Here is a 115,343-nt window from a genome sequence, read left to right on the forward strand (position 1 = left end):
ACCTGATTGGTGAAGATATTTATACACCAAAAATTGCAGGTGATGCACTTCGTTCGATGAGTGATCCAACTAAATATGGAGATCCAGATAATTATGCAAATCGTTACACTGGAACATCTGACAACGGAGGAGTTCATACAAATAGCGGTATTATTAATAAAGCTGCTTACTTAATTGCTAAAGGTGGAACAGCTTACGGCGTGTCTGTTACGGGGATCGGAAATGATAAACTAGCTCAAATTTTCTATCGTGCAAATACTGTTTACTTAACAGCTTCCTCTACTTTCAGTCAAGCTCGTGCGGCATGTGTGAAAGCAGCTTCTGACCTTTACGGTACCAGCTCCGCTGAAGTAACTACTGTAAATAAAGCATTTGATGCGGTTGGAGTTAAGTAAAATACATTTTGAGTAAATAAGGGATGTCTCGTAAGCTAAAAATGCTTATGAGACCCTTTTTTATTTTGGAATAATACAGCGTATTAATTAGGCAAGGATGGGAGCTACTAAAAAAGAGGCTTAGACTGTAAAAAATATCCTACATATGCTAAAATAGGACAACACTTGTAAGATTCTAATAAAAAATTAATAAATTGTAATTCTTTAAAATAAGGTGGTAATCACATGAGAAAAAAAACACAAAAAGTAGTTGTTATGATTATGTTAATTTCAATGCTTGCTACTACTTTACTTGCAGGTATCGCTGCTATGTTATAAAAGGCCAAATAATATGGAAAAAAGAGGATTCATCATCAAGATCTTGAGATTTTGATAGTGAATCCTCTTTATTATCTGATCGCACCTTGTTCACGAGCTAGTTGTTCAAATGAACTTGATGATGTTGTGATTAACACTTTCGTTCCATATGGGATTTTATCAAAAAGTTCATTCACATCATTTGTATACATTCTTACACATCCATTTGATATATATTTACCAATTGTTGAAGGGTCATTATTTCCATGAATGCCATAAATCGAACCATCAGTACCTAATGCGTCAAAACCAATCCATCTAGTTCCTAGAGGATTTTTAGGATCCCCTCCTGGAATATTCTTTTTGCGCCAATATGGATTTTTGGCTTTATATGTAATATTAAAAATACCTTCAGGAGTTAAATCTGCTGTTTTTCCGGTAGCAATTCGATAAATCCTTAGGACTTTACCATCTTCTATATATGCCAAATTATTTACTTCTTTATTAATAATAATAAATGGTTCACCTACCCTTGGATTTTGTCCAAGTGGCCATACTGGACCAATTACTAAAAGTAGTGATAGAACTAGTTTAAGCAAATAAAGCAACTCCTTTTTAATTTCACTTAGCGTATTTTCCCTTAAACTTCGATTTCAAAATCAAAAAACTTTCCATTTCATTGATGATTGTTAATACCGATGCTCTAGTTTCAAAATCATCAGATGTTTGTGGTAACGGCATCGCCCGAAACATACCATAGATTTCTTCCAACTGATATAAACATATAGCTCCACTTATGATCGGGTTAATTGAAAAGCTTAGATCATTAAAAAATTTGGATAAAATATGAGATTGTTCGTTACTCACTTTAATGTCACAAACCGTGTCAATAATACGATGAATAATTTCAAGTTGCCGCTCCCTTAATAAAAAGTATTCATAATCTTCATCATTCGAGGATTTAAAATAGTGATTATCGATTTCTAATTTAGAAATTCTCTTTGCTTCTTGAAGCAATTTTACTGTTTCATCATATTCTTCTAAAAAACATTTATTAGCTGGTTCTTTTAAATAAATAGAAATCTTCTCAAAAATAAAACAAAATTTAGAATCAATTTTTACTTTAAAGCTTTTTATTTGATCATCTAAACTAGGCATATATAAATTACAAAGTAAAGCTACACCAATTCCTATTACAATTACAGTTAACTCATCTACTATTATTGAAGCTGTAATGTTTTTTACACCATATAGATGTAGCATGATAACTGCACTAGAAATGACTCCTTCTTGAATTTTAAGCTTTACTAAGCTTGGAATAAAAAATAAAAGTAATAGTCCAATCGCTAAAGGTGTATACCCAAAAATATGAAAGAAAAAAATACAAAAAAGGATGATCAGCACGCATGCAGAAAACCTTCTTAATGCTGTATCTAATGAACGTTTTTTAGTAGTTTGTATACATAATATTGTTAATGTTCCAGCAGACGAGTAAAAATGAACTCCCACCGATTGTGCAATAAAAATTGCAACTGCACTCCCTAACGCCGTTTTAACAATCCTTGAACCAATTCTATACATAATATCACCTATTATTTATGTTTTACTTTATGTCGTATTTGATTCATTCAATAGGTTAATATTTCTAATGAAAATTTCATCTCATAATTACGCTTAATAAAAAATAGATTGGTAAAAATATCATTATTCTAAAAAAAGGTGTGAATTTATGAGTTCAAAATATTGCCATGAATCACGTTCAGCACTAACTGTTCGAGTTTTCCCTACTGACTTAAACAATCACCAAACTTTATTTGGTGGAAAAATTCTTGCTGACATGGATATGACTGCTTCAATTACTGCTTCTAAACATTCAAGATTGAAATGTGTAACTGCTTCGATCGACCATGTAGACTTCTTACATCCTGTTACAGAAGAGGATTGTATCTCTTATGAATCCTTTGTCGTCGTTACAGGAACTTCATCTATGGTAATTTTCGTAAAAGCGATTGCAGAGAACTTGATTACAGGCAATCGCCGCGTTGCAGCTGCTTCATTTTTAACATTTGTTGGGATGAAAGATAATAAAACGGTACCAGTTCCAACGATCATTCTTGAAACCGAAGAAGAACGAGAACTTGCTGAAATAGCAAAAGCAAGAATCGCAAATCGTAAAAATAATAAATTAATCAGTAAAAACATTGAAACGATTATCTCTACAAAACCTTTAAAATTAAAACAAAGTGATGATTAAATTAATTTGATTCCTAAATAAAAAAGAAACTGAGGAATTTTTCTTCAGTTTCTTTTTTTCTGATTCTGATTAATGCGTAGAAATACCAGATACCCCATGGCCAGTATTAGACTTCACAAGAATTTCATCAAATTTAGCTTCATTTTCTTTCCTACTTGATAGAATTGTACCTAAATAAGCAGCTATGAATCCTAAAGGAATCGATATAATCCCCGGATTCGTTAAATTAATTAATGGATTTCCAACAAAAATGGCTTTTCCTTCTATAGGACTCCAAATATTTGGACTTATCGCTACTAGTATGATTGCAGATAGTAATCCAGTTAACATACCAGTAATTGCGCCAGTCGTATTAAAACGTTTCCAATAGATTGTAAAGAGTATGACTGGTAAGTTCGCACTTGCAGCAACAGCAAATGCTAAGGATACTAAAAAGGCAACATTTAATGTTTGTGCAAATATTGCAAGTAAGATTGAGATTAAAGCAACTCCAATCGATGCATATCTAGCCATTGAAACTTGCTCTTTTTCAGTTGCTTTACCTTGTTTTAAGATTTCATTGTAAAAATCATGTGCAAAGGCAGATGCAGCAGTTAATACTAGCCCTGCTACTACTGCAAGTATCGTTGCAAATGCTACAGCTGAAACAAAGGCAAATAAAAAGTTACCCCCTAATACTTCAGCTAAAAGTGGCGCCGCCATATTTCCTGCTGGATTTGCTTTTATAATCTCAGAATTTCCAACAAATGCAGCTGCCCCAAATCCAAGGAAAATGGTCATGATGTAAAATGCTCCGATTAACCAAGTTGCATAAACGACTGATTTTCGTGCCGTTTTCGCATCACGCACTGTAAAGAAGCGGACCAGTATATGAGGTAATCCGGCAGTTCCAAGAACAAGTGCTAAATTTAATGAAATTGTATCTAATCCATTTGTGTATTTTACACCTGGATTTAAAAACGAGTCCTTTAAAGGAGTTGCCGTTCTCATTTGACTAAACATTTCATTAATGTTGAAATTAAATTTAGCAAAAACGATGATTGAAATGACTAATGTTCCAAGCATTAGAAGGATTGCCTTTACGATTTGAACCCAACTAGTAGCCCTCATACCTCCAAATATTACATATACAGTCATTAAAATACCTACTATTAAAACAGCTGTCGTATAATCAATTCCAAGTAATAATTTAATCAGTGCACCAGCACCAACTAGTTGTGCAATCATATAAAAGATTGAAATCGTCATTGTGTTTAACGCGGCTACCCCTCTTACTTTTCTTTGATCAAATCGCGCAGCAATCATATCTGCTAACGTGTATTTTCCAAGATTTCGTAAAGGCTCTGCTACTAAATATAAAACGACTAAATATGCAACTAAAAATCCGATGCTATAGAAAAATCCATCGAATCCAGTTAAAGCGATCGCACCTGCAATTCCTAAAAAGGATGCTGCTGACATATAGTCACCTGCAATTGCAAATCCATTTTGCCATCCTGTCAATCCACCGCCTGCTGTATAAAAATCTTTCGCATCTTTTGTTTTTTTAGAAGCGAAATATGTAATAACTAGCGTTCCTAGTACGATAATTAAAAATAATGTAAATGCCGTCGTATTCAAACTTCCTCCCCTCCTTTATTTAACTTTTCCAATACACCATCAGCCATTTTGTCAAAGGATTCAGCTTTCTTACTGTAAATCATACATAATACCCATGTCATAACAAATTGAGCAAATGCAAACATCCAAGCCCATGTTACCTCCCCAAATGCTTTTGTATTTAGTGCTTTAGAATAAGAAGTCATTAATGGTAATGCAATGTAAAAACAAAAAAAGAATAAAGACATTGGTAGAATAAACTTTCTTTTTGCTTTCAGTAACTGTTTAAACTCATGAGATTTTGCAACTTCCGAGTATGTGCTCGGACTTATACTCGAACTAGAATTTTTGTCCAATTCCATCATCATACTCTCCTTTCAATTTTTTATTTCTTGAAAAATTTGAAGATATTATTGTAATTAAAATGAAGGAATATTCAGAAACTAAGATAATTTTATTTCATTTTGATCCACTTTAATAAATGTTTTCGATAGACAAGAATTAACAAGTTCTAATGATTAAATTTTTTTTTTGTAAAATTTGAGTACAAACTGAAGTTGAAATACAAGAAACACACGCTAACTTACAAACCTAAAACATAATTAGACATTTTTTAAGTAATTCAATGAATTTTTTGTCAATAAAAAAATCCCTCTTTTCAGATGAAAAGTAGGGATTCTTCACATTTAAGTGATGACTTATAAAACTTTCTCAAGGAATAACTTAGCACGATTTGTTTTTGGTCTTGTGAATAATTCGATTGGAGTTGCATCCTCAACTAGATTTCCTTCGTCTAGGAATAGAATTCGATCTGCAACTTCCTTTGCAAAACCCATTTCATGTGTAACGATGACCATTGTCATACCAGTATGAGCTAATGATTTCATTACTTCAAGTACTTCTTTTACCATCTCTGGATCTAAAGCTGATGTTGGTTCATCAAATAGCATTACTTTAGGTTCCATTGCAAGTGCTCTTGCTATAGCTACACGTTGTTTCTGACCACCTGAAAGTTTAGGTGGATATACGTTTGCTTTTTCAAGAAGTCCAACTTTTTCAAGAAGTGCCTTTGCATTTTCTTCTGCTTTAGCCTTACTCATACCTTTTACATTAATCGGAGCATACGTAATATTTTCTAGTACTGTCATATGTGGGAACAAATGAAAATGCTGGAATACCATCCCTACTTCTTCACGAATTTTCATTATATTACTTTTAGGATTTGTAATTTCAATATCATCCATCCAAATTTCACCATCTGAAGGAGTTTCTAATAAATTCATACAACGCAAAAATGTAGATTTACCAGAACCAGATGGGCCAATTACAGCAACTACAGACCCTTGTTCAATTATAGTTGTGATTCCTTTTAATACATGAACATTTCCAAAGCTTTTATTTAAATTAGTAATTCTAATCATTTGTACGCATTCTCCTTTCAACTGATTTACCCAGAAGGGATAGGATCATAATGATAATGTAATAGATTGCTGCTACAAAAATAAGTGGCTCCATAAATGAGTACGTCTCTCCACCTACTAAGAATGCTCTTCTCATTAAATCAGATGCACCAATTACTGTTACCATTGCTGATTCCTTCGTTAATGTAATAAACTCATTCATCAAAGCTGGTAAAATATTTTTAAATGCTTGAGGTAAAATAATTTTTGACATCATTTTACGGTAAGGGATACCTAAAGCTGAAGCAGCTTCTTGTTGACCTTTATCTACTGCTAGTATACCTGCACGGATGATCTCTGATACATAAGCTCCTGAATTCAAACCAAAAGCCAATACCGCTGCGGGGAACTTTTCGATATCGAAACCAATTAATTGTGGTAAACCATAATAAATAATCATTAATTGCAAAACCATCGGTGTTCCACGAAAAATTGAAGTATAAAAATCAGCTATTACGACTAACCATTTTGCACGGCTAATTTTCATTAATGCAAGTAAAATTGCTAAAACAAGACCTAATAAAATTGAACAAACAACTACTAATAGTGTTAATTTTAATCCGGCCAATATATATGGAATTGAAGGGACAATTTGAGAAAAATCTAAGTTCATATTGTAGTACTCCTTTACTATTTGTCTTTTAAATTGCAAAGTTTATTCGACAATGCCTGTTTAGATAAAGAGCACTGGTTTAGAAACCAATGCCCTTTGTTTCATATAATTCATATCCAATGGATTGCTCATATTCTGTTAATGCTTCATCTAAGATTGCTAACCCATCATCGATTTGATTCTTCGTAACTGTTAATGGTGGAATCATTCGAATTACTTCACTGTTATTACCACAGAAGTAGAATAAAACACCTTTTTCCAAAGCAAGATCAAGAATTTTAAATAAACCATCACCGTTTGGTTCTTTTGTAGCTGGATTAATGATTTCAATCCCGATCATTAAACCAATTGAGCGAATGCTTCCAATTACTGAATGCTTTTCTTTTAATGCATTCAGTTTTTCTACTGCGTAAGCTCCAACTTCTCTTGTATTTTCTAAAAGCTTTTCTTCTTTTATAATTTCTAAAACAGCCAACGCAGCTGAACAAGCTATTGGATTTCCTCCAAATGTTGTTCCGTGACTACCTAGTGGCCACTGTTTCATTAGTTCATTTGATGCTACAGTCGCACTTAAAGGAATACCATTTGCAATACCTTTTGCAATTGCCATAATATCTGGCGTTACATCAAAAGTATGTGCAGCAAACCAATCTCCTGTCCGTCCAAATCCAGTTTGAACTTCATCAAAAATTAGTAAAATATTATTTTTATCACAGATTTCTCGTATTTTCTTTAACCATGCCTTAGGTGGTACTACATATCCACCTTCACCTAGAACTGGCTCTACAATAACTGCAGCTACTTCTTCTGGAGTTACTTGATGATTAAATAAACGTTTAAAATCTTTTTCTAATTGCTCTACTACATATGATTCTTCATCATAACCTTCAGGGCATTCGGAAACATTTGCATAAGGTATTTGATAAGAGCCTGTTGGTTGTAAAAATTTTCGATACTTACTTTTTGAAGTCGTAACGCTTAGAGCTCCCATAGAACGGCCATGGAAACAACCAATAAATGAAACAATATATGGACGTTTAGTAGCATGTTTAGCTAGCTTAATCGCACCTTCAATCGCTTCAGTTCCACTATTACCAAAAAAGAAAGTATCTAAGTTACCAGGAAGAATTTCAGCCAACTCATCTGCTAGCTTTAAAATCGATTCGTAAATAATAACACCCGATGGACCATGTGCTAAAGAATCTGCGCCATCTTTAATTGCCTGTACTACTTTTGGATGACGATGTCCAACATTTGTAGTAGCAATGCCAGATGTAAAGTCTAAGTACTCTTTACCATCTACACCATAATAGTAACAGCCTTCTTCCTTTACAACTGGTAAATTAGGATGATCCTTTGCCATGCTTGGTGCAAGACGTAAAGGCATTTTTTCTAATAAGTGACTCCAATCTTTCTCCATCAATAATTCCTCCCCTGATTACAACAAAAACTTCTCATTTCTATATCATTCGCCATACCCTATAGGTTTATCTTTAAAACTATTAAAATCTTACGTTTTACTTCAATTCACCAAACCATTTTTTAACTAATTTATCAACAGTTCCATCAGCTTTTAATTCTTTTAGTGCTTTATCAAATTTAGGCGTTAATTTACTACCTTTTGGAAGAGCTACTGCTGAACCAGATTGTTCAAAGAAATCTTGCATTAATTCACCTTGCATTTGAGGTAATTTATTTAAATAGCCACTTGCTACAGATTGTTCTATAACAACAGCATCAAATCTTCCAGCTTTTAATTCTTCTACCATCTCAGGAATACGGTTACGGTTTTCAACTTTAAATCCAACTTTTTTAGAAACTTCAATTGCTTTTGTTTCTTGAATTGAACCAGCTTGTACTCCGACTGTTTTTCCCTTTAAATCTTCAACACTTTTAATATTTGAATCTTTATTTACAACTATTTCATTTTGATCAGTGAAATATGGTTCAGTGAAATCTGCATTTTTCGCACGCTCAGGTGTCTTTTTCATACCGGCCATTATAAAATCTACTTTATCTGCATTCATCGCAGTAATTAATGAAGTAAAATCAATATCTTTTACTTTAATTGTGTATCCAGTTTTTTTACCAAGCGCTTTAGCTAAGTCAACATCAAACCCAACTATTTTGTCATTTTTTGTGTCAATAAACTCATAAGGCTTATAATCCGCACTTGTTCCTAAGATTAAGGTTTTATCATCTGACTTGTTACAAGCAGATAACATTCCAATTGATAATGCTGATGCAGCTAAAACTCCGACTATTTTTTTCATAAATGCTTCCCCCTAATTTTTGTAAAATTCAAACTTATTATTTCTATTATCTTTTTTAGTATTCTATTAAACAACCATTTTTTTCGAATGAATAATTATTCTACAAAATGAATTTTAACACATACTAATAAATATGCAACTATATTTTTCAGTATTTCGACAAAAAATTAGATATAGCTTAATTTTACAGGGATATTATAATAAATTTTTTTTATTAATATTCATTATTTTTATATATTTATTCAATCAATTGAATGTTAGTGTTGTTATTTGACTTTTCTAATCTTTCAAAAAGTTTTCGACAAATCTCGCAAATCACTACATTTTTTATGAGTGAATACTTGAACCCCCCAAAATTTAAGCGTTTTCAACATTATTCATAAAAAAAATACCATTTTGGAAATGGTATTTTCATAAAAATGATTACATTATTCATTTATAAATTATTTTATTATATTAAAACTTCTTCTTCTATTACTACATCAACAACCGTATTCTCCTTATAGTAAAAGGAATAATGATGATTCCGCTCGTTATTTAATAGTATTGGAAGAAAATAAGGAATACACTCTCCTACTCCTTGATTTTTTTCATCTATTACCCAATCAATTTTTTTCCAATCTAAAATTCCTTCATCTATTTTTAAAGGCGTATCATATTTTAAGCTATTAGAAACCTCGGCCAGAAATACATACATACCTCCGAAATCCACATTTTCTTCATGCCAGGTCACTTTACCCTTATAAGTTATATCTTTCAGCTCAATCTGTATTCCTGTTTCTTCTGCAATTTCTCTTTGCACTGATCTTTCGATTGTTTCCCCTTTTTCTATTTTTCCACCAACACCATTCCAAATTCCCATTGTAGGAGCATTTATACGATTTAACATTAATAGTTCATCATTACGTTTGATAAAACATAAAGTATATTTCACAAATTCCCACTTACCTTTCAAGCATATTAGTAAATTTTATTCCTATTAATTATGGCATAATTTGCTAGTATTTTGTTCGTAAAACAACTTTACTAATTATTTAGAATATTTTAAAATTTAATTAATATATTAGAACTACAAAGGAGAGGTGTGTTGTGGATCAATCAAATATTATCGATTTAAACCAGTATAGAAAATTAAAAAAACATAGATCAGAATCCTTCGCTTTTCGCGTAAAATTTGATGAAACGGCATATAAAGATGCATTAATGTTATTAATTTTTACATGCTCTTTAGCTGTATTATCTTTCTTTTTTATCTTTTATTTTATTTACAAAATAATTAACTAAAACGCTTCATTTGAATAACAGTTTACATAATAATAATATTATGCACAAAAAAAAGTACAAAAATTTATGGAATTCCTCCCATAAATTTTTGTACTTATTTAATTAAATTTCTTCACAAAATTGATCGAAGTAATTTTGAAGTTTTTGAATGACTTGCATTGGATCATGACCTTCAATTTCATGACGCTCCACCATTGCTACAAGCTCACCGTCTTTTAAAAGTGCAAATGACGGAGATGATGGTGCTTTACCAGTAAAAAATTCACGGGCTCTTGCAGTAGCTTCTTTATCTTGCCCAGCAAACACAGTTACTAATTGGTCAGGTCTTGCATCATAGTGCACTGAATGTGCTGCTGCAGGACGAGCAATACCACCAGCACAACCACATACTGAGTTTACCATTACAAGTGTAGTGCCTTTCTTTTCTAGAGCTTTTTCTACTTCCTCAGGTGTTTTTAACTCTGCATAACCAGCCGCTACGATTTCTTGACGTGCAGTATGGACAACATCATTCATAAAAAAATTAAAATTCATATTCATTTCATCTACTCCTTACATGCTTTTTTTCATCTTACCAATTTAGCGGCTATTAATTCAAGCTTTTGAACCTGCTAGTTTTATTATTTCAAATGAATCTTTAAACGCCGTAATTATTCATCCACTAACTCTACAATTAAATTCGGTAAATGAGCTAATGTAGATATGGCGTATTGGTAATCTTCATTTAATTCTTCAACAACACGTATAACAGTGACGAAAGGATTTTTTACGACAAACTGATCAATCTTTTCCACATCTCCCGCAATAAATAAAACTTTTGCATCAATTTTATTTTTTAATCCGATTGAATGTAATGTGGATAATACATTTTTCATTAGCTCTTCTTCTTGCTCACTAGCACCTTCTAATATCACACAGTCCCAACTTAATAACTTAAGCTGATCAAAAAGAAGTTCGTCCATATCTCTCCCTCCATATCGCTTGTTTATACAAATATATGAGGAAATGAACGAAAGCATACTTTTTTAGTATGAAATGAAAAAACTCTAATATTTAAGCTTCACCAATGCCAAATGCCAATATTAAAAAGAAGAAGAAAATAAAGGAGATAATATTTAAGAAGGCACCAAGAATGATATTTGATATTTTTTTTGAAAGGAATGCAAAAATTACGCCTGTTATTGATAAGATTAAGAAACACAAAAGGAATATGCCCAGTTGTTTAGTGTGATCACTGATAAAAAGAGCTATAACAATACTGATACCAACCATCATTAAAGAAAGCCTACCATATTTATTCAACTAACTCCCCATCCTCGCTATTTTTATTCTTACATTAAATGTATCACAATTAGCTACTGGAAATGGATGGAAAAATAAAAATAACAACTTAACGCTCTGAAAGAAAAAAGAACGCTTTAAAAGCGTTCTTTTAAGAATTAACAGTTAATTTTGCATCCGATTCAACCTTGACTGCATTTCTTTTTTGAAAAAGTCGATTTACAAAATACATCATTGGAAAACTTATAAAAGCGATTGCACTAATTATAACAAATCCACGTCCGCCATTTTCATATCCGAAGTAAGCTAGTAGACTTCCACCAAGCGCTGGACCGAAAACGAAACCGAGTTTTGAGAATCCCATTGCCCCAAAATAAGTTCCCTTTAATTCTTCAGGAGCAAGCTGATCGACAAATACATCTGTAAATGTAAATGCAAATATTTCTCCTACAGTTAACACTATCATAACGATTGCTAATAAGAAAAAGTTAGTAAATAATCCAAATCCAGCAACAGCTAAACTAACAATCACATTACCAATCATCATAGATACAGTAGGTGAAAAATTCTTCATTCTACTTACAATTGGGAATTGAAGTATGACTACAGTTACTGCATTGATTGTTGTTAAATAAGCATACAGTTTAACCCCATTATGAAACTGTGGTGCATTCGCAAAATATTGAGACATTGTTGAAAAGCTTTGTGAATAACCAAGTCCATAAAAACAGATTGTTAGAATCGTTAAAGCAAAGATGATATCCTTACGTAAAATTGAAAACGACGCCTTCATCGAAACTTTGTTAGTTGCTGAAGCAGATTTACCTTCTCCAATTTTATACTTTGATAACATAAATAATAATGTTAAACCATAAAAAAAGTACACAATCCCAGATAATACAAATGGCAATGTGCTTTTTGAGCTTCCTAGATATAAACCAACTAAAGGTCCTACTGCAACTCCAACATTAATAGCTGCATATCGCAAATTAAAGACTAACAGTTTTGATTTCTCGTCAGTTAAATCAGAAAGTAATGCTCTTGAAGAAGGTTCAAAAAATGATGAACAAATATTTAAGATCGAGTTCAGCACAAAAAACCAGGCGAATGAATTTCCTAGTCCAAAACCAACTAATGTAATAGACCATAAGAAAATACTCGATAATAAAATAGTTTTCCTTCCAATACGATCAGAAAGAGTTCCTCCTATAAAACTGAAAAATACCCCTAAAAAAGATGAAACTGTTAACATAAGCCCAACCATTGCAGGTGAGATATGTTTAACTGAAGTTAAATAAATAGCTAAAAACGGCATACTTACTGTGCTAGCAAATCTAACGAATAACGTTCCAATAACGATATTCCAAGCAACAGGATGTACGGCAGATAAATTTTTAAACATCTTATCCCCCCTATTTCTCTAAGATGTCACATATTTGTAAATTATCTTACAAATGTTACAGTTTGTAAAGATTTTAGTCCACAGATCTAAAAGTGAGCCGGATGTTGAGTAAAGGAAAATGGTATTCAAGAAGGCTGGAAAAAGAGGATAATAAGGAAGAGGAATGGCATCCTATTCCCTATTGTTTTTCATATTTCGATACAGATTGTCTTTTAATATTGCCATGAATCGGTTTTTACTATTATCAATCACTTCGAAGCCGTATTTGCGATATAAGTTGTGAGCATCTCTTGTTTTAAGCATGAATATCCTTACTGTTGATAGTTTTTCATAACCCATGATTTCTTCCATAAGCCATTTTGATAAGCCTTGTTTACGGTATTCTGGGAGAATAAATACGTCTGCTAAATAAGCAAATGTGACGCCATCTGATACTACTCTTGCGAAGCCTACTTGGGTAGGATCACTTTCTCCTGGTTTCCCCTTGTAAACACCAAAACAGAATGATCCTTTGATAAATCGATCAATATATTCGTAAGGAATTTCATTTGCCCAATATGATTCTTTGTCTAAAAAGTTATAAATAACGTCTCTGTTTAATAATTCTTTATTCGTTGATATGTAATAACCATTTTGTTCAACTAGCATAAATTTCTCCTCCACCCATTTTTAAAAAAATACAGAATTTTATAATTATTAATTTTATCATAAGTCACTAAAAAAGAGCTATTTTATAATTCAGGATAGAGGCTCAATTTTATTGAAAAAATAACTTGTTTAATTACATGGGGTATCTCGATGGCGTTTGTCATTATTGCTGTTTTCTAATTTTAATTGCGGTTTTGCTATTTTTATTTGTACCTACACTTTTAATTGCTGTTTTACTAATTTTATTTGCAGTTTCCCTATTTTTATTTTCAGCTCCTCTATCTTTATTGCACCTCCCACGACGATCAAAATCACATAAAAAAAGAGGTTGCCCTAATGACAACCTCTTTCGTTTATAAATTAATATACATTCGTATTTTCTTTTGTTGTATTTTCTAGGATTTCTTTTACTCTTCCTAAGAATTTACCACAAATGAATCCATCAAGTACACGGTGATCAAGTGATAAGCATAGGTTAACCATATCACGAACACCAATCATTCCGTTTACAACAGCTGGACGTTTTACGATGCTTTCAATTTGTAAAATTGCAGCTTGTGGGTAGTTAATGATACCCGCGCTTTGAACACTACCAAATGATCCAGTGTTATTTACTGTGAATGTGCCACCTTGCATTTCGTCTGATTTTAATTTACCAGTACGAACTTTTGTAGCTAATTCAGTAATTTCACGTGCGATACCTTTGATTGTTTTCTCATCAGCATTTTTAATTACTGGAACAAATAATGCATCGTCTGTTGCAACAGCGATCGATAAGTTAATATCTTTCTTTTGGATGATTTTGTCTCCAGCCCACATTGAATTAATCATTGGGTATTCTTTAAGTGCTTGCGCTACAGCTTTAACAAAGAATGCGAAGAATGTTAAAGAGAAGCCTTCTTTTTTCTTGAAAGAATCTTTCAGGCTGTTTCTGTAATTTACTAAGTTTGTAACATCTACTTCGATCATCATCCAAGCATGTGGTGCTTCATGTTTACTACGTAACATATTTGATGCAATTGCTTTACGTACGCCTGTAACTGGAATTTCAATATCACCAACTGCTGTTGGAATAACAGGTGCTGGTGCTGCAGTAGGTGCTGTAGCTACTTGGGCAGCAGGAGCAGTTTGTGCTACAACTGGTTGATTTGTAGCTTCAACTGCAACAGGTGCTGGTGCCGCTTGTGGTACACCATTTGCGATTGCATTTAAAACGTCTTTTCGAGTAACTCGACCTTCATTTCCTGTACCTGGAATTAATGAAAGATCAAGATTATTTTCTTGTGCTAAACGAAGTACAGCTGGAGAAAAACGTACTTTACCAGACTCATCAGTTTTAGCAATAGTTTGAACCGGTGCAGCAGCTACAGGAGTTTGTGCTGGTGCTACAGGTGCCGCTTTTTCAGCTGGTTTAGTTTCTTCGATTGTTGTAGCAGCTACTTCACTAGAAGCTCCTTCAACTTCAATCGTACAAATGATTTCACCAACAGCTAAAGTTTCACCTTCATTTGCGATTAATTCTTTAATCACACCAGTAAATGAAGATGGTACTTCAGCATTAACTTTATCTGTCATAACTTCAGCAAGTGGATCGTATTTATTTACACGATCTCCTACTTTTACTAACCAAGTACTGATTGTACCCTCTGTTACACTTTCACCTAATTGAGGCATTTTAATATTTTCGATCATCATTATGTCCCCCTTTTTCAAACAGTGCCATTAAAATGCTGCAAGTTCTCTAGCCGCTTTTTCTACTTTATCTGGATTAACCATGAAGAATTTTTCCATTGTTGGAGAATAAGGCATTGCCGGAACATCAGGGCCAGCAAGGCGTGCGATTGGCGCATCTAATTCAAATAAGCAATTTTCAGCAATAATTGCTGCAACTTCGCTCATTATACTTCCTTCTTTATTATCTTCAGTTACTAATAAAACTTTTCCTGTTTTAGAAGCAGCTTCGATAATAGATTCTTTATCTAATGGATAAATTGTACGTAAGTCTAAAACATGTACAGAAATACCATCTTGAGCTAATTTTTCAGCAGCTTGAAGAGCAAAATGTACACATAATCCGTAAGTGATGATTGTGATATCTTCACCTTCACGTTTTACATCAGCTTTTCCAATTGGAAGTACATAATCAGTTTCAGGTACTTCACCTTTAATTAAACGATAAGCACGTTTATGCTCAAAGAAAATTACTGGGTCGTTATCACGAATTGCTGCTTTTAATAAACCTTTTACATCATAAGGAGTAGAAGGCATTACAATTTTTAATCCTGGTTGACCTGCAAATACCTTCTCAACAGATTGAGAGTGATAAAGTGCACCGTGTACACCGCCTCCATAAGGAGCACGAATAGTAATAGGACAAGTCCAGTCATTGTTTGAACGATAACGAATTCTTGATGCCTCAGAAATAATTTGGTTTACTGCAGGCATAATGAAATCAGCAAATTGCATTTCAGCTACTGGTCTAAGTCCGTACATTGCAGCACCAATACCAACACCAGCAATTGCAGATTCTGCAAGTGGTGTATCTAATACACGATCCTCACCAAATTGATCATAAAGACCATGAGTCGCTTTAAATACTCCACCTTTTAATCCAACGTCTTCCCCTAATACAAATACCTTTGGATCGCGTTCCATTTCCTCTTTTAACGCTAAAGTTACTGCATCTATATAAGACATTACTGCCATATTGTCCTACCCCCTCTTATTCTTCGTAAACAAACTTCAATGCATGCTCAGGTGCTGCATATGGAGCGTTTTCTGCGTAGTCAGTTGCTTCATCAACGATCGCACGAATTTTTGTATCTAATTCTTTTTCTATATCTTCTGTTAATACCCCAACTTCATGAAGGTATTTCGCAAATGTAAACAAGCAATCTTTGCTTTTTGCTTCTTCTACTTCTTCACGAGAACGGTAAATACGATCATCATCATCACTTGAGTGTGCAGTTAGTCGATAAGATACAGCTTCGATTAATGTTGGACCTTCTCCACGACGAGCACGGTCAACTGCTTCTTTTGTTACACGATAAACTTCTAAAGGATCATTTCCATCAACAGTGAAACCAGGCATACCGTATCCAATTGCACGATCAGATACTTTTTCACATGCTAATTGCTTCTCAATCGGTACTGAGATAGCATATTTGTTATTTTCACACATGAAAATTACTGGTAACTTATGTACACCAGCAAAGTTTGCACCTTCATGGAAATCACCTTGGTTAGAAGAACCTTCACCAAATGAAACCCATGAGACAATGTCTTTACCTTCCATTTTTGCAGCTAGAGATACACCTACAGCGTGAGGTACTTGAGTTGTAACTGGAGATGAACCTGTAACGATACGATTTTTCTTTTGTCCAAAATGACCTGGCATTTGACGTCCACCAGAGTTTGGATCTTCTGCTTTTGCAAAACCAGAAAGCATTAATTCTTTTGCTGTCATTCCGAATTGTAAAACAACGCCCATATCACGGTAATATGGTAATACGTAATCTTTTGTATTATCTAATGCATAAGCTGATCCAACTTGAGCTGCTTCTTGACCTTGACAAGAAATAACGAACGGAATTTTACCAGCACGATTTAATAACCACATACGCTCATCAATTCGACGTGCCATTAGCATTGTTTCATACATACTAAGAACGTCATCATTTGATAGACCAAGCTGTTCATGACGGTTTGAAGTTGTAACCTTTTCCATAAATATCCCCCTTTTACCACATACATGTGTGGAAGCGTTTTAAATCATTATAGTGATGAAATGTAGAGATTGCTCTCTACATTTCAATTTTTTAAATTAAGAGTGAATTGCTAATCCTTCTACAGCAAGTGCTGCTTCTCCAATAGCTTCAGATAATGAAGGATGTGGATGAATTGTATGAGAAATTTCCCATGCAGTTGCATCTAATACTCGTGCTAAACCTGCTTCAGAGATCATATCAGTTACATGAGGTCCAATCATATGGACGCCAAGAAGATCATTTGTCTCTTCATCAACAATTATTTTAACAAATCCATCATGCTCACCGTAAACTAAAGCTTTACCAATTGCACGGAATGAGAATTTTCCTTTTTTAACTGTATAACCTTTTTCTTTTGCTTCACGCTCAGTTAAACCAACAGAAGCAACTTCTGGATTACTATAAACACACTTACTTACCATTGTTGGATCTAATGGAAGTGGTGAATTACCTGCAATATGCTCAACTGCAATTGTACCTTCTCTTGAAGCAACATGTGCTAATTGTAAGCCACCAATTACATCACCGATCGCATAAATATGTGACTCTTTAGTTTGGTAATTAGCATTTGTTTGGATAAAACCATTTTCAACTACAATATCCGTATTTTCTAATCCGATTCCTTCAACATTCGCTTGACGGCCTACAGATACTAACATTTTTTCAGCAGTGAAAGATTTCTCAGTATCTTTGTGAAGTGCATTAATTCTTACACCGTTATCGATTACTAAAGTTTCAGCTAAAACTTTCGCATCAGTAACTAATTTAATACCTTTTTTCTTTAATAATCTAGTCATTTCTTTAGAAATTTCTTCGTCTTCTAAAGGTAAAATAGTTTTACTATACTCGATTACTGTTACCTCAACACCAAAATCTGCTAACATTGAAGCCCACTCAATACCAATTACACCGCCACCAACGATAATAATTGACGCAGGAAGTGACTCCATTTTTAACGCCTCATCAGATGACATTACATGCTCACCATCAATAGTTAATCCAGGTAAAGACTTTGGTCTTGAACCAGTTGCGACTAAAACGTTCTTAGGAATTAGCATTTCGTTCTCGCTACCATCGTTCATTTCTACTGAAATTGTTCCTGGCATTGGAGAGAAGATTGAAGGACCTAAAATACGTCCTAAACCGTCGTATACATCAATTTTCCCTTGTTTCATTAAGTGTTCAACACCTTTATGAAGCCCGGCAACGATATTTTCTTTTCTTTGTTGTACTTTGCTAAAGTTTAATGTTACGCCTGATGTTTCAACACCAAACTCTTCACTTTTCTTAGCAGTTGAAAAAACTTCTGCACTACGTAATAATGCTTTACTTGGGATACAGCCTGCATGTAAGCAAGTTCCACCTAGTTTATTTTTTTCTACTACCGCTACTTTTAATCCTAATTGAGAAGCACGAATAGCAGCTACATAGCCGCCTGTACCGCCACCGAGTACGACTAAATCATATTCTGTTGCCATGATGAAATTCTCCTCACATTTATACTAAAGATTTAACTGCAAATTCTCCAGGATAGATTTTTGCTTCTTCTTCTTCTCGAAGTACGCGAAGTGCACCTTCACAAAGAGCTTGAAGTTCATTTTCACCTGGTAAAACAATTACACGTGCCATCCATTTAACTCTTTTTGTTATTTCATTAACGATAAAATCACTATAAGCAATTCCACCTGTTAATATAATTGCATCAATATTGCCTTCAAGTACAGCTGCCGCACTTCCAATTTCTTTTGCGACTTGGTAAGCCATTGCTTCATATACTAATGCAGCTTTTTCGTCACCATCTTCAATCATGTTTTCGACTTTAATTGCATCTGCTGTTCCAAGATAGCTAACTAATCCACCTTGACCAACCATCATTTTTTGAACTTCGTTAATATAGTAGTCACCAGAGTAACAAAGTTTGATTAAATCACCAATTGGTACAGTTCCAGCACGCTCTGGACTGAAAGGTCCTTCACCATCTAAACCGTTATTAACGTCAATTACGCGTCCTTTCTTATGAGCACCAACACTCACACCTCCACCCATATGGGCGATGATAAGGTTTAAATCGTTATATGACTGTTCTAACTGTTTTGATACTTTTCGTGCTACAGCTTTTTGGTTTAAAGCATGGAAAACACTTCTTCTTTCCATAAGTGATTGTCCACTGATTCTTGCAACTGGATCTAATTCATCAACAACTACTGGATCAACGATAAATGCTGGGATGTTTAATCCTTGTGCAATCTCATTAGCAATGATTCCACCAAGATTTGAAGCATGCTGGCCACTATAACCAATTTTCAAATCTTCTAACATGATTTCATTTACTGCATAAGTTCCACCTTCGATTGGTCTAAGTAGTCCACCTCGACCACAAACAGCACTTAATTTAGAAATGTTAATGCCTTCTTTGTGTAATACCTCTAAAATAACATTTTTTCTAAATTCATATTGATCAATTATTGTTTTGTATTTATTTAATTCTTCATCGTCATGGCGTATTGTTTGTTCAAAAATTGGTTTTTCATCATCAAATACACCAACCTTTGTGGATGTGCTGCCAGGATTAATTACTAAAATACGATGCATTGTCAACACTCTCCCTTCTAAGTTTACCTTACCTTTATAACTAGAAAGAAAGAGGTACTATTACTTCACTCTTTCTTTCCATCTAAAAAATAAAGGAATGTTAATTAAATTTTATTTAGTCAATTATCTTCTGCTTAAGATGTTGTGACCATTTGATAAGAATTGACTACGAGATTTTGCCATTGTAGCAATACGCTCTTCAGCTAAACGGTCTGCAGCTAAATAAGTTGGAATACCGTCACGTTTTGAAATTTCAATAACTTTTGCAATGTTATCATATAAGCCTTCAACTTTTTTCATTGCACGGTCGTAGTTATATCCGTATAACTCATCAGCAACGTTGATTACTCCACCAGAGTTGATTACATAGTCAGGAGCATAAACGATACCTAATTCATGGATTAAATCACCATGACGAGTTTCTTTTAATTGGTTATTTGCAGAACCTGCAATAACTTTCGCTTTTAATTGTGGGATTGTTTTATCATTAATTGTTGCACCTAAAGCACATGGTGCATAAATATCACATTCTACTCCATAAATATCATCTGGATCTACAGCTGTAGCACCAAATGCTTCTACTGCACGTTGTACAGCTTCTTTATTAATATCCGTTACGATTAATTGAGCGCCTTCTTCATGTAAGTACTCGCAAAGGCTGTAAGCAACATTACCAACACCTTGGATTGCAACTTTTTTACCTTCTAAGCTGTCAGTACCAAATGCTTCTTTTGCAGCAGCTTTCATACCGCGGTAAACACCAAATGCAGTAACTGGAGATGGGTTACCTGAAGAACCGAATGATGGTGAAATACCAGTTACATAATCAGTTTCTTCGTGGATTAAATCCATATCAGCAACAGTAGTACCTACGTCCTCAGCAGTAATATATCGACCATTTAAGCCTTGGATATAACGACCAAATGCACGGAACATTGCTTCGTTTTTATCTTTACGTGGATCACCGATGATTACAGTTTTTCCTCCACCTAAGTTTAAGCCAGCAGCAGCATTTTTATAAGTCATACCTTTTGCTAAACGTAGAGCATCTTCAATTGCAGCTTCTTCTGATTCGTAAGTCCACATTCTTGTTCCACCTAAAGCTGGACCTAATGTAGTATCGTGGATCGCAATAATTGCTTTTAATCCAGATTCTTTATCTTGGCAGAAAACAACTTGCTCATAGTCATAAGTTTCTAAGTATTTGAAGATTTCCATGTAATAACAGCTCCCTTAAAATGTGTAAGTTTAGTTTTTAGAATTACATATAGCTAATGCTAATGAATATAATTTTGTCATTGCAGAGTCAGAACGCGATGTTAAAACAATCGGTGCCTTTGCTCCAGCAATAAGTGCAGCCACTTCTGAGTTAGCCATAAAGACTAAAGATTTATATAAAATATTTCCAGTTTCTATTGTAGGTACTAATAAAATATCAGCTTGCCCAGCAACTTCTCCAGTTAAGCCTTTATGTTTAGCTGCTTCAACAGAAATGGCATTATCAAGCGCTAATGGTCCATCAACAATACAATTTTTAATTTGTCCTCTTGTATTCATGACAGTTAATGATGCTGCATCTAGTGTTGCTTGCATTGCAGGATTTACTACTTCAACAGCTGCTAGTACAGCAACTTTAGGGGTTTCTATTCCTACTTTCCTTGCAATTTCAACACTGTTTTCAATAATTTTCACCTTTTGATCTAACGTAGGTGCTATGTTCATCGCAGCATCTGTTACGATTACTGCATTTTCTCTACCTGGTACATCGAATATTGCAACATGTGATAAAACACTTTTATCTCTTAAACCATATTCTTTGTTCAGTACTTCCTTTAGAAGAACTGAAGATGAAAGATTACCTTTCATTACAATTGAAGCTTCACCAGAGCGAACAGCTACAACTGCATTTTTAGCAGCCTCTTTGTTTGAATGAGAATGAACAATTTTTAGTCTTTCTGCAAATTGTTCGTTTTTTAATAATTCTTCATACATTTCATAGATCGCTTGCTCGTTTCCGAAAAGTAAAAAGTTTGCTAAATCATTATCTAACGCAATTGAAACTGCTTCTTTTACTTCGAAGTCCTCAGCAACAGCTACAGCAACAGTTTGCCTAGAATGATTTTTCGCACGTAACATTATATCTGTTAAATTCATTGAAAGCCCTTCCTTTCATCCCCCTGCACTATATAAAGCAATTTGCGTGCCAACTTTCCAAAAAGGATAAAACTATTTTTAAAATAGTTGAAAAGCCTTACATTACCAACATTCTAGTACCAGGTACTAGTAACACCAATAAATCTATTCTACAACAATATTTTGAAAAATGACAGTAATTGTATGCAAAAATATTCATAGCACGCAAATTATTGCGTGCTATTTTTTGCAGTGTGGTATTTTTCCAATTTATAATACAAATTCCTTACTGATATTCCAAGCTCTTTTGCTGTCCTTGTTTTATTGCCATTATTTTTCATTAATATCTTTTCAATAATTTCACCTTCATAATTTATAACCATTTCATCAAGGGAGCTTATTTCTTCAGTTTGAACTTCGTTATGATGAACAGATTGTTCTTGCTTAACTTGTACAATCGCTGATAAATGTTCCGATAGGATTTGCTTTTCATTAAATTTCATAAATATAACTGCTCTACCTAGCACATTTTCCAATTCCCTAACATTACCAGGCCAATTGTAACTTTTTAATTTATTTAATGCTGATAAAGAGATCCCCTCAACATTTCGACCGTAGTCTTGATTAATTTTTGCTAATAATCTTTCGCCAATTGGTAAAATATCTTCAATTCGATCCTTTAGCGCAGGAATAATAATAGGAAGTTTATTTAACCGATAATAAAGATCTTCTCGAAACTTCCCTTCAATGATTGCTTCCTCGAGATGAACATGCGTCGCAGCAATCACTCGCACATTTATAGGAATAGACTTTGTCCCACCAACACGTCTTATTTCTTTCTCTTGTAGGACCCTTAATAGTTTGGCTTGCATCGCAGGTGATAATTCTCCAATTTCATCTAAGAAAATACTACCATTATTAGCTTCTTCAAAAAGTCCTCTTTTCCCACCACGTTTCGCGCCAGAAAAAGCACCTTCTTCATAACCAAATAATTCACTTTCTAATAAAGTTTCAGAAATCGCAGCACAATTCACACGAACGAATTTATTATATTTGCGATCGCTTTCATTATGAATCGCGTGAGCAAACAATTCTTTTCCTGTTCCAGATTCCCCACGTAGTAAAACCGTAGCAGGAGTGCTCGCAGCTAATTTAGCCTGCATGATCGCTAAACTGATTCCTTCAGATTCACCAGCTATATCCTCGAATGAATATTTTGCCTCTAATGTTCTAATAATTTGACGTGCTCTATGTAATTCATTCGTTAACTGTGAAATTTCAGAAACATCATGAATTACTCCAACACTGCCTTTTAATTTTCCGTCTACAATTACTGGAGCTACATTAACTAGTACATCACGATTTTGCTTTCCGACTTTCATGCGTACTCCACGAACTGCTTGTTTTGTTTTCAACACTTTTAAATGAACACTTTCACCTTCAGCAATATCAATCGTTGCATGTTTACCTAGTACTTGTTCACTTGATAGTCCAGTCAGTCTTGTGTATGCTGGATTAATAATAATTCCATTTCCTTTTTCATCTACAACTGAAATTGCTTCATCCGAACTTTGAATGACTGCTTCTAGCATGCTATAAACTTCTTTTAAATTTGTAACCTCTTCTGCTAAATCGATTACCTCAGTATCATCTTTAAAAACAGAAATTGCACCTTCAAGTTCACCATCTTCTCGAAAGATTGGAATTCGAGTCGTAAAAATCTTACTTCCATTAATTAAAATATGCTCTTGATTAATTTCCTTCTTTTTCGTTTGAAGAACCCGAGGTAATTTACTAGTTGGGACAACATCCAATATATACCTACCAATCGCAGCATCTTTATCAGTATGTAACATTCTTTCTGCAGAGCGATTAAATAAAAGAATTTTCCCCCATTTATCAACAACAATCATCCCATCATGAGTGTTGTCCAAAATTAGTTCTTGTTGTCTTTTTTTATTATTGATTAAATTAAAAAGTGATTCTTTTTCTTGAACAAGATCAGATATCATTTTTGCAACAGAACCTGGAATCACTAAAGTATGCTTAGCTTTAAACTCGATTATTTCCTGGTATATGGTTTCATCTCCAGTAGTATTAATGACAACATCAATCTCTTCGTTTAAATTAGACTTCCAATCCTTTAGTATTGGAATTTGTAAGCTTTTAGCAAATTCTAAACCTTTAGCCTCTTTTATCATATCTACTACTGCAACAACATGAAATAAATCAGAATGTGATAGAAGTTTTAAAACAGCTGTACCTCCAGTTCCCATTCCAACGATCATTACGTTTTGTTTCATCTTAGTTCACCTACTAATTTCAACAAATTATTAAACACATTAGACTATTATATATATAAAGTCATTCTTTCGTCTATTTCAAATGTTTTATAAGTCTTGACAACACTATCCTTGTATAAGATTATGAAGAAAGAGAATTTCGTAAATTTATTGTTACTTTTATCGGAGGAATTAACAAACATGAAAGAATCATTTACACGTATGTTAGCATTCGTTGTGATTGTTGTACCAATAGCTTTAGCAGTTATCGGAATTAAATTACTTCGTGATACGGTATTTCTAATCCATTCTTTTGGCATTCCAAATCTTCCATTGCAATTATTAATCGGACTTGTTTCATTAGGAGTCGGTTTTTATTTAGTCGGAAGCTTTGTCTTATTTAGAGATCGTAAACGAAACAAAGTTCAAGGCAGATTTTTAAAAAGATAAGTTTTGTGATAGTTTACCTTAGGTTCTCATTAAAACCAAAAGATAAATAACAAAACAAAAAAAGTGCTACTGAGAGCACTTTTTTTATTTACTAAGAAGTTGACTTCTGACTTGGAAAGCTAGCTCTGGATAGTCAGTAATAATCGCCGTACACTTGACTTCAAATAATCGTTTCATAACAGCAGGTTCATTGATTGTATACGGTCTTACGGCTATGTGATGTTCCATCGTTTCTTCTATTTGTTCATCAGTAATTATACGATAATTAGGATGAATTGCATTTGCTTTATAATCTTCAGCAATCTTCCAAGGTTCTTTACTTCTTCTATTAAACAGAACTGCTGTTTCTATATCCGGTGCCATTAAGTGGAATTTAAGCATACTTTTATGGTTAAAGGAAGATAAAACGATTCTTTTTTCATACTCATATGAACGGATTAAATTTATTACTCGTTCCTCAAGTCCATGGTATTCGATTTTATCATTTTTCAATTCAACATTTATACTAAATCTATTTCCTTTTGCCCAATCAAATACTTCTTTTAAGGTAGGGATCGTGCATCCTTTAAATTGACGTTTAAATCGATAGCTAGCGTCAAATTGCTTTAATTCAGCTAAAGTATAATCTTTAACGAAACCTTTACCGTTAGTTGTACGATTTATTGTTTCATCATGAATTACAACGATTTCACCATCTTTTGATAAGTGTACATCTAACTCTATTCCGTCTGCCCCTAAATCTTCACATGCCATAAAAGAAACCATTGTATTTTCTGGGTAGGTTCCTGCAGCACCTCTATGACCAATAATATCAACCACTCAAATGCCCCCCTTGTTGAGAAAATATGTACTTTCATCTTTTTCTTATTGTATACTAATTTTACGAAACTAAGGAGGATTATTATGCGACCATTGCAAATTTCGCCTGAAACGGCAATTTTACTTTCTAAGAAGTTAAACGTTCCTTTAGAACAAATTATGCATATGCCACAGCATATATTAATGAAAAAATTGATGGAACTAGATTTGTCTAAAAGCGAAGAAGCTTCTGAGGATAATGAATCTAAATAGTAAATGTAAGCAAGAAGTAGCTTTTCTACTTCTTTTTTTGCACCTTTTTTATTAATTCTAATCCTAAATTACATTTTTATGTAAAATTGCACAAATAATTAACAATTATGAGCTAATTTTAATTTAAACTTCCTTTCATATTAATTAGTTTTCAAGTAAAATGTAATGTATTGTGTATATTTTATAACGAAAAGTATTTATGGAGGTATTTTTAAATGTTACCTGATTGGTTAATTGGTTTGATCATGGGGATGGTAGAAGGATTAACAGAATTTTTACCGGTTTCTTCTACTGGTCATATGATTTTAGTTGCTGATTTATTAAATTTCACTGGAGAGAAAGCTTCATTTTTTGAAGTAATTGTTCAACTCGGTTCAATTCTAGCAGTAGTTGTTGTTTTTTGGAAACGACTCTGGTCAGTACTAGGTGTTAAATCAGATGGTTATAGAAAAACGAACCTCAACTTAATTCATATTATTATCGGTGCTATTCCAGCCGGGATTGTAGGGCTTATATTCCATGATTTCATTAAAGATGTTTTATTCTCACCTAAAACTGTTGTAATCGGATTAGTAGCAGGCGGTATTTTATTAATTGTTGCTGAAAAAGTTTCTAAACATCCTAAATCATCTGATTTAGATCACATCTCATATAAACAAGCTTTTATAATTGGTTGCTTCCAAATGCTAGCTTTATGGCCAGGATTTTCACGATCAGGCTCTACAATAGCTGGGGGATTATTATTTGGATTAGATCGAAAAACTTCTGCAGAATTTACTTTTATTTTAGCAGTACCAATGATGATTGCTGCAAGTGGATTAGATTTTGTTAAAAATATCGATATTTTAAGTGCTTCAGATCTACCATTATTCGCAACTGGATTCATCACTGCATTCGTAGTTGCATTACTTGCGATCGTTTCCTTCCTAAAATTATTAGAGAAAGTAAAACTAACAGGTTTTGCAGTTTATCGTTTTATTGTAGCGATTGTGTTCACGATTGTGTTCATATTTTAATTAAAAACTACAAAGAGATAGGACAACCAAATTGGTATGTCCTATCTTTTTTATTTGTATCTTCAATTCATCGGATTATTTTACAAATGGAAAAAGGCTATTCGTACAACGTATACGAATAGCCTTTGTAATATATATGTTAGTTATTTAAATTTAAAAATTGTTGTCTATTGGCGAAAGCCCTACCTCTCTTTCGCAATTCGGCTCCAGGGCCGTTCCATTAGGCAGCTTGTTTCACAACAATCTTCACTAACAGACACTACTACTAGATTTGAAATAAGGTTGAAATAGCTAACGCGTCATGGAATACGTCCAATTTTCTCCCAAATTTCGTAGTAATAATATCGTGTATCTAAATCTTTCAGTGGCGCAGTAAATATTATAACACACTACAAATTATTAGGCAAACTAATTTTTATAAAGTGTAAATTCAACGGTTTCTAGCTTTTACTGTCCTTAAGTAAAATTTATAAAATTAGTTGATTGGAATTGAGGGATGCTCGACACCTATGGGATAAGCGGGAAGCCTAAGACCCCGCAGCTTCCCGCGGAAGCTAAAGAATCTCGCCCTTTGGAAAGCGTGCATCCTAATTGAAATCAACATCACTCTACTCCTTTTACGAAAAATTGGTAATTTAATTGACATGGTTGTTTTTCAAAAACAAATGAAAACGTTGTCTACAATAGACAACGTTTCCTTTTTACAAATAATATAATTGCTAATGCGAAAAAGTACCGAAGATCTCATAAGAAGTTATTCGCTAAGAGAAATGTCTGTGGAATCACTATTAGAAGTTAATCGGGATTTAATTTTCTGAATAATTAGTTATAAAAATAAATTAAGATGCTTTATGTTCTAAACGTAATTTATCAGCAACCATTGCAATAAATTCTGAATTTGTTGGTTTTGCCTTTGACATTGAAATAGTATAACCAAATAATGTAGAAATACTATCGATATTTCCACGGCTCCAAGCTACTTCAATCGCATGGCGAATTGCACGTTCAACTCGGCTAGCTGTTGTATTAAACTTTTTAGCGATATCTGGATATAAAACTTTTGTAATTGAACCTAGAAGCTCAATATCGTTATATACCATTGAAATCGCTTCACGTAAGTACATATATCCTTTAATATGAGCAGGTACACCAATTTCATGGATGATACTTGTGATACTAGCATCTAAGTTACGTGGCTTGCTTTCGTAATTAGAAACTAAAGAGGGTGAATTACGTTTAGTTACCGCACTACCCTTACCAACTACTTGACGGATATTGCTGATTAAATGCTCCATATCAAATGGTTTTAAGATAAAATATGATGCACCAAGGTCAACAGCTTTTTTAGTAACATCTTCTTGACCAAATGCTGTTAGCATAATAACGTTTGGAATTTTTTCAACTAAGCCAGCGCGTAAACGATCTAAAACCGCTAATCCATCTAAATGTGGCATAATAATATCTAGGACTAGTACATCTGGCTTTTTATCCTTCACTAGAGGTAAGCAGTCTTGTCCATTAAACGCAACCCCAACCACTTCCATATCTGTTTGTGCGTTAATGTAGTTTTCTAACATAATAACAAGTTCTTTATTATCATCAACTAATAATACTTTAATTTTCTCCACGCCCGTTCCTCCCTACATCCTCTATAGTGAATTTTCATTACTTATTACCGATAATTTCGACAATAAAAATTTATTTCCTGTTTTTATTATAAATTCTGAATATTTTTATTAATATAGATAGTTTTCTTCAATTTCTTCTAGCATTCGACGATTGCGTTAAAAACTACTATGTATTAAGTCGAATTATACATATAATTCATTATATAAAAAATGAAATAGTATGTAAATTTATAATTTTTAATATAAATTTACAATTCTGTAACATTAAGCGTCATATCAACCATCCTCCACATTAACATTTTTTTAATTTTTCGATGTTGCTAATAGTATACTACCATTTTTTTCCTTTTTTGACTTATTTTTAACAAAATACACTACAAAATATTTAATAATTGTATGATCAGTGTTGAAATCAATTCATAAAGGGAAAGGGTATTTTTGAGTATTTTCTGTGCTATCCATCTAATGAGATTTACTTCCAAAGGATACTTAACACTTATGAGAGATGCAATGAGCCCTAGCTCTATTAAAGAAGTGACGAGTAGGACGATAACTCATTACAAAAATCGAGCATTCTGAAGTATAAATAAACATAAAAAATACACCTACATAATTTGATAGGTGTATTTTTTAAATCAAGAAGCCTTTTTATTTTGATAATCATATATCGGGACTTTAGCCTCATCAAGCATCCACTCAATATGAACCCCATATCCACTAGTTGAATCATTTACAAAAACATGTGTAACTGCTCCGATTAATTTTCCATTTTGAATGATTGGTGAGCCGCTCATTCCTTGTACAATACCGCCAGTTTCTTTAAGTAAACGTTTATCAGTAACCTTTAAAATAATTCCTTTAGTGGAAGGGAATTTTTGTTGAATACTACTTACTATTTCTATGTCAAATGCTTCTACTTTATTATCATGTATTACGGTTAGAATTTTAGCAGGACCTTTTTTCACTTCATTTGATAATGCAATTGGTAATGGTTGTGACATGATCCCATTGTCTATTTTATTGTTAACTTTACCGAATATGCCAAATGGACTATTTGAAGTGATATTACCTATCGTTCCACGATCTAAAGCAAAATGCGCTATTTTTTCTCCTGGCGAGCCATCTGCACCTTTTTCAATTGCAGTCACTGTTGAATAGACGATATGTCCTTCTTCTACTTCAATGGCTTTTCTCGTATCGCTATCAGAGATAACATGTCCTAGTGCACCATATTTTAATGAATTAGGTTCAATGAATGTCATCGTGCCAATACCAGAAGCAGAATCTCTTATATATAATCCAATTCGATAACTATTATGACCTTGGTCCCGAATAGGTTGTAACATTTTTGTGTAATACTTACCCTCGCGTTTTACAGTGATTTTTATAGGTTTACCATATTTTCCTGCTTTTTGAATAAACGGTAATACATCTGACATTTTTTCGATTTGCTTACCATTCATTTTTATTATCATGTCTCCAACTTTAATTCCGGCAATTTCGCCTGGAGACTTTTGTCCCGAACTAGTATTTACTAAATGATGTCCAACGACTAAGACACCTACTGAGTTAAGTTTTACTCCTATTGACTGTCCCCCTGGTATTATTCTTAAACTGTTTAATACTTTAACATCTACCTTTTTACTTGGTAATTCATTCATACCAAGTGCTACATTAACAATTTCTTGTTGATCCTTATTTTTTATGGTAGATGAAAACACATTATTTTGATTTATATTAAACACGCCAATACCAACTATAAATAAAAGGAGAAGAATTTTTATTATTCGATGAACATTTATATTTTTCACAAGCGAATCACTCTCCTTAGCGCCAAATTTCATTTTTTTAATTCGTGGCTATGTAGTTAATGTTAGCTTTGCAAAAGCAAAATATGATTGTAAAAATATGATAGATTCTTTAACGTATAATGTTGTATTAGTATGTTTCATTTAGCATTTTCCAATTACTAATTTATCAATAATTCCCATAAAAAAAAGAGAATATTTAATGTATAGAAAAAAATTTCCATCATTAAACATTCTCTTTATGTTTATTGAGATTGGTATTTTGCAGAAGCTGCCTGATCGATCAATTCTTTAGCGTGTTGAATCGTTACATCTGTAATTTCAACTCCAGCGATCATCCTTGCAATTTCATTAATTTTTTGATCATTTCGTAATGGTGTAACAGAAGTTTTCGTTCGATTTCCATCAATTAATTTGGCGATAAATAAATGCGTATCTGCCATAGAAGCAACTTGTGGTAAATGAGTTATACACAGAACTTGAGAATCAATGGATACCTTGTGTATTTTTTCCGCTATTGCTTGCGCTACTCTTCCACTAACTCCTGTATCAACTTCATCAAAGATAATTGACGTAATCCCCTGATGCTTCGTGAAAATGCTCTTTAAGGCTAGGAACATCCTTGACAGTTCTCCACCCGATGCAACCTTTGCTAATGGCTTTAAAGGCTCACCAGGGTTTGTTGAAATATAAAACTCTACAATATCAAAGCCATCTTTTTTAAACTTAATATGTTGTTCATCTATAATTGGATCTGATTCTTGTCCTTCTTCAACATCAAACATAATTTCAAAGGTTGTTTTTTCCATATAAAGCTCTTTTAATTCTTTATGTATATCAGCAGTTAATTTGATTGCTAATTCTTTTCTTTTATTTGAAAGAGTCTTACCAGCTTTAATTAGCTTGATTTTCACATTATCTAAGTCTTTTTGTATCTTCTCGATATGCATATCTTTATGCTGAATAGTATCCAACTCTTGTTCGATATCTTCTGCGTATTTTAAGATATCAGCAACACTGTGCCCATATTTCTTTTTTAACATAGAGATCTCACTTAAACGAGTTTCAATTTCGTTTAATCTATTTGGATCATATTCCATTTGTTCGATAGAATCACGTAATCGATACGATATATCCTCTAATAAGTAATAGCTACTACTGATTCCTTCATGCATTTCTTTAATGTCATTATCGATATTCGTTACTGACTCTAAAGAATACATACTCGACCTGACCGAATCTAATCCTGATCCATCCTGCGATAAACCTTGATATGCTTCAACTAAAGACTTATAAATACGTTCAAAATTAGAAATTTTGAGTCTTTCTTCCATCAGCTGATCGTCTTCATTTTCTTGCAAATTCGCATTTTGTATTTCAGTTAGCTGGAATTGAATTAAATCCAACCTATGAGCCATTTGTTGTTCATTTTCAGTTAATTGCTTTAACTGTTTTTTTAAGTCTGTATAGTTATTAAAAATATTTTGATATTCAGTATACAAAGGAGCAATTGCTTTTTCATCATATTGTTGTAACATCGGTAAATGATGTTCTTGGTCCATTAAATCTTGGCTCTCATGTTGCCCATGAATATCAACAAGTAAACCACCAATTTCCTTAAGTATAGAAGTTGTCACTAATTTCCCATTGATACGGCATACACTTTTACCAGATGAAGTAATATCTCTTTTTAAAATAATCATTTCATCTTCAATGTCAAAGCCTAATTCTCTGCATCTTGAATAAATTAGATGATTCTCATTTTCGATATGAAATAAGCCTTCAATTTCTGCTTTTTCAGTATCATATCTTACGAATTCTGCAGATCCACGACCACCAAGTAACAGACCGATAGCGTCAATAATAATCGACTTCCCCGCTCCTGTTTCACCACTTAGTACAGTTAAACCCTTTTCAAATGAAATGGAAACTTCCTCAATGATTGCAAAATTTTTAATGATAATTTCAGATAACAATGAGTTTCTCTCCTCTTTTTAAAACCATTCTCCTATTGAAGCATGTCAATAAATTTTTCTTTTAAATCCTCAGCATCTACAGGTGTACGACAAATGATTAAGATCGTATCATCACCACAGATTGTACCCATAATTTCTGACCAATCTAAATGATCAATTAATGCACCAACTGCATTTGCATTACCAGGCAAAGTTTTCATTACAATTAAATGACTTGAACTATCAATTTTAATAAATGAATCAATTAAAAGTCTTTTTAATTTTTGTAACGGATTAAATCGTTGATCTGCAGGTAAGCTATATTTATATCTCCCATCAGATAACGGTACTTTTACTAAATGTAGTTCTTTTATATCACGTGAAATCGTTGCTTGGGTTACTTTAAAACCTAAGTCTCTAAGTGATTGTACTAATTCATCTTGTGTTTCGACTTCATTTTTTGCGATAATTTCTCGTATTTTTATATGACGCTGACCTTTATTCATAATACACCTCTTTGCAAATTCCGACAAATATCTTACTTAAAGAATATCTTATCTAATCTACTCGTTATTGTATATATTTTTTTAAACGTTTTCATAAAATGCATTTTTTAGCATAATTTTTTTACCTTAATTTAAAAAAAGGAGAAAAAGGAAACCTATTTGGTTTCCTTTTTATTATTTTACCTTCTTTAATTCAGTATGTGCTTCATTTACAATTTCCATTGGTAATTGATTTAACTCGCTATTTCCAATTTCCTTTGAACCTTCCCAATGAAGATGAATTAAAAATTCAATATTCCCGTCTCCACCAGTTATAGGAGAAAAAGTTAAAGCTTTTATATCATATCCTTGGCGAAGCGCAAAATCAATCATCATTTCGATCACTTGTTCATGCACTTTTGGATCGCGAACAATCCCCTTTTTACCAACTTGCTCTCTACCGGCTTCAAATTGTGGTTTTATTAACGCGACAACATCACTTGAAGGTACTAATAATGTTTTTAAGACTGGTAAAATCAAACGTAACGAAATAAAGGATACGTCAATTGAAGCAAATTGAGGTAAACCTTCAATTAAATCTTCTGGTTTAACATAACGAAAATTTGTTCGTTCCATTACAACAACACGTTCATCTTGCCTTAATTTCCAGGCAAGTTGATTGTATCCAACATCAAGAGCATATGATTTTTTTGCCCCATTTTGAAGTGCACAATCCGTAAATCCACCTGTCGAAGAACCAATATCAATCATAATTTTATCTTTAACTGATAGATCGAATGTGTTTATAGCTTTTTCTAATTTGTATCCTCCACGGCTTACATAAGGCATAACTTCACCTTTAATTTGTAAAGGGAGTTCAATATCTATTTTTTCTCCAGGCTTATCTAATCTTTGTTCGTTTGTATAGACAAGTCCTGCCATAATTGCTCGTTTAGCTTTTTCACGTGTTTCGATTAAACCACGATCTACTAAAAGTACGTCTACTCGTTCCTTTTTTGCCATTTAAATGTCATCCTCTTATTTATTACAAACCATTTCACGGATTTTCTTAACCGATTCATCTTTTGTTAAATGAATTTCATCAAGTAACTTATCAACATCACCGTGTTCAACAAATAAATCCGGTATACCTATACGTTCTACGCGGACGTTTTGAAAATTATTTGAACTTGCAAATTCTAAAACAGCACTTCCAAAACCACCTTGTAATACTGCTTCTTCAATCGTTAAAATCGGTTTTCCGTCCTTAAAGATATCATTTAACATTGCAGTATCCATTGGTTTAATAAATCTTGCGTTTACTACTTTAACAGAAATATTTTCTTTCTCTAAATCATCCGCTGCATCCATTGCCATTTTAATTGTTGTTCCAAACGTTAAGATAACTGCATCAGAACCTTCTCTTAATACTTCCCATGATCCAATCGGAATTTCTTTTAATTGCTCATCCATTGGTACGCCGATACCATTCCCTCTAGGGAAACGCAGCGCAATTGGACCATCGTCGTATTGAATTGCAGTTTTTACCATATGTTGTCCTTCATTCTCATCTTTAGGCATCATTAAAACTAAATTTGGTATATGACGTAGGAAGGCAATATCAAACACACCTTGATGAGTTTCACCGTCAGCACCTACTAAACCTGCACGATCGATTCCAATGAATACATTTAAATTTTGTCTACAAATATCATGTAACACTTGGTCGTATGCTCTTTGAAGGAATGTTGAATAAATTGCTAAAAACGGCTTCATTCCTTGCGTTGCTAAACCAGCTGCTACTGTTGCCGCATGCTGCTCTGCAATACCGACATCAAAAATTCGGTCAGGTAATTGAGCTTGGAAATTTTCCAATTTTGAACCGACTGGCATTGCAGGAGTAATCGCTACGATTCGCTCATCTTTTAGAGCTAATTTTAATACCGTATCACTAACAAGTTTACTCCATGCTGGTGGTGCTTTATCCGGCTTAATTAACTTCCCAGATTCTACTTTATAAGGACCTGTGCCATGCCAAGTTCCAATATCATCACTTTCTGCTGGCTTATATCCTTTTCCTTTTTTCGTTAGTACGTGTACTATTACCGGGCCTTTAGTTTTCTTAGCATATTCAAGGGATTCAAATAAGTCTTCAAAATTATGACCATCAACTGGTCCAAAATAAGTGAAACCCATCTCCTCAAAAAACATTCCTTGTGTAACTAAGTATTTAAGGCTATCTTTTAATTTTTTTGATGTACTTGATAGTTTGTCCCCGATTCCAGGAATTTTTTTGATCACGCCTTCAAGTTCACCTTTAGCCCAACGGTATTTCCCAGTTGTTCTCAATCTTCCTAAAATGCTATGTAAAGCACCTACGTTCGGAGCTATAGACATTTCATTATCATTTAAAATAACGATGACATCTTTTTGTTCATGTCCAATGTGATTCATTGCTTCAAGAGCCATCCCACCAGTTAATGCACCATCTCCGATAATTGGAATAATGTATTCACCAGTTTTTTTAATATCTCTAGCAATAGCCATCCCCATTGCCGCAGATAGTGAAGTCGAGCTGTGTCCAGTTTCCCATACATCATGCTCACTTTCATTTCGCTTAGGAAAGCCACATAATCCTTTAAATTGTCTAAGTGTTGTAAATTCTTTTGCGCGACCAGTTAATATTTTATGAACATACGATTGATGTCCTACATCCCATAAAAATTTGTCTTTAGGCGAATTAAAGACTTTATGTAATGCAATCGTTAATTCAACAACTCCTAAATTTGGCGCAATATGACCACCTGTCTCAGAAAGCTGTTGAATAAGAAATTTACGAATTTCTTCACTTAATACTTCTAATTCACCGTTCGTTTTATTTTTTAAAAAGCTCGGATTTTCAATTGTCGTAAGATCCATCTTGGATCACTCACCTTCCTAGATGTTAAATCTATATAAATAATTCATTATTATGTAATTTTATCTATAAAATGATTTTACCATACTTGTAGTTAAACGCTAGTTTCTTAAATGACTAACTCTTAACACCATGTATCATAATACCATTTTTATTAAAATCTGTTTAATGTTTTTTATTTTTATAGAACAAAATTATGAATAATTTTTTTGCAAAATGAAAAGAAAGCCGCTAGCACATATGTGTTAACGGCCTACATTTCTGTATATTTTATTAACATCATTAACGATTATTAAGTAGTTACATTATACATAAATGAATAAATCTATTCAATGGACATGGAATTAATTACATAATCAAAGTTTAAAAACTGCGATTTTCAACAAAATCACAAATTGAGATTAAGTAGTCATCTTTAATCCCACATGCTCGTACATGTTGTTTAGCTTCAGTAATAAATGTATGAAGCCTTTCTTTAGCACCCTCGACTGAATACAGCTTAACATAAGTAGTTTTATCATTTTCTATATCACTACCAACTGGCTTACCAAGTACTTCTTCATCACCTATTACGTCTAAAATATCATCTTGTATTTGAAATGCGATACCGAGTTTATAAGCAAATTGCGTTAGGTGAGATAATTGTTCGGCTGTTGCTTTTGAAATAATTGCACCCGCAATAACTGGATACATTAGCATTTTCCCCGTTTTTCTTTCATGGATATATTGCAATTCTTCTCCACTAAGCTCTTTACTTTCACCTTCCATATCTGCTACCTGACCGGCAACCATACCTTCAGGACCTGCAGCTATCGCTAATTCACTAATTAATTGTAGCTTCACTTGATCAGACACATGAAAATCATTCATTTCCGTAATTAATTTAAATGCGTATGTCAATAAACCATCACCTGCTAATACAGCAAGATCTTCGCCAAATACTTTATGATTAGTCGGTTTTCCTCTTCGAAAATCATCATCATCCATACATGGTAAATCATCATGAATTAATGAATAAGTATGAATCATTTCTAAAGCACATGCAGGTTTTATCCCTATTAATGGGTCATTACCAAATGCATCTAGCGTTGCGAAAAGTAAAAGAGGTCTAATTCTTTTCCCTCCACCTTGCAATGAATAGGACATAGATTCTTTTAATTTTTCTGGTGCTTTTAATCTTTCAACCGATTTAATCATTTCATCATTTACTAGTCTAGTGGAATACTTCATAAAATCTTTGAAAGTGTTCATATTATTCCTCCTCAACAGTAAAAGGAGTTTGTTCACCCTGTTCATTTAATATAGAAGTCATTTGTTTTTCAACTTTAGTAAGCTTCTCTTGACAAATTTGAGATAGTTTTATACCTTCTTGAAAGTATTCGATCGCTTTTTCAAGTGGTACGTCACCTTGCTCTAATTTTTGTACGATCATTTCAATTTCTTTTATTGCTTCTTCAAAAGAACGCTCATTTTGTGACAATTGATTCACTCTCCTTTTACTTCAAGTACTTCACAATTTAATTTCCCATCGGTCATTTGTAATTGGAATCGGTCTCCGCTTTTTGCTTGTTTAACCGATTTCATTAATTCGTTATCATTTTTATATGCTAATGAATAACCTCTGGCCATAACTTTTAATGGGCTAAGTGCATCTAGTGTATGAACTACTCTTTCCATTTCAAATTTCTTTTGGGTAATTAGGCGATTAAATTCTTTTTGTAAAGCATTATGTAATTGCTGGTGCTTTTGCTTTTCAAGCTGAACTCTATTACTTGGATGATGAATAAGTAGAGACGAATTTAGTTCTTTATGCTTGTTAATTTTAGACTTAACAATTTCATTTATTGATGTATGTAAACGTTCATTAATGCGGTCAAATTGCTCTTGTTTTGGATGGAAAAGTGAATTTGGATATCTAAAAACATAAGCATCTTGAACAGCCTTTAATTGCGTTTGTTTTCGTTCAATAATCGTATCCATCGCTTTATTGAGTCTTGATTTTCGAACTGTAAATTGCTCAAGTATTTCTCTTTGGCTTAACGAAACTAATTCTGCTGCAGCAGTTGGTGTAGGTGCCCTTAGATCAGCGACATAATCAGCAATTGTCGTATCCGTCTCGTGACCCACAGCGGAAATGATTGGGATTTTTGATTCAAAGATCGCTCTCGCTACTATTTCTTCGTTAAATGCCCAGAGTTCCTCAATTGATCCTCCGCCTCGTCCGACTATTAACACATCTATTTCTTTCATTTTACCTGCTGTTTCAATTGATTTCACAATCGACGCTTTCGCCCCTTCACCTTGTACAAGGGTCGGAATTACAACTATTTTCCCAATCGGGTATCTTCGTTGAATCGTTGTAATGATATCGCGAACAGCAGCACCGGTTGGTGAAGTAACAACCCCGATTACACTAGGAAAAGAAGGAATCTTTTTCTTAAATTTCTGATCAAAGAGTCCTTCTTCTAATAGTTTTTTCTTCAATTGTTCATAAGCTACAAAGAGACCGCCAACCCCATCAGGTTGCATGTCTCTTATGTAGATTTGATAGCTACCAGATCCTGGGTATACATTTATTTCACCTTGTACAATAACCTGCATACCATCGGTTGGTTGAAATGCGATATTTGCATTATAGGATTGAAACATGACCGCTGCAATTCTAGCACCATCATCTTTTAACGTAAAATAATAATGACCGCTAGATGAATGACGTTTAAAATTTGAGATTTCTCCACGGAGAAGTATATTTTGCAAATTACGATCCGCTTGAAATTTTGCTTTTAAATATTTAGTTAATGCGGTAACAGTAACTGGTAGCTTTTCCGTCATGCATAGCCCTTCTTTCATTCTTACAAAGCAATAAGATTAAAGTTTAGTACTCAAATTTAATTTACTATCAATTTGAGAAGCTGCTTTTAACGTATTATGAAGTAGCATTGTAATTGTCATTGGACCTACTCCACCTGGTACAGGCGTAATATAACCAGCAACATTTTTTACATCTTCAAAGTTTACGTCTCCGCACAATTTGCCATTTTCGTCTCTATTCATTCCGACGTCAATCACAATTGCTCCCTCTTTAACATAATCAGCTGTAATTAATTTCGCTACACCAATCGCAACAATTAAAATATCAGCCTGCTTTGTAATATTTTTTAGATTAGTTGTACGTGAATGTGTATAAGTAACCGTTGCATTTTCATTTAAGAATAGTTGTCCAACTGGTTTCCCTACAATATTACTACGTCCAATAACAACGACATGTTTTCCACTAATCGGAATATTTGTATTTTCTATTAATTTTAATATACCAAAAGGAGTACAAGGTAGTAATGAATCTTGATTCGTCATCATTCTTCCAATATTAATTGGATGAAATCCATCAACATCTTTTAATGGAGAAATTGTTTCAATTACTTTCTTTTCTGAGATATGAGCAGGTAATGGCAACTGAACTAAAATACCATGAATTGACTCATCATCGTTTAATTTGTTTACAACGGATAATAACTCATCTTCAGTAACTGTTTCAGGTAATTCAATTACTTCAGAGTACATTCCTAATTCATTACATGCTTTATGCTTCGAATTCACATATGTTCTTGAAGCAGAATTATTCCCAACTAAAACAACTGCTAAACCTGGTGTAACACCTTGATTTTTTAATTCTGAAACACCATTCTTTAATTCCTCACGAATTGATACTGAAACTTCTTTACCATTAATTAATGTTGCTACCATTTTAGTTTCCCCCTATGCATATAAACAATCTATCTATTTAGAATTTTGATAATACCGCATTGATAAATTTACTAGAATCATCATCACCGTAAACTTTAGCAATTTCAATCGCTTCATTGATTGCTACACTTTTTGGAACATCCTCTAAGTAAGTAATTTCTACTAGAGCGATTCTAAGGATATTGCGATCAACGTTACCTAAACGATCAATCGTCCAGCTTTCAATATTTGAAGCTAATTGTTCGTCAATCACTTCTTTATGACTAACAAAATTTGTTACAATTGCCTCTAAAAAAGCATCTTGTTTTTCTTCAGCTTCTTCTAATACATGCTCTAATGCATCTGAAGCATTCGCTTCACTTAAATCCATTTGGAATAATGTTTGTAATGCAAGTTCCCTTGCTTTTCTACGTTTCATCAAAATAATAAACTCCTTTAAGCTAAATTCATCATTCGTTGCATAGGTAATAACGAATTCTAATTTTGTATAGTAACACGTTATTTTACCACTTTTTTTAATAAGTTCCAACGACTGTCTGTATTAACTCTAATTTTTATTATTATTAACGTTTCTAAGCAAACTCAATACTTTAAACTGTTTTCTACATTTTAACTTAAAATCCAATAAAATAACAGAACAATGTTTGTGTTTTTTTTAAAAATATTCCTTTTTCTTACTCCAAAATAATATTTATACACGAAAACACGAACATTAAAATAGATAGATTAAGAAAATGCGGGATTAAAGGGGGTACAAAAGATTTTCAGGAAATACAAAAACTTTCCAACTAATACCAAATTTTATGATCTTTCCTGTCCTTCCTGATTCCTAGGCCATTCATGTTCCAGTATGCTGTATAAATAAGTATCTCTCCAGCCGTCTCTTAATAATAGATCTTCTCGCATTTTACCTTCTAAATTTAATCCGCATTTTTCAAGTACTTTTGCTGATGCAATATTTCTAACATCACATGTCGCAAATATTCGATGAAGCTGAAAATTTTCAAATCCAAATGAAATGACTTCTTTAGTAACTTCACTAGCAAAACCCATGCCCCAATAGTTCGGATGAATTATATACCCTATTTCACCTATTTGATTAATTTCATCCCTAATATTAAACTCGATTGATCCGATTAATTCATCGGATTTCTTTTCGTTTATTGCAAATGCAAATCTAGTCCTATTTATTTGCTTCATATCTTCTAGTATTTTATGAATGAATTCCTTAGTCTCACTCTCCGTATTTGGACCCCATGGCTGAAATTGACATACAACTAATTGTGATGCATATTTATGTACTTGCTGCCAATCACTTTCAACAAATTCACGTAAGTTTGTTCGATATGTGCTCAAATTTAAGATCATATTCTCACCTTTTTCTATTTCATTTATAAATAAATTTTAACACATTTCAAAATATTTAATTAGTTCATAAGAACCGGACATAGGATACACCAAAATGAAAGAACTAAAGACTGTCCTTACTTCTTATCTAGCAAAACAAAAAAAGAGCCTCTATTAGATAGAGACTCTTTTTATAAGATTAAAGTTCAATTGGAGCTTCTTGCTCAGGTTTCGTATCGAATTGAACTCCTACTACGTGAACATTTACTTCAGATAATTCAAGACCTGTCATCGTTAATAATGCTTGACGAATATTGTCTTGTACATTACCTGCTACAGTTGGGATTGACTTACCAAATTTAACTAGAATGTATACATCGATTGTAATTCGATCTTCTGATAAATCAACTCGGACACCTTTACCGTGATATTTCTTACCGATAATTTCAGAAATACCAGATGCTAGGTTTCCACGCATGCTTGAAACACCTTCAACTTCAGCAGCTGCAATACCAGCAATTACTTCGATTACTTCAGGTGCGATTTCTACTCGACCTAATGTCGCAGTACCCATTTCTAAAATTTGATTTTCGTTCATACAGATCCCTCCACTTTATCCTTTAACAAGCGCATGCTCCTCAAGGAATTTAGTATTATACTTCCCTTTTACGAAGATTTCATTTTGCAATAAATTTAAATGGAATGGAATTGTTGTGTAAATTCCTTCTACCACAAATTCTTCAAGTGCTCTTATCATTATAGCAATTGCTTCTTCTCTTGTCTTGCCATGTACGATAACTTTCGCAATCATTGAATCATAATATGGCGGAATTGTGTACCCGCTATATACAGCAGAATCAACACGAACATTCGGACCACCTGGTGGTAAATACGAATTGATTTTACCAGGAGACGGCATGAAGTTTTTATCTGGATTTTCTGCATTAATACGACATTCAATAGACCAACCTTTTAAAGACACGTCTGATTGAGTCATTTTTAATGGATGACCTTTAGCAATTAATAATTGTTGCTTTATAAGATCAATACCAGAAATATATTCAGTTACAGGATGCTCAACTTGAATACGTGTGTTCATCTCCATAAAGAAGAAGTTTTTAGTATGTGGTTCATAAATAAACTCAACAGTACCTGCACCCCAGTAATTTACTGCTTCAGCTGCACGAACAGCTGCTTGACCCATTTTTTGACGAGTTTCTTCGTCTAAAACAGGAGATGGCGCTTCTTCTACTAATTTTTGAAGACGACGTTGAATTGTGCAATCACGTTCTCCAAGATGAATCGTATTACCATGTTCATCTGCTAAAACTTGAATTTCAACATGTCTAAAATCTGTAATGTATCTTTCAAGATATACACCCGGATTACCGAAAGCTGTTTGAGCTTCTTGTTGAGTAATTTGTATACCTTTTTCAAGTTCGGTTTCATCTTTTGCTACACGGATCCCTTTACCTCCGCCACCAGCTGTAGCTTTGATAATAACTGGATAACCGATTTCCGCAGCAATTTTTTTACCATCTTCAACACTTTGAATAATACCTTGTGAACCAGGTACTACTGGTACTCCTGCTTCTTTCATTGTTTCACGAGCAACGTCTTTTGTACCCATTTTAGAAATAGAATCAGCCGTTGGTCCAATGAATTTCACATTGCACTCTGTACATAATTCTGCAAAACTAGCATTTTCTGATAAGAAACCATAACCAGGATGGATTCCGTCACAACCAGTTAATTTTGCAATACTAATGATATTAGTCATATTTAAATAACTATCTTTTGATAATTTAGGACCGACACAATAAGCTTCATCAGCCATTTGAACATGTAATGCTTCTTTATCTCCTTCAGAGTAAATAGCAACTGTTTCAATGTTTAATTCTTTACATGCTCGAATAATACGAATGGCGATTTCTCCTCGATTCGCTATTAAAACCTTTTTCATTTCTTCACCTTCTCTAGTAAAGTACTGTTAATTTTGTAGATATTAGGCCTTTACCAAGAATAATGGTTGACCGTATTCTACTAATTGACCATTTTTAGCTAGTACTTCAACGATTTCGCCTTCAATTTCAGCTTCAATTTCATTAAATAACTTCATTGCTTCAACAATACAAACGATTGAATCGTTTTTAATACGATCACCTATAGATACGTATTCTTTTGCATCAGGAGATGGAGATGCGTAGAAAGTACCTACCATCGGTGATGTAATTTTATGTAAGTTACTTGTATCTTCTTTTTCCACTACAGGTGCAGCAACTTCTGCAGCAACTGGTCTTTCTAAAGTTGCAACTGGAGCAGATGTAACAACAGGAGCTACCTCTTGGTGTACAACTGGAGCAGATGTAACAACAGTTGTTTGTCCACCTTTTTTAATTTTAACGATAGCACCATTATCCTCAAATTCGAATTCATTTATTGTTGATTGATCGATTAACTTAATTAATTCTCTAATTTCATGAATTTTCATTCTGTTCACCCCTTAAGACATATAGTCTAATCTTATAACCTAATACTAAACTTTTCAACAAATTATTTTAACCAAAGTAATGCCTAATTATTTTCAGCTATTTTACAAGGAATATTTATATATTATTCCTTACCAAAAATAATTCAATATAAACTATTATAACAGGGAAAACCAAAGACAGAAAGTGCATAGGAATTAGGAATAATCCTAAAATTCACATTAATTATTTATATGCTTATTAAAAAAAATGAAGAGCCAGTAGTTAATCAGACTGGCAACAGGCGATTTAAACAATGGAAAGCCTTTTATTTTGGCTATTACGTACATTATGTTCTTCTAAAATTGGTACATAGTTGATTTCCGTTACAGGTTATAAATCAATCTCACGGGTGCTTCATTTATTGTGGAAAATTGGTCAAACCTTTTATACAAAATGATAGCCAGTAGAATGAATTCTACTGGCTTTGTTCAACAAATTATTTAACTTGGAATTTTACAACTACTAATTTTTCACCTAAGACACTTCTTGTCATTTGAATAATGTCATTCGCTGCTTTTCTGCTTGGTTTTGCAGATGTTACATCTACTTTTACTTCATCTTTGTCAGAACGAACTAGTGCATCTTTATAGCCAGCTTCTTTAATCATAGATTCAACATCTGATTCTAATGCAGTTAATTTTTGAAGTTCGTTCATATTCGTGAATGCCTCACTCTTCTCTTGTGCTGATGCAGTTGCTGAGTCAACAGTAGCTTTATATTCATCAATTAATTGACTTCTTTGATCTTCTTGTTCCATACGTTGTTTTAAGAATACTTCACTAGTAGAATTTTCTTTGGAAGCTGTTTCTTTATCGTTTTGTTTAGATGTATCTGAGTTTTGTTTAGATGTATCTGTTTTAGAATCCGTTTTCTTAGTATCTTTAGGAGTTGAGTCTAATGAATCTGTATTTGTGCTATTATTCATGTTCATAAAACTAGTTGTTTTTAAATTATCAGGTGTCGTAACATAATAAACTGATAATACAACTACTAAACTTAACATTGTTAATAACCAAATTGTTTGTTTTTTCATTTAACTTTTACCTTCTTCCTCTTATTTTTTTGGTTGTACAGAGACACGATAGCTTGGTACATCAAGTAATCGTGTTACAGATTCTCGAATCATTTGCTTTACTTCAAGGTTTTCTGCGCCTTTAGCAATAACGAGTACACCTCTAATTCTTGGCATTTCAGTTTCGGCTATAACAGGTTCTTGTTTATCACCGTTATCAATAATGACTACTTGCTCTTCTTGTGATTGATCATCAATATTTCGTTTCCCACCTTGTTTATCTGTTTCCTCAGTTTCTTGAGAACGATTCGTTTTATTTGTTTGATATACGTTCTTTCCACTACCTTCAAGATTTACTACTACTTTTACATTACTTACACCAGCCATATTATTTAATGTCTCTGTTAGCTGCTGCTCGTATTTTGTTTCATATTCTTCCATTTTGTTTGATGATGATTTTCCACCATCACTTCCAAGAGTCTCAACAGCTTGTTCATTATTTTTTGGTGTTCCACTCGTTTCTGTGGAAATAGGTGAAAGCATTGAATTCGTTTTTTGATTTGTATTAGCAAATAGACTGCTTGCAATCATCCAACAAACCCCGAGTCCCAGCAGAGCTAGTACATATTTTCTCGTCAGTTTAAATGGACTTTTTTCTTTGTCAGAAGAGGTTTTTTCATCGCCATTTCCTTTTAGAAAGTCTGCTAATTTTATTGGTGGAATCTTTTTCTTCATTTGTCATTACTCCCCTCCTTCCATCTTGACTTCGATTTGCTTGTCCTCAAGCTCCCATTTATTTGCTAAAAAAGTTTGTAACTCTTGTTGTTTAATTTTTTCATCGTCTGTCTGAACTGGCTGATCGGTATTAATTGATACTTCTTGAACAGGTTCTACATTGCTTGTCTCATCTTTTTTAGGGCCAACGTAAACGATTACTTTAGAAAGATCCTGAGCTGTTTTGACTGTATTAACTCCATCTTTTACTTGTAAATCCACATTTGTAATAACCTGTTCAAATTCTTTTGTAAAGCTTTTTTCAACGTCCTTTTTCATTTGGACAGCCATTTGTTTTAATATATATGCACGTTCTGCTTCTTGTATTTCATTTTTCTTATTATTTATTTCATTTTTTATTTCGCCATTTGCTTCATACGTTTTAGACTGGTACCCAGCTAGCACTTCTTTTATATTTACTCTGAATAATTGAAAAATTGGTTGGAGCATCATGACAATTAATAATAGACTTGCTACAAATCGTACATATTTTGCTAAGCCGGTATTTGGAATTAACATCATAATGACAGTTGCAACTAATATATAGACGATAATATTTGAAACCCAGTGTATAAAGAATTCCATTTTTTCACCTACCTAAACATGACGACAATGTTTCCTGCCGCTATTATTAAAGTCATACTTAAGAAAAACATTAATGAAACAATTGATAAACAAACAAATAAATAAGTTACACTTTTTCCGATCGTATCAATCGTGCTAATGATATTTTTACTTCCAACTGGTTGTAAAATCGCCGCTGAGAATTTATAAATTAAAGCTAAAACTAATATTTTAATAGCTGGGAATACAACGATTGCTAATAAAGTAACTAATCCTACAATCCCAACTGTATTTTTTAATAATAAAGACGCACTAATAACTGTATCTGTAACGTCTGCAAAAACTTTACCAACAACCGGAACAAAATTACTTGTTACAAATTTAGCTGTTTTTACTGCTACTCCATCCGAAACGGCAGTCGTCAAACCTTGTACACTTAATACCCCTAAAAAAATAGTTAAAAAGATTCCTAGTACACCTACAGCAACATTTCTTATTAATGAAGCAAGTTTTGTCACCTTTAACTCATCATTTATAATGCTTACAATACTTAAAATTGTAGATACAAGAATTAAAGGTAGTACAAAATACGTCACTAGTAATCCACTGGTGTGCATTAAAAAAATTAAGATTGGATGGAAAACACCAACGGATATGACACCACCTGATGTCGCAATCAAAGCTAGTAAAATAGGTATTAGTGCTCGTAAAAAATCAATCATGACTGTAATTGCATCTTGGGTGGCCTGCGTGGCAACATAGAAACTATTTAACGCAAAAACTACTAAAACTAGAAAAACCACATTATCGGCAATCTTACTAACCGTACTCTTCTCAAATGCATTTTGTAATGATTGGAGTAAAGAGCTAAAAATAACTAACATAATTAAGATCCCTAATATTTTTCCATTACTTAATAACTCAAAAAATATATATTTAGCAAATGCAATAAACCATTCTTGCAATGAAAATTTCTTTTCTCCCTTTATAAATTGGATAAAGTCCCCTTTTTGACTTTCTGGTAAAAAGCCACCATATTGATGAACAACTTCATCCCAATATTGTTGAACTTCATCGATCCCTAACTTTTGTATTTGTTCATTTACTATCTCAGCAGGTGGAGGAGCAGCTTGTACAATTCTTGGTACTAAAAAAAAGAGAGTAAAGAAAAGAAGAAAAACTTTCATCCTTTTTGACATAATGTCCTCCTTCCCTTACATCTAAGAAATTTTTGGTAAAAAACTTAATATTGTTTCAATTAAAGCTGTTAAAATCGGTACTGCAAGAACCAAAATGAGTACTTTGCCCCCTAGTTCAATCTTGGAAGCAATTGCCCCTTGGCCTGCATCTTTCGTAATTTGAACGCCAAATTCAGCTATGTATGCGATCCCAATTATTTTTAATAAAGTTTCGACATACACATTTTTAATACTCGCTTGATTTGCTAGCTTTTGAATTTGATCTAATAAGAATTGCACCTTATCTAATAAAAATAAAAACAAAACACAGCTTATAAAAACAGTTATTGCTAACGTAAAATTATTCATTTTAAATTGATTTAATAGAAGAATGACAAATGTCGCAGCTAAACCAATGCCAACAATTTGGATGATTTCCAAAGACTCTCACCCCTAATCTAATGAAATAGAAATACATCCCTAACTTTATTAAATAGATCACCAGCTTTAGTGATGACTTGAAGAAATACGATAATGAATGCAGTTATAATCGTCCAAGTAGCAAACTCTTCCTGTCCGGCTTTCTTTAAGACCGCATGGATAATGGCAGCAATTACTCCAATCCCAGCTATCTGAAACATCAGTGCATAATTTGTAATCAATTTAAATTCCTCCTACAAGAGTAATATAACGATTAATATTCCACTTAAAACGCCTAACAATTTAGACATTCGTTCATAACTGCCCTGTGAATCGATTGCTTCTTGCTCCTCTCTTTCCAAATGTTTTAGTGCTAAAATGATTTGTTTTTGTTGAGAATATTTATCATGCATACCAATCGTCTCACCAAATTGTAATAACACTTGTATGTCTGACTCTTTAATCGAGACAGTTTTTGCATATTTCATTAATGAATTTTCCCAAGCTTCTTTCGCTGATAATGCACTCGTTTCAAGTTGAATTGCAAAATCCTTTAAACAACTATTAATCGGTCCTTTCAATTGACTCGAAATTCTTCTAAACGCTTCTTGCAGTGGCAATTGACTATACATTACCTCTGCTTCAAGTGATTGGAGAGCCAACTTCCAGCCCCTTAATTCTTTTGTTCTTTCTGATAATCTACCGGCAAAATAAAATCCAAGCCAGCTTGTTGAAAAAATGATAATAAGTGCTCCAATCCACCTCATCTAAAGCACCGCCCTCGGATGAAATAAACTAGTGAAATCCTTATTTTTAATATCCGTAACAGTACCAGGTGACGGAAAATTTGAAATTTCAATAAATCGTTCAAATGTCCCATTTTGAAACAAAGGCAAAAGAGAAGGGCGTTTTCTAATTTCCTCAAGAGAATAGCCATGGACGGTTACTATTAATTGAACTCCGGCAAAGATCGCTTCTAAAATTGCATCAACATCTTCCTTTTTTCCAATTTCGTCTACAAGAATGACATGAGGACTCATCGACCTTACAAGCATCATCATTCCTTCAGCCTTTGGACATGCATCTAATACATCGATTCTTTCACCAAATGTATATTGAGGAACCCCTTTAACTGAACCTGCTATCTCAGAACGCTCGTCAACTATCCCTACTTTCCCAGGCCTTATTCCCCTTATGGCATCGCCTTGACTCACCACTCTAGCAAAATCCCTAAGTAATGTTGTTTTCCCTGCTTGTGGCGGGCCAATCAGCATAGTGTTTTTCCATCTTCCTTCATAAACATACTTTACAAATGGACTAGCTATTCCTACTTTTTCTTTTGCAATCCGAAAATTATAAGAACTAATATCTCGAATCATTTTAACCATTCCATTTTCGGTTACAACGCGACCAGCTAACCCGACTCGATGCCCACCTTTAATTGTGATATAGCCTTTTTTCAATTCTTCCTCAATCGTATAAATTGAAAATTGACTTAACTTTCCAAGAATCTGCCCGCCTTCTTCTTCTGTTAGGATATAAGGAATAAAATTTGACTGATTATTAGAAATCACTTCAACTGGACGCCCAATTCTTAACCTTAATTCCTCGACTTGATGTAAGTCTCCATATGAACGCTGTAACTTTTCTTTAATTAATGTAGGTAATACGTTGAAAACCTCTTCCATAAAAGGTCACATCCTATCATTTAAAAACTGCCAACAATATTAAAAACACACCACAAACTACTAAAACTAATCGAATAGGATCCAATTTAGATGCAACCCCTATAATTCCGATAGCCATTGTTGAAATGAGAATTATAGGTCCGACAGTTGCCAAAACACTATTTACTGCCAAGGCTTTCTTAATGTCGTTTAAATACAAAATTGTAAAAGCAGCAATCAATTCTACACTTCCACCAAAAACTCTAAGCATTCCCATACTTAGAACAGCTCGATCCATTGAATCAATCCAATCCTTCATAGCTACACACCTTTTTTCATTCTTTTTATTACTAATATGCTGAACATGTCCATTTCAGAAGACAAACATTAATTCGAAGGCACAAATAAAGAGAGAAGTCGTATAACTTCTCTCTTTAGACTTGCTTATGAATGGTTGGTGTGTATCTGAAAAAGTAAATATGAAATAACTTACTCACTCATGACAGGCCTATGAGTGATTTATGAGTTACTTTTAACGCAGATTCTTGAATTTTACTTACTCATAAAGGGTTCATGAGTTACTATTTAAGCAGATTCTTGAATCTTACTTACTCATAAAGGGTTCATGAGTTACTTTTAACGCAGATTCTTGAATCTTACATACTTATACCAGGTCCATGAGTAACTATTAAAGCTAAATAAAGAAAAATAACTTACTCATGACAGGCCGTAATAGAAATCAACATGACTTATATCTTCATTGTCTAACGATAAGATTCTCAAACAAAATTAAAATATAATATAAACAAAAAAGATTATTACCATAATAACTTGCAATACCGCTTTTGCGAATGAACTACTAATAAAAGAGACAACTGTCGCCCATGCAGATTTTATTGACTCTTTCGTATTCTTCCCTTGTAATTTCTCAGCAATAAAAACAGATATGAAAGGGACAATAATTAAGCCAAAGGGAGGAAAAACAAACGATCCAACGATTACAGCTAAACACCCTACTCTTTCACCAGTTTTTGTACTACCGTATTTTTTAAGAAAATATTTATTAGCTAGAATATCCGCTAGAAAAATAACAGCTGTAAAAATCAGCATAATAATCCAAAACGATATATTTAAATTAGTTTTATTTATACCAAAGTAATAAATTAAAAACCCTACCCATAATACTGGTACCCCTGGAATTATTGGTTTGATTAGCGCAATAAACGCCAATGCAAAACAAATGATAATCAATGTCCAAAGAACTATTGATGTAACCATTTAATCACCCTTACTTATTTAAATTTGTTAATAAGAAAAAAGAGACACTTAAAATAAGTGCCTCCATTTTACATTTAATTAAGATTTTGCACGTGAAACATAGCTAGCTTCAGTTGTATTAATAATTAATACTTCGCCTTCATTAATGAAGATTGGTACTTGTACTACTAAACCAGTTTCCATTGTAGCTGGCTTTGTAACGTTAGAAGCAGTATCACCTTTAATACCTGGTTCAGTTTCAACTACTTTTAGATCAACAGTGTTTGGTAATTCAACACCTAAAATTTCACTTTCAAAAGTCATGATATAAACTTCCATATTTTCTTTAAGGAATTTTAATTCACGTTCAATATTTGCTTCTGGTAATTCAATTTGCTCATAAGACTCATTGTCCATGAATACGTGTTGGTTACCATTAGCATATAAATATTGCATTTTACGGTTTTGAATATGTGCTTTTGCTACTTTCTCACCAGCACGGAATGTTTTTTCTTGTACAGCACCTGTACGTAGGTTACGAAGTTTTGAACGTACGAATGCAGCACCTTTACCTGGTTTAACGTGTTGGAAATCCATTACTTGCCAAAGTCCACCGTCAGTTTCAATTGTTAAACCTGTACGAAAATCATTTACTGAAATCATTAAATATCCTCCTAAAAAATGAAATGGTTCTATAAGTATGTATTGTGTAAAAAAGAACCATTTCTCTTACCATGAATTTCTTTTACAACTTTATATCATAAAGTAAAATACGCTTTTTGTGTAGTTCTAATTTCTAATCTAATGAAATCTTATAAAATGATTAGATTTTTTGGTGAAGACATTAAGTTTTCGTTACCACCAGTTTTAACGATTAAATCATCTTCTATACGAACTCCACCTAGATTTGGAATATAAATACCTGGTTCACAAGTTACGATCATATTTGGCTCTAATACTGTATCAGAACGGAATGATACGCCAGGTCCCTCATGAACTTCTAGACCAATACCATGGCCAGTTCCATGTCCATAATATTCCCCATAACCTTTTTCCGTAATATAATCACGAGTTAAAGCATCAGCTTCTTTACCTGTAATACCTGCTTTAATCCCATTAACACCACGTAATTGAGCTTCAAGAACGATATCATAAATTTTCTTCAAATCAGAATGAGGCTCACCTACAGAAACTGTTCTAGTCATATCTGATACATAACCTTTATAGTATGCACCAAAATCTAACGTTACAAAATCACCAGTTTCAATTACTTTTTCTGACGCTACACCGTGAGGAAGCGCAGAACGAGTACCAGAAGCTACGATTGTATCAAATGATGATGAAGTTGCACCTAATTTACGCATAAAAAATTCTAACTCATTCGATACTTCTAATTCAGTAACACCTGGACGGATAAATCCTAAAATATGATCAAAAGCAGATTCTGCAATTTTAGCAGCTTCTTTAATGATTGAAATCTCTGCATCCGTTTTAATTAAGCGTAATTTTTCAATTAATCCACTTACAGGAACTAATTCTGCTTTTACTACTTTGCGGTATGAACCAAATTCTGTAAACGTAACATGATCTTGTTCAAATCCTAGTTTTGCTACGCCAAATTTCTCAGTTAAAGCAGCAACTTCAGCAGGGATTGAACCTTCATGTTTAACTATCTCATAACCTTCACATTGGCTAGTAGCTTGTTCAATATAGCGGAAATCAGTAATGAATAAAGCTTTGTCCTGTGTAATTAATGCAACACCAGCAGAACCTGTGAAGTTCGTCATGTAACGTCTGTTGTATGTACTAGTAACTAATAATGCGTCTAATCCTTTTTCTACTAAAGCTTCACGTAACTTTTTAATTTTTTCCATTGTTTTTCTCTCCCCTACTAATCTTTTTTAACGCACTTAACCCTAGATCATATCCATACACACCTAAACCAACGATTTGCCCTACAGTTACAGCAGCTAAAACTGAAGTATGTCGGAACTCTTCTCTTTTATGTATATTTGAAATGTGTACTTCAATAGTTGGTACGGTAATACTTGCAATTGCATCACGAATTGCATAACTGTAATGAGTAAATGCGCCAGGATTAAACAGAATCCCATCATAGACTTTATTTGCCGCATGCAGTTGATCGATTAATTCACCTTCATGATTCGTTTGAAAACAATCAATCGTGTCCCCATCTTCATGTGCAAGCGATGATAAATGATCCTCAATATCCTTTAATGTAGTTGAACCATAGATAGAAACTTCTCTCTGACCGAGCATATTTAGATTAGGTCCATTCAATAATAAAAACTTAGCCATTTTAAAAGTCTCCACCCATCATTTTTCGCATATTTATCCCAAATACACATATCTTGGAATACCCAAGGTTTATTTTATCATAGGCCAGACTATTTTGAATAGCCACGCAAATATGCCTTTTGCTCTTGAAATGCAAAAGAAACAGAATATGCAATAAAAGTTCCGTATAAAATGAATAAACAGATTGTAGTTACTGTCGTATCAGACGAGTAATCCTTAATTGCTTTTAAATCGAATGCTATTTTACCAAGAAGAATAAAAACAATAACCCATAGCAGTAATCCAAAAAATATACCTGGCAGAACTCCGTTAAATTTTCTTCCGATAAAATAAAATATAAAAGCAATAATGATTGATATAATCCCAATACCAACTATAGAAATTATGTTTTCAATATAACCATTTGCCCATTTTCCAAGTTTAATTCTTTCTAAAACAAAATTTGGACCAATTTGAGTAAAGTCGAAATAACTTAGTACTAACAAAACAGAAGACCAAAATATGCCACCAAAAAACCCAATACTTGCAATCTTATTAAAGTTCTTATTCCCTTTTGAATCACCATCGCCACCTTGGACTAGGTATTCATTTTGACTTTTACTCTGATTTTGATCTTGGTTTTGATTATTTTCTTGACCCAGCATATCCTTTTCTTGTTCTAGATCCTGACCTTGCTTTTTTTCTTGTTCTTTATCTTTTTCCTGCATTTAACATTTCCCTTTCCATACATTGCTAAATATCTCTGAGTATTATGTCCAACAAAGAAATTTTTAATGTGATTCCGGTTTTTTATTAGAAAATTAAAAATATTATGATTATTATTTAGATTTTCCTACTTCTTACTTGCACCATTATTATGCTTACATTTACAATAGATAGTAATAGATAAAAAACAAGTTTAGGTTGGTGCAACATGAGAGAGAAAAATAAAGCAGTTTATGGGGGTCAAGCAATCGTAGAGGGCGTAATGTTTGGTGGCAAAACACATACAGTCTCTGCTATCCGCAGGACAAATGAAGAAATTCAATATTATGAAGAACCGATACATATAAATCGGACAATGAAAAAATTAAAGAAAATACCTTTAGTCCGTGGTGTAGTCGCGATTATACAAGCAAGTATTAATGGATCCAAACATTTAAATTACTCAACTGAAAGATACGGAATTGATCCAAAAGATGATGAGAAAATTGCCATTGAGCGTGAAAAACAAAAAGGTACGCTTGCAGCTTATCTCGGACTCTCTTTACTAGCCGTTTTATCATTTTTAGTTGGAAAAGTTATTTTTACACTTGTACCAGTACTACTAGCAGCAACACTGAAACCAATATTTGAAACCGATTTTCAACAAGTCGTAATAGAAAGTATCTTAAAACTAGGTTTTTTATTAATTTATATTTACTTAGTTTCATTGACTCCATTTATAAAAAGAGTGTTTATGTATCACGGTGCCGAGCATAAAGTGATTAATGCATATGAAAACAATATTCCTTTAACGATTGAAGGAGTCCAATCACAATCTCGACTTCATTATCGTTGTGGAAGCAGCTTTATCCTATTTACTGTAATTGTTGGTATGTTCATATACTTCTTAGTTCCAACAAGCCCACTATGGCTAAGAATTGTCGATCGACTTTTATTAATTCCAGTCGTTATAGGTGTTTCGTTCGAAGTTCTTCAATTAACAAATAAAGTTCGAAATATTCCTATATTAAGATGGGTGGGTTACCCTGGATTATGGCTTCAATTATTAACAACTAAAGAACCATCTGATGATCAAGTTGAAGTTTCAATCGCTTCATTTAACCGACTTTTAGAAGTGGAAAAAAATAACAATAATTAATTGACAGAATTTTATAAAAAATATCAACTTATTGGATAAAATGTAATAAACTATAAGAAACAATATTTTTCTAACACATTATCTACTCTTCACCATAGGAGGTGCTTAAAGTGAATCAAAAAGTGTACACATCAATATTTTATGGAATAATAGCATTAGCACTTTTTGGCTTAATTGCTCAGTTGATAAACGATCCAGCAAAATTATTACAACGATTTTTGTTTATTGGATTAATCCTTTTAATTATTTATTTTATTTATAGAGTTTTTTCATCTTCAAACAGTCAAAGAAGCCATCAAGACTCCTATCGTAAGGCTGCAAAACAAACTATAAAAAAATATAACACTCAAAAATCTAGCTCGTTTAAAAAATCGATTAACAAATCAAAGCCCACTTCAAGAAAAAGTACCTCCACGCCTTTGTTAAAAAAACGATCAAAGGATGCAAGTCACTTAACTGTGATTGAGGGTGAAAAGGGCAAAAAGAAAGACCGTGCTTCCTATTAAGCACGGTCTTTCTTTTTGGACAATTCAATCAATCTAAAGACCATTAATTTGAAAGTAAAAGACTGTGCTCTATTTCGAAACACAGTCTTCTTATTTTTTTGAATTCGATTGCTCTTCATTCGATTTTTGAATATATTTTAATGCTTCAATGCGATTTTTATCTTCTTCAAAGAATTGTACAAGTTCTCCTATTCGATCAATCGCTTCCCAACTCATATGATGTTCCATTCCTTCAACATCTTGATAAATTAAGTTTTCATCCACACCAATAATTCTTAAGAATTGCTCAAGTAATACATGGCGATAGACAAGTTTTTTTCCCATTTTTTTACCTTTTTCGGTTAGGATTAACCCTCTATATTTTTCATAAATTAAGTAATCGTCTTTATCTAGTTTTTGCACCATTTTGGTTACTGACGATGGGTGTACTGATAATGCTTCAGCAATATCAGATACACGAGCATACCCTTTATCTTCAATTAAAAGGTAAATTTGTTCAATATAATCTTCCATACTAGGTGTGGGCATGTTCTTCCTCCAATACACTCATTCAAACTTTATTCCGTTACAATAAGCATCAATAAAATGATACAACACATAAACCAAAAGTGCAATTAACATGAACACATTTAAATGATAATAGATCTTCATTGTATAAGAGTATGATGAAAATAATAAGAGTGTACCTAGAAAATAGATACACTTCATTATGTAAAATATTGAATTTCTCCATTTGGAAAATACTTTTTTATATAACCCGAAATGGTCTCTTCAATTGAAGCAGCCTCTTCCTTTTGATAAACATATTTTCCAATTCCATATTTACCCCATTTATATTTCCTTTTCTCTTCATCCATTTCAAGTTTAGTATTAGGATACCTCTCTAAAATCACCTTTTTGGCAGGCTTAGTAAACCGATGCTGTATAAGCTCAAATGTCATCCTCTCATTTGCCAATTCACCTAATGCATCCTTTAATCGAATAAAAAGCTCCTCATAGCCCTCTTCCCAATCTTCATGCATATATATCGGTGCAACAATAAACCCAAATGGATATCCTGCATATGCAACTTTTTTCGCGGCTTCTATTCTCTCATCAAATGAACCAGTTCCGGGTTCGAAGTTTTTGATAACATACCTAGAATTTATACTGAATCTGAATGTTGTTTTTCCATTATGTTTTGCATCAAGTAAATGATCTACATGTGGAAATTTCGTTACAAATCGTAAACGACCGTATTCTGTTTCACCAATAAATTCAATCGTTTTCTTTAGAGAATGTGTTAAATAATCTATGCCAACTATATCAGAAGTACACGCAGCCTCAAACCGTGTAATCTCAGGCTCGCGTTCCTTTATATATTTCTGGGCTTGCTCAAAAATATCCTCTAAATTTACATATACCCGAATATAGGGCTTAGAACCAAGCGTTGTTTGTAAGTAGCAATAATGACAATGCCCCATACAGCCAGTAGCAAGAGGAATTGCATATTCCGCTGAAGGTTTAGATGTTTCAAACTTTAAAGTCTTACGCAACCCAACTACTAAAGTAGACTTAGCGATCCGGTATTTTTCCACATCATTTTCACCAGGTAAATTTCGAATTTGATTATGGGATGTTGTTTCTCTTATTTCTAAACCCATCTGCTCAAATTTCTCCTTTAATTCCTTTCCTAACGGATACTCTAAAGCTTGGGGCTCGAAATAAACAAGCTTTGGTATAAAAGGCTTCATATAATCTACTCCTTCTCCACTTTTTTGTTTAGTATTAACCACGATAATAATTAAAACAGTGGAAAAGGTAGGAAGTTTCTCTTGTGATGCTCCTTTATTTTTTCGTTGATGCCTAAATTTGAATGGATTGAGGGTAATTAATGCTTGACCTGCAATTTTTAAAAAAATCGGATCGATTTATTAAAGAAAGGATTAACTTTTTATAGAATTGCACTACATTTTTGGGGTTCTACTAAAATTTTGTGTTAAAGATGAAATGTATTATGCTTAAACCCCTGGGATACCCTTAGCCGTATCAGTATATCTTTGATTTATTTGCGGTTTTCGAAATTTAATTGCACTTTTGCCTTTTTTATTTGCGATTATTGAATTTTAATTACACTTTTACCTTTTTTATTTGCACTTCTAATTTTTTTGCACTCTCACCTCATTTATTTGCACCCTTGCTTCTTTTATTTGCACTTCTACAATTATCCTAATTTATTCACTTCTCTCCCCCAAAACTCAATGCAAAAAAAAGAAAGCCAAAAAGGCTTTCAATAAAAAACTACTTACGTAAATTCCATTCCTCAGTACCATATTTAGTAGCAGCTAAATCCTGTACTTCCTTCTCTTGAGCCTCTGTTAATTCATAAGATACTAACTCGATATCTAAGCCAATTTCGAAGCCTTTTTCAAATGCTTCATACAGGTCAGCCATTGTTTTAGGAGTAGAACTTTCTGCATTGATCCAAGTTGCACGATCTAAGAATCGTTTTTTCATTCTCTCTCTCACAGCGTCTGAAGAGAAAATATATAAGTCATATAACATATCAACATCAATATTTAAAGGAATTGAACCGTGCTGAAGAATTGAGCCCTTTTGTCTCGTTTGAGCACTTCCAGCAATTTTTTTATCATTTACAACAACTTCATACCATGATGGCGCATCAAAGCAAACGGCACTTGCTGGGTTTTTTAATTCATTTTTTTCTTCAGCAGTTTTTGGTACAGAAAAAGAAGCATCTAAACCAAGTAGCTTGTACCCTTCTAAAATCCCCATTGAAATCACTCGATATGCTTCTGTAACAGATACTGGCATATTTGGGTAGCTTTCTGGGACAATTACGCTATAAGTTAATTCATCGTGATGAAGCACGCTTCTTCCACCGGTTTGGCGTCTTACGAAATCACCATTGTATTTTTTTAATGCTTCTAAGCTTATTTCTTGGTTTTTTTGGAAATATCCGATTGTTACAGTAGGATTTTCCCATTCATAGAAACGCAGTGTTGGAAGAAAACCTTCTTCACTTTGCCACTTGATTAAGCATTCATCAAGAGCCATATTATAGCTACCTGATTTTACTCCGCTATTAATAAAATACCACTTTGTCTTTGTCATGTTGAAAATCTCCTCATTTTTCGATAAATTTTTACTTTTTTAATGAAAGTTTCTTGCACAATCCTACTAGAGAATTATAATAAGATAAGTAGGTAATTGAAAGGTGTTGAAAAATTTGAGTCAGTTTTTACCAATAATTTTTGTCGTACTAGGTATCATTGTATACTCAACAGTTATGTATTTCTACCAAAAACGTTTAATAAAAACGTTATCTGAGGAAGAATTTCGTGCTGGCTACCGTAAAGCTCAGCTAATTGACTTACGTGATCAAGAAGATTTTAAGAACGGCCATATATTAGGTGCTCGAAATATTCCGTTCGCACAATTAAAAACGCGTTTAAAAGAAATTCGTAAAGATCAGGCAGTCTATTTATATGATCAAATGGGCGTTCGTCCAGGACAAGCTGCACGTATTTTACGTAAACAAGGAGTAACAGAGCTTTACCAACTTAAAGGCGGCTACAAACTTTGGTCTGGTAAAATTAAAAAAGGTTTATAATCCATTTAATAATGAAAAAACTACTTCATTTTTTTGAAGTAGTTTTTTTAGTTTTATGTAGAAGTCATTAAAACCAAGCTCAAGGACGATTTTATTCTTTATGAGTTTTTGGTTTAGCGTATTTCTCGCCTTTTGTATCTACCTTTATCGACTCGATGATTACTGGAGTAACAGGTTTTTCCATTGAATCCACTTCAACTGTGTCAATTTTCTTAACAATATCGATTCCTTCTGTCACTTTACCAAAGGAAGCATATTGTCCATCTAGGTCAGGTGTATCGTTTGCCATTATGAAAAATTGACTTCCAGCACTATTTGGATCACCAGTTCGTGCCATAGATAGTACACCTGTTGTATGTTTTAAGTTATTTTTAAAGCCGTTTGATGTAAATTCTCCATCAATTGCATATCCTGGGCCACCGCCACCAGTTCCCTCAGGATCGCCACCTTGAATAACGAAGTCTCTAACAACTCGATGGAATGTTAATCCATTATAAAAGCCTTTGTTTGCTAGTGATATAAAATTATCTACTGTATTTGGTGCAATATTAGGATATAATTCAGCTTTAATGACACCGTAATCCTTTACCTTTATTGTTGCAATTGGTAATTTTCCATGTTTTTTACCATTTGCAGATTTTTCATTATTGTTACCACATGCTGCTAATAAGCTGATTGTTAATACAAGACAGCTTATTAAAATTGCCCTTATCGATCTTTTTAACATTTTTACTACTCCACCTCTTTCATTTTTAGTTTACCAAATTTGACCATGTATTTTCTATAGTTTCGAAAAATTGGGAATTTTTACACAGACCAAGTTAGTTCACTTAAATAAAAAACTACTACTCAAATATGAAATGAATAACAGTTTCTTTAATTGATTTATCCAACTCTTTTAGAGGGTTCATCGATTTTATTTTTTGTAAATGGAAACCACCAATTCCATTTTCCAAATAACTGCATTAAGCTAGGAACTAAAACTAAACGAACGATTGTAGCATCCAAGAAAATGGCTATAGCAATCCCGATTCCCATCTGTTTAACAGGTACCATATCAGTAAAAGCAAATGCCCCTGTAATAACAATCATAATGGATGCCGCTGATGTGATAATACGACTCGTCGATACTAACCCTTCTCTTGTTGAATAAGTATTATCTTCCGATTCATAGTATAGCTCTTGCATTCTCGACATTAAAAATACTTCATAGTCCATACTTAAACCGAAAACTAATCCAAAGACAAACACTGGCAAAATCAACATGATATCAGATTGAGGTAAGCCAAAATTACCACCTTGGAATAGCCAAGTAATGATTCCAAACGTTGCACTTAAAGATAATACATTCATTAAGATCGCTTTGATTGGAATGATAATGGACCTAAATGCAATCATTAATATGATAAAAGTACTAACCATGATTACAAGTAAACCGTATACAATATTATCTGTAATTTCATCAAATAATTCTTGTTCAAATTTCACTTGACCACCTATAGTATAGTCAAGTCCTTCAATTTTCCCATTGTATTTATCTTCAAAATCTCTTACCCATTGCTTCCCTTTTTCTGATTTTGGATCAGAATTCAAGAATACTTGAATATAAGTTTTATTCTTTTTTATATAGGCATCAATCGCAGGCTGAATTTTTGATGCGTTTGGAGATTTTAAAGCAGGTAATAATTGCTGAGCGTTTAAATTAACTGCATTCAACACACTTTTAACTTCATAAACATTTTTGTCATCTTCAAGCTTTTTCTGTATTTTATCTAATGCATTTACATTATTTTGCTTTAAAAAGTCTGTATTAGATTCTAGTACAATTGAGATTGTTCCATGTTTTTGAGCTTCGGGAAGAAAAGCTTTTTGATATTTTTCATAATTAATTCTCGACGTTGCATCCTTTGGTAATGCATCAATTGTAGGGATATTTAAGTGCACATCCCTAATTGGAATGACGAAAAGACCTAAAATGATTAATGATGTTAGTGCCATGATGATTGGTCTTTTCATAACGAAATTTGCAAATTTTCTCCAAACTGCTTGTTGTTGGTCTTGGCTTCGATTCGCAATGGATTTTAACGTACCTTTATTAATATTTTTACCAAGAGCTGAAAGGACTGCTGGTAAAAGAGTTAAAGATAAAAATAAACTAACTAATACAACAACTGCACCACTTATTGCGACACTTCTAAATAAATCAATATTTATGAAATACAGAGCTGATAACCCTATAAATACGCAAATACCAGAAAATATAATCGCTCTACCTGCAGTTGCAAACGTTATACTAATTGCTTCTTTCACTGTTGAATGGTTCTGTAATTCAGTCTTATAACGGCTTACGAATAATAAGGCAAAATCGATTGATAATGCTAAGCCAATCATCGGTGCAACATTTAAGACAAAGATTGATAAATCAACATGCTCACCTATAAAGAATAAAATTCCAAATGTACTTAAAATACTTATCATACCGATTATAATTGGAATTGCAGATGCAACTAAACTTCCAAATGCAAAAAATAGGACGATAAACGCAATCGGTACACCGATCATCTCTGCTTTCTTTAAGTCTTCTTGACTAGTTTTATTCATTACATCACTAATGATTGTAAATCCAGTTGTCCCTACCTTTACAGTATCATTTGAAAAAGACTCTACTTTTTTTGCAAATTTATTGTTTAGATCAACAAGCTTATCGTGATCCTTCTCATTATATAAAAGAGATAAGTAGGCAATATTATCTTTTTTCATACCCGGATTTATTAGAGGATGATGAAATTGTTTTATATTCTTTTCCTTTTGAACTTCCTTCACAATCCGTTCAATATCAGATTGGAAATCGACGCTTGTGGCACCTTTTTTTCGCTCGAGAATAATGATGAGTGAATCTGGCGATTGTTCAAATTCTTTTTCTAGCACATTCTTAGCTTTTTCATAATCTCCAGGTGTCCTAAAACCATCTCCATCTAAAATGCCAGGTAAATGCTTCGAATAAATACCTAGAATGATTGAAAATATAGCTAAAATTGCAATAACAATATACCGGAATTGATAAATCGATCGACCCACCTTTTTCCAAGCACTATTTTCACTTACTGTACTTTTCATTCTTCCACTCCTTATTTACATATCCTACCAATATCTTATCAAACTGATGTAAAATCGCCTATTGATTTATATTTTGAGTCAGAAAATAGAAAAAGAAAACTCTCTCGATTAAAGTCTTAAAGCGAAGACGCAGAGGGTAGTTGTCACCTCGTTGTAAAGTCTACATCGTTGCCATTGATCTTTTATCAATGTGTAAAAAAACGCCCATAATATAAATCAAATGATTTATATTAGAGCGTTAAAATTTTGAAACTATGATGGCAATGATGATGCCAATTAATGCTCCAACAACAACTTCATATGAAGTATGACCTACTAGTTCATTTAATGCTTTATAATTTTTAATTCTTCCATGAAAAAAATCATTTAATAACTTTGCATGTTTACTAACTGCCAATCTTACACCTGAAGCATCATACATAATAATCGTCGCAAAAATTGCTGAGATTGCGAAAGTAACATTTCCAAAACCTTCTGTTAATCCAACACTTAATGCTAATCCAGTAACTGTTGAGGAATGTGAACTTGGCATACCACCAGAAGCAAAAAACTTAGATATATCAAATTCTTTTTCTTTAAATAAATGGATAATGACCTTTAAAAACTGCGCAATAAACCACGCTATAATAGCTGAAATTAATGGTTCGTTATGAAGTATCGTCAAAAGGAACCTCCTTTAAGTGTAACTAATTGTTATTCCATTATTATCTTTCTTAAATAATTGTATATTCATTAATAGCTTATAAGAACAAAATTATTTTTGTTAAATATTAAAATGTAAAGCAGATTTACTTTTGTATCAATATTATTTTGTTTTTTTCTTATTATTTTTATTTAATAGTTGACATATAATGGAGAATTCCAATCACATAATACAAGATTATGAAATATATAAATTTTTAATAAATTATCATTTTTGAAATTGACAATCCATATAATTCTGATAGACTTAGTTGTAATTAAATTCTAGGAGGAAGCTCATGAGCCAAACCAACGACTTAACACCCATCCTTGAGGTCGTGGAATCATTACTTAATGGTTTAAGATTTGGAACAATCACATTAGTCGTTCAAGATGGGAGAATTATTCAAGTAGAAAAACAAGAAAAAATACGATTAAAGTAAATAGGGTTCCTGCTGACTAGAAAAACTAGAGGCAGCTCAAGTCTACGTATGAAAAATGTAGATTTGAGCTGCCTTTTATTTTTAGGATAACTTGGCTTCTTATGTCAATTGGAGGAAAAGTAAATGAGAATTGAAAATTGGAATGAGAAAAGTATACCTGACTTTTCGATTGATAATGAAACAAAAGGTGCACTTGAAGTACTCGAATGGGCTTACAAAACCTATCGTGATGATTTAGTTTATGCTTGTAGCTTTGGAGTTGAGGGAATCTTATTAATTGATTTAATTTCAAAAGTAAAACCTGATGCAAAGGTTGTTTTCTTAGAGACCGGCCTACATTTCAAGGAAACTTATGAATTAATAGACCGCGTGCAAGCTAAATATCCAAGCTTACAAATAGAAAAGAAAACACCAAGTCTAACTTTAGAAGAGCAAGCTAATATTCATGGAGATGAGTTATGGAAGCGTGAACCAAATAAGTGCTGTAATATTCGCAAAATCTTACCACTTCAAGAAGCTCTAAAAGGTGCTCCAGCCTGGGTGTCAGGCTTAAGAAGGGAACAATCTCCTTCAAGACAAAAAACAGAATTTCTTAATCTAGATAATAAGTTCAGTTCAATTAAAATTTGTCCCCTAATCCATTGGACTTGGAAGGAAGTTTGGCGATATGTATATTACAAAAATCTTCCATACAATCCATTACACGATATAGGTTACCCAAGTATTGGTTGCGAGGTATGTACATTACCGGCTTCAAATTCTTCAGATAGCCGATCTGGTCGTTGGTCTGGTTCACAGAAAACTGAATGTGGATTACATGATTAGTTGTCTATATTAGATGCTAAAAAATGAAAGTTTATTCTTACTAACTATTAAAATAGGAAATTTTAAGGAGTGTTTAGAAATGAGTTTACCCCCACATGGCGGAGTCTTAATTAATCGATTTAATCCAGAAGTTACTGTTAAGGATGGTTTGAAGGAAATTCCTTTAGATTTAATTGCGTTAAGTGATCTAGAGTTAATTGGAAATGGAGCTTATAGTCCCCTAACTGGTTATTTAGGAAAGGATGATTATGAGCAAGTCGTAAGCACAATGAGATTAAAAGACGGGACTGTATGGAGTATTCCAATTACCCTTCCTGTGAGTGGACAAATAGCTAGCAATCTAAAACTGGGAGAACAAGTTAAACTAACTTTTGAAAATAATGTGTATGCATTGTTAAAGATTGATGATATTTATACTCCTAACAAATTACTTGAGGCACAGTTTGTTTATGGTACAACTGACACACACCACCCTGGAGTAGCAAAAATGTATTCGCGTGGTGATGTTTATTTAGGTGGCGAAGTAACTGTTATTAGACAAATTAATCGTACTCAATTTACTGAACATTATTTAAGTCCAAAAGAAACGAGAGAAAAATTTGCATCATTAAATTGGAAGAAAATAGTTGGCTTTCAAACTCGTAATCCAGTTCATCGTGCCCATGAATATATTCAGAAAACCGCACTAGAAATTGTAGATGGTTTGTTCTTAAACCCATTAGTTGGAGAGACAAAATCGGACGATATTCCTGCAGAAGTCCGAATGAAAAGCTATAAAGTCTTACTTCAAAACTATTATCCTACAGATCGAGTATTTTTAGCCGTATTCCCTGCCGCTATGCGATATGCGGGACCGAGAGAAGCTGTGTTCCATTCGATTGTTAGAAAAAATTATGGCTGCACACATTTTATTGTTGGGCGTGATCATGCTGGCGTTGGCAATTACTACGGAACTTATGATGCACAAAAAATCTTTCAAAATTTTTCGCAAGATGAATTAGGAATCTCTCTCCTATTCTTTGAAAATAGTTTCTATTGCACAAAGTGCGAGAATATGGCATCAACCAAAACATGCCCGCATGGTAGCGACCATCATGTAACATTATCAGGTACGAAGGTTCGTGAAATGCTAAAAAAAGGTGAACTTCCTCCTTCTGCTTTTAGTAGAAAAGAAGTTGTTGAAGTACTAATTGAAGGTTTAAAAGAACCTGAATCAATTTCAGTAGAATAGGAGAAAAGTTGAATGTCTAAAAATATCGTTTGGCATCAAGCTAGTATTTCAAAAGAAGACCGTCGTCAAAAAAACAATCACCACAGCTGTATTTTATGGTTTACTGGTTTATCTGCTTCAGGTAAATCGACGATTGCTAACGAGATAGCAAAAGCTTTATACCATCTTAATGTTCAACAATACGTATTAGATGGTGATAATATTCGTCACGGCTTAAACAAAGATCTAGGTTTCACTGATTTTGACAGAACCGAAAACATAAGACGAATTGGTGAAGTAGCAAAACTTTTTGTTGATAACGGGCAAATCGTCTTAACGGCTTTTATCTCCCCTTTTATTGCTGATCGAAATATCGTTCGGTCATTAGTCGAACAAGACGAGTTTATTGAAGTTTACGTAGAATGCTCTGTTGAAACTTGTGAGAGTAGAGATCCGAAAGGACTTTATAAAAAAGCAAAAAATGGAGAAATTCAAAACTTTACGGGGATCAGCTCTCCGTATGAGGCACCAATAAATCCAGAAATTACATTAAATACTGATAAGCAATCTGTACAAGAATGTGTTGAAACAATAATTCAATTTTTAAAGAGTAAAAATTATATTGGGTAAGGTGATGTTCGATGGCATTTGAAAAAATTTGGAAAGACAATCTTAAGCTAAATGAAACTGAAAAAAAGAAACTCGTTAAAGATGGACTTAAAATTTATGATGACATCCCCTACTATGCTGAAAATGGGTTTGATTCAATTCCAAAAGATCAATGGGATTTATTCAAGTGGGCTGGATGCTATTTACAAAAACCAAAGGAAGCCGGATATTTTATGATGCGAGTTAATGTTCCGTCTGGCATATTAACAAATGAACAGCTTATAACATTAGCAGAAATCGCTCGTGATTATGGTCGAGATGTATATGATATTACAACCCGACAAGCGATCCAATTTCATTGGTTAACAATTGATCAAATACCAGATATTTTCACTCGTTTAGAAAAAGTTGGGCTATCTAGTGCTGGTGCATGTGGTGATATCACACGTAATATCGTTGGAAATCCACTTGCAGGGATCGATCCAAATGAATTATTCGATACTACACCGATCGTAAAGGAAATTTATGAATTCTTTCAGTTTAATGAAGAGTTCTCCAATCTACCTAGAAAATATAAAATGTCGATCAGTACAAATAAAAATAATGCGTCAAATGCAGAAATTAACTGCATTTCATTTATTCCGGCTATTAAAGAAATTGACGGCAAAGAAACTTCTGGTTTCCATTTAAAAGTTGGTGGTGGGCTTTCTTCTGCTCCACATTTAGCTCAAGAACTAGATGTTTTCTTATTACCACATCAAGTGAAGGAAGTTGCTATCGCCGTTACAACAATCTTTAGAGATTATGGCTACCGTGAGAAACGCCATCACTCTCGTTTAAAGTTTTTAGTCGCTGATTGGGGCGTTGAAAAGTTTAAAGAAGTTTTAGAAGGATATACAGGTAAGCTATTAACAAAAGGATCTGGCTTTGAAGAGTCATGGAATGCAGGATATTTTTATGGAGTTCATCCACAAAAGCAAGAAGGTTTAAATTATGTTGGATTAAGTATACCTGTTGGAAGATTACATTCTAAAGAAGTTTTTGAGTTAGCTAGAATTGTTAAAAAATACGGTAATGGTGAAATACGTAATTGTAATTCACAAAATTTAATTTTGCCAAATATTCCAACTGAAAATATTGATGAATTATTGAAAGAACCAATTCTTGAAAAATTCACTCCAATACCGCCAAAATTTATTGGTTATTCTGTTGCTTGTACCGGAAGTGAATACTGCAATTTAGCTTTAGTCGAAACGAAGGCTCGTATGAAGGACACCGCTTCTTATTTAGATGAAAAAATTACTTTAGATGTACCTGTTAGAATTCATATGGTTGGTTGCCCTAACTCTTGTGGTCAAAGAGCAATCGCTGATATAGGACTTCAAGGAATTAAGGCTCGTAATGAGAAAAAAGAATTAGTAGAGGCTTTTGAAATCTATGTAGGTGGTACATTAGCCAACGGTGGTAAATTAAATGAAAAATTAAAAGGGAAGGTTGAATCCCCTGCCCTCCACCTAGTATTAGAAAAATTCTTGCAGCACTTTAGCGAAAACAAACTACCTTCAGAAACCTTTTTAGATTATGTATCAAGAGTTGGAATTGAAGAATTACAAGCCTATTTAACTTCCATTCTTGAAACTGTTAATGCATCTTAAAGAAAGTCGGTGACATATGTTTTTATATCGATTTGAGGCAACAATCGAAAGTCGTATCGTTCCAATTGTTATATTAGCTAGTGATGATGAAAAAGCATTTAAACTAGTTGATACAGAACTTGAAAAGTTTTATGTTAAGAAACCGGACGTTAAAGAACTACTGATGTATGAAAAAAAGAAAGTTAGTCAAAGTGGTGGATTTGTTTTAGATTTAGAAGTTTTAAGTAAACGATGATGATGAGGTGTGTGGAATGATTGGAAAAGTTTATTTAGTTGGTGCTGGACCAGGGGATGTTGATCTAATTACAGTAAAGGGACTAAAGTGCATTCAAAATGCAGATGTCATTATATATGACCGACTAGTTAATAAAGAACTATTAGAGTATGCAAAAGAATCCGTCGAGTTAATATACGCTGGTAAACTCCCAAACTACCATGCATTAAAACAAGAAACAATAAATGCTTTCTTAGTAAAGTATGCAAAAAAAGGAAAAAACGTAGTTCGCTTAAAAGGTGGAGATCCATTCATTTTTGGTCGTGGTGGTGAAGAAGCAACTTATCTTGTAGAACGTGGTGTCTCTTTTGAAATCATTCCTGGCATTACATCAGGTATAGCAGCTCCAGCTTATGCTGGTATACCTGTCACCCATCGTGATTATAGTAGTTCCTTTGCTTTTGTAACAGGTCATTGCAAAGAAGAGGATACGGTTAAATGGGCCTCTTTAGCAAAAGGCATTGACACACTAGCAATTTATATGGGAGTTAATAACTTACCATATATTCGTCATCAACTAATTTCAAATGGAAAACATCAAGACACACCCGTTGCCCTGATCCACTATGGTACTACAGAACAACAGCGAACTGTCATTAGTACATTAAAAAATGTAATAACAGACGTTGAAAAAGAAAAAATAACCAATCCTAGTATGATTATCGTAGGAGAAGTCGTTAAATTACACCATCAATTACAATGGTTTGAGACTAACTATAACGCGATTACTGAACAGAAAAACATTAATTATTCAAGTCTATAAATTCTCCCTTAAAATGAAATGAGGTGCTTTAGAATGGATGCAATCTTATATGTATGTCATGGAAGCCGTGTAAAATCGGCTGTCCATTCAGCCATACAATTTGTTAAAAAGGTACAAAAACAAATCGATTGCCCTATTCAAGAAATTAGTTTTATTGAACTCGCAGAACCATCAATTTCAGTAGGATTAGAGAATTGTTTGCGTAAAGGAGCAAAATCGGTAACAGTATTGCCGGTTTTACTCCTCTCTGCAAATCATGCAAAGGTGGATATTCCTCTTGAAATCGCGAAATTTCAAAAGGAATATCCACACATAAAAATAAAAATTGCCACTCCAATCGGAATACACAAAAATATGATCAAATTAATCCAAAAGCGAATTAATGATAAGGTTAAGCAGTTAACAAAGCCAACTAAAATACTACTAGTTGGACGAGGAAGTAGTGATCCATTAACGATAGATGATTTCACTTCAATCGTTAAACGTCTTGAAGCAAATATAAAGCATCCTGTTCTCCCCGCTTTTATGGCCGTTTCAAAGCCGTCAATTCACGAAGCTTGGAATCAGCTATTGACTGAAAAAAATCACCAAGTAATAATCGTTCCGTATTTATTTTTTTCAGGAACTCTTATGAATAAATTAAAAGATAAAATAAAATCATTACCTCTAGAAATGCAAAATAACTGGATATTATGTGAAACCTTAGGTTACGATCACTTAATTACATCAATTTTTACTGAAAGATTACTTGAAGCTGAAACAAATGAATTATATACTTCAATAAAATAAAAGCTCTTGTTTCCTCAAATAGAGAACAAGAGCTTTTATTTTTCGTTTATTTACTTTCAACTTTAATAAAATTTGTTGGTTGGTAAGTTGGAAGAGTCTGTAAGAATCGATTAATCCTTTTTGTAGCTTCAATTAATTGATTTAATGAAGTTGCATAAGAACATCGAATATACCCTTCACCACAATCTCCAAAAACATTTCCCGGGACGACCGCTACTCTCTCTTTTAATAATAATTGTTCAGCGAACTCCTCTGATGTTAAGCCCGTATTCTGTATTGATGGGAATACATAAAAAGCTCCACCTGGAAGATGACATGATAATCCAATTTCTTGAAGAGATTGCACAAGGAAATTACGACGTTGCATATAACTGCGTCGCATTGCTTCTACATCATGATCTCCATTTCGAAGTGCTTCAACTGCAGCATGCTGTGACATAGTTGGTGCACACATAATTGCATATTGATGAACTTTAAGCATATGAGAAATAATGTCCGAAGGTGCTGCAACAATTCCAAGTCTCCACCCTGTCATTGCAAATGTTTTAGAAAATCCAGAAATTAAAATTGTATGGTCTCGCATTCCTTCGATATTTGCAAAGCTTGTATATTCGCCATCATAAACAAGCTCAGCATAAATTTCATCAGAAATGACAATTAAATTATGTTTTTTAACAAATACGGCTAAATCCTCTAATAATTCTTTTTCTAGTAGAGTACCAGTTGGATTATTAGGATTACAAAGTAAGATCGCTTTTGTTTTCGGTGTAAGTTTCTTTTTCAACGCTTGAAGATTGATTTTAAACTCTTCTTCTCCTGTCGTTGATAAATGAACTGGAACACCGCCTGCTAGTGAAACTAAAGGAGCATATGAAACAAAGCATGGATCAATAACGATTACTTCGTCCCCAGGATTTAAAATTGTTCTTAAAGCTATATCAATCCCTTGACTTGCCCCTACTGTTATAATTAATTCATCTTCTGGACTATAATGCACATCAAATTTCTTAGCAAAATAACGACTTACTTCCTGACGTAATTCTAGCAGTCCAGCATTTGACGTGTATGCCGTATGTCCTGTTTCTAACGAATAAATACTAGCTTCCCTAACATTCCAAGGCGTGACAAAATCAGGTTCACCTACTCCAAGTGAAATGACATTATCCATACTAGCTGCTAAATCAAAAAACTTTCGAATCCCAGAAGGTTGTAGTGTAGTTACTGTATTTGATAAATTAAATTTACTCATGGCGTGATCACCATGCGCTTATCACTTTGTTTTTGACCATATACGATACTATCATGTTTATAACGTTTTAAAATAAAATGGGTAGTCGTTGATAAGATAGATTCTAAAGTCGATAGTTTTTGGGATACAAATGATGCAATTGATGTCATTGTTTTCCCTTCAACTACAACTGATAGGTCATATGTTCCGGACATTAAATAAACTGATTTAACTTCTGGGTATAAATAGATTTTTTCAGCAATCTCATCAAACCCTACGCCACGTTTTGGAGCTACTTTTACATCAATCATAGCAGTTATACTTTCTTGAACTGGAACTTTTCCCCAATCAATAAGCGTAATATATTGAAGAATAATACGATCGTTTTCAAATTTTGTTAATATATCAGCTACCTCTTCTTCTGTAGCTCCAATCATTTTTGCTATCACGTCATTACTTAAGCGTCCATTTTGTTCAATACACTGAAGTAATTGTATTTCTTTTTCTGTCATATTCTTATACTCCTTATGTATTCCATTTTATGGAATTACGTTAAATGTTCATTCTATTCATCTATTTTTAATTAAATTAGTTAGATGACACTTTTGAGAAGAATTCTTCATAAATAACTTGTACTGCATTTTTCTCGTCGTATGATTTTACGCCAAACATCATACTTACTTCTGAAGAACCTTGGTTTATCATTTCAATATTTATTCCCGCATTTGCTAACGCTTTACTCGCTCTTGCAGTAGTACCAACATTATGACGCATCCCCTCACCTACTAACATGATCAAAGCAAGGTCTCTTTCAACAACCACATGGTCAGCATCTAATTCATCTTGAATCCGATTAATAATTTGAAGTTCTAATTCTACTGGTAATTGATTTTGACGAATAATAATCGAAATATCGTCAATTCCACTTGGCTGATGCTCATATGAAATCTGATAATCCTCAAGTATTTGCAATAATTTACGCCCAAATCCTATTTCTCTGTTCATTAAATACTTGCTTATATATATACTACAAAATCCATTATCACTCGCGATCCCAATTAAAGGACCGTTTGATAACGTACGTTCCTTAACGATTCGTGTACCGGGAGCTATTGGATTATTCGTATTTTTAATGTTTACTGGAATTCCAGCTTGAAAGGCAGGGATTAATGCTTCGTCATGAAATACGTTAAAGCCTGCATATGATAACTCTCTCATTTCTCGATAAGTTAATTCCTTAATTTCCTTTGGTTTACGAATAATCGTAGGATTTACAGAAAAAACTGCATCAACATCAGTAAAGTTTTCATATAAAGTAGCTTTAACTCCGTTGGCAACAACAGAACCAGTAATATCTGAGCCACTGCGAGAAAATGTAACGATATGTCCAGCTTCTGAATAGCCAAAAAATCCTGGGAAAATAAGAATTCCAGATTTTTTTCTCAATTCAAATAAGTTCTCATAGCTTTTCGCTAAAACTTGGGCATGTCCTGGTTCATTTGTAACAAATAAACCTGCTTCTTTTGGATTAATATAACTTGCCTCAAGTTCTTTTAACTGAAAATATGACGCTACTAATCTAGCACAATTATCTTCCCCACATGCCATAACAGCATCCATATATCTTGCAGGATGATCCTTTTCACTACTTAAAGAAAGTTCGATACCTAGTGAAATTTCATTCATAATATCCACAGATAAACCTAATCCATTTGCAATTTCTGAATACCTTTGAATAATTTGATGGAATTCTTTCGAATAATCCTTTCCCTGTAGAGCAAGTTGTGCGCAACTAATTAGTAAATCGGTAACTTTGATATCATCTGGAAATCTTTTACCTGGTGCAGATACAACGATAATTTTACGCTCAACATCTGATGTAACAATCTGAAATACTTTTTCAATTTGTCCCGAAGTGGCTAATGAAGACCCACCAAATTTTACGATTTTCATTTTTATTACCCCTAATTTAGTTAATTTTCAGTTAAAAATAATGTTACAATTATCCTCCTTCTGTGAGAAAAAATCAACACCAATTAATAAGTTTTTTCGGAAATTTTAGTATGTTACAAAAAGAATTTGATATTGTTGTGAGTATTTATTCAATCAAGTGAAAAGAATGGCAATAAGAAATTGTAGATTCTTTAGGGTAAAGTTTAGGTTTATTAAAGCAAGGAATTAAATGTAGATAATGGAGAAAGCAAGGGTAAAGGTATACTAGTAGTTTTTAAAGACTCTATTACTCTTTAGCCCCTCCTCCTCCCCAGTCTTCCTTTATGCCTTATATTACTTTTAATCCATTTTAATATTGTATATAAATGCAATTAAAAATAATTTTAAAAATAATTTTAAAAATATTTGTTTTTCTTAGGTTCGTATTAATAGATAGCTTTTAAATTAACTGAAAATTCACACTAGAGCAAAGTAACTTTAACAATCCTTCACTATGCTTAGTAAGTAACCTACTAGCGATTTAGGAGGGAGAATATATTGAATTGGAACGCATTGAAAAAAGCAGTTCTTGCTTTTGTTCTTACGACTACAGTATCTGCAGGAGTATTTATGGTTTCTGGTAATCCGGCTGCTAGAAACATTCCTATTAACACCAAGAAAGATAAGAACCGTTTCATTCAAGTACAATTACTTGGCATTAATGATTTTCATGGACAATTAGATACGACTCGAAAATTTAACGGTAGAAATGTTGGCGGAGTAGCATATCTTTCAGCATATTTGAATCAAAAGAAAAAAGAAAATAAAAATACTATTTTAGTTCATGCTGGTGACATGGTTGGTGGTAGTCCTCCAATCTCTTCATTTCTTCAGGATGAACCTACAATTGAAGTATTAAACAAGATGGGTTTTGACTATGGGACTCTAGGAAATCATGAATTCGATCGTGGTGTGAATGAAATGTTGAGGTTGATCCGAGGCGGAAACAATCAAAAAACTGGTTATTTTACTGGGGCAAATTTTCCGTATATATGTGCCAACGTTATCGACGTTAAAACTGGTAAGACCCTTCTGCCTCCATACAGTATAAAAAATATTAATGGCATACCGATTGGATTTATTGGCGTCGTAATTAAAGATACTCCAAAGATTGCACCACCAAATAAAACAGATGGCGTAAAGTTTATTGATGAAGTAAAAGCAATCAATCATTCAGTAAAAACACTTAAAAAACAAGGTGTAAAAACGATTGTAGTGCTGGCACATAATGGTGGAAATCAGTCCAAAGCAAATGGAAATGCGACAGGTGAAATCGTTAGAATGGCAAAAAAAATGGATGATGAAGTTGACGTAATAATTTCTGGACATACACATACTTATCTTAACAAAGAAGTAGATGGAAAGCTGATTGTTCAATCCTACTCTTATGGAACATCTTTCTCCGATATTCAGTTAACAATTGATCCTAATACGAAAGATATTGTAGACAAAAAGGCACGTATAAAAATGGTCTACCAAGATGTTATTAAACCAGATCTTGATATAAAAAAAATGATACAAAATTATGAATATAAAATTGAACCGATCGTAAATAAAGTCGTTGGAAAAGCTACAAACGACATTTTAAGTAAGAAGAATCATAATGGAGAATCTAGTTTAGGAAATATGATTGCAGATTCACAACGATTTGCAATGAAGTCTGATTTCGCATTTATGAACTTTAGTGGAATACGTGCTGATCTTCCAAAAGGGGATGTAACTTTGGTTGAATTGTTCACGATCCAACCCTTTAAAATTAAACTCGTTAAAATGACATTAACTGGTAAACAAATCCGGGAACTTCTCAATCAGCAATGGCAGGAACATGATAGTGTTCGGATGCTACAAATATCAGGTTTAAAATATACTTGGGATAATACAAAAGATTCTGGTCAAAAAGTAATTAATATCATGCGAACAGATGGTACCCCAATTAACCCACAAACTAGTTACACTGTCACTACTAATAGCTATCTTGCTAATGGCGGTGATAATTTCTCGATATTTCTATCAGGTAAAAATAAAGTAGTAGGGCCAACAGACTTTGATGCATTTGAAGATTATGTGAAGGAACAAAAGCATCCATTGGTCCAGGCATTTGATGGTCGGATTAATAGGATTAAATAGATTTTAAGAGGTCCAAAAACACGGTTTCATTTTGATCAGATTCTATATTACTATTCAGAAATATATCCATAAAAAAAGTTCCCTTCAATGAGGGAACTTTTTGATTTATGCTTTAATATAACGTAAAACAGGTTTACGAGCTGCTAAAGTTTCGTCAAGACGACTTACAACAGTTGTATGTGGAGCCTCTTGAACGATTTCTGGATTTTCTTCAGCTTCTTTAGCAATTGTAATCATTGCATCGATGAATGCATCTAAAGTTTCTTTCGATTCTGTTTCAGTTGGTTCAATCATGATACACTCTTCCACGTTTAATGGGAAGTAGATTGTTGGTGGGTGGTAACCAAAGTCTAATAGGCGTTTAGCAATATCTAAAGTACGGACACCTAATTTCTTTTGACGTTTTCCACTTAAAACGAACTCATGCTTACAATGACGATCGAATGGTAGATCGAAATGAGGCTCTAAACGACGCATCATGTAGTTAGCGTTTAGTACCGCATCTTCAGTTACTTGTTTTAATCCTTCAGGACCCATTGAACGAATATAAGTATATGCTCTTACATTAATTCCAAAGTTTCCGAAGAAAGGTTTAACACGACCAATTGTTTCTGGACGGTCTGAATTTAATACGTACTCATCTCCAACCTTCTCAACGATTGGTGCTGGTAAGTAAGGAATTAAATCTGCTTTAACTCCAACAGGACCAGAACCAGGACCACCTCCACCGTGAGGACCAGTGAATGTTTTATGAAGATTTAAGTGAACTACGTCAAATCCCATGTCTCCTGGGCGAGCTTTGCTTAATACAGCATTTAAGTTTGCTCCATCATAGTAAACTTTACCACCAGCAGCGTGGATGATCTCAGAGATTTCATAAATATCTTCTTCGAAAAGACCTAATGTATTAGGGTTTGTAAGCATTAATGCTGCAACATTCTCATCAACTACACGACGTAAATCGTCAAGGTCAACTAAACCTTTTTCATTAGATTTAACAGTGATTGTTTCAAAGCCTGCTACAGTAGCTGATGCTGGGTTTGTACCGTGAGCAGAGTCAGGTACGATTACTTTAGTACGGTTGAAGTCACCGCGGCTTTCGTGATAAGCACGGATAATCATTAATCCAGTCCACTCACCATGTGCACCTGCAGCTGGCTGTAACGTTACTTCATCCATACCAGTAATTTCTTTTAATTCTTGTTGAAGCTCATGCATTAATTCAAGAGCACCTTGCACTGTATATTCATCTTGAAGTGGATGAATATGTGCAAAACCTGCGAAACGTGCTACAGCTTCATTGATTTTTGGATTGTATTTCATCGTACATGATCCAAGTGGATAGAACCCTGAATCTAAACCATGATTACGTTTAGATAACGCAGTATAATGGCGCATTAAATCTAATTCAGAAACCTCTGGTAATTCCGCTTTTTCTTTACGGATATACGCACTTGGAATAACTTCATTAATATCAATTTCTTCTACATCCATTGTAGGAAGACTATATGCAATACGACCTTCTTTACTTATCTCAAAAACTAACGGTTGATCCTTCAGCATGTTGAATCCCCTTTCCGTCTACTAATAATGCTAATTCTTCTACAAATGTATCAATATGTTGTTTAGAACGTAATTCAGTTACTGCGATTAGCATATGATTTGCCATAGTAGGTTCAACTTTTGCTAAGTCATAACCACCGATAATTTTCTTAGTAAATAATTGTTTATTGACTTCAGATACGTTTTGTTTTACATCAATTACAAGTTCGTTGAATGCAGCACCTTGGAATACAACTGAGATACCGTTTTCAATTAATTTTTTCTTCATATATTGAGTACGAGCAATATTTTGCATTGCCATTTCTACAGCACCATTTTTTCCAAGAGCTGTCATTGCAACTGAAGCTGCTAATGCATTAAGCGCTTGGTTAGAACAAATATTTGAAGTTGCTTTATCACGACGGATATGTTGTTCACGAGCTTGAAGTGTTAATACAAATCCGCGACGACCTTCACCATCAACAGTTTGACCAACTAAGCGACCTGGCATTTTACGCATTAATTTAGTAGTAGTTGCAAAGTATCCGCAGTGAGGTCCACCAAATTGAGTAGGAATACCAAATGTTTGCGCGTCACCAGCAACGATATCTGCTCCAAATTCACCTGGAGGAGTTAAAGCTGCTAATGCTAATGGGTTACTTGAAACAACGAATAAACTTTTACCAGTATGTGCAATTGGTTCGATTTCAGCTAATTCTTCTACTTGTCCATAAAAGTTAGGATATTGAACAACAACACATGCTACATTGTCATTCATTTCATTTTTTAATTCTTCAATATCAGTTCTTCCATCTTTAATGCCAATTTCAACAACCTCTAAGTGTTGACCTTTAGCATAAGATAAGATAACTTCACGTGATTGTGGATGAACACCTTTTGATACTAAAATACGTTTTTTACCATTGTGACCTGCTGCTAAAGTAGTTGCTTCTGCTAAAGAAGTACCACCGTCATACATTGACGAGTTTGCTACATCCATACCTGTTAATTCACAAATCATTGTTTGGAATTCAAAAATTGCTTGAAGTTCACCTTGAGAAATCTCAGGTTGATATGGAGTGTAAGCTGTATAAAACTCTGAACGTGAAATTACATGATCTACAACAGTTGGTAAGTAATGATCATAAACACCCGCTCCTAAGAAAGATACATACTCTTTTAAATTGGCATTTTTATTAGCTAATTCAGTTAATTCTTTTAATAAATCAGATTCAGATTTTGCTTTTTTAATATTTAATAATCCATTAAATCGAACTTTTTCAGGAATATCACTAAATAATTCATCAACTGATGAAACACCTACTACTTTTAACATCTCTTGACGATCTTGCTCTGTCGTTGGTAAATAACGATGCATTAAGGTAATCCCCTTTCTCCCCCTAGTTACTTCTTCTCTCTTTTGTAAAATGGTTTTGAAACTACTACTGCTTTTAATTTTTTATTTCGAATTTCAACTTCAAGTTCAGTACCTAAAGCAGAAAATTCAGATTTGATTAATGCAAGTCCAATATTTTTCTTTAATGTTGGAGATTGCGTACCACTTGTTACTTCACCAATTACTTCCCCGTTTACATATACAGGATAGTGAGTTCTTGGAATACCTTTGTCAATCATTTCAATTCCAACTAGTTTACGAGGTACACCTTGCTCTTTTTGATTTTTCAGAACTTCTTTACCGAAAAAATCTTCTTCTTTATTTAATTTCACAGCAAAGCCGATACCAGCTTCTAATGGAGTAATGTCTTTAGTTAGTTCTTGACCATATAATGCTAGAGCTGCTTCGAAACGAAGTGTATCACGAGCACCTAATCCACATGGTTTTAAACCGTCTTCCTTACCTGCTTCTAAAAGTAAAGTCCAAAGCTTAGAAGCATCTTCTGCAGCTAAGTATAATTCGTATCCATCTTCACCTGTGTAGCCTGTACGTGAAACTAAAACATTTAAATCACCAATTAATACATTATCTTTGAAAGTAAAATATTTAATATCAGCAACGTTCTCATTCGTTAAACGTTGTAAAATTGCAACAGATTTTGGCCCTTGAAGAGCTAATTGTGCAACTTCATTACTTTTATTAACTACTTTTACATCACCTTCAACATGTGAAATTAACCATGCGAAATCTTTTTCAATATTAGACGCATTTACAACTAATAAATAGTGTTCATCGTTATACTTATAAACTAGTAAGTCGTCTACCGTTCCAGCATTTTCATAGCACATTGCTGTATATAATGCGCCTTCTTCATTTAATTTTGAAATATCATTTGTCATCATTTTTTGTAAATATTTAAGACTATCTTTACCAGTTACTTCAATTTCTCCCATGTGAGAAACATCAAATAAACCAGCTGCTGTACGAACAGCTTCGTGTTCTTCTTTAATGCTCGAAAATTGCACAGGTAGCTCCCAGCCACCAAAATCAATTGTTTTACCACCTAATACTTTGTAATCTTCAAACAATGGTGTGCGTAATAAAGTCGTCATGTAGCCATTTCCCCCTTATCTACATGCTAGCATGATGGAAAACTAAATTAATAGTTCGTCCAGCTAACCATTAAATAATTTACATATTTTGTATATTTTCGGAAAAACTAGTAGAAAACAAGAAAATATTATCAAACTATATTAGTTAACTGTTTTTTCTTAACAATAAGAGTTTTTTGTTTAATAAAAGAATAATAAATTTTTACTTTTTTCTACACTATTATCCTAACATTAAACGACAAGTTTCATCAATATCAAAGTGAATTTTTTTAAAAATAAAACAACGAACATTATAGCAATTATTTCACTATAACGTTCATGATTAACCAATATAAAAATGAAATAGGTGAGGTTTACATGTCAATTGAGATTAAATTCCATACAGAATGGCAAGAAGAGTTCATAGATAAGCTTGAGAATGATGGACCATGGTCAAATTGGGAGAATTATAAGCTTGCCTATCATACTTCTACAAAATTAGCAATTCCATCTTTTACAGGTATGATTGCTCCTACTCATTTACCAAATTTAACGCCACTTCCTCATCAATTAGATGTAGCTACGACTGTAATTGAAAAAATGAATGGAAAAGCAATTTTAGCTGACGAAGTAGGATTAGGTAAAACAGTTGAGGCAGGTTTAATTTTAAAAGAATACATGATTCGTGGTTTAGTTAATAAGGTACTTATACTAGTTCCTGCATCACTTGTATCACAGTGGACCTTTGAATTAAATACAAAATTTCATATTCCAGCAATCGCACAACAAAAAAAGAACTATGTCTGGGATAGCTGTGATGTTGTTGTATCATCTATTGATACCGCAAAAAGAGATCCTCATCGAGAAAAAATATTAGGTATCAACTATGATCTCGTCATTATCGATGAAGCTCATAAACTTAAAAATAATAAAACAAAAAACTATGAGTTTGTACAACATCTTAAAAAGAAATATTGTTTACTGCTTACTGCTACACCAGTTCAAAATAATATAGAAGAAATTTTCCATTTAGTTTCTTTATTAAAACCTGGCCATTTAGGAAATAAATCTAGTTTTGAAGAATATTTTTCTGCTAAGAATCGCTCACTAGAGCATGAAGACTTATTACGAGAACTAATCGGAAAAGTAATGGTTCGAAATCGTAGACAAGATACAGGCATCGAGTGGACAAAACGAAAGGTAGAAACAGTATTAATTAATTTTAATGAAGAAGAACAAAAGCTTTATGATTTAATCGATGAATGGCAGAAATCACAATATACTGGGGTAACCTCAGCTTTCTCCTTTTTAACATTTAAACGTGAAGCTTGTAGTAGTCGTGAAGCTGTTTATGTATCAATGAAAAAAATGCTTCAAAGATTTGAAAAAGAAAATATTGAAATTAACGATCCTTATATCGAGAAAATTTTTCATCAAATTAATCAAATTACATCTAATTCAAAAGCAAATAAAGTAGTTGAACTAATTAAAAAAATAAATGATAAAGTAATTATTTTTACTGAATATCGTGCAACACAGTTGTATTTGCAATGGTTATTAAAGCAAAACGGTATTACATCTGTACCATTTCGGGGTGGTTTTAAACGAGGTAAGAAAGATTGGATGAAAGAATTATTTAAAAATCGTGTACAGGTGCTAATAGCAACCGAAGCTGGTGGTGAAGGTATTAACTTACAATTTTGTTCAAATATGATTAATTATGACCTTCCTTGGAATCCTATGAGGCTAGAACAAAGAATAGGACGAATACATCGACTTGGCCAAACAGAGGATGTAAATATCTATAACTTTGCGACTGTTGGCTCAATTGAAGAACACATACTAAGATTACTTTATGAAAAAATCAATTTATTTGAGCGTGTGATTGGTGAACTGGATGATATTCTAACTAGAATACCTTATAAAGATTTTGAAGCTCATATGAATGAAATATTTATTCACTCTAAAACTGAAGGCGAAATGAAAATTAAAATGGAAAACTTAACGTCAATCATTCAATTACAGCAACATAAACAAGCAGGTGATAGTTATGCAGCAACATGAAATCCATGATTATATCGAATACTTTTTCAGACATAATGATTGTGAAATTCTACAGAAAACACCAACATATTTAGAAATACAATTAACAATTGAGATGGATAAAAAATTAATGAATCGTCCTTTCTATTGGCATTATTTAGAAAAAACAGGCGGTATCCCAAATCCAATGAAGTTAACATTGATTACAGATAGTGATAATGCACCTGAAGATCTTAAAGGTGAACAAATTCATTTTGGGTCGCCCCGCCTTCACCAAATTTTCTCAATCGTTAATGATCTAGGACAGTCAATTAGACTTTATGAAGACACAAAAGCACCTATGGGCCAACAAATTGCATTACACCCTTGGTTAGCTGTTAACTATCAGGTTTCTTTTACATGTGATCATAAAAAAGATTATTTATATTCTTTTGGAATCCATTTAATTTCCGGAAGAATTATTGAAGATTTTCATACAAAACTTGAAAAAATCCAATTCAACTCTAAAATACCTGATTTTTGTTATTCCATGTCACCTTTGATAAAACCAATAAGTGGTTTAAATCGAATGGAACAATTACTTCGAAACATAATTGAAAAAGAAGATACGTTATGGGCTGAAGAAGCAAGGAAAAGATGGCAACATGATTTAGATTTATTAAATCAATTTTATGAAGCTGATGAAGAAAAACCTGAAAATTACCATGTTGAATTCAATGCACTTAAAGAACTTTACGAACCAATTATTCATGTTGATGCAATTAATGGTGGGCTTTTTTATCTATCACCAAACACAATGAATAAGTTAAATTAAAGGAGGCTTTTATGTGGGGATTAGGGAAAGAGGGATATCTAAGCGATTATTCCTCTCTCCTTTTCTTTCTACTGCAAAAAAATAAAGACTGACTTCTTTAATTGAAATCAGTCTTATTAACTAAATACTTTTCTTTTCTTTGTCTTTACGATTTTGAACTTTTTTCATTAATAAAGCTAGACTTAATGGTAACATTCCAAACATGTTAGTAGAAAATGGTGCCTTCAACTCTTCTTTTTCTTGTTTTATTGAATCACGTTTTTCTTTTGGTTGATCGATATAATTAATAAATTGTTCTGTCATATATTTTACATAATCATTTGTTTTCAATAGAAATCACCTTACTTTCTTATCACTTATTTCTACTATCTCCTCCTTTTGAATAATTTAAACAGTCAATGATTTCCAACGCAATTTCAATTGGTGTTAAATTATTCGTTGAAATTTCATAATCTGCTTTTTTATATTGTGATTCTCTCTTTTGAAACAGTTCCGTTAGTTCTTCAATCGTTCGATTTAGAGCATTTGGTCGGTTAGAATCCAAATGGATTCTTTCGTATATTATTTCAATTGGAGTTTCAAGATAAATTATTTTGCCAGTTTCTTTCATATATCCAATGTTTTCATCACGAAGAATGATTCCACCACCTGTTGAGGTAATCATTTTTTTTGATGGTAAATTTTTTAATACTTGTGTTTCTATATCGCGAAAACCGCTTTCACCAAACTCATTAAACAATTCTGGTATGCTTTTGCCTGTTTGAGAAACAATCTCCTCGTCTAAATCAATAAATTTTTTATTTACTCTTTTAGCTAATTCCTTTCCAACAGTCGTCTTACCACACCCCATAAATCCTACTAAATAAATTGATTCCATTTCATCCTCCAAATTAATCGATCCAATCCGATACTTGATTTGTACTTTTTTTATATTTAAATTGAACTACATATTTTTTTATTTTTGAATTACTACTAGTTAAAGTTACATGATATTCATCATTTGCAACTAAATAAGTATTCAATATAATTTTTGTATTATTATAATACTTTACTGTATTTCCTTGAAGTGGTAAATTACCATGTTTTAAATCGTAAATTGCTTGTGAATGTACCCGGTCTAGTTTGTTTTGATTTCTCGTATAAAAATAAAAGGTATTGAACGAATGAAAAATATCTATTTGTATTAGAAAAAAAATTAGTAAAATATTTATCATAAAGATCGTGTAAGGTAAATACACTCCATTTTCACCAAGTAGTTTAAATTTAATTGATAAACATCCGAATAGTTTTTTCATAAATTCCACCATTTAAATCGATTACTTTTACTAAGATTTGCCTTTCACTTATTTGTTCAAACTTTATATCCCTTATATTCTGAAGTACGATTTCATGTCCTAATCCAAGCCTTTGTCGTCGAATAATCGTTGCATATTTTTGATAACTAATCGTAACTTGATTAAACTCTTCAAAAAGAAGAAGGTCGGAATGAACTGTAAAACCAATACTTTTGTTTGCCTCTTTTTGAACTTCTTTTATAAAATTATCTAATTCTAACCTATTTACGGATTCATAATTGTAATTTCGTTTAACAAAGCTTTTTATACTTGAAGTGGATATAGAAATAATCATTAAAAATAAAACAAGTGAAAAAAGTGTTTCGAGTAAAGTAAACCCTTTTTCATTCTTTAATTTCTTCACATATTTCACTTTCCTTTTTTCGATCAGTCCAAGTAACACAAATCGAATTAAAATTATTTCTAGCGTTTATTATTACGAAAAACTCTCTGCCATTCTTTGTATAGAAGCCCTCTTTAAAATCTTCTCTGTTCATAAAATAAAGATGAACCATATCTGTTAATAAGTCATCTGCCATATTGCTAATCGTTATCTTATCTTTTTCTTGTAAAAATAATGATATTGAAGGAACAATCATAATACAAAAAATAATTAGTAAGTTTAAAGAAATAACTGCCTCTATTAATGTAAATCCTTTTTCATTTCCGATCATATTTAAATCGACCACTTCCTAAATAAAAAGTAACGATATATTCAGCTTTTTTATATTTAATTGAAATCGTTCCAGAGCTTGAGATATTACCATCGGAGTTAAATCTTAATGGAGGTTTTAACGTAAGGTTAGTTATCTTAATTGATTTGTCAAAATTTCGAATGACTACAGGAGGATTTAGTAAATTATCTTCCATTTCATATTTATTTTGATAAAAGATAATCCTAGTAGGAGTTTGTTTTATTATTGCGTTCCTTTGTGCAAGAAAAATATCATTTTGAAGCATTTGAATAAATAATGTTAACTTTTGTTCATCTTCAATCTTCCTAACTTGATTGATCGGTAAAATTAATAACAATATCATTATTGAAAGGACTAATAACATCTCAACAAATGTAAAACCAAACGAATTATCCACCCTTTTTTTAAGGTATTGATACGGTTCCAGTTGCTTTGTCATACGATAATTCAACTTTATTATTGCATTTATATGATGTTATATAGCCCTGTTCTTTTAAGACTGATAAACTCTCAGGTAATAGTTCATTTTCTAATCGATATGATTCAACACTTGACTGAACCATTTTTTGAAGTGCAGAGCATCCTTTCGTTTGAATCGACTGTTGCTGTTTTCCTAAATTTGGTATCACTAGTAATAAAAGAAGTGAAATGATAAATAAAACAATTAACATTTCAATTAGCGTAAATCCTTTTTCATTCAAACTAACTCCTCCTAGATATTGTTCATCAATTGAAACATAGGAAACAAGATGGCTATATACAGTGATAGAATACTTGTTGAAATTAAGATTAAAATAATTGGTTGAATGATCCTTATCGATCTGTGAAAATAAGCTTCTATACTCTCCTTTAAATAATCAGCATAATCAGCAAGTTCTTTACTAAGGGTACTATTGTTCATCCCATGTTCAATCACAAATATTATATCTCTATGGAATGCACGTTCATTTTTAAATGCTTCTTGCATAGAAATTCCGTTTAATATTTGATTGTAGAAAACTACTGCTTTTTCTTTAATAAATGCCCTACTATCATTATTCTGCATTGTTTTTAGTGCATCAACTATGGGAAAACCAGCATGTAATAATATGCTTAACTGCATTGAAAATTCATAAGTATTCATCGTAATTAAATACTTCCTAACTAACGGGATTTGAATTAATTTATCCATCCTCTCGATTGAATTTAATTTATTAATTGCAAATAAGTATCCATAGACGGTCAAACCAATTAGGAAAAGGGAAGAAAACATAATTGAAGGTAATTTTTTTATAACTTGAAGATAGATGAAAATAAAAGAGTTCTGATTAGAATGGAATGTTGAAAATAGCATTTCATATTGGGGAATGATTATATTTCTAAACAAAAACAAAATTAGCAACAATATTGTGATTAAAAAAATAGGATATCCCATGATTTTTCTTATGTAAGCTCTATGTTGAATCTTTTTTGTAAGCATATAACTGCCTTCACCTAGCGCTAAGGACAAATCACCATGCTTTTCTGCATAATATAAATAAACGAGCACATCTTGATGAAGGCCAAGCATTTTAGCAAAATCGATGAATGATCCTCCTTCCACCAAAGCTATTTTAGCTTTATAAATCAATTCTTTTAGGTCATCTGGGAATTGAATCGTTAAGAATTCAATTGCTTGAATTAAAGGATAACCTTTTTGTAAAAGTTCTCCTAATATTTTTAATAACTTAGCCTGTTCAATATAAGTTAATTTTCTTTTATTAAAAAATTTATCCATAGATTATACTTCGGTCCAAATGTTTGTTATCAATAAAACCTAATGCATAACCTTTAATGAGTTGATCATTTAAAGTAGATAATTGAACTTCTTCTTGTATCCCTCTAAATTCATTAATAACCGAATTTAGAGCATTCCCATATAGCAATTCATATACCCCTAATCTTCTGTGATTTCGATTTACAAAACAATTTGGTTCACAATCCCCCTCACAAAAACGGCATTTTATTGGAACTAATCTTTGAGAAACGATAGCAACCATTGCCTGAAATAGTTCCTCCTTTGGAATTCCAAGCTCTAACATTCGATATAATGCACCTTTTGTGTTATTAGAATGAATTGTCGTTAATACTAAATGACCGGTCAATGCTGCCCGAACGGCAATTTTCGCAGTTTCTTCATCCCTAATCTCTCCTACCATTACTATATCCGGATCAGATCTAAGAATAGCCTTTAATCCAGTTGCATATGTTAAGCCTGCTTTTTCGTTAACTTGGACTTGAAAATATTCATCAGATTTCCTTTCTATCGGATCCTCTAAAGTGATAATATTTCTTTCTATGTCTTTTTTAGCTGACTGTAATAAGGAATACAGCGTTGTTGTTTTCCCGCAGCCTGTTGGACCTGTAAACATCATTAGCCCATGTGAATGATGTAATAAAGACAAAAGCTTACGAGTTGTAGATGGGAATAAAGAAAGGCTTTCTATTGGAGCAATTTTTTGTTGGGGATGAATACGAATAACCATAGATTCATCAATAATGGTTGGTAAAGTGGCCAAGCGAAGTGATAATAAAATTTCATTAATGTTAACAACTAAAATTCCAGTCTGTGGTCGTCTAATTTCTCCTATATCCATACTTCCTAAAAACTTCAAATGCATGATGATCCTCTTAGACTTCTCTTTATTTATTCGTTGAATCAGTTTCAACTCACCATCCACACGAAAAAAAATTTGTACATCATCCTTTTTTGGTAATAAATGAATATCCGATGCCCCAAAATGGCAAGCTTTTTTTAGAAGTTCTTCGACCATTGTTTCTACTGATACCATTTTTAGTCCCCCTTTCTATATGAGTAATTATATTTTTGTTTCCCTCAGCTATCAAATCATGAAAATTTGGTAACTAAACGCAAATATTAATTTTAGCTAAAATTTTTTTACAAACTAAAGTTAATTTACCGAAATAACGTACAAGAAAATCAAATATATAACATAAAACAAAAAGTATGTTTTCAAATCATGAATAGAAAATCATTAAATAAGAAAAATAATATCAGATATGGTTTATTTCATTATCTCTAGAATCAATTTAGAATTGTGTTAATACATTGTTTACAATTGTAACTTTCTTATTTTATAATAATGAATGGGTAGAAATTTTTTATGGGGGGATTTAGGATGGATCGAATGTTCCGCGTTCTAGGATTCTGGACAGCTATATTTACGGTAATGTTCTTTGTTGGACATATGTCAGCAGCTGCACTTATTTTCGCATGTCAAACAGCATTTTTCGTAGTATTAGGCTATCTAAAGCTTTCTGAGCGTATGTACATCTATATCTTTGGCGCATACTTAACTGTGTTCTTTATTGGATTTACATATTATAGTACTTTCTTATTAGTACCAGGCTTTAGCGAATAATAGAAAAACCAGTCATATGACTGGTTTTTTTATTTGTATTCATTTAATGAAATCAATTCATTCAACTTAGTAAGATCGTTTGTTGACATACCTTTTGTTTGTAATAGCCATTGAAAGGAATCGCTTATTCCCCCAGGCATAATTAAAGATTGTACAGCCCTATTTTGTTTATATTCGCTTGAAAATGGATTTGACTGAGCATGCGGAATAAGCCAATTTAAAATTCCAAAATCTAATATTGCATCTCTTTGGTTAGAAAAGTATAGATTTTCGATGTTATTGTGTAATCCGAACTTTTTTAATTCATCCCAGTGAATATGAGTTGTAATGTCCATATGCCCTAAATTCTCTAGTATATTTGATTTCATTTCATGCTTGTAATAACCGCGCAAGCTTCCCTTAATTCGATGAGGTGCATCCCATTCTTCTCTGGTAAAACCATAATCAACAGTTAAAATGATTCCTTTACTAATTTTCGATTGTAAATGGTCATAAACTTTTTCCATACCAACAGGAATTTCAACTCTTTGCCCATCTTTACCAACAAATTTGTATCTACTTAGAAAACCACTCATTTCACGATCTTGAATTTTAACGAGATTTTCTTTCAGATTATTTCGTTCATCAATTATAATTACTACCTCTTGCCATTCGTTTTGCTTAAATTCAACTACTCGAACAGGTAAAGCATCAAACAATTCATTTGAAAATACCATTCCATTATTGATTTGACTGTTTTCTACTATATTTGAGAAGTATTTACAATTCAAATGGTTCGCCAATAATTCTTTTTGTAATTTTCGATGATATTTGCTTGCATCTATAAGATAGTATGTTAAATTATGATAAATTTCAGGCTCTTTTTTTTCACAGTACGAAAGGAAGGCTGCGGCGAATCTGCCATTTCCACCACCAACTTCAATAAAAAAAGGTTGGATTAGGTTATTCTTAACAAACCGACAAAATGATGCTGCAATTACTTCTCCATATACTGAACCTACTGAGCTTGCAGTATAGAAATCACCTTTTCGTCCAATTTTTTCATTTGCCATTTGATAATAACCTTTTTCATGATCATATAGCACTAACGAAATAAATTGTTCGTATGTAATAAAACCTTTTTTGCTGTTATTTATCGCATTAATAATTATGTTTTTCATCAAATTACCTATTATAAAAATGGATTATATCTTTTCTCATCACCAATCGTTGTAGTTTCTCCATGACCACTACATACAACGACATCATCCGGTAAAGAAAGAAGCTTACCTTTTATACTTCTAATCAACTGATCGTGATCCCCTCCAGGTAAATCAGTTCGTCCAATGCTTCCTTCAAATAATGCATCACCAGAAAATACTGTCTTTATTTCTTTACAATAAAATGAAACACTGCCTGGTGAATGGCCTGGAGTTTCAAAAATTGAAAATAAGAAAGGACCAATTTCCATTTTACCTTCTTTTTCAATCAAGTGATCTGCTTCCCTTGCAAAAATTGTTTGATTTCTCATAAATAACTCAGAACCATTTTTTTGTCCATCTGTTAGCCAATCTGCTTCATATTTATGAATATAAACGGGTATATTATATTCATCACGCACATCATCAACAGCCCCAATATGATCAAAATGAGCGTGGGTTAAAAGAATTGCTAATGGCTTTAATTTATTTTCTTCAATAACATTAAAGATTACATGTGCTTCTTCGCCCGGATCAAAAATAACTGCTTCATTCATATCATTACTTAAGATATAACAATTAGTTTGTAATGGACCTAATGGTAATTGTAAAACATTCATATTCATACCCTGCTTTCTTTTTTAATCTATATAATACTATATCATAATTTTGTTTTAGCACTTAATTTCAAATAGACAATTGTTCACAAAAGTTTTACAATAATAATGATGTGATAGCAAACAGGGGTTGCTTGAAGAAATTTATAGGGGGTTTACAATGGGTACAGTTATTATTTTTATACTAGTAGCTATTCTATGTGTTCCAGCATTGATAGGATCATTAAAGAATAAGAACTTTTTAGCTGTTTTTTGGTCTGGTGTTACATTAGTTTTATTTGCTTGGTTTGCCATTATGACAATTTTACATAACGGTTATCCACCAGCGCACTTATAAAATTTATTTTATTATGCAACGAACAAATTTCTACATATAGAAAACATGTTCTAAAATAAAAAAGCTGACAAATTTGTCAGCTTTTTTATTTTAAAGATGATTGGATATTTTCTAAATTAAATAATGACGCTAACAGAATTGGAAACGTCTCGGAAAAAATGGATTCAAACATAGAAAGTGGCAATGGGTTTATTCCTTTACCTAATTCAAGTGTAAATCCTGGTTTCCGAAAATCTTGTATATACCAATCCTTATAACCTGCATGGCTATCAATTGTTTTTACTGCCTTATACGGACTGATACTAGAAAAATAATTGGCATATACTTCCGAGATAGGCGGTTCAAGATTGTCATAGCCCCAATAAAATTCTTTACCTTGAGTATGCAAAGCCAAAAGAAGATCAAATTTCCTTTCAATTGCTAAATTACTCATAGCGATTGTTTCTGGTTCAGTTAATGGAGCATCTCCTGGGTAGTCTCTAGGAGAGAATGTTTTTTGTTTCTTTCTTTCTTTTTCAAACTCCCAATGTGCAGGAAATTGATTGTTTAAATCAACACCTCTTATATTTGCTTTCCATCCAGTAAACCCATCATTTCCTTCGTTAATTTTATGAACAAATTCCATATAATCACTTTGTTCAACAGCTCCATTTATAACTAAATTTACCCCATCAGGATTAACCATAGGGACAATCGACAACGTATTCTCATTAAATAAAGCTACTAATTCTTTATGAAATGGCACCTCCTCAGTTGTTAAAGTGTTACATATCCAAAATAGCATTTTCATGATTACACAAGTAGTAATCCATTCATTTGCATGAAACGATCCATTCCAATGTACCTTCCTATGTCCATTTCCAATTTGAATCTCATATATAGGCTGATTTAAAACGCTGTTTCCAATCGTATTTAGACGAAGAAAAGGAAATTCTTGTACTAATAAACTAATATCTTTTGAAAGTTCATTAAAATCGTATCTTCTTGGATGAAAGGATAATGGCCGATTGTTTATATACAAAATTTTCACCTCATCAGTTATTTTCTAGTTAATTGTATGTAATTAAAATAAAGAAAAGCACTTTCGTTTAGGAAGTGCTTATTTTAGCGTATTAAAAATGTCATTTTAAATTAATAAAGCATCGTGAGATTCTCGGGCTCCTGTGGGATTAACAGAACGGCTAAGAGAAGGGGCTAAAAGACTTGCTGGACATTGTGACAAGGTAGCTACAAAAACTCACTACACGTAAAGGCAAGCATCCTGTAGTGGAAAGTAACATGATATTACTTTTTGTAAATGATAAACTACTTTTTCTGTAAAAGAAAAAGCACTCCCATTAAGGAAGTGCTTTTCATATTTATTCAAACTTCGTATCAGCTTTTTTATATTTAACTTCATAAAAACGAAGTAAATCTTTATAAATAATCGAGTTTGAATACTCAAGTGATTTATTTGCTTTTGCTAAGTCTTCTTTAGGTGGTTTTTGTCCTTTTAATTCTTCACCTGTATTTGGATCATACATCTTCTCACCAGTGTAAATATATTTATCAGTAACAATTGTTCCATCACGGAAAACTACAAAGTTTTTGTGTTTAGGAGATAAAATATCATTACCAAAGTTGATAGATGTTTTATTTGGATCTTCACCTAATAAGTTTAAAATTGTCGGTTTAACATCAATTTGACCTGCAACTTTATGAACTGTTTCACCCTTAGTTTGTCCAGGTAAGTGGATAAAGAAAGGTACTTTTTGTAATTTAACATGTTCTGCAGGTGTAATGTCTTGTCCTAATACTTCACTCATTGCACGGTTATGGTTTTCAGAAATACCATAGTGGTCACCATACATAACAATGATTGTATTATTATATAAACCTTTAGCTTTCATTTCTTCAACGAAATGTTTAATTGATTCATCTAAATAACGTACTGTTGTTACATAATTATCAACAGTTTGGTCTCCAGTTTTTAAACGTGGAATCATTAAATCTTCATCATTTAATTCGAATGGATAATGGTTAGTTAGTGTAATCATACGGTTATAGAACGGTTTAGGCTCTGCTACCATTTTGTCTACTGCTTGTTCTACGAAATATTTATCTTTTAGTCCCCAGCCAATTGAAGTAGCTGCAGATACTTTAAAGTCAACTTCATTATAATAACGATCGTAACCTAAACTTGGATACATCATGTCACGGTTCCAGAACGATTTATTATTTGAATGCATTACTGAAGTGTAATAATTTTGATCCTGTTTAAGGATTGCTGGTGTTGCAGTAAACGTATTACCACTGTTTGTAAAGTAAACAGCACCACGATCTAATGGGAATAAACTATTATCAATTAAGAATTCAGCATCAGATGTTTTACCCTGTCCAGTTTGGTGGTAAAAATTATCAAAATAATAACTTTCTTTCGTAAATTTATTTAAGAAAGGAGTAATTTCTTGTCCATTAATTTTTCGTCCAATTACGAAATTTTGTAATGATTCTAATGAAACTACTACTACGTTTTTACCTTTATATTTACCATGTAATTGTGCATTCACACCTGTATCGTTAGCACGTATAAAGTTTTCGATTCCTGCTAATTCACTATCATCAGCCATCGCTTTTTGAGCAGATGTTTTTGATTGAATAACCATATCATATAAATGGTAATTGTATAATCCTAAGAATTTAACAATGTATTCTCTATCAAATGAACGTGTTAATAATTGTGGACGTTCAGTTTCTGCTAATCCAAGGTTAACTAAGAAAATAGCAACCGCTGCTAAGTAATAAGCTGTTCTAGCTTTCCCTTTAATGTTACCAGTAGTAAAGAATTTTTTACCCCAGAAATAATTAACAGCAATTAAGATAAAAATATCAGAAAAAGCCAAGATTGTTTTATAGCTGATCATTGCTTTAACACTTGAACCTAAATCCCCAAAATTTCGAGTCATAAATAACACTGGAATCGTTACGAAATCGTCAAAGAATGAATAATAAGCCGTATCAGCTACTAAAATAAAGGACATGATTACAGTAATCCATATAACTGCTCTATTTCGTTTTGGTCCTTTTGCAAAAAGAGCTATACCTATAAATATTAATAATGATGATATAGGAGCAATTATTAAAATAAATTCTTGCATTGAATTTTCAATTTCTAAATCAAAATAAAATTGGCTTAGAATCGTTGCTTTAATCCATAAAAGGAATACAGCAAGTAACGGGAATCCAAAGTTTTTAATAAACTTTTTCCACATATTCTGTTCCTCCTCTTGTTTAGACTATTAATCTATTTTATCTATAATAATACAATGTTTGGCATTTCACATATCTATTTTATTGGCATTTAAATACCAAGAATTTTTAAAATGATTCATACAATTATTAGCTACTAGATGAATGAATCTTAATAATTTATTTGACGTTACCTTAGTTTTTTTCTAACGTCATTCAATTTATCATAAACTAGTTCCGTCGTCAAATAACTAATTTTTTTTTCAATTCAATACAATAAACATAATAAGGTACTTCAATTAGAAGTACCTTAAATTTAAGTTAAATTTCATTAGTAATAAATTTTTTTACTAAATAAGCTGCTCCAATTGCTCCTGCATCGTTCCCTAATTTTGCAATTGAAAGTTTTGTCGAATCTCGCACTGTTGTAAAAGCAAATTCGTCAAAATATTTCTTTAGAGGTTTTAATAACAGTTCACCTGCATTTGATACTCCGCCACCAATAATGATATTTTCAGGATTTAAAGTATTTCCAACTCCGGCTAAAACTAAAGCTAGATATCTCATTACATGATTAACGATTTCTTCTGCAACTTCATCACCATTGGAATAAGCTTCAAAAACATCCTTTGTAGTAACTGGTGAACCATTCGACATTTCTTTTAAAACCGTCTCTTTTGTCGTATTTTGTAATTTCTCATTTGCTATTCTTGCAATTCCTGTAGCTGAAGAGATAGTTTCTAAGCATCCTCTTTTTCCACAGTTACATAATACTCCATTTTCAAGTTGTACTGTGATATGGCCAATTTCACCAGCAGATCCACTAATTCCATGTGCAACGTCCCCATTTACAATTACGCCTCCGCCCACTCCTGTTCCAAGCGTAACCATTACTACATCTTTTGCTCCATTTCCAGCACCTTTCCACATTTCGCCAACAGCTGCTATATTTGCATCATTATCAACGATTACAGGAATTCCTGATTCGTTTTCTAGAATTTCCTTTAAAGGAAAATTAACCCACCCTAAATTTACTGCTGCAAATATAAGTCCATCTTCTAATCGAACCGAACCTGGAGCTCCAATACCGATTCCAGCGATATCTTCCTTTGTTTTATCCATCTGTTTAAGCTTTTCTTCAATTGCAATTGTAATTGTTTTAGGAATATGCTTACCACTATCAGATTTATCTGTTGGTACTTCCCATTTATCGATGAATTCCCCGTTATTTGTTAATAATGCCAATTTAATGCTTGTACCACCTAAATCGACACCTACAATCATTTTAGCCATAATGTCTTCTCCCTTCGTAGTGAAATCGTTTGCAATAGATTCTAAAAAAAACGATTTCTTCAAACCGTTTTATTTTTTATTTCATCCATCTCTTTTTTTAATATCATGGTCGCAATTTGTAAATCTTTACTTTCAAGTATATTCGCTAAAAATAATTCTTTTAGCTCATCTTGCATTAACATCAAGTCTGCTAATCGATCACCTGTATAAATAAAGGTCCCATAGTTCTTTAGAAATTGTTGAATATCATATACGGATTTCATACTTAACTCCTATTATTTTATCTTTCTAAACATGTAATAAGTATAAGTTGGAAACGATTACTCGTCAATGTGAAATACCAAACAAACCATTTATTTTGTAGGCATTTTTAATTATTTTTTAGGCTTCATTACTTCTTCTAAAGCTAAATCATTTTTATATAAATATGTAGCGTATTTTATCCCGAGATATCTTATATGCCATGGTTCATAATTGTATTCTGTAATATCAACTTTGTCCTCTGGATAACGAATGATAAATCCAAAATCATGTGCATGGTCTGCAAGCCAAGTTCCTTCTTTCGTTTCTCCAAATCCTTGTTCAAGCTTGTTACCGAAGTTTGGAGATGATACATCTATGGATAAACCTGTTTGATGTTCGCTTGTACCAGGAACAGCACTAAAAGATTGAGTCCAATCTTCACCATGAATTTGTACATAATAATTATACAAGCTTTTTTGGCGATCAAAAGAGCGATATGCGGAAACTGGAGTCAGCTTTATACCATCCGCTTCTGCTCTTTCAAATAATTTTTCTAAAGCATGAGCTGCCTCTTTCCTCATTAATGTCTTATCTTTGTTTACTCCATGTAAAGGAACAACCGGATAAACTAGATCTGGTGGTTCATACCCATCTGGTAGCTTTCTTTCTTTATTAACTAATACTAAATTAGATGTAGGGTTCGTTACAGCTAATAATCCATTCTCAGCTTCGATTGCTGTATCATCGTAATTAGGAAATTTCAGTGAAGTCTCTTTAGTCTTTTTTAGATGATTATTAAGAAAATTTTGGTTTCCAAAAAATAGAGCTAGCCCAATAATGAATATCACTATTAATACCCATGAGTACTTACTATTTATTTTTTTCAAAATTACCTCCTTAATTCTTTTTGTTACTTTTACAATATAAAAAGTTGGCATATTTTTCAAATATTCTATACAATAAGACCTCTTTCAAATAGAAAGAGGTCTTATTAACTCATTATTTAACTTCTGAAAAAAATCATCTATTAATTTTCGTTACCCAAAACAGGTTCCATCGTTCTTCTTAATGTGTCTACGGAGTTTTTAAACTGACGTTGTTCTAATTCATTTAAATCTAGTTCAACAACTTCTCGAATTCCACCACGATTAATTACTGCTGGAACGCCAATATATATATCGCGTTCTCCATATTGTCCATCTAAATATGCAGAAACCGTAATAATACTATTTTCATTTTTTAGAATCGCTTTTGTTAATCTAACTAAGCCCATACCAATTCCATAGTACGTTGCGCCTTTTTTCTTTATAATGTGATATGCGGCGTCACGTGTATTTAAGAAGATTTCATCAAGCTCTCTTTGGCTGTATTTTGGATTTTTCTTTAATACATGGTGTACTGGTGAGGTACCAACATTTGTTTTAGACCAAACTGGCAGTTCACTATCACCATGTTCACCGATAATATATCCATGGATATTTCTTGCATCAACATTAAAATAATCCCCAAGCATATATCTAAATCGTGCAGTATCTAAACTAGTACCAGATCCGATTACTCTTTCTTTTGGTAGTCCTGAAAATTTCCAAGTTGCATAAGTTAAAATATCTACCGGATTTGTGGCAATTAAAAAGATACCGTCAAATCCTGAAGCCATAATTTCTCCAACAATCCCTTTAAAAATAGCACAATTTTTTGCAACTAAATCTAAGCGAGTTTCTCCAGGCTTTTGAGCTGCTCCAGCTGTAATGACGACTAAACTCGCATCTTTACAATCACTGTAATCTCCAGCCCAAATTTTTGTTCTAGAATCTACAAAAGGAAGGCAATGACTTAAATCCATTGCGTCCCCTTCCGCTTTATCTTTATTTAAATCAATCATAACTAGTTCTTCGGCAACACCTTTATTTAACATACCAAAAGCATAACTAGCTCCAACTGCGCCTGTTCCGATAAGTGCGACACGATTTATTTCTTTGTGTAACATAATATCCACCTCATTTGTGTTAAAAGTGTAAGTAACTGGGACTTCTTTATTATATATGTATTTCCACTCAAAGTTTGTGAAACTTTTTACAAATTTGTTACAATATTAGTCCTGCACAAATTTAATTTTTTTCAATAAGACTCTTTTACCTATTTTCAAACAAATCGCGTCACATTATGCACTTATTACATCGCTTCTATTATTCTTGACTCTGTTAAAATCAACGGCATCTTAATGTCATGTTTTTCGGTTGGTATTTCTTCAATAATTTGAATGTCATAAGCTAAGGCTAAGTGTTGTTTATTATAATCTTCTAAGTAGCGATCAAAATAACCACCACCATATCCTAGTCGTTCACCATTTTTTGTATATGCTACTCCAGGCACAATTATTAAATCAATAAGTTCTTTACTTATTTCCTCGCATTTTTCTTCTATCGGCTCTTGTATTCCAAAATAACCTTTCTTTAAATCATCAAATGAATTGATTTTGTAAAAATGCATTTTTCTAGTCTCATGGTTGCATTTAGGGACAACAACTGATTTATTCATTTTCCAACAAGCAGTGATTAAATACTTAGTATTTATTTCATGCTCCATTGGCATTGTTGTTGCTATTATATCTACACTCTTCATTTCTTCTGTATTTAATAATTTTTCTATAATTTTTTTTGACTTTTCGTCTCTTTCCGATGCTGAAATATTTTTCAAGTTTTTCATCATAGAATTTCTAATTTCTTTTTTTTCCATAATAATGGCCTCCATAGGTCAGGATCGAGTTTTCTAAAGTAAAAGTTCATTGATATGTATTCTAATTAAAATTATAAGTATTTAGATATAAAAAAAACAGTAGGAAAATTCCTACTGTTTACTTTGTTTCGCGATGAACTGTAACTTTTTTAAGTCTTGGGCAATATTTTTTAAGCTCAAGACGGTCTGGGTTATTACGTTTATTTTTAGTAGTGATGTAGTTACGATCTCCGCATTCTGTACATGCTAAAGTAATATTTACGCGCATTTTATTTTCCCTCCTGACATAGTGACATAATCAGACTTGTATATAATAACATTCTTTCGCGATAATTTCCATAGTTTTTATTGATTCAATGTATTTCTTTTGATATTTTTTTTATTGAATTATGTACAAACTTATTCTCATAATTCAGAGTATATTTTTGAAAGACAGCTTGATGATGTAATACACTGCCTTGATCGATGCGAATATTAGAACTAATCGACACATATGGGCCGATTACACAGTTCTCTTCAATCGTAACATCATTCCCAATAATAACGGGAGAAACAATCTTAACATTATTATTTATCGTTACATGTTCACCTAAAAAGATTCTCGGTAATATTTGAACGGCAGGAATAGGTAAGTTTAATTTCTCTTCAATCCAATCTACGTTTAGTTTTGCAAATCTTCTAGGGGTCCCATAATCAATCCAATAACCTTTTAAATGAAAAGCATTTAAACCGATATTATTTTTTAACATTAAAGGAATCAGATCATTACTAATGTCAAAATAACGATTTTCTGGAATTTGATATAATAATTCAGGACTCATAATATAAATTCCAGTATTAACTAATTTACTTATTTCACTACCTTCATTCGGCTTTTCAATAAAATCGATTATTTGTCCATTTTTTACTTTTACATTTCCGTATGATCCACATTTATCAACTTGTTTTACAAACATAGAAAATCTACTTTTACTTTCAAAATGAGTTTTTAATGCCTCCCGAATATCTCCGTCAAATAAAATATCACCATTCACTAATAGAAAGGGTTCATGAAGAAAATGCTTAGAAAGTCTTAAACATCCAGCAGACCCTAAACTTTTTTCTTCTATAATATAATCAATTGAAACATTTTTTAATTTCATTGCATTAATTGTCTCGATTATTGCTTGGGACATATAATGAAGTTGAATGATAAATTCATTAAACCCAAGTCTTGTTAAATGTAATATTAAATGCTCAATTGCCGCTCTATTTGCGATTGGTAATAGTGGCTTAGGAATGTTGTTAGTAATTGGTAAAAGCCTTTGACCGTATCCTCCAGCTAAAATAACAACCTTCATTTATTACCACCTCAATATCTTATACTAGTTAAAGAAGTATGCTTAATATTTCATAAATATGACAAAAGGGCATTCAGGTAAATTTTGTCTGAACACCCTTCTAATTTATTTAACTGTTATAAACTATAGTCTTATATTTATTGATTTAATAAATAATGTTTCCCTTTAACTAAATAATAAATATTCTCAGCAATATTTGTTGCATAATCAGCAATTCTTTCCAGATATCTGCAAATAAATGCCATTTGCATGATATTAGATACATGCTCAGGTGAATTTGCAATACTTGTCATTAAAGTTCTAACAGTAGTTCCATATAGTTCATCAACAATATCGTCAATTTCACCAATCTCTTTGGCAGCTTGTAAATCTTCTGTTCGGTATGCTTCTGAAGCTTTTGTTAACATATCTAAGCCAAGTTCATGCATCTTTTCTATATTCTCTAATGGTAAGTTTTCTTGACGACTACGAATACGAATTGTCGATTTTGCGATATTTACTGCATAATCCGCAACTCGTTCAAGATCATGAGCAATTTTAATAGCAGTTAAATTTCTTCTTAAGTCTACAGCAACTGGTTGTTGTCTTGTAATAATCACTAAAATTAATTCATTCACTTCTTTTTCTAATTTATTAATGCGCTCATCTTCGTCAATTACTTCTAAAGCTAGTTCAATATTTTCTGTACGAAATGCCGCCATACTTTTGATGACTGCTTTTTTTGTTTTCTCAGCCAATTCGATGATCATTTCTTGTAATGTTTTTAAGTCTGCTTCAAATTGATTTCTCATCTCTTTTCACCTGTTCCCTTCTATTATCCGAATCGTCCAGTAATGTAGTCTTCAGTACGTTTATCTTTAGGTGTTGAGAACAGTTTATTTGTATCTGAGAACTCAACTACTTCACCGCTTAAAAAGAAAGCAGTTTTATCAGAAACACGAGCTGCTTGTTGCATATTATGCGTAACAATAATAATACTAAAATCTTTCTTTAAATCGTGAATTAACTCTTCAACTTTTAAAGTTGAAATAGGATCTAGCGCTGACGTTGGCTCATCCATTAAAATAACATCAGGCTCGATTGCTAAACAGCGCGCGATACATAAACGTTGTTGTTGCCCTCCTGAAAGACCAAAAGCATTCTCATGCAAACGATCTTTAACCTCATCCCAAATTGCTGCACCTTTTAAACTTTTTTCAACAATCTGATTTAATGTAGCTTTATCTTTAATTCCATGTATTTTTGGTCCATACGCAACGTTTTCCCAAATTGATTTAGGGAATACATTTGGCTTTTGGAATACCATTCCTACGTGTGTTCTTAATTCTTCAACAGGATAGTTTTTATCGAAAATATCTTGTTCGCGGTAAAGAATTTTCCCTTCTGTTCGAACTGAAGGAACTAACTCAACCATACGATTTAACGTTTTTAAATAGGTCGATTTACCACAACCACTGGGTCCAATAATCGCAGTAACCTCATTCTCATAAATGCTTAAATTTATATTTTTTAATGCTTTATCTTGTCCATACCATAAATTTAAATCTTGAGTATCATATACAATTGATTTTTTCACGTTTGTATTTGTCTCTTCAATATCATCATTTTTAGTAAAATTCTCTCTATTTAATGTCATTGTCATAACTTTCGATCCCCTCTCATCCTAAAGGAAGCATTCTATTTTTGATATATAAAATATTAACTAAACAATAGATAAACTTTATAATCGTTAAAATTCATTAGTACTTACATGAATAATCATATTCTCAAACTATTAAACCTGTTTTAACCGAATGTAAAGATTATGTAAATAAGTTCAGAAGGTGAAGGAAGGGTGTAGGAAGGGTGTAGAAATAGAGTTTTCCAAAAAAAAAAGAGAAGGGTTTAATCCCTTCTCTTCTTATTGATTTTTATTTTGAGTGTCTTGATTATCTTGACTACCTTGATTGTCTTGCATATCTAAATTATCTTTTGGTTCGTCATTATAAATTGATTGTCTATCTTTTTTCAATTTAAAATATTCATCCATAATATCTCGGCCAATGTATTTATTTACTGGCGCTTGGTCAGTTTGTAACCAAGGAACTACTACGACAAAGGCAATTTCAGGATTGTCATATGGAGCATAACCCATCAATGTTTCATTATAAGTTTTTTGTGGCCCATTGTATTTTTTACGATCTGGACCGTCGTATACAGATTGGGCTGTACCTGTTTTACCGGCTATTTTATAATCTACGCCTGTGAAGTATTTGTGAGCAGTACCACCAGTTTCATTATAGACTTTGATTAAACCTTGTTTAACATGATCGATGTATGATTGTTTCATATCAATACGGTTTAATACTTTAGGTTTAATTTCTTGTCTAATGACTCCACTATCTTCGCCGATTGAAGGTTGTCTTAATTCTTTCGCAACATGTGGTTGAATTCTGTAACCTCCATTTGCGATTGTAGAAACATATTGAGCTAATTGTAGTGGTGTATAAGTATCATACTGTCCAATCGCCATATCTAGTAGGAAACCTGGGCTTTTGTCTACACCTTTAAATCCAATTGCTTCATTTGGTAAATCAATTCCAGTTTTAACACCTAGACCGAATTGGCTGAAACTATTTCGGAATGTATCAAACGCTTTTACATCGATATCTAAAGGCCTATTCTCAACGTAATGTGCATGTCCAATAGCCATAGCCGTGCGGAACATATAAACGTTTGAAGAATATTTTAAGGCATCTAAATCATTAATCCATCCGAAGTTTTTATATGACGCTTTTACTGGAGTACCTGCAATTTTAATCGGAGTATCGAATTGCCTTTGTCCTGGAGTAATTGCCCCAGTTTGATAACCAGTTAAAAGAGTTGCACCTTTTACTGTTGAACCCATCTCATAAGATGAAGTAACATTTCCAGTTGCGTAATCTACAACTTTATTTTTTCCTGTCTTTTTGTCTTTAACAATTTGCTTTCCTGACATTGCTAATACTTCACCCGTTTTCGGGTTAATCATCGTAACAAATGCACGGTCCAAATATCGACCATTTGAAGTTGCTTTAGCTTTTAAGAGCTCTCTTTTTACAATTTCATCAACTTTACCTTGAAGTTCAATATCAATTGATAGTACTAAATCACTTCCAGGTTCCCCTTCTGTAATCACTTTCGTATCCACAACATTTCCATTCGAATCAATAACATTTTGTGCCTTACCTTTTGTACCACGTAAAACATCTTCATATTGCTTTTCAATATAACTTTTTCCTACACGATCATTACGGTCATAACCACGTGCTAAATAATAATCGACATTTTGAGCAGGTAATCCTTCTTTTTCAGAAGTAATATTACCTAAAATTGTTCGGAACGTATCACCATAAACATATTTTCTTTCCCAATTTGTCGTTACATCTACACCTGGAAGCTGATCTAAATGTTCACTAACTGTTGCATATTCTTTTTCAGTAACGCCCTCACTTTTAATTGTTTGTGGAGTTAGTGCATAACCAGCACTCATTTGTTTGTAAATTGCAAGTATCTGTAAGTCATTTGCACTAAGTGAATTAATATTATCTGCTGTAATTTTATCAATCTGTAAGTTATAGTAAGCTTTATTGTAAGCAGCGTCATCATCTTTATTTTGAGCTTTTAGTGTTTTATCCTCTTCTTTTGATACTAATTTTTTTGCATCTTCAGGATTTGTTAATAACCAATAATCTTTTTTATCTCGTTCAGTTATTTTATTAGTTGGCATCTTTAGATAACTTTTTAATTTTGTAGCCATTGTTAATAACTCGCCTGAAGTTGTCCCTTTTTTTCTTGTATACGTAATTGTACGCAAAGGCGTATTATCTACGACAACCTTTCCGTTACGATCTAAAATTTTTCCCCTTGGTACAGCTTGGTCGACGGTCATATTTTCTGTACGCTCTAATTCTAATTTATAGTCTTCACCTTTAACAATTTGTACGACACCTAGTCTTAGAATTAAAAAAGAAAATAAGACAAACACAAGAAAAAATAGTGTATTCAGTCGTGTTGGTAGTGTGATTTTATATTTCTTAGGCTTATTCATTTTTTCTCCTCTTTTTTCTACAATTACTAATTCTACATATTAATATTTTAATGATTCGGAAAAGGAATCACTGCTAAGTTTTTGACAATTTAGTGACAATACTTAAGCATGCTTATATTCTAATTTCCTCATTACGAAATAGACCAAAAAGTGTCCTGCACCAAATAAACACATTAATAATGGAATAAATTGTTCTGGTTGGAATAGTGATGTACATACAATGAAAACGGCAATAGAAAACATTCTACCGCTATTTAAATACACTTCACGTATAACGATGTATTCCACTCTATATTCCCTGGCCTTATACGATTTTCCTATTATATCATATGTTAAAGATAAGTAAGGTACTAAAATGATTGGATATGCCAAAGAAATTATTGCACCGTAAATGATTAATAAAGGAAATGAAACTTTAAAAGCGATTACAAAAACAGCACAAAATAGTAAAAAACCACCAATAAATATAGCTTTCATTCTAAAATTTTCTTTAATAATTCTTGTAACAATATAATAGGTAATAAAGCTAATTAACGATGTAATTAATCCGTATTTCCCTAATGCAAATTCACTTCCTGTCGATAAGAAAATATAAATTGAAATAACAAACATAAAAATCCCTTCACGAATCCCCTGAAAGAAATTAGCATATGTTACTCTCCGCCAATTATCATTTAATTTTCTTTCTTGAATGACGCGCTTAATATTGAACTCACTATCAAGTTCCCGTCTAACTAAGAAGCAACTTAAGACCACTGCACATATAAATAAAATAACTGCAGCAAGAAACACAAAATGATAACCTTTATTTCCAATCATTGAAGAAATAATCGCTCCAGCTATAAATGGGCCAAGCATTCCCGTGAACGAATTAATTAGCCCTAAAAAACCATTAAAAAATTGTCTAGTTTCAGGTTCTGTAACTTCAAACGTTAATAAGTTAAACGCTAAGTAGTAACAGCCATTTCCTATTCCTAAAATCGCTCCAATTAATATTGTTGCTAATAATGTCTTCGTTTCAAATAGTAAAACGACTATGTAGAATATTGCCAAAAACGAAATACCCGCTCTTAAAATGACAACTCGATCAATGGTTTTAGCTAATCTACCTGCTATTACGAATGTAAAAGCTTGAAAAAATGCGATCGAAAATTGGTACGAAGCAATTGGTAAATAATTATTTGATTGCTTCCACAAATAAACATTTACAAATGTGCTAGATAAAGCTGTCGCTAGAGTAAACAATCCACCGACACTTAGTAAAAGTATTAAATCTTTATTTAAATCTACGTCACCTATTAAAAATTTCCACTTACTCATCATAAACTCTCCTTTGTCTCATGAACTAGTTTTCCGAGTAAATGAAAATTTATCCTTTTTTAAACATAAAAAAAAACACTACTTAAATAAATTAAGTAGTGTTCATTTTTTATAAATTATTTAGCAGCTTGGTATAATTCTTCTACTTTTTCCCAGTTTACTACATTCCAGAATGCACCAACGTAGTCAGGGCGTTTGTTTTGGTAGTTTAAGTAGTAAGCATGCTCCCATACATCTAAACCTAAGATAGGCGTTTTGCCTTCCATTAAAGGTGAATCTTGGTTAGCTGTGCTTGTCACTTCTAACTCACCATTGTTTACTACTAACCAAGCCCAACCAGAACCAAAACGAGTCAATGCAGCTTGAGTGAAAGCAGCTTTAAGCTCATCTAAGCTACCGAATTTAGCGTTAATTGCTTCAGCAACTTCACCAACTGGAGTGCCAGTGCCTTCTGGAGTTAATAAAGTCCAGAATAAGCTATGGTTAGCATGACCACCACCATTGTTACGTACAGCTGTACGGATACCTTCTGGAAGTGCATCTAAGTTTGAAATTAATTCTTCAATTGAAGAAGCAGCTACTTCTTTACCTTCTAAAGCAGCGTTTAAGTTTGTTACATATGTATTGTGGTGACGAGTGTGGTGAATATTCATTGTTTCTTTATCAAAGTGTGGCTCTAATGCATCATAAGCATAAGGTAATTGTGGTAATTCAAATTTTGACATTTTTTATTTCCTCCCAAAGATAATAGTGAATTTCAATTTAAAGTTATCAAATATACTGAAAGATTTCAATAGTAATGCTTGAGAAAAGGGAAAGAAAGTAAAAAAGATTAATTTTTGGAAGAAAATTATTTAAGCGATGTGGATCAGAAAAGATATAAAATCTTCTTAGATTAATTTATAAACCAAAAACGAAAAAAGTCTTCAACATGATAGTTGAAGACTTTTTCACTAATTAAGGAGTAAGAGGGATTCGAACCCCCGCGGGCTGTTACACCCCTGTCGGTTTTCAAGACCGATCCCTTCAGCCGGACTTGGGTATTACTCCATAATAAAATATTGGTAGCGGCGGAGGGAGTCGAACCCACGACCTCACGGGTATGAACCGTACGCTCTAGCCAGCTGAGCTACACCGCCAAACTATATAAATGGCTCCGCAGGTAGGATTCGAACCTACGACCACTCGGTTAACAGCCGAGTGCTCTACCACTGAGCTACTGCGGAATAATTCCTGTTGTCCTTAAGACAATATTTAATTTATCATGTTTTGAACTAGACGTCAACACTTTTTATTTTTTTTTGATTATTAATTTATATTAACTATTTTTTAGTGAAAATAAATTGTTTTATCGAGATGTAAAGCCAAACTTAAATACGATCCTAAAACCATTGTCTTCCTCTTCTTATTTGCTCTTATCATTTTAATTAAAGTTTAATATTCAATTACAAAAAAAAGATTATAATATACAAAATAGCCCGAAAGCTACATAATAAATTTCGGGAAGTGAAATAACATTAAATAAGAAAGGATGAGTTTATGAATATATTTAAACAATTTTGGTTTAGTTTATACTCTCCAAAAACAATATCAAGATATAGACTCCAAAAAATCGGTAAAACAATCATTTTTCTTTTCCTACTAGCAATTTTATATACTCTTCCTGGATTCTTTTCATTAGTAAAAGATGTGAAGCTTCAGGTCAATAATGTTTCTGATCTGCTTAAAGATAATATTCAATCAATTACTTTAACCAAAGGATCAATAACAATAAACGACAATACGCCATTCGAACGAAATATCGGCGAGTATAAATATGCTTTTTATCCAAAGGAAACAGTTATACCTACAAAATTAAAAAATGAACAGTATGCATTTGTTGTATTAAAAAATAGAATAATAATGAAAAATGAAAAAGGCGAACAAGATTTCCCTTACCCTTCATTAAAATCAAGAGTAATAAATAAAGCGGACGTTTCAAAATTTATTGAAAATATAAAAGAAGCACTTCCAGTAGTCTTAATCGCGTTATTTTTCTTATTTTATTTAGGTTATAGTATCTCTATATTTATAATTGCTACATTATTAGCGTTTATAGCATCTTTATTTAAGTCGACTAAGCACTTGCCTTTTAGACAACGCTTTGCAATTGTTTCGTATAGTTTAACACTACCTACTGTTCTCTATTTATTGCTAGGATTATTGAAAGTAAATATTTCATTCCAAACGTTAATTTTTATAATATTAACAGTTGCTATGTACACATTAACAATTAAAAATTTACCATCTAAAAAATAATGTTTACTGAAGTGTGTTTCACACTTCTTTTTTTTTGCTAAAATATTTATTAGTCCAAGCTCCTAGTAGGAATATTCGTTGTGGACAAGCATATAGTCTACAAAAGGAGTGATGATTAATGAAAAAAATAGCTTTTTTACTAGGTTCTTTATTGCTTGCTTATATAATATTCTTTGACCTTCAAGTAGGGACGATCCCAACTAAACATATTGCTACTGTGGCAAAAGCAACAAAATCAGAAACAAAAGAAACCTCACTTCCAAAATATGAAAAAATTCAAGTCAAAAACGGTGACACTGTTTTAGGAATTATCGAAAACCTTAACCCTGATTTTAACCAGCCAATTAGCCAAATTACAAAAGATTTTAGTGCATTAAACAATGGACTTTTACCTACTAAAATTCAAAGTGGAAAATCATATAAATTCCCAATTTACTCTTCACAAAAATAAAATTTGTGATATATTTCTTTAGAACCAGTTGATAAAATGAGTAATCATGAAGAAAATATGATAATGTAGATTTATACAAAATAGAAATAAAGTTATTTTTGAAGGAGCGAGTTACTCGTGAACGAAATTACACATAGAAGTAAAACACGTGCAGTTAAAGTAGGTAATGTAGTTGTTGGTGGAGCAAATGAAATTTCAATCCAAAGTATGACAACGACAAAAACACACGATGTTGAAGCAACAGTTGCAGAAATTAAACGACTTGAAGAAGCTGGATGTCAGATTGTTCGAGTTGCAGTACCAGACGAAAGAGCTGCAAATGCAATCGCTGATATTAAAAAACAAATTAACATACCACTTGTTGCAGATATACACTTTGATTATAAATTAGCCTTAAAAGCAATTGAAGGCGGAGTAGATAAAATAAGAATTAATCCAGGTAATATTGGTCGTAAGGAAAAAGTTGAAGCAGTAGTAAATGCTGCTAAAGCTAAAGGAATTCCGATTCGTATCGGTGTTAATGCTGGTTCATTAGAAAAACGAATCTTAGAGAAGTATGGCTACCCAACTGCTGATGGAATGGTTGAAAGTGCATTACATCACATTAAAATTCTTGAGGATTTAGATTTCCATGACATCATCGTATCGATGAAAGCATCTGATGTAAACCTAGCAATTGAGGCATATGAAAAAGCTTCAAAAGCATTCAATTATCCTTTACATTTAGGTATTACTGAATCAGGTACATTGTTTGCTGGTACAGTTAAAAGTGCCGCTGGTTTAGGTGCAATCATTAGTAAAGGGATCGGAAATACAATGCGTATCTCATTAAGCGCAGATCCAGTTGAAGAAGTAAAAGTTGCAAGAGAATTACTTAAATCTTTCGGTTTATCTTCAAACGCTGCGACATTAATTTCTTGCCCTACATGTGGTCGAATCGAAATTGACTTAATTAGTATTGCGAATGATATTGAAGAGTACATCTCAACATTAAAAGTACCAATTAAGGTTGCCGTACTTGGATGTGCAGTAAACGGTCCTGGTGAAGCACGCGAAGCAGACATCGGTATTGCTGGAGCTCGTGGTGAAGGATTACTTTTCCGTCATGGGGAAATCGTACGTAAAGTACCTGAAGCAACAATGGTTGAAGAACTAAAACGTGAAATCGACATCATTGCCAAAGAAAAACTAGCTGAACTAGAAGCAGCAAAAGGTTAATCAAAAAAGGTTAAGGACACTGCTCCTTAACCTTTTTATTTTTTTCTTATCTTGTCAAATCGAATAATCTTGAGGAATAAATACCTTCAATTCATTAGGACGGACAAAAACCCTTTCTCCAAGTTGAATATTTAGTTCGTAAAATAATTCGTTCATGAGTTCAATTTCAACATAATCATTTGTATCTTCCCGTAGGACTTCCACATATACGATAGGTCCTACAGCATGAATATGGGTTACGATTGCACTGATCGAAGTTTGATTTGTTTCAAATTTTTCGATTGTAATTTGATGAGGTCGAACATATCCCGTAACCTCTTTATGTTCTTTATGTTCTTGTTCAACTAATTCTGGTAATGGAATTTCTAATCCTCCACTTATTAAACTCCCCTTATTTATCCTTCCATGAAATAAATTTACTTTGCCAAGAAAATCATAAACAAACGGACTTGCTGGCGTATGGTATACTTCCTCAGGTGTTCCGATTTGTTCAATCGTCCCGCCATTCATAATGACAACTCGATCTGCAACTTCAAGTGCTTCCTCTTGATCATGTGTTACAAATATACTCGTAATATGAATTTCATCATGGAGTTTACGTAACCATCTTCTTAAATCCTTTCGAACTTTTGCATCTAATGCCCCAAATGGTTCATCTAATAATAAAACACTTGGTTCAACAGCTAATGCTCTAGCTAATGCAACACGCTGTCTTTGTCCACCTGATAATTGAGAAGGAAATCGATTTGCAAAGCTTTCTAATTTTACTAAAGATAGTAATTCCATTACTTTCTCATTAATTTTTCGTTTTAACGGACGTGTTGCTCTTGGTCTAACCTTCAAACCAAAAGCAATATTTTCAAAAACCGTCATGTGCTGAAATAAAGCATAATGCTGGAATACAAATCCTACATTTCTTTCTTTTACCTGCACATTTGCTACATCCTGATCTTCAAAAAATATTTCACCCAAATCTGGATTTTCTAAACCGGCAATTATACGCAGCAATGTTGTTTTACCCGATCCGGAGGGACCTAATAAAGCAACCAATTCCCCTTTTTTTATATTTAAATCAATTCCTTTTAAGGCAGTTTCATTTTCATAACTTTTTATTACATTTGAAACTTTAATTGACATACAATCCGCTCCTATTGTTTTTCTTCCTTTAGAACTTTCCATTCAATTATATTTTTAATAACTAATGTCAGAATCGCAAAAATGGACATGAGTGACGCAACTGTATATGCTTGAGGAAAATGGTACTCATTATATAAATTTTCAATATGAAGTGGCATAGTAATTGTTTCTCCGCGAATATGTCCAGATACAACTGATACAGCACCAAATTCTCCAACCGCTCTTGCATTGCATAATATTACACCATACAATAGTCCCCATTTAATTTTCGGAAGTGTCACCTTCCAAAAAATATGCCATCCATTCGCACCCAAAGTAAGTGCAGCCTCTTCTTCAGCACTCCCTGTAGCCTGCATAACCGCAATTAATTCTTTCGCTACAAAAGGCAATGTGACAAAAATTGTTGCTAGAACAATTCCTGGGGTTGAAAAAATGATTTTCAAATTATGTTCCTTTAACCAACCACCAAAAACCCCATTATTGGGACTAAATAATAGAACAAATAAAAATCCAGCTACAATTGGCGACACTGCAAAAGGTAGTTCAATTAACGTTACTAATATATTTTTTCCTTTAAAATTAAATTTCGTTGTAGCCCAAGCAATTGAAACGCCAAAAATCGCATTAAGTGGTAACGTAATAATCGTTACCAAAAAAGTCAATTTAATTGCTGCTAATGTCTCATCATTTACAATCGCTTCTTTATAAACTCCAAAACCATCTTGTAAAGCCTTTATAAAAATTGAAACTAATGGAAGAAATAAAAATATCGCTAAAAAAAGTATGACAATACTAATTAAAATGATTGGAAACGTATTGCCGTTCAATTTTGCTTTTTTCTCAGTACTAACATTAACTTCTATTTTTCTTTCAATCTTAAATTCTCTTTCCATTCTTAACCCTTACCCCCTTGAATAAAAGCACGATTTGCGTATCTTTGAAAAATACTAATGATCAATAAGAGTAAGAAAGAAGTTACTAGTAACACAACTGCAAGTGCAGTTGCACCCGAGTAATCATATTGTTCTAATTTTGTCATTATTAACAAGGGTGTAATTTCAGTCTTCATTGGCATATTTCCCGAAATAAACACGACAGACCCATACTCACCTAAAGATCTTGCGAAAGCTAAAGAAAATCCAGTCAATAATGCTGGTAAAATCCCTGGAAAAATTACCTTCCAAAAAATTTGAAAACGGTTTGCACCTAGACTTGCCGCTGCTTCCTCAACATCTTTTTGAAAATTTTCAAGAACAGGTTGAACCATTCTAACTACAAATGGTAACCCGATAAATGTAAGAGCTACAATAATCCCGAGTGGTGTATAAGCAATTTTGAAAGAGAAAAATCTTCCAACCCAACCTTCAGGAGAATACAATGTTGTTAAAGTAATACCAGCAACTGCAGTCGGTAATGCAAAAGGTAAATCAATGAATGCATCTACAATTCGTTTTCCAGGAAAACGATAACGAACAAGCACCCAAGCTACTAATAAACCAAAAACTGCGTTAATAATCGCCGCAATAAAGGCAGTTCCAAAACTAACTTTATAAGACATTAGTACTCTATGTTCGCTAACAATTTTTATAAATTTTGACCAACCTATATCGAAAGAATGTAAGAACAGCATCGATACTGGCAGAAAAATAAAAAAACTTATATATAATATTGAAAATCCAAAGGTTAATCCAAATCCAGGTAGGATTCTTTTCCGCTTCTTAAACAAATTATGTCAATCCTCCTTAAAATAAAAATCAAATAAAGAAGACTTGGCTTAAGCGCTAGTAAAACGCCCAATAAAGTCCAATGTCCTCCTTATTTTCCAATTAGGTATTATTGATAAATTTGGTCAAATACTCCACCATCATCAAAATGCTTCGATTGAGCTTTACTCCATCCACCAAAATCTTTATCAATTGTTAATAATGGCAGGCTAGGATATTGTTCACTATATTTAGCGAGAATCTCTTTATCTCTCGGACGATAATAATTTTCTGCAATGATTTTTTGACCTTCTTTACTATATAGATAAGATAAGTAGGCCTTTGCCACTTCTTCAGTTTTCTTTTCCTTCACATTTTTATCAACAACCGCAACAGGTGGCTCAGCTAGAATACTAATCGAAGGATATACAATATTATATTTCCCCTCACCTAATTCCTTCACTGAAAGTAATGCTTCATTTTCCCATGCAATTAATACATCTCCAATTCCTTTTTCAACAAATGTAGTTGTTGAACCACGTGCGCCAGTATCTAATACTGGAACGTTTTTATATAATTTCTTCATAAACGCTTTTACTTTTTTCTCATCACCATTATATTTTTTGTCTGCATAGCCCCAAGCAGCTAAATAATTCCACCTTGCACCACCCGAAGTTTTTGGATTTGGAGTAATTACTTGAACTCCTTTTTTCGTTAAATCATCCCAATCCTTAATATTTTTCGGATTTCCTTTCCTTACTAAAAATACAATTGTTGATGTATAAGGAGTTGAATTGTATTTAAATTCTTTTTGCCAATTAGGAGATAGTAGTTGTGCCTTTTCATTGATCGAGTCAATATCATATCCAAGAGCTAATGTAACTACATCAGCATCTAAACCGTCGATTACTGCCCTAGCTTGCTTTCCAGAACCACCATGTGACTGTTTAATTGTTACAGTTTGGTTATGTTCTTTTTCCCAATATTTACTGAAAGCTTTATTATAATTTTCATATAATTCACGAGTTGGATCATAAGAAACATTTAACAATTCCACATTTTTATTTGCTGCTTCAGTATTAGTAGCCTTCGATTTATCATCCTTCAAGGTCGCATATAATACTCCCGAAACTGCCAATACAACAACTACCGAGCTAATAATCCATTTCTTTGCCCCCACAATGATCTGCCCCTCTCAATTTCAATTTTCCGATTTTATTTGTACCCATCTCTACACTTCAACACATTAAAATCTCCCCTTTAAGGCACAAATGTAAAGAAAACTTGTCGATTGCCTAGCCTTTTAGGCGAAGGCAGAGACGTAGTTGCACTTATATTCTTATAATTGGCAGTTACACCGAGTACACTTCATCGCCGCCAATTTATCCTTTTTAAAGTACAAAAAGACCCTTAACTAATGAAAATAGTTAAGGGCCTTTGGTCTTCCAATCAGCCATATTGATTTTTTATATAAGCTTAATAATAAACACACTATTCCTATGTGTCAACTATGTTTTTAGATAATTTCAAATTATTTTCCTTTTTATTCACTTTTTATACAATCCTCATTGTATACTCATTATATTTACTATTTACATTACATTTTATGGAGGATTTCATGCTAATCGAGTCATATTTTAAACACATCCGTTTAAATAAAACCCAAACAATTTCATATTCCTCATTAAAACAAATTCATAAGCACCATTTACTTTCAATTCCATTTGAAAATATCGATATTATTTCTCAAATACCGCTCTCAATGAATCCTTCTGAAATTATGAAAAAAATAGCTACAGGTAAGCGTGGTGGGATTTGTTTTGAAACGAATTCATTACTTTTTTCAGTCCTACAGGAATTAGGTTTCAATGTATCTTTTATTTCAACTAAATTTTGGAATGAAGAAAAACAGTGTTGGAATCCCGAATTCTCACATTTATCTATATTAGTAAAAATTGACGAACAAAACTATCTCGCAGACGTAGGAATTGGTGGCGGTTTTTTAAAACCACTCTTGCTTCGTGACCATTATGAATACTCAGATCCAAACGGATCCTATCGAATGATTGAACAAGACGATTCGAATTTCATCCTTCAAAAATTCAATGGAACTTGGAAGGATTTACTATTCATTTCAATTATTCCAAAACAGCTCCAACAATTCGAAGATCAATTTAATTACTTTCAAACTAGTAATGAAACAATTTTCACCCAATATAAAATCGTCAACTTATTAACGAAAGAAGGAAGAATTTCATTATCAGATCACCAATTAAAAGTAACCAAAAATCATAGAATCTGTATAACTGAAATAAAAAGTCAAGATGAGTGGCAATCAATTTTTAATAATCTATTTAATCAAAAAGCAGAAATTAAAGATTAAACGATTTGGCCATGTCTTTAAACTTCTAATAAATTAGTTATTTTTGCACAAATTAACTGTAATCGAAGTGAAGGGAGCAAATAAATTGAAAAATCGCGAAAAGCAAAACAGCATTATAAGAGAAAGAAGAGAAGACGAAATAAATAATATAAATCAGAGCAAACAAAATAACCAACCACTTCCTCAGCCAAAGGATATTGAAGAAATAGAATACTAAAAAAAATAAACCTTCTATATTAGAAGGTTTATTTTTCTTATTTCATTTTACTAATCATATGAATCACTTCTTCTACTATAAAAGGTACTTCTTCAAATGCATTCCTCATATGTAACCTCTCAGTTAACTTATGCGCATCTTTTCCGAACGGTCCGATATTTAACACAGGCGCATTTAATTTTTCCATTAAACTAAAAGGTAGAGTATAACTATCTCCCCATACTGGTGTATTCGACTCGAATGCTGTCCATCCGCCAAGCGAATCACTGTAATTAACATAACTTAAGTCACTTATTCCATTAAAATAGTGAATACGTTTTACGGGTAAATTAAACTGATTACTAGCAAGCTCAGAAGAAAATTGAATACATTTCTCCACTAACTTATCTCCAGTAGAATTTATTGCTGGATAGTAAGGTGGTGCAAATAAAATGATAATAGCAGGTGCAAGCTCCTGACATTCAATCATTAAATTGTCTGCAATTCTAAATGACTTCTCACGATCATCCCATTCATTGTGCGAATGAATTTCTTTTTTAAGGTTCAACACATAATCCTCACCGAGCTTCTTAATAGCATATTGCTGCAAGTCTGTATATTGGATAACTTTTACTTTCCCTACTGGATTTACATTTTGTTTTTTACAAATGTTTTCATATTCAAAACTACATTCTTCAGCAGCTTCTTGTGCTACTTTTTCGAACAAATTAAAAACTTCAGAAGCATTTCTTTTCATTAAAAACACATTGTATAGCGCACATGAACGAAAAGGTGTTTGAGTCGAATACTCTAACCTCAAGTCCTTCTGCTGTAATGTAACAGGTAACGGAGTTTTCTCACCAAAATCAATCTCTTGAAACTCCTCATTCCACTCCATTTTTCTAGTTAAAAAAGATGCAATATATGGAGATGTTATGCCACTTAATGGTTCTCCAGCATGAGTTTCTTTACCATAAAATAATGCGGCTGGCATTATTTTACCTATTGTACCAGAGTAAATATAATACTTTGGATCACCTGGTTCTTGTGAAAATACGGGCTCACCATTTAAAAATAATTTAAAATTCAAATCATATTCTTCCTGAAGATTTACAAGAGTTGAGACAGCGTCACGCATTCCACCCGAATTTACCTCTTCATCAGGAACAGTTAATAATAAAAGATTAATTGGCCATTCCTCAATACTAGCTTTCTCAATAAGACTCATATGCATCGCAAGTCCCATTTTCATATCCATCGAACCACGACCAAATAAATATTCACCAGAATTCAAATCACTTTGAACTTCTTTTGATAATTCATTTAGCCGTTCATGAAAAGCATTTGTTAAATCTTCTGTTTTGGTAGACAAATGTTCAAGCTCACCATATTCTTCTGTATTTACCGTATCAAAATGACTTATAAGACAAATCGTATCTTTTACATCTGGCTTTTTATACAATGCAGTTAAAAATTTACGACCTTTATCTGAATCATGTAACTTCAGTTGATTTGGTAAATCTTTAAAATATTGTAAAGCTGATAGCTTGTTAAATAAATTAATAGGAAATTGCCGTTCCCCATCTGTTAGCGTTATACTTTTCCAGCTTACTAATTCTGATAGTAATGTTTTCAAGTTTTCAGGTGAATTCCATAACATCTTATTCATATCTGTCCCCCATAATCATTCTGTAATTTAAGTTTCGCTATCTCTAATTGGAAATGGGTAATTCAATCAATATCTCACCTATTCTATAAATGTAACTTAATACCTTTTTTAAATAGTAAAAACGTTAAAATAAAAAACCATCTATTTCTAGATGGAAAAATTAATAGCAGTATTTAAACTAGATTGTCAGACTGATTACAAGTGCTTGGCAAGCAGTTTGACGTTTAATATTGCGCTCCATTTATATTCCACACAATAAAAGTACACACAAAAATTAGTCCAAAAAAGAACATTAAAATAAATCCCGATAATTTTGCTAACCCTTTTTCTTCTTTTATAATTGCTACTACACCAGTAATTAAGCTCGCAAAAAGACAAATATAATAAATATAAAATGATATAACCTTTATTGTATTTAAAGTTTCGATTGTAAATGCAAAAATCGCACTAATTAAACTACCTAAAACAAAGAAGTATGCTAATTTACCGATTTTTTGACTAAACTTAATTACTCCATTTGTTATAATTCCAAAACAACTAATTAGCGAAAGCCAAAAAATCCCTTCTAAGATTCTTCTACTAACAATTGGCAATGAGTTCGCAAAATGTCCTATAAATGAAATAAATATAACAAACAATAATATGAAGACATTTCTTCTATATTTTTTGAGCTCCTGCAAACCACTCAGCCTCCTAGGCTATAAGTTTATTAAACATCTTGCCCTAATGCATACTATTCAACAATCGAGGTAATTCCCCTCTATTTAACGGATAAAATAACAAATAAAAAAAGAACAAAAGTTCCCGTTTTATGTCGAAAAACTTTGAAATAGTCAATATCGCAAACGTATGTTCTTTATTTTATAATTTAGATATGGATCGATTAGAATATGGTAAAGGATAGACAAGCGTTTTAGAATATTTAAGTTCTTTCAAATTAACAAAATTAATATTTAAACAAGGAGTGAAGTGGAACATGTCATTAGAATTAATCCCTTATTTAATCATGGATGGAAATGCTCAAGAAGCAATCAATTTTTATGAAAAAGCACTTGATGCAAAGGTATTATTAAGTCAAACTTATGGAGAAGTTGGAGAGGATTCAGAAGGAAAGATACCGTCTGATGCTAATAATTTAATCATGCACGCAACGATCCAAATCGGAGTATCAGTATTAATGCTTTCAGATACTTATCCTGGTTACCCTTTCCAAAGTGGAAACCAAGTAACAATTTGTATTTCTACAAATGAAATTGAAATTTCAAAACGATTTTTTGAAGGCCTTTCAGAAGGTGGCAAAGTAGAGTTACCATTACAAGATGCTGGTTTTAGCCCATGTTATGGTAAAGTAGTAGATAAATTTGGCGTACTTTTTCAAGTATTTACACACCCTGCCGGGCAGCAATAATTTCATTTATTAATTATCTATTCTTGAACAGATTGCTTGTTACATCGTTCTAAACTTCCATGTTCTAAAAAATTCTTAGTTAAAATTTATACATAATTTATCAGC

At 32.8% G+C, this 115,343-nt stretch carries 122 protein-coding genes, 3 tRNA genes and 1 pseudogene (1 of these 126 cut by a window edge); 28 read left to right on the forward strand and 98 right to left on the reverse strand.

The window, feature by feature from the left end; genetic code table 11:
* Together V5E38_RS12870 and prli42 are read left to right on the forward strand one after the other, a co-directional pair.
* On the forward strand, window positions 1–395 hold the 3' portion of the coding sequence (locus tag V5E38_RS12870) for a M4 family metallopeptidase (protein ID WP_499210314.1). It extends 1,264 nt beyond the left edge of the window; the window shows 395 of its 1,659 coding nt (coding positions 1,265–1,659); its start codon lies off the left edge, out of view; its stop codon occupies window positions 393–395.
* 225 nt (window positions 396–620) lie between these two features.
* Window positions 621–713, forward strand: a complete 93-nt coding sequence (prli42, locus tag V5E38_RS12875) for a stressosome-associated protein Prli42 (protein ID WP_156339731.1) — start codon at window positions 621–623, stop codon at window positions 711–713.
* 71 nt (window positions 714–784) lie between these two features.
* Here the strand turns inward: prli42 and V5E38_RS12880 are convergent, their stop codons facing one another.
* Window positions 785–1,300, reverse strand: a complete 516-nt coding sequence (locus V5E38_RS12880) for a L,D-transpeptidase (protein ID WP_025671086.1) — start codon at window positions 1,298–1,300, stop codon at window positions 785–787.
* Window positions 1,301–1,313: 13 nt separating this feature from the next.
* Window positions 1,314–2,273, reverse strand: coding sequence for an aromatic acid exporter family protein (locus V5E38_RS12885; RefSeq protein ID WP_499210315.1), 960 nt, complete (start codon window positions 2,271–2,273; stop codon window positions 1,314–1,316).
* 148 nt (window positions 2,274–2,421) lie between these two features.
* Here V5E38_RS12885 and V5E38_RS12890 point away from each other — a divergent pair, with 148 nt between their 5' ends.
* A complete protein-coding gene (locus tag V5E38_RS12890; RefSeq protein WP_499210316.1) occupies window positions 2,422–2,946 on the forward strand; it encodes an acyl-CoA thioesterase in 525 nt (174 codons plus the stop codon).
* A gap of 69 nt (window positions 2,947–3,015) precedes the next feature.
* Here the strand turns inward: V5E38_RS12890 and V5E38_RS12895 are convergent, their stop codons facing one another.
* The 20 genes from V5E38_RS12895 to V5E38_RS12990 all read right to left on the reverse strand — a co-directional run bounded on the left by V5E38_RS12895 (window position 3,016) and on the right by V5E38_RS12990 (window position 24,301).
* Window positions 3,016–4,566: a solute symporter family protein gene (locus V5E38_RS12895; protein ID WP_499210317.1), complete on the reverse strand. Its 1,551-nt coding sequence runs from the start codon at window positions 4,564–4,566 to the stop codon at window positions 3,016–3,018.
* Complete coding sequence (locus tag V5E38_RS12900; RefSeq protein ID WP_499210318.1) at window positions 4,563–4,907, reverse strand: DUF485 domain-containing protein; 345 nt, start codon at window positions 4,905–4,907, stop codon at window positions 4,563–4,565. The genes V5E38_RS12895 and V5E38_RS12900 overlap by 4 nt, the downstream gene beginning before the upstream one ends.
* Window positions 4,908–5,243: 336 nt before the next feature.
* Complete coding sequence (locus V5E38_RS12905; RefSeq protein WP_097974536.1) at window positions 5,244–5,966, reverse strand: amino acid ABC transporter ATP-binding protein; 723 nt, start codon at window positions 5,964–5,966, stop codon at window positions 5,244–5,246.
* On the reverse strand, window positions 5,959–6,618 hold the full coding sequence (locus V5E38_RS12910; protein WP_069034049.1) for an amino acid ABC transporter permease: 660 nt from the start codon (window positions 6,616–6,618) through the stop codon (window positions 5,959–5,961). The genes V5E38_RS12905 and V5E38_RS12910 overlap by 8 nt, the downstream gene beginning before the upstream one ends.
* Window positions 6,619–6,697: 79 nt before the next feature.
* A complete protein-coding gene (locus V5E38_RS12915; RefSeq protein WP_499210319.1) occupies window positions 6,698–8,038 on the reverse strand; it encodes an aspartate aminotransferase family protein in 1,341 nt (446 codons plus the stop codon).
* Between the two features lie 97 nt (window positions 8,039–8,135).
* Entirely contained in the window at window positions 8,136–8,891 is a 756-nt protein-coding gene (locus tag V5E38_RS12920; protein WP_499210320.1) for a type 2 periplasmic-binding domain-containing protein, read from the reverse strand.
* A 451-nt stretch (window positions 8,892–9,342) separates the two neighbouring features.
* The gene (locus V5E38_RS12925) at window positions 9,343–9,825 is read right to left on the reverse strand and encodes an NUDIX hydrolase (protein WP_499210321.1); all 483 of its coding nucleotides are present in this window, start codon (window positions 9,823–9,825) and stop codon (window positions 9,343–9,345) included.
* Window positions 9,826–10,277: 452 nt separating this feature from the next.
* Window positions 10,278–10,715: a BrxA/BrxB family bacilliredoxin gene (locus tag V5E38_RS12930; protein WP_499210322.1), complete on the reverse strand. Its 438-nt coding sequence runs from the start codon at window positions 10,713–10,715 to the stop codon at window positions 10,278–10,280.
* A 110-nt stretch (window positions 10,716–10,825) separates the two neighbouring features.
* Window positions 10,826–11,137, reverse strand: coding sequence for a hypothetical protein (locus tag V5E38_RS12935; protein WP_499210323.1), 312 nt, complete (start codon window positions 11,135–11,137; stop codon window positions 10,826–10,828).
* A gap of 91 nt (window positions 11,138–11,228) precedes the next feature.
* Window positions 11,229–11,477 (reverse strand): hypothetical protein, encoded by a 249-nt coding sequence (locus tag V5E38_RS12940; protein ID WP_499210324.1) that lies wholly within the window; start codon window positions 11,475–11,477, stop codon window positions 11,229–11,231.
* A gap of 130 nt (window positions 11,478–11,607) precedes the next feature.
* Window positions 11,608–12,858 carry an MDR family MFS transporter gene (locus tag V5E38_RS12945; protein WP_499210325.1) on the reverse strand — a complete coding sequence of 417 codons (1,251 nt, stop codon included), beginning with the start codon at window positions 12,856–12,858 and terminating at the stop codon, window positions 11,608–11,610.
* 171 nt (window positions 12,859–13,029) lie between these two features.
* A complete protein-coding gene (locus tag V5E38_RS12950) occupies window positions 13,030–13,506 on the reverse strand; it encodes a GNAT family N-acetyltransferase (protein ID WP_499210326.1) in 477 nt (158 codons plus the stop codon).
* A 360-nt stretch (window positions 13,507–13,866) separates the two neighbouring features.
* Window positions 13,867–15,201: a dihydrolipoamide acetyltransferase family protein gene (locus V5E38_RS12955; protein WP_499210327.1), complete on the reverse strand. Its 1,335-nt coding sequence runs from the start codon at window positions 15,199–15,201 to the stop codon at window positions 13,867–13,869.
* Between the two features lie 27 nt (window positions 15,202–15,228).
* On the reverse strand, window positions 15,229–16,212 hold the full coding sequence (locus tag V5E38_RS12960) for an alpha-ketoacid dehydrogenase subunit beta (RefSeq protein WP_025671106.1): 984 nt from the start codon (window positions 16,210–16,212) through the stop codon (window positions 15,229–15,231).
* Window positions 16,213–16,228: 16 nt separating this feature from the next.
* A complete protein-coding gene (locus tag V5E38_RS12965) occupies window positions 16,229–17,233 on the reverse strand; it encodes a thiamine pyrophosphate-dependent dehydrogenase E1 component subunit alpha (protein WP_097974515.1) in 1,005 nt (334 codons plus the stop codon).
* A gap of 96 nt (window positions 17,234–17,329) precedes the next feature.
* The gene (gene lpdA / locus V5E38_RS12970) at window positions 17,330–18,751 is read right to left on the reverse strand and encodes a dihydrolipoyl dehydrogenase (protein ID WP_098428782.1); all 1,422 of its coding nucleotides are present in this window, start codon (window positions 18,749–18,751) and stop codon (window positions 17,330–17,332) included.
* Window positions 18,752–18,770: 19 nt separating this feature from the next.
* Window positions 18,771–19,871, reverse strand: coding sequence for a butyrate kinase (gene buk, locus V5E38_RS12975; protein WP_176522468.1), 1,101 nt, complete (start codon window positions 19,869–19,871; stop codon window positions 18,771–18,773).
* 117 nt (window positions 19,872–19,988) lie between these two features.
* Window positions 19,989–21,083: a branched-chain amino acid dehydrogenase gene (gene bcd, locus V5E38_RS12980; RefSeq protein WP_097974510.1), complete on the reverse strand. Its 1,095-nt coding sequence runs from the start codon at window positions 21,081–21,083 to the stop codon at window positions 19,989–19,991.
* A gap of 30 nt (window positions 21,084–21,113) precedes the next feature.
* Complete coding sequence (yqiS, locus tag V5E38_RS12985) at window positions 21,114–22,019, reverse strand: phosphate acetyl/acyltransferase (protein WP_499210328.1); 906 nt, start codon at window positions 22,017–22,019, stop codon at window positions 21,114–21,116.
* A gap of 209 nt (window positions 22,020–22,228) precedes the next feature.
* On the reverse strand, window positions 22,229–24,301 hold the full coding sequence (locus tag V5E38_RS12990; protein ID WP_499210329.1) for a sigma-54 interaction domain-containing protein: 2,073 nt from the start codon (window positions 24,299–24,301) through the stop codon (window positions 22,229–22,231).
* 180 nt (window positions 24,302–24,481) lie between these two features.
* Between V5E38_RS12990 and V5E38_RS12995 the strand changes: the two genes are divergently transcribed.
* The gene (locus V5E38_RS12995) at window positions 24,482–24,730 is read left to right on the forward strand and encodes a DUF2627 domain-containing protein (RefSeq protein ID WP_069034062.1); all 249 of its coding nucleotides are present in this window, start codon (window positions 24,482–24,484) and stop codon (window positions 24,728–24,730) included.
* 84 nt (window positions 24,731–24,814) lie between these two features.
* Here V5E38_RS12995 and V5E38_RS13000 read toward each other — a convergent pair whose 3' ends face one another.
* Window positions 24,815–25,549, reverse strand: coding sequence for a glycerophosphodiester phosphodiesterase (locus V5E38_RS13000; RefSeq protein WP_499210330.1), 735 nt, complete (start codon window positions 25,547–25,549; stop codon window positions 24,815–24,817).
* Window positions 25,550–25,633: 84 nt separating this feature from the next.
* Between V5E38_RS13000 and V5E38_RS13005 the strand changes: the two genes are divergently transcribed.
* Entirely contained in the window at window positions 25,634–25,801 is a 168-nt protein-coding gene (locus tag V5E38_RS13005; RefSeq protein WP_098428787.1) for a YycC family protein, read from the forward strand.
* Between the two features lie 215 nt (window positions 25,802–26,016).
* Window positions 26,017–26,817, forward strand: coding sequence for an undecaprenyl-diphosphate phosphatase (gene bacA / locus V5E38_RS13010; protein WP_387327317.1), 801 nt, complete (start codon window positions 26,017–26,019; stop codon window positions 26,815–26,817).
* An 839-nt stretch (window positions 26,818–27,656) separates the two neighbouring features.
* On the opposite strand, the gene spo0A is transcribed toward bacA, so the two are convergent.
* From spo0A to V5E38_RS13155, 29 genes and pseudogenes are all read right to left on the reverse strand, one after another.
* Window positions 27,657–28,445, reverse strand: coding sequence for a sporulation transcription factor Spo0A (gene spo0A, locus V5E38_RS13015; protein WP_098232839.1), 789 nt, complete (start codon window positions 28,443–28,445; stop codon window positions 27,657–27,659).
* Between the two features lie 635 nt (window positions 28,446–29,080).
* Window positions 29,081–30,190: pseudogene (spoIVB, locus tag V5E38_RS13020) on the reverse strand (SpoIVB peptidase); the annotation flags it as partial.
* Window positions 30,191–30,498: 308 nt separating this feature from the next.
* Complete coding sequence (gene recN, locus V5E38_RS13025; protein WP_499210331.1) at window positions 30,499–32,229, reverse strand: DNA repair protein RecN; 1,731 nt, start codon at window positions 32,227–32,229, stop codon at window positions 30,499–30,501.
* Between the two features lie 32 nt (window positions 32,230–32,261).
* Window positions 32,262–32,714, reverse strand: a complete 453-nt coding sequence (ahrC, locus tag V5E38_RS13030) for a transcriptional regulator AhrC/ArgR (protein WP_069034068.1) — start codon at window positions 32,712–32,714, stop codon at window positions 32,262–32,264.
* Between the two features lie 174 nt (window positions 32,715–32,888).
* Window positions 32,889–33,716, reverse strand: a complete 828-nt coding sequence (locus V5E38_RS13035) for a TlyA family RNA methyltransferase (protein ID WP_499210332.1) — start codon at window positions 33,714–33,716, stop codon at window positions 32,889–32,891.
* A gap of 15 nt (window positions 33,717–33,731) precedes the next feature.
* Window positions 33,732–35,612, reverse strand: coding sequence for a 1-deoxy-D-xylulose-5-phosphate synthase (gene dxs / locus V5E38_RS13040; RefSeq protein ID WP_499210333.1), 1,881 nt, complete (start codon window positions 35,610–35,612; stop codon window positions 33,732–33,734).
* A 361-nt stretch (window positions 35,613–35,973) separates the two neighbouring features.
* Entirely contained in the window at window positions 35,974–36,861 is an 888-nt protein-coding gene (locus V5E38_RS13045) for a polyprenyl synthetase family protein (protein WP_499210334.1), read from the reverse strand.
* Window position 36,862: 1 nt separating this feature from the next.
* Entirely contained in the window at window positions 36,863–37,090 is a 228-nt protein-coding gene (locus tag V5E38_RS13050; protein ID WP_387327302.1) for an exodeoxyribonuclease VII small subunit, read from the reverse strand.
* Window positions 37,091–37,095: 5 nt separating this feature from the next.
* Window positions 37,096–38,442: an exodeoxyribonuclease VII large subunit gene (xseA, locus tag V5E38_RS13055; protein ID WP_499210335.1), complete on the reverse strand. Its 1,347-nt coding sequence runs from the start codon at window positions 38,440–38,442 to the stop codon at window positions 37,096–37,098.
* Window positions 38,443–38,478: 36 nt separating this feature from the next.
* Window positions 38,479–39,354, reverse strand: a complete 876-nt coding sequence (gene folD, locus V5E38_RS13060; RefSeq protein ID WP_097978568.1) for a bifunctional methylenetetrahydrofolate dehydrogenase/methenyltetrahydrofolate cyclohydrolase FolD — start codon at window positions 39,352–39,354, stop codon at window positions 38,479–38,481.
* A gap of 37 nt (window positions 39,355–39,391) precedes the next feature.
* Window positions 39,392–39,772: a transcription antitermination factor NusB gene (gene nusB / locus V5E38_RS13065; protein ID WP_097978577.1), complete on the reverse strand. Its 381-nt coding sequence runs from the start codon at window positions 39,770–39,772 to the stop codon at window positions 39,392–39,394.
* 383 nt (window positions 39,773–40,155) lie between these two features.
* Entirely contained in the window at window positions 40,156–40,722 is a 567-nt protein-coding gene (locus V5E38_RS13070) for a GNAT family N-acetyltransferase (RefSeq protein ID WP_499210336.1), read from the reverse strand.
* 178 nt (window positions 40,723–40,900) lie between these two features.
* Complete coding sequence (locus V5E38_RS13075; RefSeq protein WP_056475162.1) at window positions 40,901–41,299, reverse strand: Asp23/Gls24 family envelope stress response protein; 399 nt, start codon at window positions 41,297–41,299, stop codon at window positions 40,901–40,903.
* Window positions 41,300–41,314: 15 nt separating this feature from the next.
* Window positions 41,315–42,664, reverse strand: coding sequence for an acetyl-CoA carboxylase biotin carboxylase subunit (gene accC / locus V5E38_RS13080; RefSeq protein ID WP_499210337.1), 1,350 nt, complete (start codon window positions 42,662–42,664; stop codon window positions 41,315–41,317).
* Between the two features lie 42 nt (window positions 42,665–42,706).
* Window positions 42,707–43,192, reverse strand: coding sequence for an acetyl-CoA carboxylase biotin carboxyl carrier protein (accB, locus tag V5E38_RS13085; protein ID WP_097978565.1), 486 nt, complete (start codon window positions 43,190–43,192; stop codon window positions 42,707–42,709).
* A 476-nt stretch (window positions 43,193–43,668) separates the two neighbouring features.
* Window positions 43,669–44,265, reverse strand: coding sequence for a SpoIIIAH-like family protein (locus V5E38_RS13090; protein WP_097978564.1), 597 nt, complete (start codon window positions 44,263–44,265; stop codon window positions 43,669–43,671).
* 21 nt (window positions 44,266–44,286) lie between these two features.
* The gene (gene spoIIIAG / locus V5E38_RS13095; RefSeq protein WP_499210338.1) at window positions 44,287–44,979 is read right to left on the reverse strand and encodes a stage III sporulation protein AG; all 693 of its coding nucleotides are present in this window, start codon (window positions 44,977–44,979) and stop codon (window positions 44,287–44,289) included.
* Between the two features lie 6 nt (window positions 44,980–44,985).
* Window positions 44,986–45,603, reverse strand: coding sequence for a stage III sporulation protein AF (gene spoIIIAF / locus V5E38_RS13100; protein WP_069034079.1), 618 nt, complete (start codon window positions 45,601–45,603; stop codon window positions 44,986–44,988).
* An 8-nt stretch (window positions 45,604–45,611) separates the two neighbouring features.
* Window positions 45,612–46,781 carry a stage III sporulation protein AE gene (spoIIIAE, locus tag V5E38_RS13105; RefSeq protein ID WP_098233935.1) on the reverse strand — a complete coding sequence of 390 codons (1,170 nt, stop codon included), beginning with the start codon at window positions 46,779–46,781 and terminating at the stop codon, window positions 45,612–45,614.
* A 21-nt stretch (window positions 46,782–46,802) separates the two neighbouring features.
* Window positions 46,803–47,192 carry a stage III sporulation protein AD gene (gene spoIIIAD, locus V5E38_RS13110; protein ID WP_069034314.1) on the reverse strand — a complete coding sequence of 130 codons (390 nt, stop codon included), beginning with the start codon at window positions 47,190–47,192 and terminating at the stop codon, window positions 46,803–46,805.
* A gap of 26 nt (window positions 47,193–47,218) precedes the next feature.
* A complete protein-coding gene (gene spoIIIAC / locus V5E38_RS13115) occupies window positions 47,219–47,422 on the reverse strand; it encodes a stage III sporulation protein AC (protein WP_088072847.1) in 204 nt (67 codons plus the stop codon).
* 12 nt (window positions 47,423–47,434) lie between these two features.
* Window positions 47,435–47,947: a stage III sporulation protein SpoIIIAB gene (spoIIIAB, locus tag V5E38_RS13120; protein ID WP_499210339.1), complete on the reverse strand. Its 513-nt coding sequence runs from the start codon at window positions 47,945–47,947 to the stop codon at window positions 47,435–47,437.
* Complete coding sequence (gene spoIIIAA, locus V5E38_RS13125; protein WP_097978560.1) at window positions 47,948–48,868, reverse strand: stage III sporulation protein AA; 921 nt, start codon at window positions 48,866–48,868, stop codon at window positions 47,948–47,950.
* Window positions 48,869–48,884: 16 nt separating this feature from the next.
* The gene (locus tag V5E38_RS13130) at window positions 48,885–49,166 is read right to left on the reverse strand and encodes a YqhV family protein (protein ID WP_025672203.1); all 282 of its coding nucleotides are present in this window, start codon (window positions 49,164–49,166) and stop codon (window positions 48,885–48,887) included.
* 470 nt (window positions 49,167–49,636) lie between these two features.
* Window positions 49,637–50,125 (reverse strand): DUF456 domain-containing protein, encoded by a 489-nt coding sequence (locus V5E38_RS13135; RefSeq protein WP_499210340.1) that lies wholly within the window; start codon window positions 50,123–50,125, stop codon window positions 49,637–49,639.
* Between the two features lie 78 nt (window positions 50,126–50,203).
* Window positions 50,204–50,767, reverse strand: coding sequence for an elongation factor P (gene efp / locus V5E38_RS13140; RefSeq protein WP_069034084.1), 564 nt, complete (start codon window positions 50,765–50,767; stop codon window positions 50,204–50,206).
* A gap of 149 nt (window positions 50,768–50,916) precedes the next feature.
* The gene (locus tag V5E38_RS13145) at window positions 50,917–51,978 is read right to left on the reverse strand and encodes a M24 family metallopeptidase (RefSeq protein WP_387327261.1); all 1,062 of its coding nucleotides are present in this window, start codon (window positions 51,976–51,978) and stop codon (window positions 50,917–50,919) included.
* Complete coding sequence (aroQ, locus tag V5E38_RS13150; RefSeq protein ID WP_499210341.1) at window positions 51,965–52,423, reverse strand: type II 3-dehydroquinate dehydratase; 459 nt, start codon at window positions 52,421–52,423, stop codon at window positions 51,965–51,967. The genes V5E38_RS13145 and aroQ overlap by 14 nt, the downstream gene beginning before the upstream one ends.
* Window positions 52,424–52,512: 89 nt before the next feature.
* Entirely contained in the window at window positions 52,513–53,130 is a 618-nt protein-coding gene (locus V5E38_RS13155; protein ID WP_499210342.1) for a YqhR family membrane protein, read from the reverse strand.
* A gap of 206 nt (window positions 53,131–53,336) precedes the next feature.
* Here V5E38_RS13155 and V5E38_RS13160 point away from each other — a divergent pair, with 206 nt between their 5' ends.
* The gene (locus tag V5E38_RS13160; protein WP_499210343.1) at window positions 53,337–54,266 is read left to right on the forward strand and encodes a DUF1385 domain-containing protein; all 930 of its coding nucleotides are present in this window, start codon (window positions 53,337–53,339) and stop codon (window positions 54,264–54,266) included.
* Window positions 54,267–54,376: 110 nt separating this feature from the next.
* On the forward strand, window positions 54,377–54,772 hold the full coding sequence (locus V5E38_RS13165; RefSeq protein WP_097978554.1) for an SA1362 family protein: 396 nt from the start codon (window positions 54,377–54,379) through the stop codon (window positions 54,770–54,772).
* A 90-nt stretch (window positions 54,773–54,862) separates the two neighbouring features.
* On the opposite strand, the gene mntR is transcribed toward V5E38_RS13165, so the two are convergent.
* The 3 genes from mntR to V5E38_RS13180 all read right to left on the reverse strand — a co-directional run bounded on the left by mntR (window position 54,863) and on the right by V5E38_RS13180 (window position 57,886).
* Window positions 54,863–55,300, reverse strand: coding sequence for a transcriptional regulator MntR (mntR, locus tag V5E38_RS13170; RefSeq protein WP_097978553.1), 438 nt, complete (start codon window positions 55,298–55,300; stop codon window positions 54,863–54,865).
* A 179-nt stretch (window positions 55,301–55,479) separates the two neighbouring features.
* A complete protein-coding gene (splB, locus tag V5E38_RS13175; RefSeq protein ID WP_499210344.1) occupies window positions 55,480–56,505 on the reverse strand; it encodes a spore photoproduct lyase in 1,026 nt (341 codons plus the stop codon).
* 547 nt (window positions 56,506–57,052) lie between these two features.
* Window positions 57,053–57,886, reverse strand: coding sequence for a lipoate--protein ligase family protein (locus V5E38_RS13180; protein WP_097978551.1), 834 nt, complete (start codon window positions 57,884–57,886; stop codon window positions 57,053–57,055).
* Window positions 57,887–58,061: 175 nt separating this feature from the next.
* Between V5E38_RS13180 and V5E38_RS13185 the strand changes: the two genes are divergently transcribed.
* Window positions 58,062–58,385: a rhodanese-like domain-containing protein gene (locus tag V5E38_RS13185; RefSeq protein WP_499213575.1), complete on the forward strand. Its 324-nt coding sequence runs from the start codon at window positions 58,062–58,064 to the stop codon at window positions 58,383–58,385.
* 91 nt (window positions 58,386–58,476) lie between these two features.
* Here V5E38_RS13185 and V5E38_RS13190 read toward each other — a convergent pair whose 3' ends face one another.
* The 3 genes from V5E38_RS13190 to V5E38_RS13200 form a co-directional block, all read right to left on the reverse strand.
* Window positions 58,477–59,112: a peptidylprolyl isomerase gene (locus V5E38_RS13190; RefSeq protein WP_499210345.1), complete on the reverse strand. Its 636-nt coding sequence runs from the start codon at window positions 59,110–59,112 to the stop codon at window positions 58,477–58,479.
* Between the two features lie 158 nt (window positions 59,113–59,270).
* Window positions 59,271–61,502: an MMPL family transporter gene (locus V5E38_RS13195; protein ID WP_499210346.1), complete on the reverse strand. Its 2,232-nt coding sequence runs from the start codon at window positions 61,500–61,502 to the stop codon at window positions 59,271–59,273.
* A gap of 238 nt (window positions 61,503–61,740) precedes the next feature.
* Window positions 61,741–62,166 carry a divergent PAP2 family protein gene (locus tag V5E38_RS13200; RefSeq protein WP_286163940.1) on the reverse strand — a complete coding sequence of 142 codons (426 nt, stop codon included), beginning with the start codon at window positions 62,164–62,166 and terminating at the stop codon, window positions 61,741–61,743.
* A 316-nt stretch (window positions 62,167–62,482) separates the two neighbouring features.
* Here V5E38_RS13200 and V5E38_RS13205 point away from each other — a divergent pair, with 316 nt between their 5' ends.
* The 8 genes from V5E38_RS13205 (at window position 62,483) to V5E38_RS13240 (ending at window position 68,751) form a co-directional block, all read left to right on the forward strand.
* On the forward strand, window positions 62,483–62,626 hold the full coding sequence (locus tag V5E38_RS13205) for a YezD family protein (RefSeq protein ID WP_499210347.1): 144 nt from the start codon (window positions 62,483–62,485) through the stop codon (window positions 62,624–62,626).
* 123 nt (window positions 62,627–62,749) lie between these two features.
* The gene (locus V5E38_RS13210) at window positions 62,750–63,451 is read left to right on the forward strand and encodes an adenine nucleotide alpha hydrolase family protein (RefSeq protein WP_499210348.1); all 702 of its coding nucleotides are present in this window, start codon (window positions 62,750–62,752) and stop codon (window positions 63,449–63,451) included.
* Between the two features lie 79 nt (window positions 63,452–63,530).
* Window positions 63,531–64,682, forward strand: a complete 1,152-nt coding sequence (gene sat, locus V5E38_RS13215) for a sulfate adenylyltransferase (protein ID WP_499210349.1) — start codon at window positions 63,531–63,533, stop codon at window positions 64,680–64,682.
* 12 nt (window positions 64,683–64,694) lie between these two features.
* The gene (gene cysC, locus V5E38_RS13220) at window positions 64,695–65,291 is read left to right on the forward strand and encodes a nucleoside/nucleotide kinase family protein (RefSeq protein WP_499210350.1); all 597 of its coding nucleotides are present in this window, start codon (window positions 64,695–64,697) and stop codon (window positions 65,289–65,291) included.
* 11 nt (window positions 65,292–65,302) lie between these two features.
* Window positions 65,303–66,925: a nitrite/sulfite reductase gene (locus V5E38_RS13225; RefSeq protein WP_499210351.1), complete on the forward strand. Its 1,623-nt coding sequence runs from the start codon at window positions 65,303–65,305 to the stop codon at window positions 66,923–66,925.
* 16 nt (window positions 66,926–66,941) lie between these two features.
* The gene (locus V5E38_RS13230) at window positions 66,942–67,160 is read left to right on the forward strand and encodes a DUF3906 family protein (protein ID WP_097978543.1); all 219 of its coding nucleotides are present in this window, start codon (window positions 66,942–66,944) and stop codon (window positions 67,158–67,160) included.
* Between the two features lie 16 nt (window positions 67,161–67,176).
* Window positions 67,177–67,962 carry a uroporphyrinogen-III C-methyltransferase gene (gene cobA, locus V5E38_RS13235; RefSeq protein WP_499210352.1) on the forward strand — a complete coding sequence of 262 codons (786 nt, stop codon included), beginning with the start codon at window positions 67,177–67,179 and terminating at the stop codon, window positions 67,960–67,962.
* A gap of 33 nt (window positions 67,963–67,995) precedes the next feature.
* Window positions 67,996–68,751 (forward strand): sirohydrochlorin chelatase, encoded by a 756-nt coding sequence (locus V5E38_RS13240; protein ID WP_499210353.1) that lies wholly within the window; start codon window positions 67,996–67,998, stop codon window positions 68,749–68,751.
* A gap of 46 nt (window positions 68,752–68,797) precedes the next feature.
* Here V5E38_RS13240 and V5E38_RS13245 read toward each other — a convergent pair whose 3' ends face one another.
* From V5E38_RS13245 to V5E38_RS13255, 3 genes are all read right to left on the reverse strand, one after another.
* Window positions 68,798–70,000 carry an aminotransferase gene (locus tag V5E38_RS13245; RefSeq protein WP_499210354.1) on the reverse strand — a complete coding sequence of 401 codons (1,203 nt, stop codon included), beginning with the start codon at window positions 69,998–70,000 and terminating at the stop codon, window positions 68,798–68,800.
* Window positions 69,997–70,491, reverse strand: coding sequence for an Lrp/AsnC family transcriptional regulator (locus V5E38_RS13250; protein WP_056475086.1), 495 nt, complete (start codon window positions 70,489–70,491; stop codon window positions 69,997–69,999). Before V5E38_RS13250 ends, V5E38_RS13245 begins: the two co-directional genes overlap by 4 nt.
* 76 nt (window positions 70,492–70,567) lie before the next feature.
* Window positions 70,568–71,932 carry an aspartate kinase gene (locus V5E38_RS13255; protein ID WP_499210355.1) on the reverse strand — a complete coding sequence of 455 codons (1,365 nt, stop codon included), beginning with the start codon at window positions 71,930–71,932 and terminating at the stop codon, window positions 70,568–70,570.
* Window positions 71,933–72,541: 609 nt separating this feature from the next.
* Between V5E38_RS13255 and V5E38_RS13260 the strand changes: the two genes are divergently transcribed.
* The gene (locus V5E38_RS13260; protein WP_499213576.1) at window positions 72,542–74,098 is read left to right on the forward strand and encodes a bifunctional metallophosphatase/5'-nucleotidase; all 1,557 of its coding nucleotides are present in this window, start codon (window positions 72,542–72,544) and stop codon (window positions 74,096–74,098) included.
* A 105-nt stretch (window positions 74,099–74,203) separates the two neighbouring features.
* On the opposite strand, the gene gcvPB is transcribed toward V5E38_RS13260, so the two are convergent.
* The 3 genes from gcvPB to gcvT are packed head-to-tail and all read right to left on the reverse strand — an operon-like array spanning window position 74,204 to window position 78,148.
* A complete protein-coding gene (gene gcvPB / locus V5E38_RS13265; protein WP_335478714.1) occupies window positions 74,204–75,661 on the reverse strand; it encodes an aminomethyl-transferring glycine dehydrogenase subunit GcvPB in 1,458 nt (485 codons plus the stop codon).
* Window positions 75,633–77,018 (reverse strand): aminomethyl-transferring glycine dehydrogenase subunit GcvPA, encoded by a 1,386-nt coding sequence (gene gcvPA, locus V5E38_RS13270; protein WP_097978538.1) that lies wholly within the window; start codon window positions 77,016–77,018, stop codon window positions 75,633–75,635. Before gcvPA ends, gcvPB begins: the two co-directional genes overlap by 29 nt.
* Window positions 77,019–77,044: 26 nt before the next feature.
* The gene (gene gcvT, locus V5E38_RS13275; protein WP_069034110.1) at window positions 77,045–78,148 is read right to left on the reverse strand and encodes a glycine cleavage system aminomethyltransferase GcvT; all 1,104 of its coding nucleotides are present in this window, start codon (window positions 78,146–78,148) and stop codon (window positions 77,045–77,047) included.
* A 357-nt stretch (window positions 78,149–78,505) separates the two neighbouring features.
* Between gcvT and V5E38_RS13280 the strand changes: the two genes are divergently transcribed.
* Together V5E38_RS13280 and V5E38_RS13285 are read left to right on the forward strand one after the other, a co-directional pair.
* The gene (locus V5E38_RS13280) at window positions 78,506–80,191 is read left to right on the forward strand and encodes a DEAD/DEAH box helicase (RefSeq protein WP_499210356.1); all 1,686 of its coding nucleotides are present in this window, start codon (window positions 78,506–78,508) and stop codon (window positions 80,189–80,191) included.
* On the forward strand, window positions 80,178–80,984 hold the full coding sequence (locus tag V5E38_RS13285) for a YqhG family protein (RefSeq protein WP_499210357.1): 807 nt from the start codon (window positions 80,178–80,180) through the stop codon (window positions 80,982–80,984). The genes V5E38_RS13280 and V5E38_RS13285 overlap by 14 nt, the downstream gene beginning before the upstream one ends.
* A gap of 120 nt (window positions 80,985–81,104) precedes the next feature.
* Here V5E38_RS13285 and V5E38_RS13290 read toward each other — a convergent pair whose 3' ends face one another.
* From V5E38_RS13290 to comGA, 9 genes are read right to left on the reverse strand one after another with little or no spacing between them, the layout of a single operon-like run.
* Window positions 81,105–81,314 (reverse strand): YqzE family protein, encoded by a 210-nt coding sequence (locus tag V5E38_RS13290; RefSeq protein ID WP_069034113.1) that lies wholly within the window; start codon window positions 81,312–81,314, stop codon window positions 81,105–81,107.
* Window positions 81,315–81,336: 22 nt separating this feature from the next.
* The gene (locus V5E38_RS13295) at window positions 81,337–81,861 is read right to left on the reverse strand and encodes a shikimate kinase (RefSeq protein WP_499210358.1); all 525 of its coding nucleotides are present in this window, start codon (window positions 81,859–81,861) and stop codon (window positions 81,337–81,339) included.
* Between the two features lie 13 nt (window positions 81,862–81,874).
* Window positions 81,875–82,279 (reverse strand): hypothetical protein, encoded by a 405-nt coding sequence (locus V5E38_RS13300; RefSeq protein ID WP_499210359.1) that lies wholly within the window; start codon window positions 82,277–82,279, stop codon window positions 81,875–81,877.
* Window positions 82,248–82,682: a competence type IV pilus minor pilin ComGF gene (gene comGF, locus V5E38_RS13305; RefSeq protein ID WP_499210360.1), complete on the reverse strand. Its 435-nt coding sequence runs from the start codon at window positions 82,680–82,682 to the stop codon at window positions 82,248–82,250. The genes V5E38_RS13300 and comGF overlap by 32 nt, the downstream gene beginning before the upstream one ends.
* Window positions 82,663–82,992, reverse strand: a complete 330-nt coding sequence (locus V5E38_RS13310) for a hypothetical protein (protein WP_499210361.1) — start codon at window positions 82,990–82,992, stop codon at window positions 82,663–82,665. Before V5E38_RS13310 ends, comGF begins: the two co-directional genes overlap by 20 nt.
* On the reverse strand, window positions 82,979–83,452 hold the full coding sequence (gene comGD / locus V5E38_RS13315; RefSeq protein ID WP_499210362.1) for a competence type IV pilus minor pilin ComGD: 474 nt from the start codon (window positions 83,450–83,452) through the stop codon (window positions 82,979–82,981). The genes V5E38_RS13310 and comGD overlap by 14 nt, the downstream gene beginning before the upstream one ends.
* Window positions 83,418–83,714 (reverse strand): competence type IV pilus major pilin ComGC, encoded by a 297-nt coding sequence (gene comGC, locus V5E38_RS13320; RefSeq protein ID WP_499210363.1) that lies wholly within the window; start codon window positions 83,712–83,714, stop codon window positions 83,418–83,420. Before comGC ends, comGD begins: the two co-directional genes overlap by 35 nt.
* An 11-nt stretch (window positions 83,715–83,725) precedes the next feature.
* Complete coding sequence (comGB, locus tag V5E38_RS13325) at window positions 83,726–84,769, reverse strand: type II secretion system F family protein (RefSeq protein WP_499210364.1); 1,044 nt, start codon at window positions 84,767–84,769, stop codon at window positions 83,726–83,728.
* Window positions 84,762–85,823: a competence type IV pilus ATPase ComGA gene (comGA, locus tag V5E38_RS13330; protein ID WP_499210365.1), complete on the reverse strand. Its 1,062-nt coding sequence runs from the start codon at window positions 85,821–85,823 to the stop codon at window positions 84,762–84,764. The genes comGB and comGA overlap by 8 nt, the downstream gene beginning before the upstream one ends.
* A gap of 348 nt (window positions 85,824–86,171) precedes the next feature.
* On the opposite strand from comGA, the gene V5E38_RS13335 reads away from it, so the two are divergent.
* Entirely contained in the window at window positions 86,172–86,414 is a 243-nt protein-coding gene (locus V5E38_RS13335; protein ID WP_056475051.1) for a DUF2626 domain-containing protein, read from the forward strand.
* A gap of 29 nt (window positions 86,415–86,443) precedes the next feature.
* On the opposite strand, the gene V5E38_RS13340 is transcribed toward V5E38_RS13335, so the two are convergent.
* On the reverse strand, window positions 86,444–87,574 hold the full coding sequence (locus tag V5E38_RS13340; RefSeq protein ID WP_499210366.1) for a class I SAM-dependent methyltransferase: 1,131 nt from the start codon (window positions 87,572–87,574) through the stop codon (window positions 86,444–86,446).
* Between the two features lie 11 nt (window positions 87,575–87,585).
* The gene (locus tag V5E38_RS13345; RefSeq protein ID WP_499210367.1) at window positions 87,586–88,212 is read right to left on the reverse strand and encodes an MBL fold metallo-hydrolase; all 627 of its coding nucleotides are present in this window, start codon (window positions 88,210–88,212) and stop codon (window positions 87,586–87,588) included.
* Window positions 88,213–88,369: 157 nt separating this feature from the next.
* Here V5E38_RS13345 and V5E38_RS13350 point away from each other — a divergent pair, with 157 nt between their 5' ends.
* A complete protein-coding gene (locus V5E38_RS13350) occupies window positions 88,370–88,546 on the forward strand; it encodes a DUF2759 domain-containing protein (RefSeq protein WP_097978526.1) in 177 nt (58 codons plus the stop codon).
* Window positions 88,547–88,631: 85 nt separating this feature from the next.
* Here V5E38_RS13350 and V5E38_RS13355 read toward each other — a convergent pair whose 3' ends face one another.
* The 17 genes from V5E38_RS13355 to V5E38_RS13435 form a co-directional block, all read right to left on the reverse strand.
* Window positions 88,632–89,567: a M14 family metallopeptidase gene (locus V5E38_RS13355; protein ID WP_499210368.1), complete on the reverse strand. Its 936-nt coding sequence runs from the start codon at window positions 89,565–89,567 to the stop codon at window positions 88,632–88,634.
* Window positions 89,568–89,904: 337 nt separating this feature from the next.
* Window positions 89,905–91,797 (reverse strand): LTA synthase family protein, encoded by a 1,893-nt coding sequence (locus tag V5E38_RS13360; RefSeq protein ID WP_499210369.1) that lies wholly within the window; start codon window positions 91,795–91,797, stop codon window positions 89,905–89,907.
* 298 nt (window positions 91,798–92,095) lie between these two features.
* Complete coding sequence (locus V5E38_RS13365) at window positions 92,096–93,070, reverse strand: ROK family glucokinase (protein ID WP_499213577.1); 975 nt, start codon at window positions 93,068–93,070, stop codon at window positions 92,096–92,098.
* Between the two features lie 56 nt (window positions 93,071–93,126).
* Window positions 93,127–93,330: a YqgQ family protein gene (locus V5E38_RS13370; RefSeq protein WP_098428842.1), complete on the reverse strand. Its 204-nt coding sequence runs from the start codon at window positions 93,328–93,330 to the stop codon at window positions 93,127–93,129.
* Window positions 93,331–93,441: 111 nt separating this feature from the next.
* The gene (locus V5E38_RS13375; protein ID WP_499213578.1) at window positions 93,442–94,188 is read right to left on the reverse strand and encodes a M15 family metallopeptidase; all 747 of its coding nucleotides are present in this window, start codon (window positions 94,186–94,188) and stop codon (window positions 93,442–93,444) included.
* Window positions 94,189–94,337: 149 nt separating this feature from the next.
* Window positions 94,338–95,297: an L-lactate dehydrogenase gene (locus V5E38_RS13380; protein WP_499210370.1), complete on the reverse strand. Its 960-nt coding sequence runs from the start codon at window positions 95,295–95,297 to the stop codon at window positions 94,338–94,340.
* A 185-nt stretch (window positions 95,298–95,482) separates the two neighbouring features.
* Window positions 95,483–96,046, reverse strand: coding sequence for a 5-formyltetrahydrofolate cyclo-ligase (locus tag V5E38_RS13385; RefSeq protein WP_499210371.1), 564 nt, complete (start codon window positions 96,044–96,046; stop codon window positions 95,483–95,485).
* Between the two features lie 118 nt (window positions 96,047–96,164).
* Window positions 96,165–96,314, reverse strand: coding sequence for a 50S ribosomal protein L33 (gene rpmG, locus V5E38_RS13390; RefSeq protein ID WP_056475024.1), 150 nt, complete (start codon window positions 96,312–96,314; stop codon window positions 96,165–96,167).
* Window positions 96,315–96,399: 85 nt separating this feature from the next.
* A complete protein-coding gene (locus tag V5E38_RS13395) occupies window positions 96,400–97,386 on the reverse strand; it encodes a nucleotidyltransferase family protein (RefSeq protein WP_097974304.1) in 987 nt (328 codons plus the stop codon).
* Window positions 97,387–97,523: 137 nt separating this feature from the next.
* On the reverse strand, window positions 97,524–98,177 hold the full coding sequence (gene phoU, locus V5E38_RS13400) for a phosphate signaling complex protein PhoU (protein WP_097974302.1): 654 nt from the start codon (window positions 98,175–98,177) through the stop codon (window positions 97,524–97,526).
* Window positions 98,178–98,200: 23 nt separating this feature from the next.
* Window positions 98,201–99,028 (reverse strand): phosphate ABC transporter ATP-binding protein, encoded by an 828-nt coding sequence (gene pstB / locus V5E38_RS13405; RefSeq protein ID WP_499210372.1) that lies wholly within the window; start codon window positions 99,026–99,028, stop codon window positions 98,201–98,203.
* Window positions 99,029–99,286: 258 nt separating this feature from the next.
* Window positions 99,287–101,455, reverse strand: a complete 2,169-nt coding sequence (locus tag V5E38_RS13410) for a peptidoglycan D,D-transpeptidase FtsI family protein (RefSeq protein ID WP_499210373.1) — start codon at window positions 101,453–101,455, stop codon at window positions 99,287–99,289.
* A gap of 102 nt (window positions 101,456–101,557) precedes the next feature.
* Window positions 101,558–102,775, reverse strand: a complete 1,218-nt coding sequence (locus tag V5E38_RS13415) for an MFS transporter (protein WP_499210374.1) — start codon at window positions 102,773–102,775, stop codon at window positions 101,558–101,560.
* A gap of 116 nt (window positions 102,776–102,891) precedes the next feature.
* A complete protein-coding gene (locus V5E38_RS13420) occupies window positions 102,892–103,500 on the reverse strand; it encodes a superoxide dismutase (RefSeq protein ID WP_088010981.1) in 609 nt (202 codons plus the stop codon).
* Between the two features lie 235 nt (window positions 103,501–103,735).
* Window positions 103,736–103,825 (reverse strand) — tRNA-Ser (locus V5E38_RS13425).
* A gap of 12 nt (window positions 103,826–103,837) precedes the next feature.
* A tRNA-Met gene (locus V5E38_RS13430) sits at window positions 103,838–103,914 on the reverse strand.
* Window positions 103,915–103,926: 12 nt separating this feature from the next.
* Window positions 103,927–104,001: transfer RNA gene (locus V5E38_RS13435), tRNA-Asn, on the reverse strand.
* 313 nt (window positions 104,002–104,314) lie between these two features.
* On the opposite strand from V5E38_RS13435, the gene V5E38_RS13440 reads away from it, so the two are divergent.
* The 3 genes from V5E38_RS13440 to ispG all read left to right on the forward strand — a co-directional run bounded on the left by V5E38_RS13440 (window position 104,315) and on the right by ispG (window position 106,742).
* Window positions 104,315–105,073 (forward strand): DUF1189 domain-containing protein, encoded by a 759-nt coding sequence (locus tag V5E38_RS13440; protein ID WP_499210375.1) that lies wholly within the window; start codon window positions 104,315–104,317, stop codon window positions 105,071–105,073.
* Window positions 105,074–105,191: 118 nt separating this feature from the next.
* Window positions 105,192–105,524: a protein YqfZ gene (yqfZ, locus tag V5E38_RS13445; protein ID WP_499210376.1), complete on the forward strand. Its 333-nt coding sequence runs from the start codon at window positions 105,192–105,194 to the stop codon at window positions 105,522–105,524.
* A 117-nt stretch (window positions 105,525–105,641) separates the two neighbouring features.
* Entirely contained in the window at window positions 105,642–106,742 is a 1,101-nt protein-coding gene (ispG, locus tag V5E38_RS13450) for a flavodoxin/ferredoxin-dependent (E)-4-hydroxy-3-methylbut-2-enyl-diphosphate synthase (protein WP_499210377.1), read from the forward strand.
* Between the two features lie 54 nt (window positions 106,743–106,796).
* Here the strand turns inward: ispG and V5E38_RS13455 are convergent, their stop codons facing one another.
* From V5E38_RS13455 to V5E38_RS13470, 4 genes are all read right to left on the reverse strand, one after another.
* Entirely contained in the window at window positions 106,797–107,879 is a 1,083-nt protein-coding gene (locus V5E38_RS13455) for a sulfate/molybdate ABC transporter ATP-binding protein (RefSeq protein ID WP_098566179.1), read from the reverse strand.
* 11 nt (window positions 107,880–107,890) lie between these two features.
* Window positions 107,891–108,772, reverse strand: coding sequence for a sulfate ABC transporter permease (gene cysW / locus V5E38_RS13460; RefSeq protein ID WP_499210378.1), 882 nt, complete (start codon window positions 108,770–108,772; stop codon window positions 107,891–107,893).
* A 2-nt stretch (window positions 108,773–108,774) separates the two neighbouring features.
* Window positions 108,775–109,605, reverse strand: coding sequence for a sulfate ABC transporter permease subunit CysT (gene cysT / locus V5E38_RS13465; RefSeq protein WP_499210379.1), 831 nt, complete (start codon window positions 109,603–109,605; stop codon window positions 108,775–108,777).
* Window positions 109,606–109,712: 107 nt separating this feature from the next.
* The gene (locus tag V5E38_RS13470; RefSeq protein ID WP_499213579.1) at window positions 109,713–110,765 is read right to left on the reverse strand and encodes a sulfate ABC transporter substrate-binding protein; all 1,053 of its coding nucleotides are present in this window, start codon (window positions 110,763–110,765) and stop codon (window positions 109,713–109,715) included.
* Window positions 110,766–111,200: 435 nt separating this feature from the next.
* Between V5E38_RS13470 and V5E38_RS13475 the strand changes: the two genes are divergently transcribed.
* Together V5E38_RS13475 and V5E38_RS13480 are read left to right on the forward strand one after the other, a co-directional pair.
* Complete coding sequence (locus V5E38_RS13475) at window positions 111,201–111,965, forward strand: arylamine N-acetyltransferase family protein (RefSeq protein ID WP_499210380.1); 765 nt, start codon at window positions 111,201–111,203, stop codon at window positions 111,963–111,965.
* An 85-nt stretch (window positions 111,966–112,050) separates the two neighbouring features.
* Window positions 112,051–112,182: a hypothetical protein gene (locus V5E38_RS13480; protein ID WP_286133454.1), complete on the forward strand. Its 132-nt coding sequence runs from the start codon at window positions 112,051–112,053 to the stop codon at window positions 112,180–112,182.
* Between the two features lie 37 nt (window positions 112,183–112,219).
* Here the strand turns inward: V5E38_RS13480 and V5E38_RS13485 are convergent, their stop codons facing one another.
* Window positions 112,220–113,830: a M20/M25/M40 family metallo-hydrolase gene (locus V5E38_RS13485; RefSeq protein WP_499210381.1), complete on the reverse strand. Its 1,611-nt coding sequence runs from the start codon at window positions 113,828–113,830 to the stop codon at window positions 112,220–112,222.
* A gap of 224 nt (window positions 113,831–114,054) precedes the next feature.
* Window positions 114,055–114,510, reverse strand: a complete 456-nt coding sequence (locus V5E38_RS13490; protein WP_097974281.1) for a hypothetical protein — start codon at window positions 114,508–114,510, stop codon at window positions 114,055–114,057.
* A 296-nt stretch (window positions 114,511–114,806) separates the two neighbouring features.
* On the opposite strand from V5E38_RS13490, the gene V5E38_RS13495 reads away from it, so the two are divergent.
* Window positions 114,807–115,238 (forward strand): VOC family protein, encoded by a 432-nt coding sequence (locus tag V5E38_RS13495; RefSeq protein ID WP_499210382.1) that lies wholly within the window; start codon window positions 114,807–114,809, stop codon window positions 115,236–115,238.
* The last annotated feature ends 105 nt before the right edge of the window (window positions 115,239–115,343 follow it).

Source organism: Rossellomorea sp. GAMAL-10_SWC (genome assembly GCF_049568075.1).
GTDB lineage: Bacteria > Bacillota > Bacilli > Bacillales > Bacillaceae_G > Gottfriedia.

Coding starts and splice junctions, on each gene's coding strand:
- V5E38_RS13210 (WP_499210348.1), top strand. CDS start 62,750: ATGAGAATTGAAAATTGGAATGAGAAAAGTATACCTGACTTTTCGATT.
- V5E38_RS12955 (WP_499210327.1), bottom strand. CDS start 15,201: ATGATGATCGAAAATATTAAAATGCCTCAATTAGGTGAAAGTGTAACA.
- V5E38_RS12935 (WP_499210323.1), bottom strand. CDS start 11,137: ATGGACGAACTTCTTTTTGATCAGCTTAAGTTATTAAGTTGGGACTGT.
- V5E38_RS12910 (WP_069034049.1), bottom strand. CDS start 6,618: ATGAACTTAGATTTTTCTCAAATTGTCCCTTCAATTCCATATATATTG.
- V5E38_RS13345 (WP_499210367.1), bottom strand. CDS start 88,212: ATGAATGTTTTACAATTACCATTAGGTCCATTACAAACTAATTGTTAT.
- V5E38_RS13300 (WP_499210359.1), bottom strand. CDS start 82,279: ATGAAAAAACTATTCGGATGTTTATCAATTAAATTTAAACTACTTGGT.
- V5E38_RS12930 (WP_499210322.1), bottom strand. CDS start 10,715: ATGAATATGAATTTTAATTTTTTTATGAATGATGTTGTCCATACTGCA.
- V5E38_RS13440 (WP_499210375.1), top strand. CDS start 104,315: ATGAATATATTTAAACAATTTTGGTTTAGTTTATACTCTCCAAAAACA.
- V5E38_RS13285 (WP_499210357.1), top strand. CDS start 80,178: ATGCAGCAACATGAAATCCATGATTATATCGAATACTTTTTCAGACAT.
- V5E38_RS13420 (WP_088010981.1), bottom strand. CDS start 103,500: ATGTCAAAATTTGAATTACCACAATTACCTTATGCTTATGATGCATTA.
- V5E38_RS13485 (WP_499210381.1), bottom strand. CDS start 113,830: ATGAATAAGATGTTATGGAATTCACCTGAAAACTTGAAAACATTACTA.
- sat (WP_499210349.1), top strand. CDS start 63,531: ATGAGTTTACCCCCACATGGCGGAGTCTTAATTAATCGATTTAATCCA.
- V5E38_RS13195 (WP_499210346.1), bottom strand. CDS start 61,502: ATGAAAAGTACAGTAAGTGAAAATAGTGCTTGGAAAAAGGTGGGTCGA.
- V5E38_RS13145 (WP_387327261.1), bottom strand. CDS start 51,978: ATGGAAAAAATTAAAAAGTTACGTGAAGCTTTAGTAGAAAAAGGATTA.
- cobA (WP_499210352.1), top strand. CDS start 67,177: ATGATTGGAAAAGTTTATTTAGTTGGTGCTGGACCAGGGGATGTTGAT.
- V5E38_RS12890 (WP_499210316.1), top strand. CDS start 2,422: ATGAGTTCAAAATATTGCCATGAATCACGTTCAGCACTAACTGTTCGA.
- pstB (WP_499210372.1), bottom strand. CDS start 99,028: ATGACAATGACATTAAATAGAGAGAATTTTACTAAAAATGATGATATT.
- V5E38_RS13225 (WP_499210351.1), top strand. CDS start 65,303: ATGGCATTTGAAAAAATTTGGAAAGACAATCTTAAGCTAAATGAAACT.
- V5E38_RS13230 (WP_097978543.1), top strand. CDS start 66,942: ATGTTTTTATATCGATTTGAGGCAACAATCGAAAGTCGTATCGTTCCA.
- V5E38_RS13045 (WP_499210334.1), bottom strand. CDS start 36,861: ATGAACACTTTCAAAGATTTTATGAAGTATTCCACTAGACTAGTAAAT.
- V5E38_RS13415 (WP_499210374.1), bottom strand. CDS start 102,775: ATGAGTAAGTGGAAATTTTTAATAGGTGACGTAGATTTAAATAAAGAT.
- spoIIIAA (WP_097978560.1), bottom strand. CDS start 48,868: ATGGAAGAGGTTTTCAACGTATTACCTACATTAATTAAAGAAAAGTTA.
- efp (WP_069034084.1), bottom strand. CDS start 50,767: ATGATTTCAGTAAATGATTTTCGTACAGGTTTAACAATTGAAACTGAC.
- V5E38_RS12960 (WP_025671106.1), bottom strand. CDS start 16,212: ATGGCAGTAATGTCTTATATAGATGCAGTAACTTTAGCGTTAAAAGAG.
- V5E38_RS13385 (WP_499210371.1), bottom strand. CDS start 96,046: ATGGAAAAAAAAGAAATTAGAAATTCTATGATGAAAAACTTGAAAAAT.
- V5E38_RS13260 (WP_499213576.1), top strand. CDS start 72,542: ATGGTTTCTGGTAATCCGGCTGCTAGAAACATTCCTATTAACACCAAG.
- spoIIIAF (WP_069034079.1), bottom strand. CDS start 45,603: ATGGAATTCTTTATACACTGGGTTTCAAATATTATCGTCTATATATTA.
- V5E38_RS13350 (WP_097978526.1), top strand. CDS start 88,370: ATGGGTACAGTTATTATTTTTATACTAGTAGCTATTCTATGTGTTCCA.
- spoIIIAE (WP_098233935.1), bottom strand. CDS start 46,781: ATGTCAAAAAGGATGAAAGTTTTTCTTCTTTTCTTTACTCTCTTTTTT.
- V5E38_RS13310 (WP_499210361.1), bottom strand. CDS start 82,992: ATGATCGGAAATGAAAAAGGATTTACATTAATAGAGGCAGTTATTTCT.
- prli42 (WP_156339731.1), top strand. CDS start 621: ATGAGAAAAAAAACACAAAAAGTAGTTGTTATGATTATGTTAATTTCA.
- V5E38_RS13295 (WP_499210358.1), bottom strand. CDS start 81,861: ATGGAATCAATTTATTTAGTAGGATTTATGGGGTGTGGTAAGACGACT.
- V5E38_RS12950 (WP_499210326.1), bottom strand. CDS start 13,506: ATGCTAGTTGAACAAAATGGTTATTACATATCAACGAATAAAGAATTA.
- V5E38_RS13255 (WP_499210355.1), bottom strand. CDS start 71,932: ATGAAAATCGTAAAATTTGGTGGGTCTTCATTAGCCACTTCGGGACAA.
- V5E38_RS13005 (WP_098428787.1), top strand. CDS start 25,634: ATGCGACCATTGCAAATTTCGCCTGAAACGGCAATTTTACTTTCTAAG.
- V5E38_RS13395 (WP_097974304.1), bottom strand. CDS start 97,386: ATGAAGGTTGTTATTTTAGCTGGAGGATACGGTCAAAGGCTTTTACCA.
- ahrC (WP_069034068.1), bottom strand. CDS start 32,714: ATGAATAAAGGTCAGCGTCATATAAAAATACGAGAAATTATCGCAAAA.
- gcvT (WP_069034110.1), bottom strand. CDS start 78,148: ATGACGACTTTATTACGCACACCATTGTTTGAAGATTACAAAGTATTA.
- V5E38_RS13475 (WP_499210380.1), top strand. CDS start 111,201: ATGCTAATCGAGTCATATTTTAAACACATCCGTTTAAATAAAACCCAA.
- V5E38_RS13410 (WP_499210373.1), bottom strand. CDS start 101,455: ATGAATAAGCCTAAGAAATATAAAATCACACTACCAACACGACTGAAT.
- V5E38_RS12920 (WP_499210320.1), bottom strand. CDS start 8,891: ATGAAAAAAATAGTCGGAGTTTTAGCTGCATCAGCATTATCAATTGGA.
- V5E38_RS13205 (WP_499210347.1), top strand. CDS start 62,483: ATGAGCCAAACCAACGACTTAACACCCATCCTTGAGGTCGTGGAATCA.
- spoIIIAB (WP_499210339.1), bottom strand. CDS start 47,947: ATGAGGTGGATTGGAGCACTTATTATCATTTTTTCAACAAGCTGGCTT.
- V5E38_RS12990 (WP_499210329.1), bottom strand. CDS start 24,301: ATGAAACAAAACGTAATGATCGTTGGAATGGGAACTGGAGGTACAGCT.
- phoU (WP_097974302.1), bottom strand. CDS start 98,177: ATGAGAAATCAATTTGAAGCAGACTTAAAAACATTACAAGAAATGATC.
- spoIIIAG (WP_499210338.1), bottom strand. CDS start 44,979: ATGAAGAAAAAGATTCCACCAATAAAATTAGCAGACTTTCTAAAAGGA.
- V5E38_RS13240 (WP_499210353.1), top strand. CDS start 67,996: ATGGATGCAATCTTATATGTATGTCATGGAAGCCGTGTAAAATCGGCT.
- V5E38_RS13360 (WP_499210369.1), bottom strand. CDS start 91,797: ATGTGGAAAAAGTTTATTAAAAACTTTGGATTCCCGTTACTTGCTGTA.
- V5E38_RS13250 (WP_056475086.1), bottom strand. CDS start 70,491: ATGACAGAAAAAGAAATACAATTACTTCAGTGTATTGAACAAAATGGA.
- V5E38_RS13455 (WP_098566179.1), bottom strand. CDS start 107,879: ATGTCAATTAAAGTTTCAAATGTAATAAAAAGTTATGAAAATGAAACT.
- comGA (WP_499210365.1), bottom strand. CDS start 85,823: ATGGTATCAGTAGAAACAATGGTCGAAGAACTTCTAAAAAAAGCTTGC.
- V5E38_RS13340 (WP_499210366.1), bottom strand. CDS start 87,574: ATGAAAAACATAATTATTAATGCGATAAATAACAGCAAAAAAGGTTTT.
- V5E38_RS13370 (WP_098428842.1), bottom strand. CDS start 93,330: ATGAAATCCGTATATGATATTCAACAATTTCTAAAGAACTATGGGACC.
- V5E38_RS13180 (WP_097978551.1), bottom strand. CDS start 57,886: ATGACAAAGACAAAGTGGTATTTTATTAATAGCGGAGTAAAATCAGGT.
- V5E38_RS12900 (WP_499210318.1), bottom strand. CDS start 4,907: ATGGAATTGGACAAAAATTCTAGTTCGAGTATAAGTCCGAGCACATAC.
- cysC (WP_499210350.1), top strand. CDS start 64,695: ATGTCTAAAAATATCGTTTGGCATCAAGCTAGTATTTCAAAAGAAGAC.
- V5E38_RS13075 (WP_056475162.1), bottom strand. CDS start 41,299: ATGAACGAAAATCAAATTTTAGAAATGGGTACTGCGACATTAGGTCGA.
- lpdA (WP_098428782.1), bottom strand. CDS start 18,751: ATGGCAACAGAATATGATTTAGTCGTACTCGGTGGCGGTACAGGCGGC.
- V5E38_RS13135 (WP_499210340.1), bottom strand. CDS start 50,125: ATGGTTACATCAATAGTTCTTTGGACATTGATTATCATTTGTTTTGCA.
- V5E38_RS13035 (WP_499210332.1), bottom strand. CDS start 33,716: ATGGCAAAAAAGGAACGAGTAGACGTACTTTTAGTAGATCGTGGTTTA.
- V5E38_RS13495 (WP_499210382.1), top strand. CDS start 114,807: ATGTCATTAGAATTAATCCCTTATTTAATCATGGATGGAAATGCTCAA.
- V5E38_RS12995 (WP_069034062.1), top strand. CDS start 24,482: ATGAAAGAATCATTTACACGTATGTTAGCATTCGTTGTGATTGTTGTA.
- V5E38_RS12915 (WP_499210319.1), bottom strand. CDS start 8,038: ATGGAGAAAGATTGGAGTCACTTATTAGAAAAAATGCCTTTACGTCTT.
- aroQ (WP_499210341.1), bottom strand. CDS start 52,423: ATGGCTAAGTTTTTATTATTGAATGGACCTAATCTAAATATGCTCGGT.
- accB (WP_097978565.1), bottom strand. CDS start 43,192: ATGAAAATTCATGAAATTAGAGAATTAATTAAGTTAATCGATCAATCA.
- V5E38_RS13190 (WP_499210345.1), bottom strand. CDS start 59,112: ATGTTAAAAAGATCGATAAGGGCAATTTTAATAAGCTGTCTTGTATTA.
- gcvPA (WP_097978538.1), bottom strand. CDS start 77,018: ATGCATCGTTATTTACCAACGACAGAGCAAGATCGTCAAGAGATGTTA.
- V5E38_RS13155 (WP_499210342.1), bottom strand. CDS start 53,130: ATGCAGGAAAAAGATAAAGAACAAGAAAAAAAGCAAGGTCAGGATCTA.
- V5E38_RS13245 (WP_499210354.1), bottom strand. CDS start 70,000: ATGAGTAAATTTAATTTATCAAATACAGTAACTACACTACAACCTTCT.
- nusB (WP_097978577.1), bottom strand. CDS start 39,772: ATGAAACGTAGAAAAGCAAGGGAACTTGCATTACAAACATTATTCCAA.
- dxs (WP_499210333.1), bottom strand. CDS start 35,612: ATGGATCTTACGACAATTGAAAATCCGAGCTTTTTAAAAAATAAAACG.
- cysW (WP_499210378.1), bottom strand. CDS start 108,772: ATGGAAAGAGAATTTAAGATTGAAAGAAAAATAGAAGTTAATGTTAGT.
- V5E38_RS13130 (WP_025672203.1), bottom strand. CDS start 49,166: ATGAAGGATTGGATTGATTCAATGGATCGAGCTGTTCTAAGTATGGGA.
- V5E38_RS13090 (WP_097978564.1), bottom strand. CDS start 44,265: ATGAAAAAACAAACAATTTGGTTATTAACAATGTTAAGTTTAGTAGTT.
- gcvPB (WP_335478714.1), bottom strand. CDS start 75,661: ATGCTGAAGGATCAACCGTTAGTTTTTGAGATAAGTAAAGAAGGTCGT.
- V5E38_RS13070 (WP_499210336.1), bottom strand. CDS start 40,722: ATGATCTTAAATTTGAGCACATATCGAACAAACTTACGTGAATTTGTT.
- yqiS (WP_499210328.1), bottom strand. CDS start 22,019: ATGAATTTAACAGATATAATGTTACGTGCGAAAAATCATTCTAGGCAA.
- comGD (WP_499210362.1), bottom strand. CDS start 83,452: ATGACAAAGCAACTGGAACCGTATCAATACCTTAAAAAAAGGGTGGAT.
- V5E38_RS13185 (WP_499213575.1), top strand. CDS start 58,062: ATGTATTTCTACCAAAAACGTTTAATAAAAACGTTATCTGAGGAAGAA.
- xseA (WP_499210335.1), bottom strand. CDS start 38,442: ATGACGGAAAAGCTACCAGTTACTGTTACCGCATTAACTAAATATTTA.
- rpmG (WP_056475024.1), bottom strand. CDS start 96,314: ATGCGCGTAAATATTACTTTAGCATGTACAGAATGCGGAGATCGTAAC.
- bcd (WP_097974510.1), bottom strand. CDS start 21,083: ATGGAAATCTTCAAATACTTAGAAACTTATGACTATGAGCAAGTTGTT.
- splB (WP_499210344.1), bottom strand. CDS start 56,505: ATGAAGCCTTTTATACCAAAGCTTGTTTATTTCGAGCCCCAAGCTTTA.
- V5E38_RS12885 (WP_499210315.1), bottom strand. CDS start 2,273: ATGTATAGAATTGGTTCAAGGATTGTTAAAACGGCGTTAGGGAGTGCA.
- V5E38_RS13380 (WP_499210370.1), bottom strand. CDS start 95,297: ATGTTACACAAAGAAATAAATCGTGTCGCACTTATCGGAACAGGCGCA.
- V5E38_RS12965 (WP_097974515.1), bottom strand. CDS start 17,233: ATGGAAAAGGTTACAACTTCAAACCGTCATGAACAGCTTGGTCTATCA.
- comGB (WP_499210364.1), bottom strand. CDS start 84,769: ATGGATAAATTTTTTAATAAAAGAAAATTAACTTATATTGAACAGGCT.
- folD (WP_097978568.1), bottom strand. CDS start 39,354: ATGGTAGCAACATTAATTAATGGTAAAGAAGTTTCAGTATCAATTCGT.
- mntR (WP_097978553.1), bottom strand. CDS start 55,300: ATGCCCACACCTAGTATGGAAGATTATATTGAACAAATTTACCTTTTA.
- yqfZ (WP_499210376.1), top strand. CDS start 105,192: ATGAAAAAAATAGCTTTTTTACTAGGTTCTTTATTGCTTGCTTATATA.
- V5E38_RS13160 (WP_499210343.1), top strand. CDS start 53,337: ATGAGAGAGAAAAATAAAGCAGTTTATGGGGGTCAAGCAATCGTAGAG.
- V5E38_RS12945 (WP_499210325.1), bottom strand. CDS start 12,858: ATGTTTAAAAATTTATCTGCCGTACATCCTGTTGCTTGGAATATCGTT.
- accC (WP_499210337.1), bottom strand. CDS start 42,664: ATGAAAAAGGTTTTAATAGCGAATCGAGGAGAAATCGCCATTCGTATT.
- V5E38_RS13280 (WP_499210356.1), top strand. CDS start 78,506: ATGTCAATTGAGATTAAATTCCATACAGAATGGCAAGAAGAGTTCATA.
- bacA (WP_387327317.1), top strand. CDS start 26,017: ATGTTACCTGATTGGTTAATTGGTTTGATCATGGGGATGGTAGAAGGA.
- V5E38_RS13335 (WP_056475051.1), top strand. CDS start 86,172: ATGGATCGAATGTTCCGCGTTCTAGGATTCTGGACAGCTATATTTACG.
- V5E38_RS12905 (WP_097974536.1), bottom strand. CDS start 5,966: ATGATTAGAATTACTAATTTAAATAAAAGCTTTGGAAATGTTCATGTA.